The sequence below is a fragment of the Actinophytocola gossypii genome (assembly GCF_025165815.1).
Taxonomy (GTDB): Bacteria; Actinomycetota; Actinomycetes; order Mycobacteriales; family Pseudonocardiaceae; genus Actinophytocola; species Actinophytocola gossypii.
The window spans coordinates 112,742-226,985 of the sequence record NZ_JAFFZE010000009.1 but is presented as its reverse complement, the minus strand read 5'-3'; the positions used below and the strand labels follow the sequence as shown (position 1 = coordinate 226,985).

General features: G+C 71.6%; 115 protein-coding genes (2 of these 115 cut by a window edge). 32 read left to right on the top strand and 83 right to left on the bottom strand.

Annotation, left to right across the window (positions count from 1 at the left end; translation table 11 throughout):
* Positions 1-1,452 carry the 5' portion of a deoxyguanosinetriphosphate triphosphohydrolase family protein gene (locus tag JT362_RS09360; protein ID WP_260190680.1) on the bottom strand. It extends 102 nt beyond the left edge of the window, so only the first 1,452 of its 1,554 coding nucleotides appear in the window; its start codon is at positions 1,450-1,452; its stop codon lies off the left edge, out of view.
* Between the two features lie 115 nt (positions 1,453-1,567).
* Here JT362_RS09360 and JT362_RS09355 point away from each other — a divergent pair, with 115 nt between their 5' ends.
* The 3 genes from JT362_RS09355 to JT362_RS09345 are packed head-to-tail and all read left to right on the top strand — an operon-like array spanning position 1,568 to position 4,578.
* Positions 1,568-3,256, top strand: a complete 1,689-nt coding sequence (locus JT362_RS09355; RefSeq protein ID WP_260190679.1) for a GGDEF domain-containing protein — start codon at positions 1,568-1,570, stop codon at positions 3,254-3,256.
* A gap of 9 nt (positions 3,257-3,265) precedes the next feature.
* Entirely contained in the window at positions 3,266-3,652 is a 387-nt protein-coding gene (locus tag JT362_RS09350; RefSeq protein ID WP_260190678.1) for a MerR family transcriptional regulator, read from the top strand.
* The gene (locus JT362_RS09345; protein WP_260190677.1) at positions 3,649-4,578 is read left to right on the top strand and encodes a hypothetical protein; all 930 of its coding nucleotides are present in this window, start codon (positions 3,649-3,651) and stop codon (positions 4,576-4,578) included. Before JT362_RS09350 ends, JT362_RS09345 begins: the two co-directional genes overlap by 4 nt.
* Here the strand turns inward: JT362_RS09345 and JT362_RS09340 are convergent.
* Genes JT362_RS09340 through JT362_RS09305 form a run of 8 tightly spaced genes read right to left on the bottom strand, consistent with a single transcriptional unit; the run spans position 4,568 to position 11,091 of the window.
* Complete coding sequence (locus tag JT362_RS09340; protein WP_260190676.1) at positions 4,568-4,954, bottom strand: metal-sulfur cluster assembly factor; 387 nt, start codon at positions 4,952-4,954, stop codon at positions 4,568-4,570. The genes JT362_RS09345 and JT362_RS09340 overlap by 11 nt on opposite strands.
* Positions 4,951-5,406 (bottom strand): Fe-S cluster assembly sulfur transfer protein SufU, encoded by a 456-nt coding sequence (gene sufU / locus JT362_RS09335; RefSeq protein WP_260190675.1) that lies wholly within the window; start codon positions 5,404-5,406, stop codon positions 4,951-4,953. The genes JT362_RS09340 and sufU overlap by 4 nt, the downstream gene beginning before the upstream one ends.
* The gene (locus tag JT362_RS09330; RefSeq protein WP_260190674.1) at positions 5,403-6,662 is read right to left on the bottom strand and encodes a cysteine desulfurase; all 1,260 of its coding nucleotides are present in this window, start codon (positions 6,660-6,662) and stop codon (positions 5,403-5,405) included. The genes sufU and JT362_RS09330 overlap by 4 nt, the downstream gene beginning before the upstream one ends.
* A 17-nt stretch (positions 6,663-6,679) precedes the next feature.
* A complete protein-coding gene (sufC, locus tag JT362_RS09325) occupies positions 6,680-7,453 on the bottom strand; it encodes a Fe-S cluster assembly ATPase SufC (RefSeq protein WP_260190673.1) in 774 nt (257 codons plus the stop codon).
* A 22-nt stretch (positions 7,454-7,475) separates the two neighbouring features.
* The gene (locus JT362_RS09320; RefSeq protein ID WP_260190672.1) at positions 7,476-7,790 is read right to left on the bottom strand and encodes a non-heme iron oxygenase ferredoxin subunit; all 315 of its coding nucleotides are present in this window, start codon (positions 7,788-7,790) and stop codon (positions 7,476-7,478) included.
* A complete protein-coding gene (gene sufD, locus JT362_RS09315; RefSeq protein ID WP_260190671.1) occupies positions 7,787-8,947 on the bottom strand; it encodes a Fe-S cluster assembly protein SufD in 1,161 nt (386 codons plus the stop codon). Before sufD ends, JT362_RS09320 begins: the two co-directional genes overlap by 4 nt.
* The gene (gene sufB / locus JT362_RS09310; RefSeq protein ID WP_260190670.1) at positions 8,948-10,390 is read right to left on the bottom strand and encodes a Fe-S cluster assembly protein SufB; all 1,443 of its coding nucleotides are present in this window, start codon (positions 10,388-10,390) and stop codon (positions 8,948-8,950) included.
* A complete protein-coding gene (locus JT362_RS09305) occupies positions 10,387-11,091 on the bottom strand; it encodes a helix-turn-helix transcriptional regulator (protein WP_260190669.1) in 705 nt (234 codons plus the stop codon). Before JT362_RS09305 ends, sufB begins: the two co-directional genes overlap by 4 nt.
* 109 nt (positions 11,092-11,200) lie before the next feature.
* Here JT362_RS09305 and mptB point away from each other — a divergent pair, with 109 nt between their 5' ends.
* Positions 11,201-12,790, top strand: a complete 1,590-nt coding sequence (gene mptB / locus JT362_RS09300; RefSeq protein WP_260190667.1) for a polyprenol phosphomannose-dependent alpha 1,6 mannosyltransferase MptB — start codon at positions 11,201-11,203, stop codon at positions 12,788-12,790.
* Positions 12,791-12,856: 66 nt separating this feature from the next.
* Here the strand turns inward: mptB and JT362_RS09295 are convergent, their stop codons facing one another.
* Positions 12,857-14,038 carry an arylsulfotransferase family protein gene (locus JT362_RS09295; RefSeq protein ID WP_260190665.1) on the bottom strand — a complete coding sequence of 394 codons (1,182 nt, stop codon included), beginning with the start codon at positions 14,036-14,038 and terminating at the stop codon, positions 12,857-12,859.
* Between the two features lie 220 nt (positions 14,039-14,258).
* Between JT362_RS09295 and JT362_RS09290 the strand changes: the two genes are divergently transcribed.
* The 5 genes from JT362_RS09290 (at position 14,259) to JT362_RS09270 (ending at position 19,057) form a co-directional block, all read left to right on the top strand.
* Positions 14,259-15,191: an ABC transporter ATP-binding protein gene (locus JT362_RS09290; RefSeq protein ID WP_260190664.1), complete on the top strand. Its 933-nt coding sequence runs from the start codon at positions 14,259-14,261 to the stop codon at positions 15,189-15,191.
* A gap of 56 nt (positions 15,192-15,247) precedes the next feature.
* Positions 15,248-15,964 carry an ABC transporter permease gene (locus JT362_RS09285; RefSeq protein WP_260191034.1) on the top strand — a complete coding sequence of 239 codons (717 nt, stop codon included), beginning with the start codon at positions 15,248-15,250 and terminating at the stop codon, positions 15,962-15,964.
* A 112-nt stretch (positions 15,965-16,076) separates the two neighbouring features.
* Positions 16,077-17,006, top strand: coding sequence for a COX15/CtaA family protein (locus JT362_RS09280; protein WP_260190663.1), 930 nt, complete (start codon positions 16,077-16,079; stop codon positions 17,004-17,006).
* 84 nt (positions 17,007-17,090) lie between these two features.
* Entirely contained in the window at positions 17,091-18,041 is a 951-nt protein-coding gene (locus JT362_RS09275; protein WP_260191033.1) for an acyl-CoA desaturase, read from the top strand.
* A gap of 41 nt (positions 18,042-18,082) precedes the next feature.
* Positions 18,083-19,057: a quinone oxidoreductase family protein gene (locus tag JT362_RS09270; protein WP_260190661.1), complete on the top strand. Its 975-nt coding sequence runs from the start codon at positions 18,083-18,085 to the stop codon at positions 19,055-19,057.
* Between the two features lie 18 nt (positions 19,058-19,075).
* On the opposite strand, the gene JT362_RS09265 is transcribed toward JT362_RS09270, so the two are convergent.
* Positions 19,076-19,639, bottom strand: a complete 564-nt coding sequence (locus tag JT362_RS09265; RefSeq protein WP_260190660.1) for an FKBP-type peptidyl-prolyl cis-trans isomerase — start codon at positions 19,637-19,639, stop codon at positions 19,076-19,078.
* Between the two features lie 147 nt (positions 19,640-19,786).
* Between JT362_RS09265 and JT362_RS09260 the strand changes: the two genes are divergently transcribed.
* The 3 genes from JT362_RS09260 (at position 19,787) to JT362_RS09250 (ending at position 22,229) form a co-directional block, all read left to right on the top strand.
* Entirely contained in the window at positions 19,787-20,788 is a 1,002-nt protein-coding gene (locus JT362_RS09260; RefSeq protein WP_260190658.1) for a hypothetical protein, read from the top strand.
* A gap of 5 nt (positions 20,789-20,793) precedes the next feature.
* Positions 20,794-21,432 carry a hypothetical protein gene (locus tag JT362_RS09255; RefSeq protein WP_260190657.1) on the top strand — a complete coding sequence of 213 codons (639 nt, stop codon included), beginning with the start codon at positions 20,794-20,796 and terminating at the stop codon, positions 21,430-21,432.
* Positions 21,433-21,545: 113 nt separating this feature from the next.
* Positions 21,546-22,229, top strand: coding sequence for an HD domain-containing protein (locus JT362_RS09250; protein ID WP_260190656.1), 684 nt, complete (start codon positions 21,546-21,548; stop codon positions 22,227-22,229).
* 146 nt (positions 22,230-22,375) lie between these two features.
* On the opposite strand, the gene JT362_RS09245 is transcribed toward JT362_RS09250, so the two are convergent.
* Positions 22,376-23,326, bottom strand: a complete 951-nt coding sequence (locus tag JT362_RS09245) for a heme o synthase (RefSeq protein ID WP_260190655.1) — start codon at positions 23,324-23,326, stop codon at positions 22,376-22,378.
* A 188-nt stretch (positions 23,327-23,514) separates the two neighbouring features.
* Between JT362_RS09245 and tkt the strand changes: the two genes are divergently transcribed.
* The 7 genes from tkt to JT362_RS09210 all read left to right on the top strand — a co-directional run bounded on the left by tkt (position 23,515) and on the right by JT362_RS09210 (position 33,106).
* Positions 23,515-25,626, top strand: coding sequence for a transketolase (gene tkt / locus JT362_RS09240; RefSeq protein ID WP_260190654.1), 2,112 nt, complete (start codon positions 23,515-23,517; stop codon positions 25,624-25,626).
* Positions 25,620-26,741, top strand: a complete 1,122-nt coding sequence (gene tal / locus JT362_RS09235; RefSeq protein WP_260191032.1) for a transaldolase — start codon at positions 25,620-25,622, stop codon at positions 26,739-26,741. The genes tkt and tal overlap by 7 nt, the downstream gene beginning before the upstream one ends.
* A 9-nt stretch (positions 26,742-26,750) precedes the next feature.
* The gene (locus JT362_RS09230) at positions 26,751-28,379 is read left to right on the top strand and encodes a phosphoglucose isomerase-related protein (RefSeq protein WP_260190653.1); all 1,629 of its coding nucleotides are present in this window, start codon (positions 26,751-26,753) and stop codon (positions 28,377-28,379) included.
* The gene (gene zwf, locus JT362_RS09225) at positions 28,376-29,905 is read left to right on the top strand and encodes a glucose-6-phosphate dehydrogenase (RefSeq protein WP_260190652.1); all 1,530 of its coding nucleotides are present in this window, start codon (positions 28,376-28,378) and stop codon (positions 29,903-29,905) included. Before JT362_RS09230 ends, zwf begins: the two co-directional genes overlap by 4 nt.
* Positions 29,902-30,906, top strand: a complete 1,005-nt coding sequence (gene opcA / locus JT362_RS09220) for a glucose-6-phosphate dehydrogenase assembly protein OpcA (RefSeq protein ID WP_260190651.1) — start codon at positions 29,902-29,904, stop codon at positions 30,904-30,906. The genes zwf and opcA overlap by 4 nt, the downstream gene beginning before the upstream one ends.
* Positions 30,903-31,619 (top strand): 6-phosphogluconolactonase, encoded by a 717-nt coding sequence (gene pgl / locus JT362_RS09215; RefSeq protein WP_260190650.1) that lies wholly within the window; start codon positions 30,903-30,905, stop codon positions 31,617-31,619. The genes opcA and pgl overlap by 4 nt, the downstream gene beginning before the upstream one ends.
* A gap of 371 nt (positions 31,620-31,990) precedes the next feature.
* Positions 31,991-33,106, top strand: a complete 1,116-nt coding sequence (locus tag JT362_RS09210; RefSeq protein ID WP_260191031.1) for a sensor histidine kinase — start codon at positions 31,991-31,993, stop codon at positions 33,104-33,106.
* 185 nt (positions 33,107-33,291) lie between these two features.
* Here the strand turns inward: JT362_RS09210 and JT362_RS09205 are convergent, their stop codons facing one another.
* Entirely contained in the window at positions 33,292-33,633 is a 342-nt protein-coding gene (locus JT362_RS09205; protein WP_075123543.1) for an RNA polymerase-binding protein RbpA, read from the bottom strand.
* 64 nt (positions 33,634-33,697) lie between these two features.
* Entirely contained in the window at positions 33,698-33,931 is a 234-nt protein-coding gene (secG, locus tag JT362_RS09200) for a preprotein translocase subunit SecG (protein WP_260190649.1), read from the bottom strand.
* 235 nt (positions 33,932-34,166) lie between these two features.
* On the opposite strand from secG, the gene JT362_RS09195 reads away from it, so the two are divergent.
* Positions 34,167-35,303: a beta-1,3-glucanase family protein gene (locus JT362_RS09195; RefSeq protein ID WP_260190648.1), complete on the top strand. Its 1,137-nt coding sequence runs from the start codon at positions 34,167-34,169 to the stop codon at positions 35,301-35,303.
* Between the two features lie 40 nt (positions 35,304-35,343).
* On the opposite strand, the gene tpiA is transcribed toward JT362_RS09195, so the two are convergent.
* The 3 genes from tpiA to gap are packed head-to-tail and all read right to left on the bottom strand — an operon-like array spanning position 35,344 to position 38,337.
* Complete coding sequence (tpiA, locus tag JT362_RS09190) at positions 35,344-36,129, bottom strand: triose-phosphate isomerase (RefSeq protein ID WP_260190647.1); 786 nt, start codon at positions 36,127-36,129, stop codon at positions 35,344-35,346.
* A complete protein-coding gene (locus JT362_RS09185; RefSeq protein WP_260190646.1) occupies positions 36,126-37,325 on the bottom strand; it encodes a phosphoglycerate kinase in 1,200 nt (399 codons plus the stop codon). The genes tpiA and JT362_RS09185 overlap by 4 nt, the downstream gene beginning before the upstream one ends.
* Before the next feature lie 7 nt (positions 37,326-37,332).
* On the bottom strand, positions 37,333-38,337 hold the full coding sequence (gene gap, locus JT362_RS09180) for a type I glyceraldehyde-3-phosphate dehydrogenase (RefSeq protein WP_260190645.1): 1,005 nt from the start codon (positions 38,335-38,337) through the stop codon (positions 37,333-37,335).
* Positions 38,338-38,693: 356 nt separating this feature from the next.
* Between gap and JT362_RS09175 the strand changes: the two genes are divergently transcribed.
* Positions 38,694-38,960 carry a hypothetical protein gene (locus tag JT362_RS09175; protein WP_260190644.1) on the top strand — a complete coding sequence of 89 codons (267 nt, stop codon included), beginning with the start codon at positions 38,694-38,696 and terminating at the stop codon, positions 38,958-38,960.
* Here JT362_RS09175 and whiA read toward each other — a convergent pair.
* The 17 genes from whiA to def all read right to left on the bottom strand — a co-directional run bounded on the left by whiA (position 38,957) and on the right by def (position 53,637).
* A complete protein-coding gene (whiA, locus tag JT362_RS09170; protein WP_260190643.1) occupies positions 38,957-39,943 on the bottom strand; it encodes a DNA-binding protein WhiA in 987 nt (328 codons plus the stop codon). The two genes, JT362_RS09175 and whiA, sit on opposite strands and share 4 nt — an antisense overlap.
* 79 nt (positions 39,944-40,022) lie before the next feature.
* On the bottom strand, positions 40,023-40,970 hold the full coding sequence (locus JT362_RS09165) for a gluconeogenesis factor YvcK family protein (protein ID WP_260190642.1): 948 nt from the start codon (positions 40,968-40,970) through the stop codon (positions 40,023-40,025).
* The gene (gene rapZ, locus JT362_RS09160) at positions 40,967-41,848 is read right to left on the bottom strand and encodes an RNase adapter RapZ (protein WP_260190641.1); all 882 of its coding nucleotides are present in this window, start codon (positions 41,846-41,848) and stop codon (positions 40,967-40,969) included. The genes JT362_RS09165 and rapZ overlap by 4 nt, the downstream gene beginning before the upstream one ends.
* Positions 41,845-43,785 (bottom strand): excinuclease ABC subunit UvrC, encoded by a 1,941-nt coding sequence (gene uvrC / locus JT362_RS09155; RefSeq protein WP_260190640.1) that lies wholly within the window; start codon positions 43,783-43,785, stop codon positions 41,845-41,847. The genes rapZ and uvrC overlap by 4 nt, the downstream gene beginning before the upstream one ends.
* Positions 43,786-43,848: 63 nt before the next feature.
* Positions 43,849-44,880, bottom strand: coding sequence for a GDSL-type esterase/lipase family protein (locus JT362_RS09150; RefSeq protein ID WP_260190639.1), 1,032 nt, complete (start codon positions 44,878-44,880; stop codon positions 43,849-43,851).
* Between the two features lie 112 nt (positions 44,881-44,992).
* Positions 44,993-45,445 (bottom strand): Rieske (2Fe-2S) protein, encoded by a 453-nt coding sequence (locus JT362_RS09145; protein ID WP_260190638.1) that lies wholly within the window; start codon positions 45,443-45,445, stop codon positions 44,993-44,995.
* A gap of 96 nt (positions 45,446-45,541) precedes the next feature.
* On the bottom strand, positions 45,542-45,889 hold the full coding sequence (locus JT362_RS09140) for a type II toxin-antitoxin system PemK/MazF family toxin (RefSeq protein WP_260190637.1): 348 nt from the start codon (positions 45,887-45,889) through the stop codon (positions 45,542-45,544).
* Positions 45,886-46,098, bottom strand: a complete 213-nt coding sequence (locus JT362_RS09135) for a ribbon-helix-helix domain-containing protein (RefSeq protein WP_260190636.1) — start codon at positions 46,096-46,098, stop codon at positions 45,886-45,888. Before JT362_RS09135 ends, JT362_RS09140 begins: the two co-directional genes overlap by 4 nt.
* A 30-nt stretch (positions 46,099-46,128) precedes the next feature.
* Positions 46,129-46,572: a PH domain-containing protein gene (locus JT362_RS09130; RefSeq protein WP_260190635.1), complete on the bottom strand. Its 444-nt coding sequence runs from the start codon at positions 46,570-46,572 to the stop codon at positions 46,129-46,131.
* Positions 46,569-47,066: a 6,7-dimethyl-8-ribityllumazine synthase gene (gene ribH, locus JT362_RS09125; RefSeq protein ID WP_260190634.1), complete on the bottom strand. Its 498-nt coding sequence runs from the start codon at positions 47,064-47,066 to the stop codon at positions 46,569-46,571. Before ribH ends, JT362_RS09130 begins: the two co-directional genes overlap by 4 nt.
* Before the next feature lie 73 nt (positions 47,067-47,139).
* Complete coding sequence (locus JT362_RS09120) at positions 47,140-48,375, bottom strand: bifunctional 3,4-dihydroxy-2-butanone-4-phosphate synthase/GTP cyclohydrolase II (RefSeq protein WP_260190633.1); 1,236 nt, start codon at positions 48,373-48,375, stop codon at positions 47,140-47,142.
* Positions 48,376-48,390: 15 nt separating this feature from the next.
* The gene (locus JT362_RS09115) at positions 48,391-49,023 is read right to left on the bottom strand and encodes a riboflavin synthase (RefSeq protein WP_260190632.1); all 633 of its coding nucleotides are present in this window, start codon (positions 49,021-49,023) and stop codon (positions 48,391-48,393) included.
* Complete coding sequence (rpe, locus tag JT362_RS09110) at positions 49,024-49,671, bottom strand: ribulose-phosphate 3-epimerase (RefSeq protein ID WP_260191030.1); 648 nt, start codon at positions 49,669-49,671, stop codon at positions 49,024-49,026.
* Positions 49,672-49,746: 75 nt separating this feature from the next.
* Complete coding sequence (locus tag JT362_RS09105; protein ID WP_260190631.1) at positions 49,747-50,727, bottom strand: asparaginase; 981 nt, start codon at positions 50,725-50,727, stop codon at positions 49,747-49,749.
* Complete coding sequence (locus tag JT362_RS09100; RefSeq protein WP_260190630.1) at positions 50,724-52,163, bottom strand: RsmB/NOP family class I SAM-dependent RNA methyltransferase; 1,440 nt, start codon at positions 52,161-52,163, stop codon at positions 50,724-50,726. Before JT362_RS09100 ends, JT362_RS09105 begins: the two co-directional genes overlap by 4 nt.
* Positions 52,160-53,086, bottom strand: a complete 927-nt coding sequence (gene fmt, locus JT362_RS09095) for a methionyl-tRNA formyltransferase (protein WP_260190629.1) — start codon at positions 53,084-53,086, stop codon at positions 52,160-52,162. Before fmt ends, JT362_RS09100 begins: the two co-directional genes overlap by 4 nt.
* Positions 53,087-53,088: 2 nt before the next feature.
* Positions 53,089-53,637: a peptide deformylase gene (gene def, locus JT362_RS09090; RefSeq protein ID WP_260190628.1), complete on the bottom strand. Its 549-nt coding sequence runs from the start codon at positions 53,635-53,637 to the stop codon at positions 53,089-53,091.
* 257 nt (positions 53,638-53,894) lie between these two features.
* Here def and JT362_RS09085 point away from each other — a divergent pair, with 257 nt between their 5' ends.
* Positions 53,895-54,032: a hypothetical protein gene (locus JT362_RS09085; protein WP_260190627.1), complete on the top strand. Its 138-nt coding sequence runs from the start codon at positions 53,895-53,897 to the stop codon at positions 54,030-54,032.
* Here JT362_RS09085 and JT362_RS09080 read toward each other — a convergent pair.
* The 13 genes from JT362_RS09080 to pyrR all read right to left on the bottom strand — a co-directional run bounded on the left by JT362_RS09080 (position 54,029) and on the right by pyrR (position 68,674).
* Positions 54,029-56,008 (bottom strand): primosomal protein N', encoded by a 1,980-nt coding sequence (locus tag JT362_RS09080; RefSeq protein WP_260190626.1) that lies wholly within the window; start codon positions 56,006-56,008, stop codon positions 54,029-54,031. The genes JT362_RS09085 and JT362_RS09080 overlap by 4 nt on opposite strands.
* 24 nt (positions 56,009-56,032) lie before the next feature.
* Complete coding sequence (locus JT362_RS09075; RefSeq protein ID WP_260190625.1) at positions 56,033-56,407, bottom strand: DUF5313 family protein; 375 nt, start codon at positions 56,405-56,407, stop codon at positions 56,033-56,035.
* A 9-nt stretch (positions 56,408-56,416) separates the two neighbouring features.
* Complete coding sequence (gene metK / locus JT362_RS09070; RefSeq protein WP_260190624.1) at positions 56,417-57,619, bottom strand: methionine adenosyltransferase; 1,203 nt, start codon at positions 57,617-57,619, stop codon at positions 56,417-56,419.
* 64 nt (positions 57,620-57,683) lie between these two features.
* Entirely contained in the window at positions 57,684-58,925 is a 1,242-nt protein-coding gene (gene coaBC, locus JT362_RS09065) for a bifunctional phosphopantothenoylcysteine decarboxylase/phosphopantothenate--cysteine ligase CoaBC (RefSeq protein ID WP_260190623.1), read from the bottom strand.
* The gene (gene rpoZ / locus JT362_RS09060; protein ID WP_075123567.1) at positions 58,922-59,212 is read right to left on the bottom strand and encodes a DNA-directed RNA polymerase subunit omega; all 291 of its coding nucleotides are present in this window, start codon (positions 59,210-59,212) and stop codon (positions 58,922-58,924) included. The genes coaBC and rpoZ overlap by 4 nt, the downstream gene beginning before the upstream one ends.
* Entirely contained in the window at positions 59,209-59,805 is a 597-nt protein-coding gene (gene gmk, locus JT362_RS09055) for a guanylate kinase (RefSeq protein WP_260190622.1), read from the bottom strand. Before gmk ends, rpoZ begins: the two co-directional genes overlap by 4 nt.
* Before the next feature lie 8 nt (positions 59,806-59,813).
* A complete protein-coding gene (gene mihF / locus JT362_RS09050; protein WP_260190621.1) occupies positions 59,814-60,131 on the bottom strand; it encodes an integration host factor, actinobacterial type in 318 nt (105 codons plus the stop codon).
* Positions 60,132-60,516: 385 nt separating this feature from the next.
* The gene (gene pyrF, locus JT362_RS09045) at positions 60,517-61,350 is read right to left on the bottom strand and encodes an orotidine-5'-phosphate decarboxylase (RefSeq protein WP_260190620.1); all 834 of its coding nucleotides are present in this window, start codon (positions 61,348-61,350) and stop codon (positions 60,517-60,519) included.
* Positions 61,347-64,661, bottom strand: coding sequence for a carbamoyl-phosphate synthase large subunit (carB, locus tag JT362_RS09040; protein WP_260190619.1), 3,315 nt, complete (start codon positions 64,659-64,661; stop codon positions 61,347-61,349). Before carB ends, pyrF begins: the two co-directional genes overlap by 4 nt.
* Positions 64,645-65,766 (bottom strand): glutamine-hydrolyzing carbamoyl-phosphate synthase small subunit, encoded by a 1,122-nt coding sequence (gene carA / locus JT362_RS09035; protein WP_260190618.1) that lies wholly within the window; start codon positions 65,764-65,766, stop codon positions 64,645-64,647. Before carA ends, carB begins: the two co-directional genes overlap by 17 nt.
* A gap of 99 nt (positions 65,767-65,865) precedes the next feature.
* Positions 65,866-67,158 carry a dihydroorotase gene (locus JT362_RS09030; RefSeq protein ID WP_260190617.1) on the bottom strand — a complete coding sequence of 431 codons (1,293 nt, stop codon included), beginning with the start codon at positions 67,156-67,158 and terminating at the stop codon, positions 65,866-65,868.
* Entirely contained in the window at positions 67,155-68,087 is a 933-nt protein-coding gene (locus tag JT362_RS09025; RefSeq protein WP_260190616.1) for an aspartate carbamoyltransferase catalytic subunit, read from the bottom strand. The genes JT362_RS09030 and JT362_RS09025 overlap by 4 nt, the downstream gene beginning before the upstream one ends.
* Complete coding sequence (gene pyrR / locus JT362_RS09020) at positions 68,084-68,674, bottom strand: bifunctional pyr operon transcriptional regulator/uracil phosphoribosyltransferase PyrR (RefSeq protein WP_260190615.1); 591 nt, start codon at positions 68,672-68,674, stop codon at positions 68,084-68,086. The genes JT362_RS09025 and pyrR overlap by 4 nt, the downstream gene beginning before the upstream one ends.
* A gap of 258 nt (positions 68,675-68,932) precedes the next feature.
* On the opposite strand from pyrR, the gene bldD reads away from it, so the two are divergent.
* Together bldD and JT362_RS09010 are read left to right on the top strand one after the other, a co-directional pair.
* The gene (gene bldD, locus JT362_RS09015; RefSeq protein WP_075123575.1) at positions 68,933-69,421 is read left to right on the top strand and encodes a transcriptional regulator BldD; all 489 of its coding nucleotides are present in this window, start codon (positions 68,933-68,935) and stop codon (positions 69,419-69,421) included.
* Between the two features lie 391 nt (positions 69,422-69,812).
* Positions 69,813-69,935 carry a hypothetical protein gene (locus JT362_RS09010; protein WP_260190614.1) on the top strand — a complete coding sequence of 41 codons (123 nt, stop codon included), beginning with the start codon at positions 69,813-69,815 and terminating at the stop codon, positions 69,933-69,935.
* Positions 69,936-69,944: 9 nt separating this feature from the next.
* Here the strand turns inward: JT362_RS09010 and JT362_RS09005 are convergent, their stop codons facing one another.
* The 4 genes from JT362_RS09005 to JT362_RS08990 all read right to left on the bottom strand — a co-directional run bounded on the left by JT362_RS09005 (position 69,945) and on the right by JT362_RS08990 (position 73,041).
* Positions 69,945-70,868 (bottom strand): DMT family transporter, encoded by a 924-nt coding sequence (locus tag JT362_RS09005; RefSeq protein WP_260190613.1) that lies wholly within the window; start codon positions 70,866-70,868, stop codon positions 69,945-69,947.
* A 69-nt stretch (positions 70,869-70,937) separates the two neighbouring features.
* On the bottom strand, positions 70,938-71,357 hold the full coding sequence (nusB, locus tag JT362_RS09000; RefSeq protein ID WP_260190612.1) for a transcription antitermination factor NusB: 420 nt from the start codon (positions 71,355-71,357) through the stop codon (positions 70,938-70,940).
* Complete coding sequence (efp, locus tag JT362_RS08995) at positions 71,357-71,920, bottom strand: elongation factor P (RefSeq protein ID WP_260190611.1); 564 nt, start codon at positions 71,918-71,920, stop codon at positions 71,357-71,359. The genes nusB and efp overlap by 1 nt, the downstream gene beginning before the upstream one ends.
* A gap of 32 nt (positions 71,921-71,952) precedes the next feature.
* Positions 71,953-73,041, bottom strand: a complete 1,089-nt coding sequence (locus JT362_RS08990; protein ID WP_260190610.1) for a M24 family metallopeptidase — start codon at positions 73,039-73,041, stop codon at positions 71,953-71,955.
* 37 nt (positions 73,042-73,078) lie between these two features.
* Between JT362_RS08990 and JT362_RS08985 the strand changes: the two genes are divergently transcribed.
* Complete coding sequence (locus JT362_RS08985) at positions 73,079-73,498, top strand: B-4DMT family transporter (RefSeq protein WP_260190609.1); 420 nt, start codon at positions 73,079-73,081, stop codon at positions 73,496-73,498.
* Positions 73,495-76,257: a P-loop NTPase fold protein gene (locus JT362_RS08980; protein WP_260190608.1), complete on the top strand. Its 2,763-nt coding sequence runs from the start codon at positions 73,495-73,497 to the stop codon at positions 76,255-76,257. Before JT362_RS08985 ends, JT362_RS08980 begins: the two co-directional genes overlap by 4 nt.
* Position 76,258: 1 nt before the next feature.
* On the opposite strand, the gene JT362_RS08975 is transcribed toward JT362_RS08980, so the two are convergent.
* The 6 genes from JT362_RS08975 to aroC all read right to left on the bottom strand — a co-directional run bounded on the left by JT362_RS08975 (position 76,259) and on the right by aroC (position 82,621).
* Positions 76,259-77,809, bottom strand: a complete 1,551-nt coding sequence (locus JT362_RS08975) for a glycoside hydrolase family protein (RefSeq protein ID WP_260190607.1) — start codon at positions 77,807-77,809, stop codon at positions 76,259-76,261.
* Positions 77,810-77,862: 53 nt separating this feature from the next.
* Positions 77,863-78,789 carry a GNAT family N-acetyltransferase gene (locus tag JT362_RS08970; protein ID WP_260190606.1) on the bottom strand — a complete coding sequence of 309 codons (927 nt, stop codon included), beginning with the start codon at positions 78,787-78,789 and terminating at the stop codon, positions 77,863-77,865.
* Between the two features lie 4 nt (positions 78,790-78,793).
* Positions 78,794-79,222, bottom strand: coding sequence for a type II 3-dehydroquinate dehydratase (aroQ, locus tag JT362_RS08965; RefSeq protein ID WP_260190605.1), 429 nt, complete (start codon positions 79,220-79,222; stop codon positions 78,794-78,796).
* A gap of 56 nt (positions 79,223-79,278) precedes the next feature.
* Entirely contained in the window at positions 79,279-80,343 is a 1,065-nt protein-coding gene (aroB, locus tag JT362_RS08960; RefSeq protein ID WP_375546464.1) for a 3-dehydroquinate synthase, read from the bottom strand.
* 564 nt (positions 80,344-80,907) lie between these two features.
* Positions 80,908-81,429 carry a shikimate kinase gene (locus JT362_RS08955; RefSeq protein WP_260190603.1) on the bottom strand — a complete coding sequence of 174 codons (522 nt, stop codon included), beginning with the start codon at positions 81,427-81,429 and terminating at the stop codon, positions 80,908-80,910.
* A gap of 4 nt (positions 81,430-81,433) precedes the next feature.
* Entirely contained in the window at positions 81,434-82,621 is a 1,188-nt protein-coding gene (gene aroC, locus JT362_RS08950) for a chorismate synthase (protein WP_260190602.1), read from the bottom strand.
* Positions 82,622-82,747: 126 nt separating this feature from the next.
* Between aroC and JT362_RS08945 the strand changes: the two genes are divergently transcribed.
* On the top strand, positions 82,748-83,395 hold the full coding sequence (locus JT362_RS08945; protein ID WP_260190601.1) for a prepilin peptidase: 648 nt from the start codon (positions 82,748-82,750) through the stop codon (positions 83,393-83,395).
* A gap of 6 nt (positions 83,396-83,401) precedes the next feature.
* Here the strand turns inward: JT362_RS08945 and JT362_RS08940 are convergent, their stop codons facing one another.
* From JT362_RS08940 to JT362_RS08905, 8 genes are all read right to left on the bottom strand, one after another.
* Positions 83,402-83,971 carry a GrpB family protein gene (locus tag JT362_RS08940; protein ID WP_260190600.1) on the bottom strand — a complete coding sequence of 190 codons (570 nt, stop codon included), beginning with the start codon at positions 83,969-83,971 and terminating at the stop codon, positions 83,402-83,404.
* A gap of 43 nt (positions 83,972-84,014) precedes the next feature.
* Entirely contained in the window at positions 84,015-84,905 is an 891-nt protein-coding gene (locus JT362_RS08935) for a shikimate dehydrogenase (RefSeq protein WP_260190599.1), read from the bottom strand.
* Complete coding sequence (gene mltG, locus JT362_RS08930; protein WP_260190598.1) at positions 84,895-86,088, bottom strand: endolytic transglycosylase MltG; 1,194 nt, start codon at positions 86,086-86,088, stop codon at positions 84,895-84,897. Before mltG ends, JT362_RS08935 begins: the two co-directional genes overlap by 11 nt.
* The gene (ruvX, locus tag JT362_RS08925; protein ID WP_260190597.1) at positions 86,085-86,573 is read right to left on the bottom strand and encodes a Holliday junction resolvase RuvX; all 489 of its coding nucleotides are present in this window, start codon (positions 86,571-86,573) and stop codon (positions 86,085-86,087) included. The genes mltG and ruvX overlap by 4 nt, the downstream gene beginning before the upstream one ends.
* A 43-nt stretch (positions 86,574-86,616) precedes the next feature.
* Positions 86,617-89,286 carry an alanine--tRNA ligase gene (gene alaS / locus JT362_RS08920; RefSeq protein ID WP_260190596.1) on the bottom strand — a complete coding sequence of 890 codons (2,670 nt, stop codon included), beginning with the start codon at positions 89,284-89,286 and terminating at the stop codon, positions 86,617-86,619.
* A gap of 75 nt (positions 89,287-89,361) precedes the next feature.
* Positions 89,362-89,727, bottom strand: a complete 366-nt coding sequence (locus tag JT362_RS08915) for a hypothetical protein (protein WP_260190595.1) — start codon at positions 89,725-89,727, stop codon at positions 89,362-89,364.
* Positions 89,724-90,134 carry a DUF948 domain-containing protein gene (locus JT362_RS08910; RefSeq protein WP_260190594.1) on the bottom strand — a complete coding sequence of 137 codons (411 nt, stop codon included), beginning with the start codon at positions 90,132-90,134 and terminating at the stop codon, positions 89,724-89,726. The genes JT362_RS08915 and JT362_RS08910 overlap by 4 nt, the downstream gene beginning before the upstream one ends.
* A 127-nt stretch (positions 90,135-90,261) precedes the next feature.
* The gene (locus JT362_RS08905; protein WP_375546472.1) at positions 90,262-91,605 is read right to left on the bottom strand and encodes a replication-associated recombination protein A; all 1,344 of its coding nucleotides are present in this window, start codon (positions 91,603-91,605) and stop codon (positions 90,262-90,264) included.
* Positions 91,606-91,805: 200 nt separating this feature from the next.
* On the opposite strand from JT362_RS08905, the gene JT362_RS08900 reads away from it, so the two are divergent.
* Together JT362_RS08900 and JT362_RS08895 are read left to right on the top strand one after the other, a co-directional pair.
* The gene (locus JT362_RS08900; protein ID WP_260190593.1) at positions 91,806-93,170 is read left to right on the top strand and encodes an ankyrin repeat domain-containing protein; all 1,365 of its coding nucleotides are present in this window, start codon (positions 91,806-91,808) and stop codon (positions 93,168-93,170) included.
* A gap of 340 nt (positions 93,171-93,510) precedes the next feature.
* Positions 93,511-94,095, top strand: a complete 585-nt coding sequence (locus tag JT362_RS08895) for a hypothetical protein (protein ID WP_260190592.1) — start codon at positions 93,511-93,513, stop codon at positions 94,093-94,095.
* 3 nt (positions 94,096-94,098) lie between these two features.
* On the opposite strand, the gene JT362_RS08890 is transcribed toward JT362_RS08895, so the two are convergent.
* The 4 genes from JT362_RS08890 to aspS form a co-directional block, all read right to left on the bottom strand.
* Positions 94,099-94,590 (bottom strand): methyltransferase, encoded by a 492-nt coding sequence (locus JT362_RS08890; RefSeq protein WP_260190591.1) that lies wholly within the window; start codon positions 94,588-94,590, stop codon positions 94,099-94,101.
* Between the two features lie 51 nt (positions 94,591-94,641).
* Positions 94,642-95,841, bottom strand: coding sequence for a hypothetical protein (locus tag JT362_RS08885; protein WP_260190590.1), 1,200 nt, complete (start codon positions 95,839-95,841; stop codon positions 94,642-94,644).
* 127 nt (positions 95,842-95,968) lie between these two features.
* Positions 95,969-96,910 carry a DUF389 domain-containing protein gene (locus tag JT362_RS08880; RefSeq protein ID WP_260190589.1) on the bottom strand — a complete coding sequence of 314 codons (942 nt, stop codon included), beginning with the start codon at positions 96,908-96,910 and terminating at the stop codon, positions 95,969-95,971.
* A gap of 3 nt (positions 96,911-96,913) precedes the next feature.
* Positions 96,914-98,695, bottom strand: a complete 1,782-nt coding sequence (gene aspS, locus JT362_RS08875) for an aspartate--tRNA ligase (RefSeq protein ID WP_260190588.1) — start codon at positions 98,693-98,695, stop codon at positions 96,914-96,916.
* A gap of 286 nt (positions 98,696-98,981) precedes the next feature.
* Between aspS and JT362_RS08870 the strand changes: the two genes are divergently transcribed.
* On the top strand, positions 98,982-99,929 hold the full coding sequence (locus tag JT362_RS08870) for a hypothetical protein (RefSeq protein ID WP_260190587.1): 948 nt from the start codon (positions 98,982-98,984) through the stop codon (positions 99,927-99,929).
* Here the strand turns inward: JT362_RS08870 and JT362_RS08865 are convergent.
* The 9 genes from JT362_RS08865 to pqqA all read right to left on the bottom strand — a co-directional run bounded on the left by JT362_RS08865 (position 99,926) and on the right by pqqA (position 107,497).
* Positions 99,926-100,954 carry a pyridoxal-phosphate dependent enzyme gene (locus JT362_RS08865; RefSeq protein ID WP_260190586.1) on the bottom strand — a complete coding sequence of 343 codons (1,029 nt, stop codon included), beginning with the start codon at positions 100,952-100,954 and terminating at the stop codon, positions 99,926-99,928. The two genes, JT362_RS08870 and JT362_RS08865, sit on opposite strands and share 4 nt — an antisense overlap.
* 70 nt (positions 100,955-101,024) lie before the next feature.
* A complete protein-coding gene (locus JT362_RS08860; RefSeq protein WP_260190585.1) occupies positions 101,025-102,950 on the bottom strand; it encodes an intein-containing Rv2578c family radical SAM protein in 1,926 nt (641 codons plus the stop codon).
* A 57-nt stretch (positions 102,951-103,007) separates the two neighbouring features.
* Positions 103,008-103,658 (bottom strand): SRPBCC family protein, encoded by a 651-nt coding sequence (locus tag JT362_RS08855; protein ID WP_260190584.1) that lies wholly within the window; start codon positions 103,656-103,658, stop codon positions 103,008-103,010.
* 82 nt (positions 103,659-103,740) lie between these two features.
* Entirely contained in the window at positions 103,741-104,316 is a 576-nt protein-coding gene (gene idi / locus JT362_RS08850) for an isopentenyl-diphosphate Delta-isomerase (protein ID WP_260190583.1), read from the bottom strand.
* A 58-nt stretch (positions 104,317-104,374) separates the two neighbouring features.
* Positions 104,375-105,265: a pyrroloquinoline quinone biosynthesis protein PqqB gene (gene pqqB, locus JT362_RS08845; RefSeq protein ID WP_260190582.1), complete on the bottom strand. Its 891-nt coding sequence runs from the start codon at positions 105,263-105,265 to the stop codon at positions 104,375-104,377.
* Positions 105,262-106,362 carry a pyrroloquinoline quinone biosynthesis protein PqqE gene (pqqE, locus tag JT362_RS08840; RefSeq protein WP_375546463.1) on the bottom strand — a complete coding sequence of 367 codons (1,101 nt, stop codon included), beginning with the start codon at positions 106,360-106,362 and terminating at the stop codon, positions 105,262-105,264. The genes pqqB and pqqE overlap by 4 nt, the downstream gene beginning before the upstream one ends.
* Positions 106,359-106,613, bottom strand: a complete 255-nt coding sequence (gene pqqD, locus JT362_RS08835; protein WP_260190580.1) for a pyrroloquinoline quinone biosynthesis peptide chaperone PqqD — start codon at positions 106,611-106,613, stop codon at positions 106,359-106,361. Before pqqD ends, pqqE begins: the two co-directional genes overlap by 4 nt.
* A gap of 3 nt (positions 106,614-106,616) precedes the next feature.
* Positions 106,617-107,324, bottom strand: a complete 708-nt coding sequence (pqqC, locus tag JT362_RS08830) for a pyrroloquinoline-quinone synthase PqqC (RefSeq protein ID WP_260190579.1) — start codon at positions 107,322-107,324, stop codon at positions 106,617-106,619.
* Between the two features lie 74 nt (positions 107,325-107,398).
* The gene (pqqA, locus tag JT362_RS08825; RefSeq protein WP_260190578.1) at positions 107,399-107,497 is read right to left on the bottom strand and encodes a pyrroloquinoline quinone precursor peptide PqqA; all 99 of its coding nucleotides are present in this window, start codon (positions 107,495-107,497) and stop codon (positions 107,399-107,401) included.
* Between the two features lie 127 nt (positions 107,498-107,624).
* Here pqqA and JT362_RS35380 point away from each other — a divergent pair, with 127 nt between their 5' ends.
* A complete protein-coding gene (locus JT362_RS35380) occupies positions 107,625-109,421 on the top strand; it encodes a YibE/F family protein (RefSeq protein ID WP_311202678.1) in 1,797 nt (598 codons plus the stop codon).
* 2 nt (positions 109,422-109,423) lie between these two features.
* Here the strand turns inward: JT362_RS35380 and JT362_RS08815 are convergent, their stop codons facing one another.
* The 4 genes from JT362_RS08815 to JT362_RS08800 all read right to left on the bottom strand — a co-directional run bounded on the left by JT362_RS08815 (position 109,424) and on the right by JT362_RS08800 (position 112,395).
* The gene (locus JT362_RS08815) at positions 109,424-110,053 is read right to left on the bottom strand and encodes a hypothetical protein (protein WP_260190577.1); all 630 of its coding nucleotides are present in this window, start codon (positions 110,051-110,053) and stop codon (positions 109,424-109,426) included.
* Between the two features lies 1 nt (position 110,054).
* Entirely contained in the window at positions 110,055-110,753 is a 699-nt protein-coding gene (locus JT362_RS08810; RefSeq protein WP_260190576.1) for an MBL fold metallo-hydrolase, read from the bottom strand.
* A gap of 84 nt (positions 110,754-110,837) precedes the next feature.
* Positions 110,838-111,641: a GGDEF domain-containing protein gene (locus tag JT362_RS08805; protein ID WP_260190575.1), complete on the bottom strand. Its 804-nt coding sequence runs from the start codon at positions 111,639-111,641 to the stop codon at positions 110,838-110,840.
* 178 nt (positions 111,642-111,819) lie between these two features.
* A complete protein-coding gene (locus tag JT362_RS08800; protein ID WP_260190574.1) occupies positions 111,820-112,395 on the bottom strand; it encodes an LOG family protein in 576 nt (191 codons plus the stop codon).
* Between the two features lie 66 nt (positions 112,396-112,461).
* On the opposite strand from JT362_RS08800, the gene JT362_RS08795 reads away from it, so the two are divergent.
* Positions 112,462-113,415, top strand: a complete 954-nt coding sequence (locus JT362_RS08795; RefSeq protein WP_260190573.1) for a nucleoside hydrolase — start codon at positions 112,462-112,464, stop codon at positions 113,413-113,415.
* 4 nt (positions 113,416-113,419) lie between these two features.
* On the opposite strand, the gene JT362_RS08790 is transcribed toward JT362_RS08795, so the two are convergent.
* Positions 113,420-114,244: the 3' portion of a helix-turn-helix domain-containing protein gene (locus tag JT362_RS08790; protein WP_260190572.1), read on the bottom strand. It continues 1,413 nt past the right edge of the window; 825 of the gene's 2,238 nt are visible here — the last part of the coding sequence; its start codon lies beyond the right edge, outside the window — the gene reads right to left on this strand; its stop codon occupies positions 113,420-113,422.

The window sequence follows — 114,244 nt, the reverse complement described above, 5'->3', positions numbered from 1 at the left end:
CACCGCGCGTCCCCTTGCCAGCTCCCGGATTCCGGCCGCGCCCTGCGGCATCTCGCCGACCGCGCCGACCAAAGTGGACATATCGGTCTCGGCCAGGGTGGCGTACTCGTGTTCGGCGAGGTCGACCAGATCCTGCAGCCGGCGCGGCAGCCGGTCGGACTCGTACCGGTCGGTGAGCCACTGTTCGAGCGCCTGCACCAGGGAGGTGAGCAGCCGGGCCTGACCGCGCTGGTGCAGCGCGAGATCCGGACGGAGCAGGACGAACCGCCGGTGCACGAACTTGAGCACCTGGACCTCGTGCCACTGCGCGGATCCGAGCAGCACGTGCCCGGAGCGGGTCGGCGGGTCGAGCACGACGCTCATTCCGCTGACGAGCCGCACGGTCCAGCCCGCAGAGAACCGGCCGATGGTCTGCTCGGCTTCGGCCGAGCCGTCGAACGGGGTGGCGAGCAGGGTGTCGACCAGCTCGGTGCGCACCCGCCGCACGGCCGCGACGAACGCGTCGTCGTCGACGATCCAGGAGTCGCGCAGGTGCAGCCGGCGGCGCAGGATCTCCAGCGAGTAGCCGGGCCGGCGCGAGTGCGTGGCCAGCAGCCCGTCGTCGAGCTGGGCCAGCTCGAGCGCGCCGGTCAGCCAGCGCCCGAGCTCGGCGGCGACCGGCGCGTGCTGGAGGACGCCGATGCGGTGGAAGTCCTCCAGGTCGTGGATGGCGTAGGCGATGTCGTCGGCGGTGTCCATCACCGACGCCTCGACGGTCTGCTGCCAGGGCGCCAGCCGGTCGGCGAACGGCTCGCGAGCCTGGGCGAAGTCGTCGAGTTCGGTGACGTAGACGCTGAACTTGCTGGAGCCGGTGCCCTTCTCCCCCGCCGGCTCGGACGCGCCGCGCGGCGGGTCGGCGAGGTGGCGCGGGTGCGGGTCGGGATGGGTGAGCCTGGTCCAGGGGTACTTCAGCATCGCGGCCCGCACCGCGGCGGTGAGGTCGAGGCCGACCGCGCTCGGGCCGCCGGTGTCGGTGGTGGTGACGATGCGCACGCTCTGCGCGTTGCCCTCGAACCCGTCCGGCAGGCCGAACCGGTGTCTGGCCAGCCGGTCGAGCACCTGCTCGCCGAGGTGCCCGAACGGCGGGTGCCCGAGGTCGTGCGCGAGCCCGGCGGCCTCGACGACGTCCGGGTCGCACCCGCCGAGCTGGTCGATGAGCTCGGCGAGGTCGGGCGCGCCGGTGATCCGCTCGGCGATGGCGCGGGCGACCTGGGCGACCTTGAGGCTGTGGGTGAGGCGGTTGTGCAGCAGCCCGGAGCCGCTGGCGCTGACGACCTGGGTGACACCGCCGAGCCTGGCGAAGAAGGGCGAGGCGACCACACGGTCCCGGTCGGCCCGGAACGGACTGGCTGCCAGGTCCCCGGAGGGACTGCCGGAACGTCTGGCGGCGCGCTGCTCCTCGTGATCACCCATGACGACACCTTATGGGTCATCGCGACGTCATAGGAGAGTCACGCAACGTGATCGCCGGATGAACTTCCGATTACAAATGGTGACCACGGCGGCCAGCGCTGGGCAGGATGATGACATGGCCGTTGTGCCTGGTGTGTCCTACGCGTTCCAGCCCATGCTCAGCACGCGCACGGGCCGCCTCGTCGCGCTCGAGGTGCTCGCCCGTCCCGACGCCGGCTCCGTGCACGACCTGCTCCGCCGCGCCGCGAACGCCGGCCAGCTCGTCGAGACCGACATCGCGCTCGCCGAGGGTGCGGTGCACGCCGCCGCCGACCAGGAGCACCCGCTGCACGTCAACGTGCTCGCCCTCACCGCGACCCGCCCGGACGAGCTGCTCGACGCGCTCACCGGCGCCTTGCGGGCCACCGGTCGCGATCCGAAGGACGTGACGATCGAGATCACTCCCCCGTTCGGCGGGATCTCCCGGGGCGCCCTGTTCGACGGACTGCACACGCTCCGTCGCAACGGGTTCCGGCTGGCCTTCGACGGCGCAGGGGACGGCGACCTGCCGCTGTCGCTCCTCGCCGACTTCGTGCCGGACATGGTCAAGCTCGACGGGTACCTGCTGCGCGGCGTTCCGCAGGAAGCGGGCGTGGTCGCGGTCGTGGAGGCGCTGGTCCACCTCTCCGGGCGCACCGGCATCAAGCTCGCCGCGGTCGGCGTCGAGACCGAGGAGCAGCTGGTCGCGATCGGCCGGCTCGGTGTCCCGGTCGCCCAGGGCAACCTGCTCGCCGCCGCCCGGCGCGGCGGGCAGGCCGTCGTTCCGTCGCAGGTCACCACCCTCACCCGGCTCGACTCGGCGCCGGCCACCGGGCAGGGCGTGCCGCTGGTCGCCGACCTGCTGCGGCCGGCGGTCACCATGTCCGACACCGCCACCTCCGACCAGGTGCGCGACGCGTTCGTCGAGGCTCCCGAGGTCACCGGCGTCGTGCTGGTCGACGGCGCGGGCCGGCCGAGCCACACGGTCGACCGCAGCCGGTTCCTGCTCGCGGTCACGGGGCCCTACGGCCACGCGCTGCACGCCAGCCGACCCGCCGCCCGGCACGCGGACCCGCCGCGCACGATCCGCTCGGACGCCACCAGCCAGGACCTGCTCGAGTCGGTCGGCGAGACCGAGGGCAGCCGGGCCGCCGACGACGTCGTGGTCATCGACGCCGCCGGCCGGTGCGTCGGCGTGGTGCGGCTGACCGAGGTGGTGCGGGTGGTCGCCGACGCCAAGGTCGAGCAGGCCGCCGCGCTCAACCCGCTGACCAGGCTGCCCGGCACCGGCGCGGTGGCCCGCGAGATCGACCGGCGCGTCGAGCGCGGCGAGATGTTCGTGGTCAGCTGGCTGGACGTGGACGCGTTCAAGGCGGTCAACGACACCAAGGGCTTCGCCGCCGGCGACGACCTGATCCGTGCGCTCGGGCTCGCGCTCACCGACGCGGAGGCGTCGCTGGGCGACACGGTGGTCGCGCACGTCGGCGGCGACGACTTCCTGGTGGTGACCGGGTTGGACGAGATCGCGACGGTGGCCACCGAGCTGGTCGACCGGGCCTGGACGGTGGAGGACCTGACCGTCAGCGTCTCGCTGGCGTCGCTGGTGTGCGCGGTGGCCTCGGTCGGCTCGTACCGGGAGGCCTCCCGCCTGCTCGCGCCGCTCAAGCAGCGGGCCAAGGCGGTGCCCGGGTCGAGCTGGGTGCTCGGCCGGCCCGGCAACGACCGGGTGGACGTGCTGCGCGGCCGCCTCCAAGATTCGGGTCGCCCGGTGGACAGACCGGCTTAGGATCGGTTGATGCGGCGCTACTCACCTGGCCAGGTGGCCGAGCGGACCGGCTTCAGCCTCGACACCCTGCGCTACTACGAGCGGATCGGCCTGCTGGACGGGATCGAGCGGAACTCCGGCGGGCAGCGGGTGTTCACCGAGGACGACCTCGGGTGGCTGCGGATCCTGCGCTGCCTGCGCGAGACCGGCATGCCGATCGCGCGGATGGTGCGCTACGCCGAGCTCGCCCGCGGCGGCGACGAGACGGTCGCCGAACGGCTGGCGGTGCTCGAGGAGCACGACGAGGACATCACCAGGCGCATCGAGCTGCTGCGCGCCGAGCAGGAGCACATCCGCGGCAAGATCGCCCACTACCGGGAGAAGGCCGAACCGGCGGCCGCGGTCGAGCCGGCATGACCGCCGACCCGCCGGAGGAGCCGACCGGCCTCGACGACCTGCTCCACGAGCCGCCGGCCCGGCGGGCACCGGAGCGGGCCGGACCGAGGGCCTACCGGCACCCGGCGTACTACGTGTCGCTGACCGTCGTGGTGATGCTGGTGCTCGGGATGATCGCGGGTCTCGCGGTGCTGGCCGCCGACCCGCCGGTGCGCCGGGTGGCGGGCACGGCCGCGGGTCTGGACATTCCAGCGCTGCCGGTGCCGACCAGCTCCACGCCGGTCGAGGCCACCCCGCCGCCTGTCCCACCGCCGGACGGCTACGCCGCCCTGGCCGCGCATCCGCTGTCGACCTCACCCGCGGAGCTGTGGGAGGTGACGTGCCTGTTGCCGACGTTCGATGCTGACGCGCAGGAAGCGTTCTACGCGGCGGCGGCGGTGTGCGCCGACGACGCCTTCGGTGGGCTGTTCGCCGCCGCCGAGCTGCCGGTACCGGCGGTCGACGTGGTGACCGTCCAGGACGGTGAGGTGAAGTCGCGGTGCGGTGCGGTGGCGGCGACGGCGTCCGTCACCAGCTGCGCGGGCACCGTCTACATGACACCGGCGTACCTGCGGGACGTCGAGGGCAACGGGCGTTATCCCGGTCGGTACCTCGGGGTGTTTCTGCGTGAGTACGCGGAGGTGGCCCTGCTCGCCGGTTACGGGAGCACGTACGAGGAGGCCGCCGACGAGTCCGGAGTGGACGACCGGCTGAGCCTACAGGCGACCTGCCTGGTCGGCATCGCGTCGGCCGCGATGGCCGGCCACGGGTCGGTGGACGCCAACATCACCGGCGAGATCCGCGACCGGCTGTCCGCCGTGGACGCACTGCCGGACGCGAACAGCTGGCTGGACAAGGGGTTCTCGTCCGGCCGGCTGTCCGCGTGCGACGTGTGGACTACAGGGTGAAGCCGAGGGCGCGCAGCTGCTCGCGGCCGTCCTCGGTGATCTTCTCCGGGCCCCACGGCGGCATCCAGACCCAGTTGATCCGGAAGTCGCTCACCAGGCCGCCGCCCGGGCCAGCGGTCAGCGCGGCGCGGGTCTGGTCCTCGATCACGTCGGTCAGCGGGCACGCCGCCGACGTCAGGGTCATGTCGATCGTCGCGGTGTTGTCCTCCTCGACGCGGAGGTCGTACACCAGGCCGAGGTCGACGACGTTGATCCCCAACTCGGGGTCGACCACGTCGCGCATGGCCTCCTCGATGTCGTCGATCGCCGCCACGTCCGCCTTCGGCGCCGGGGGCTCCGGGAGGGACTCGACGCCTCGTTCGATGTTCTCGGTCATCGGGTTGCTCCTTCGGCTCGGGAGGCTGCCTGTGACACGGCGTCCTTGAACGCCATCCAACCCAGCAGCGCGCACTTCACCCGCGCGGGATACTTCGCCACCCCGGCGAAGGCCACGCCGTCCTCCAGCACGTCCTCGTCCGGCTCCACCTGGCCCCGGCCCTGCACCATCTCCACGAAGGCGTCCATCGTGGCCAGCGCCTCCTCGACGGTCCGGCCCTGGACCAGGTCGGTCAGCACCGACGTGGACGCCTGGCTGATCGAGCAGCCCTGGCCGTCGTAGGACACGTCGCCGACCTTCGCGTCGGCCAGTGCCACCCGCAGCGTCACCTCGTCGCCACAGGTGGGGTTCACCTGGAACGACTCGGCGTCGTACGGCTCGCGCAGACCGCGCCCGTGCGGGTTCTTGTAGTGGTCCAGGATGATCTCCTGGTACATCGACTCCAGGTTCATGTGAAGACCCTCTTCACCCGGTCCAGGCCCGCGATCAGCGCGTCGACCTCGGCGTGCGTGTTGTACAGGTAGAACGACGCCCGAGTGGTCGCCGGAATTCCGTACCGCACGACGGCCGGCCGCGCGCAGTGGTGCCCGACCCGTACCGCGATGCCCTGCTCGTCGAGGATCTGGCCCACGTCGTGCGGGTGGATGCCCTCCAGCGCGAACGACACCTCGGCGACCCGGTTCTCGGCCGTGTTCGGGCCGATCACCCGCAGGCCCTCCACCTCGGCGAAGCGCTCGATGACGTACCGGGTCAGCTCGTGCTCGTGCGCGGCGATGGCGTCCATGCCGACGGCCGTGAGGTAGTCCACGGCCGCACCGAGGCCGACCGCCTCGGCGATCGGCGGGGTGCCCGCCTCGAACTTGTGCGGCGGCGGGGCGAACGTGGACTTCTCCATCGTCACCAGCTCGATCATCTCGCCGCCGCCGAGGAACGGGGGCAGTTCCTGCAGCAGCGGCAGCCGGGCCCACAGCACGCCGATACCGGTCGGGCCGAGCATCTTGTGGCAGGTGACCGCCACGAAGTCCGCGCCGAGCGCCGACACGTCGAACGGCAGGTGCGGCGCCGACTGCGACGCGTCGACCAGCACCAGCGCACCGACCTCGCGGGCCCGCTTGACCACCACGTCGACCGGGTTGATCGTGCCGAGCAGGTTGGACACGTGCGTCATCGAGACGATCTTCGTCCGCTCGGTGACCACGGAGTCCAGTGTGGACAGGTCGAGCCTGCCCTCGTCGGTGAGCCGCAGCCACTTCACCGTCGCGCCCGTGCGCTCCGCGAGCTGGTGCCACGGAACGATGTTGGAGTGATGCTCCATCTCGGTGATGACGATCTCGTCACCGGGGCCGACCCGGTAGCCCGGCCCGGCGTCGCCGAGCACGCGGGCCACCAGGTTGATCGCCTCCGAGGTGTTCTTGGTGAAGATCACCTCGTCGCGGCTCGGGGCGCCGATGAACTTCGCCATCTTGTCCCGGGCGCCCTCGTACAGCGCGGTGGCCTCCTCGGCCAGTGTGTGGATGCCGCGGTGCACGTTGGCGTTGTGCTTCTCGTAGTACTCGACGAGCGCGTCGATGACCTGGCGCGGCTTCTGCGAGGTGGCCGCGTTGTCCAGGTACACCAACGGTTTGTCGCCGTGCACGAGCCGGGACAGGATCGGGAAGTCCTTGCGGACCGTCTCGACGTCGAAGGGCGCGGCGGTGGTGGTGGTCATCCGGGAACCCTCTATTCTCAGCCGATCGCGGCCGGCTCCTGCTTGCCGGTGAAGCGGACGTAGCCGTGCTCCTCGAGCTGGTCGGCCAGCTCGGATCCGCCGGACTCGACGATCCGGCCGCCGGCGAACACGTGCACGAAGTCCGGCGTGATGTGCCGCAGGATCCGGGTGTAGTGGGTGATCAGCATGATGCCGACCTCGCCGCCCTCCCGGACCCGGTTGATGCCCTCGGAGACCACGCGCAGCGCGTCGACGTCCAGGCCGGAGTCGGTCTCGTCCAGGATCGCGATCTTCGGCCGGAGCAGCGCGAGCTGCAGGATCTCGTGGCGCTTCTTCTCACCGCCGGAGAAGCCCTCGTTCACCGAGCGCTCGGCGAACGCCGGGTCGATGTCGAGGTCGGCCATGGCCTCCTTGACCTCCTTGACCCAGTGCCGCAGCTTCGGCGCCTCACCCCGGACCGAGGTCGCGGCGGTGCGCAGGAAGTTCGACATCGACACGCCGGGCACCTCGACCGGGTACTGCATGGCGAGGAACAGACCGGCGCGGGCGCGCTCGTCGACCGACATCTCCAGGACGTCCTCGCCGTCCAGGGTCACCGAGCCGGAGGTCACCTCGTACTTGGGGTGGCCGGCGACGGCGTAGGACAGCGTGGACTTGCCGGACCCGTTCGGGCCCATGATCGCGTGCGTCTCGCCCGAGTTGATCGTCAGGTCGACCCCGGACAGGATCTCCTTGGCGGTCTCGTCGGTGGTGACCGAGACGTGCAGATCCCTGATCTCCAGCGTGGCCATCTCTTGCTTTCTCCTCAGAAGTTCAGTTCGTGGTGGTGGTGACGTCCACGTGGACCTCACCGTCGCGGATCTCGACCGGGAACACGTCGACCGGCTCGGTGGCCGGCGGGGAGGACGGCTCCCCGGTACGCAGGTCGAAGCACGACCCGTGCAGCCAGCACTCGATGCCCTTGCGGGTCAGCTCGCCCTCGGACAGCTGCAACGTGGCGTGCGAGCACTCGTCGCGCAGCGCGTGCACGGTCTCGCCCTGGCGCACGAGCACGACCGGCTCGCCGTCGACCTCGACGCCGATCGGCTTGCCCTCGTCCAGGTCGGACAGCGCACACGCGCGACTCATGCCCCGACCGCCTCGAGCTCCGCCTCGATGGCCGCTTCCAGCCGCTCCCGGATCTCCGGAACGCCGATCTTCATCAGCAGCTCGTGGAAGAAGCCACGCACGACCAGCCGGCGCGCCACCCCCTCCGGGATGCCGCGGGCCCGCAGGTAGAACAGCTGCTCGTCGTCGAACCGGCCGGTGGCGCTGGCGTGACCGGCGCCGGCGATCTCGCCGGTCTCGATCTCCAGGTTCGGCACCGAGTCGGCGCGGGCGCCCTCGGTGAGCACCAGGTTCCGGTTCAGCTCGAAGGTCTCGGTGCCCTCGGCGGCCGCGCGGATCAGCACGTCGCCGATCCAGACCGTCCTGGCGTCGTCGCCCTGCAGCGCGCCCTTGTAGACCACGTTCGACTTGCAGTTCGGCTGGGCGTGGTCGGCGAAGGTGCGCAGCTCCATGTGCTGGCCGGCGTCGGCGAAGTACAGGCCGTTCAGCTCGGCGTCGCCGCCCGGGCCGGCGTAGGTCACGGTCGGGCTGACCCGGACCAGGTCGCCGCCGAGCGCCACGAGGTGGTGGCGCAGGGTCGCGTCCCGGCCGAGCTTCGTGTGGTGCGCGGAGACCTGCACCGCGTCGTCGGCCCAGTCGTGCACGCTGACCACGGTGAGCTTGGCGCCGTCGGCGACCAGGATCTCCACGTTGTCGGCGACGGTGCCGCTGCCCCGGTGGTCGAGCACCACGACGGCCTCGGCGAACTGCTCGGCCCGCACCTGCAGGTGCCCGTAGGCGACCTGGCCCTCGCCCGGCCCGGTGACGGTCACCGTGGTGACGCCAGCCTGGACCTCCTTGGGCACGGTGATGACCGTGGCCTCGGTGAACGACGTGTACGCCTGGGCCGCGATCCGGTCGGCCGGCGTGCCCGCCTGGCCGAGCCGGTCGTCGTCGCGGCCGACGGTCTCGACGCGCACGTCGGCACCGTCGACCTCGACCGACAGCGAGCCGGTGGCGACCGCGGTGCCGTCGTGCAGCCCGCGGAGGCGCTTCATCGGCGTGAAGCGCCAGATCTCCTCACGCCCACCCGGGACCTCGAACGCCTCGACGTCGAACGAGGCGAACTGCTCGGCCCGGGAGGACGCGGGGACGACCGCCCCGTGCGAGTGGGGTGTCTGTGCAACAGCCTGGCTCATTTAGCCGACGGCCCCTTCCATCTGCAGCTCGATGAGCCGGTTCAGTTCCAGCGCGTACTCCATGGGCAGCTCGCGGGCGATCGGCTCGACGAAGCCGCGCACGACCATCGCCATCGCCTCGTCCTCGGTCAGGCCGCGGGACATCAGGTAGAACAGCTGGTCCTCGCTGACCTTCGAGACGGTCGCCTCGTGGCCCATGGACACGTCGTCGGTGCGGATGTCCACGTACGGGTAGGTGTCGCTGCGGCTGATCTGGTCGACCAGCAGCGCGTCGCACTTCACCGTGGACGCCGCGTGGTGCGCCCGCTTGGCCACCTTGACCAGGCCTCGGTAGGAGGTCCGGCCGCCACCGCGGGCCACCGACTTCGACACGATCGTCGAGGAGGTGTGCGGCGCGAGGTGCTCCATCTTGGCGCCCGCGTCCTGGTGCTGGCCCTCGCCGGCGAACGCGATCGACAGGACCTCGCCCTTGGCGTGCTCGCCCATCAGGAACACCGACGGGTACTTCATGGTGACCTTGGAGCCGATGTTGCCGTCGATCCACTCCATGGTCGCGCCCTCTTCGGCCTTGGCGCGCTTGGTGACCAGGTTGTAGACGTTGTTCGACCAGTTCTGGATGGTCGTGTACCGGCAGCGGCCGCCCTTCTTGACGACGATCTCGACGACCGCGGAGTGCAGCGAGTCCGACGAGTAGATCGGCGCGGTGCAGCCCTCGACGTAGTGCACGTAGGCGCCCTCGTCGACGATGATCAGGGTCCGCTCGAACTGGCCCATGTTCTCGGTGTTGATCCGGAAGTAGGCCTGCAGCGGGATCTCCACGTGCACGCCCTTCGGCACGTAGATGAACGAGCCGCCGGACCACACGGCACCGTTGAGCGCGGAGAACTTGTTGTCACCGTGCGGGATGACCGAGCCGTAGTACTCCTCGAACAGCTCCGGGTGCTCCTTGAGCGCGGTGTCGGTGTCGAGGAAGATCACGCCCTGCTTCTCGAGCTCCTCGTTGATCTTGTGGTAGACCACCTCGGACTCGTACTGGGCGGCGACGCCGGCCACCAGGCGGGCCTTCTCGGCCTCCGGGATGCCCAGCTTGTCGTAGGTGTTCTTGATGTCCTCGGGCAGGTCCTCCCAGCTCTGGGCCTGCTTCTCGGTGGAGCGCACGAAGTACTTGATGGCGTCGAAGTCGATGCCGGACAGGTCGGCGCCCCAGTTCGGCATCGGCTTGCGGTCGAACAGCCGCAGCGCCTTGAGGCGGGACTCGAGCATCCACTCGGGCTCGCCCTTCTTGGCGGAGATGTCCCTGACGACGGCCTCGGACAGGCCGCGCTGCGCACTGGAACCGGCGACGTCGGAGTCGGCCCAGCCGAACTGGTACTTGCCCAGCGTGGCGAGGGTCTCCTCCTGGGTCAGCGGCGGCGAACCCGCGCGCTCCGGGGCGGAAGTCATGAAGGCGTCCCTTCGGTCGTGGTGGTGCGTGCCTGATCGGCGTGTTCGGAGCCGCCGAGCGGTACGTGTGTGGTGCACGCGGCGTCCCCGCGCGCGATGGTCGAGAGCCGCTGTACGTGTGTGCCGAGCAGGTCGGCGAAGACCTCCGTCTCGACCTCGCACAGCTGGGGGAACTCCGCGGCGACGTGGGCCACCGGGCAGTGGTGCTGACACAGCTGCTCCCCTGTCCCGACCCGCCGCGTCGACGCAGCGTATCCCTCTCTCGTGAGCGCGGCCGCGAGGGCCTTCGCCCGCTCGGCCAGCTCCGTCTTGTCGGTGACCGACGGACGGTGCGGGTCGACCAGGGAGGCCACCCGACGCTCGGCGAACTCCCGGACGGCGGACTCGCCCCCACCCTCGGCGACGAACCGGATCGCCGCGATGGCGAGGTCGTCGTAGGCGTGGCCGAACCTGGCCCGTCCGGTCTCGGTGAGCAGCCACAGCTTGGCCGGCCGCCCGCGGCCCCGCTGACCGCGCCGGGGCGCGTCGCGGAACTCCGCCTCACCGTTGGCGACGAGGGTGTCGAGATGCCGGCGTACGGCCGCCGGGCTGAGCCCGAGCGTCTCGGCGACCGCGGCCGCCGTGATCGGGCCCTCCTGCAGCAGCAACCGCGCCACACCATGCCTGGTGCGGCCCTCGGTGAGCTGCTGCTCGTTTTTCACAACACCAGTGTGTCCTATTTCCGGATGGACGGCAAAGACGGGGCCGGTCGAGGTGAGCGGGCTCACCACTCATCGGGGTGGATACGCTTCCCTGGTGGCGGGAGACACGGTGCGTGATGAGGTGGACGAGCGGGTGGTTGACCCCGCCGGCCCGCTGGACACGCGCGAGCGACGCCAGCTGGACGTGATCCGGCGGTTCGGCACGATCGGCGCGCTGTTGCTGGCCGTCGGCTCGCTGGGAGCTGGCGCGGCGCCGGTGTTCAACCCGGTGTGGCGGCTCCCGGTGCTCGGCATGTTCAGCCGGATGACCACGGTGTCGCTGACCATCGCGTTCACCGGCGTGTTCATGATCGTGCTCGCCTGGCTGGCCCTGGGGCGGCTGTCGCTGCCGGGCCGGGCGCGGATGGTGTCGCTGCCGCAGATGGGCAGGACCCTGGCGATGTGGACCACGCCGCTGGTGTTCACGGTCCCGATGTTCTCCAAGGACGTCTACAGCTACCTGGCGCAGAGCGAGATCGCCGCCAGGGGCCTCGACCCGTACACGGTCGGCCCGGCCGAGGGCCTCGGCATCGACGACGACCTGACCAGGGGCGTGCCGACGATGTGGCGGGAGACGCCGTCGCCTTACGGACCGCTGTTCCTGACCGTGGGCAAGGCCATCAACTGGATCACCGGCAACCACGTGGTGATGGGGGTCGCGTTCCACCGGCTGCTCGCCCTGGTCGGGTTCGCGATGATCGTGTGGGCGCTGCCCCGGCTGGCCAGGCGCTTCGGCATCAACCCGGTGAGCGCGCTGTGGCTGGGCGCGGCGAACCCGCTGGTGCTGTTCCACCTGGTCGTCGGCATCCACAACGAGTCGCTGGCCATCGGCCTGATGCTGGTCGGCGTCGAGCTGGCGCTGCGCGGGATGCCCCGCACCCGGCCGGGCGGGCCGTTCCCGCCGTGGCAGTCCGGCGAGCTGCTCTGGTACGGCATCGGCGCCGCGGTGATCACGCTGGGCGCGGCGGTGAAGATCCCCGCCGCGCTGGCCCTCGGGTTCCTCGGCGTGATGATCGCCAGACGGCTCGGCGGCCGGTGGAAACACGTGTTGGGCGTGGCCGGCGGGCTGGCGGTGGTCTTCCTCTCCGTGCTGACGATCACGTCGCTCGGCAGCGGCCTCGGCTACGGCTGGGTGTCGACGCTGAACACGGCGAGCGCGGTGAAGTCGTGGATGGCCCCGATGACCGCGCTCGGCTTCGGCGCGGGCGGGCTCGGCATCCTGCTCGGGCTCGGCAACCACATCGACGCGGCGATCACGGTCAGCCGGATGGTCGGCACGCTGCTCGGGCCGCTGCTGGCCGCGAAGCTGCTGCTGGACAGCCTGAGGTGGCGGCTGCGGCCGATGATCGGGCTCGGCGCGGCGCTGGGTGCGGTGCTGGTGTTCGGGGCGACCGTGCAGCCGTGGTACCTGCTGTGGGCGGCGCTGCCGCTGGCGGTGGCGGCAGGCGACATCCGGTTCCGCACGATGGCCACCGCGATCAGCGCCGGGTTCGCCGTCGCGCTGCCACCGACGGGCAGCACGTTCGACGGCCGGGCCTACCAGCTCCCGTACGCCTACGCGGGGGCGGTGATCGTCGTCGCCCTTGCGTTGTTCGTGGTCAGGCGGCACATCCCGACCAACCTGCGGCGACGACCGGAAACCGTCGGTGTCGCCGGTTAGGGTCGACGTCCCGCGGTGTTCGTGAGCTGGGCGAGCCACCCGGACTCGCCCAGCTCACGCCTACCGTCAACCGGCGATTCGATATGAGCGGTAGCTGAACGCGGGCAGCTTCGCGTCGAACACCAGGTTGCCCGCGGGGTCGAACTCGGACATCCGTGGCTCGATTCCCCAGCCGACGAACGTGTTCCCGTTCGGCAGTCCATGGCAATTGCCCGCCGCGAAGCTGGAGATGCCCTCGGGGTGAACCACCTCGCGCTTGAGGCTCACCCTGCCTTTTCGCTCGTCGACATGAAGCCAGATCACCCGGCTGCTCGGCCGGTCGACGGTTTCCCCGTTGCTCGCGTTGTCGAACAGCCGCATCGTGTGCGGGCTCACCATCTGCGCATCGTGCTGCCAGGTGAACGAGACGTCCCGATCGATGCCGAAGTCGCTGCGCTTGCCGCCCATCTGCCACACGACCCGGCCGGTCCGGAGGTTGATCTTGTACACCGCACAGGTGTGCCGTGCGGAGATCAGCATGTGGTCCCTGTCGACCGGGAAGATCGAGTTGATGTGGAAGTAGTCGAAGCCGAAGTCGTTGAGCTCGTTCGGCTCCGGTGACCAGTAGCTGTCCGTGATCGGGATGTGGTCGCTGGCCCGCCACGACCGCAGCACCTGCTGGCTGGCGAGGTCCACCTCCACCACCAGCGAGTCGTACAGGACGCCGTCCTGCTCACCGCCAACCGGACGCAGGTCGTACGGGATCGGCTGGTAGACGCAGTGCAACCCGGTGTTCCACGGGCTGATGAGGAACTCGTGCAGGTCCGGGCGCCACCCCGGGCTGACCTCATCGACCGAGTGTTTGATGTCGAACGACATGTCGGACACGTTGGCCCGACCGCCGATCCGCTGGTCGGGTACCACCTCCCACCAGGTCAGCACCTTGTTGCCCTGGTAGTTCTGCATCCGGAAATCGGCGTTCATGTAGGTTGCCGGCCGGTGCTGTGTCGTCGTTCCGTGCCGGTCGGCCACGATCAGCCCCTGGGAAGTGTAGTAAATATTTCCCGGAGCAGCGCTCGGAAGATCGGTGAGCACCGTCATCTGCGGCGTTCCGACAATGGTCGCGGACCGCTCGTGCCGTTGCCGCAACCCTTCCGCACTACCGCGGCCGACCGTGGTTCCGGCCGTGGTTCCGGCCGCACCAACTCCGGCTACCACGGCAAATCGGCCCATATTCCGCAGCAAAGCGCGGCGATCCATTGTTGGCATGAACTACTCCGTTGCAACAGCGGACGTGGTTTGACCACGAATCCTAGAGCGATATCGATCACCGGGTAGTCGGCTATATTCCCGGGCTCGATGGGAATACGTCCCGGACGATTTCCTCGTTTTCCCGTCGGCGTGTGACCGGGCGTTCGGCAGCACCGTCGGGCGAGACCGGCCGCGACCCGGGTCCGCCGCCGAACGGCCACGTCATAGCCTTAGTGCCGTGAGTGCCACCCCTGTCCCAGCCGTGGACGTCTCGGGACTGGTCAAGCGCTTCGGCCCGACGACCGCGGTGGATGGCCTGAGCCTGCGACTGGACCAGGGCACGGTGCTCGCGCTGCTCGGCCCGAACGGCGCGGGCAAGACGACCACGGTGGAGATCTGCGAGGGCTTCCTGCGCCGCGACGCCGGCTCGGTGCGTGTGCTCGGCCTCGACCCGGCGACCAGCGGTGACCGGCTGCGCCCGCGCGTCGGCGTGATGCCGCAGGGCGGCGGCGCCTACCCGGGGGTGCGCGCGGAGGAGATGCTGACGCTGGTCGCGGCGTGCGCGGCGAACCCGCTGTCCCCGGCCTGGCTGCTGGACGTGCTCGGCCTGGAGTCGGCCCGCCGCACCCCGTACAAGCGGCTCTCCGGGGGCCAGCAGCAGCGGCTGTCGCTGGCGTGCGCGCTGGTGGGCCGCCCGGAGCTGGTGTTCCTGGACGAGCCGACGGCCGGGCTGGACCCGCAGGCCAGGCGGCTGGTGTGGGAGCTGGTGGCCGCGCTGCGGGCCGACGGCGTCAGCGTGCTGCTCACCACGCACGTGATGGAGGAGGCCGAGGAGCTGGCCGACCACGTGGTGATCATCGACAAGGGCCGGGTGGTGGCCGAGGGCAGCCCGCGGCAGCTCACCGCCGAGCAGCCGGACGCGGCACGGCTGCGTTTCCGGGCCACACCGGGGCTGGACACCAGCGAGCTGTGCGCCGCGCTGCCGAACGGCTGCCGGATCGACGAGCCGTCGCCTGGCGCGTACCAGCTGTCCGGGCGGGTGGACCCGCAGGTGGTGTCGGCGGTGACCGCGTGGTGCGCGCGGCAGGGCGTGCTGGCCGAGGAACTGCACGTCGGCAGGCGGAGCCTGGAGGACGTGTTCCTCGAGCTGACGGGACGGGAGCTGCGGTGACCACCTTCCCCGCCGGGACGTTCGCGCCCGCGCCAGGACGTGGCCGGGTCGGCCGGATGTTGGCCACGCACGCGCGCACCGAGGCGGTGCTGACGCTGCGCAACAGCGAGCAGATCCTGCTGACGCTGCTGATCCCGCTGGCGTTGCTGGTTGGCCTGACCCTGCTGACGATCTTCTCGCTGCCCGAGCCGAGGGTCGACTCGGTGGCACCGCGGATCTTCGCGCTGGCGGTGATGTCGTCCGCGTTCACCGGCCAGGCGATCGCCCTCGGCTTCGACCGCCGCTACGGCGTGGTGAAACGGCTCGCCGCGACCGCACTGCCCCGCTGGCTGCTGCTCGCGGGCCGCACGAGCGCCGCGTTCGTCGTGGTCGCCGTCCAACTGGTCGTACTCGGCGTGGTGGCCGCCGCCCTCGGCTGGTCCCCCTCCGCGACCGGCATCGTCTGGGCCGTCCTGCTGGTGGTGCTCGGCACCCTGTCCTTCGGCGCCCTCGGCGTCCTGCTCGGCGGCGCCCTCAAGGCCGAGATCGTCCTGGCCCTGGCGAACCTGGTGTGGTTCGTGCTCCTGCTGGCCGGCGGCATCGCCGTCCCGGCGAGTTCCATGCCCGGCCCGCTCGCCGACATCGTGACGTTCCTCCCGTCCGGTGCCCTGGCCGAGGGCCTGCACACCGCCCTCACCGACGGCACCGCCCCCCACTGGACCGTCTTCGCCACCCTCCTGGCCTGGGGCGGCGCGGCAGGCGCCCTGGCCACCCGCACCACCAAACTCGCCTGACCCCGCGAGTCGTACGCTCCCGTCGCGCGAGTCGTACGCTCCCGTCGCGGGTGGCGGGTACGTGGCGGTACCCGCGACCGGTGGCACCGGGTCGCTTCCATACCATCGTCTGGTGTCGTTCGCATCGCTGAAGGCCCGGATCGACCGGCTGCCCACCCCCAGCTACCGGCTCCAGGTCGGCGTCGCGATCGCGGTGGTCGCGACGCAGGCGCTGATCGCCATGACCGGGGCCATCGTCCGGGTCACCGGCTCCGGGCTCGGCTGCCCGACCTGGCCGCAGTGCCACGACGGCAGCATGGTGCCCGTCGAGCACCCCGAGTTCGCGATGCTGAACCAGTGGATCGAGTTCGGCAACCGCCTGTTCACCGGGCTCGTCGGGATCATCGCCGGAGCCGCGTTCGTGCTCGCCTACCTGCACCGGCCCCGCGACAAGCGGTACCTGCGCCTGGCGCTCGCCATGCCCGTCGGCGTCGTCGTCCAGGCCGCCATCGGCGGGATCACCGTCCGGCTGGACCTGCTCTGGTGGACCGTGGCCATCCACCTGCTGGCCTCCACGGTCATGGTCTGGCTGGCCACGCTCCTGGTGCACGCCGTGCCGCGCGGGCAGGAGCCGGCCGGTCGCGGCCCCCGGCTGCTGTACGTGCCGACCGCGCTGCTCGTCGGCGTCCTCGTCACCGGCACGATGGTCACCGGCGCCGGCCCACACGGCGGCGATCCGGAGACCCCGCGGTTCGACCTGCCGGTGGAGACGCTGGCGCACGTGCACGCGGCCATGCTCTACACGTTCCTCGGCTCGCTGGTGCTGGTCGGCTTCTGGCTGCGCGGCACCGCGAACCCGCCGTGGCGGCGCTACCAGGTCCTGCTCGCCGTCGTGGTCGCCCAGGGCGCGATCGGGCTCGTCCAGTTCTGGACCGGGGTGCCGGAACTGCTGGTGTCGCTGCACGTGCTCGGCGCGATGTGCGTGATCGTCGCCACCGCGTCGCTGTGGTGTGGGGTCCGGGTCGCCCGGCCGCTGGTGGCGAAAGCGACGCCGACGACCTAACGTGGACGGCGAACCTACGGCTACGTAACCGTAGGAACGCGTTGACAGGCCGCGTCCCGGCCGAGATACGAGGTCATCGAACCCATCACCTCCACCCTGTCGCCCACGCGCGAAAAACATTCCCCGAAACCGCTGATCGGTCGCCGGCGCTCGCTGCCGGAGACGTTCCTCGTCAAGCTGTTCATCCTCGTCCCCTTCACCGCGCTGGTCGCCGCCGTTCCGCTGGCCTGGGGTTGGGGCCTCGGCTGGACCGACCTCGGCGTCGCCGCCGGGTTCTACCTGGTCTCCGCGCTCGGCGTGACCGTCGGCTACCACCGCTACTTCACCCACGGCTCGTTCAAGGCCAACCGGCCGCTGCGCATCGCGCTCGCCGTCGCCGGCGGGCTCGCCGCCCAGGGCTCGGTCATCGCCTGGGTCGCCGATCACCGGCGCCACCACGCGTTCTCCGACCGCGAGGGCGACCCGCACTCCCCCTGGCTGTTCGGCACCAGCGCCCGTGCCCTGGCCAAGGGCTTCTGGCACGCGCACATGGGCTGGCTGTTCGAGCGGGACGTCACCAACTCCGAGCGGTTCGCCCCTGACCTGCTCGCCGACCGCGACATTCGCACCGTGGACCGGCTGTTCATCCCGCTGACGGTGGTCAGCGTCGCGCTGCCGGGCGTGCTCGGCGGGCTGATCACGATGTCCTGGTGGGGCGCGGTCACCGCGTTCTTCTGGGGCGGCCTGGTGCGCATCGCGTTCCTGCACCACGTGACCTGGTCGGTGAACTCGATCTGCCACATGGTGGGCTCCCGGCCGTTCACCAGCCGCGACAAGGCCGCCAACTTCTGGCCGCTGGCGCTGCTGTCCATGGGCGAGTCGTGGCACAACTCCCACCACGCGGACCCGACCGGCGCCCGGCACGGCGTGCTGCGCGGCCAGCTCGACATCTCCGCGCGGGTCATCTGGATCTTCGAGAAGTTCGGCTGGGCGACCAACGTCCGCTGGCCCAAACCAGAACGGCTCGCCGCGAAACGCACGGCCGCCGCGCGCTAGGGTCCGGGGAGGTTTCCCTGGACCAGGCGGAGGAACGAGACGTGGTCGAAGCGGTAGTGGTGCGCGCCAACGGCGGACCGGAGGTACTGGAGCTCGCGCGGGTGGAGCCGCGCACGCCCGGTGCCGGCGAGTTGCTGGTGGACGTGCGCGCCGCCGGCGTGAACTACATCGACACCTATCAGCGGCGTGGGATCTACCCCGTCGACCTGCCGTTCACCCTCGGCAAGGAGGGCGCCGGCGTGGTCGCCGCGGTCGGCGAGGACGTCACCGGTTTCGCCGTCGGTGACCACGTCGCGTGGGCCGAGGCACCCGGGTCCTACGCCGGGCAGGTGGTCGTGTCGGCCGCCATGGCGTTCCCGGTGCCGGCCGACGTCACGGACGAGACCGCGGCGGCGGCCATGCTGCAGGGCCTCACCGCGCACTACCTGGTCACCTCCACCTACTCGGTCAAGCCGGGCGACACCGTGCTGGTGCACGCCGCGGCAGGCGGGGTGGGGCTGCTGCTCACCCAGCTCGCGAAGGCCCGCGGCGGCAGGGTGATCGGCACCGTGTCGACCGCCGAGAAGGAGGCACTGGCCCGGGAGGCGGGCGCCGACGAGGTGATCCGCTACACCGAGACCGACTTCGCCGACGAGGTGGACCGGATCACCGGCGGCGCGGGGGTGGCGGCGGTCTACGACGGCGTCGGCAAGGACACCTTCGACCGGAGCATGGCCTGCCTGGCGCCACGCGGCATGCTGGCCCTGTTCGGCGCGTCCAGCGGCCCGGTGCCGCCGGTCGACCCGCAGCGGCTCAACGCGGGCGGCTCGCTGTTCCTCACCCGCCCCACGCTGGCGCACCACCTCGCGACGCCGGAGGAGTTCCGCCGACGCTGCGACGAGCTGTTCTCGGCCATCTCGGCCGGCCGGCTGAACGTGCGGATCGGCGGGCGCTACCCGCTGGCCGAGGCCCGCCGCGCCCACGAGGACCTCGAGGGCCGGCGGACCACCGGGAAGCTGCTGCTCATCCCCGGCTGATCCGCCGGCCGCGTCAGGTCAGGGTGCGGTGATCTCGACGGCGTCGACCACGAACACCAGGGTCTCGTCCTGCAGCTCGTTGCCGGAGCCGGCGTAGGCCATGTCCGGCGGGGCGACGATCAGGCGCCGGCCGCCCTGGCGCATGCCGACGAGGCCCTGGTTCCACGCCTCGATCATCCCGACCCCGATGGAGTCGATCGGCAGCGGGGACTGGCCGTACGAGGCCTCGACCTCCTCGCCGGTGGACCACGCGGTGAGCGCGTAGTGCGCCTGCATCGCGCCGCCCTCGGCGGCCTCGGGGCCGTCGCCGGGCGCGAGGTCCTCGACGATCAGCTCGGTCGGCGCGGAGCAGTCCTCTGGCAGGGTCACCGTCGGCTTCTCCCCCGGCGCGCCCTCGACCTGGATGTCGGCGGCCGTGCACTCGGGGGCGTCCGGATCGGCGGACCGCTCGGGCGCGGCCGGCTCGGAGAACGTCTGGGTGTCGCCCGGGGGTTCGTCGGACGCCTGGTCCTGGCTGACACAGCCGGTGACGGTCAGCGCTGCCGCCGCCACGACGACGAGGATCTTGCTCACGTTGCGCATGGTTCGCGAGCCTACGGTAACCGCTCCGGGTCACCCTTTTCGCCTATATCTCCTGGGACAACGGCGAGGTAGAGTTACTGCCCGCACTCGATCATATACGTAGCGCGTTCGACCGATGGGGTGCGTCGCTCAAGGAGGTGGTGCCCGTTGAACGCGGAAGGCAAAGGCCTCCGCAAGAACCCGATCCAAGAGATCTTCTGGACTAGAACCGGCCTCCTACTCCTGATCTTGTTGGTGACATCGGGCCTGACCATGGTCGCCTCGAGCGCCATGGCTCCCGGGACGGGGAAGAATCTGGTCACGGCCGTGGCCACCGGGACCCTCGTCTCCGCGATCGTCGGCTTCGGCCAGACCCTGATCACCGCGACCGCGACCCAGCGGGCCATGCTCACGCCGATCGTCGAGGAAAGCCGCCAGGCGCTGCGTGACCTGTCCGCCGAGTACCGATCGATGAACCGGGAGTTCTTCCCCACGCACGTGTTCGAGCCGACGGCCGAACCCAACCCCGTGTTCAACCGGTTGATGATGCAGGACCTGCAGAACACGCGGCAGTACCTGTTCCGCGGTTTCTCCGGGCGGCACGCGGCCGCTCGACTCCTGTTGTCGCGAGCGGAGTGGGAGTTCCGGGCGGTGGTCTCCGATCCCGGGAATCTGTCCGGAATAAGCGGTAGGGCGCGTTATCTGATCCGTCAGTCGGCGGCCGACGTCGATCACGACACGATCAACGCCCAACTGCTCGAGGAGATCCGAATCGGTCTGGTCGGCCTGTACCTGGCGCGGAGCAGGTGCACCAGGATGGAGGTGACGGTGATCTCCGACCCACCGATCGACCGGTTGGAGATCTTCGACGAGAGCGTCTGGGTGACGCTCTACAGCGATGCCAGGACGACCAGTCAGTACCCGCGCACGCTGCGGTTCACCGAGGGGTCGTTCATCTACGCCATGGAACGGGCGGAGTTCGTGCGCATTTCCGCGTCGCGGCACGCCCAGCACCTGGTGATCACGCCGAACACGACCCGCGAGGAGTTCATCGCGGAGTTCGAGAAGGTCACCGGGACCACACTGACCGAAGAGGAGTTCCTGGAGTTGAACGCCGAGTTCTACAACTTCCTCCGGGAGTTCTCCGTGACCGCGGAATTGGGGAGCTGATAACCGTGCCCCTACGGGTTTCCGCCCTGGGCGAGCTGGCCGAGCAGCTGAGCACGGCCGAGTTCGACCTGGCCCAGCAGTGGGACCGTGTCGACAAGTGGTTCGGGACCTGGGCCGAGCAGCCGGGTCTGCGCATGAACCTGCGACACCACCTGCTCGAACTACCCAACGACCAGGCCGAGGCCGTCATCAAGCGGTCCAGGGAGACGACCACGCACTTCGCGTGGTGCCTGCGGGACCGGCCCGACGAGCCGTTCACGTTCTGGCTGCACGAGTACAAGGAGCAGCGGGACTGGCGGCAGGGCTACGCGGACTCGGTGCACAACCACCGCTACCACTTCTGCACGACGATCCTGCGTGGCGGCTACCTGCACGAACGCTACGCGGCGACGATCCATCCGGGGACCGAGCTGATCAACGCGGCCGAGCTCGTGCGGAGCACGCCGTGTCCGGTCGGCGCCTCCGGCTCGCTGCTGGCGTCGGACTTCCACCGGATCCCCCGGGCGGCGGAGAGCACGATGACGTTCCTGGTGAAGTCGCGCCAGGTGACGCCGTGGAGCCTGTCCTACGACCCGGAGACCCAGGAGAGCCACCGCCACGTGCCGGTCGAGACGAGGCTGGAGCACCTGGCGAAACGACTGTGACCCATCCGGACTGAGCTGAAGGGAGCCTTCGGAGGCAGACACACCCCACACGCGGCGTTTACCATCTCTTCACAACCGCGCCCCTCGAGGCCCGGTTGTTGGGGAGGCACGCCATGCACACCGAGAACGCCGCGACGGTGCGCTCCGCCGTGCCCGCGGCCGCGATCGCGATCGTCGACGCCCAGGTACGCACCCTGTGCGCGCACTACGCCAAGCGGTTGCCGTTCCACGGCTGGCACCACGTGAGCTTCGTCCGTGCCAAGGCGGTGCGCTTCGCCACGGCGAACGGCGCGGAGGTGAGCGTGGTCGAGACGGCGGCGCTGGTGCACGACGTGAACTACCTGGTCCGGCGCAACTCCTCGGCCGCGGCCGGTGGCAGGCTCCGCCAGGACGTCCTGGCCGACGCCGGCGTCGCCGAGGACGTGGCGGCGTGGATCGAACGCATCGTCGTCGAGGCCGAGATGGCCAACCGCGGCCCGGACATCTCCCTGGAAGCCCAGGCGTTGTCGGACGCCGACACCCTGTTCAAGGCGCTCCCGGTGACCCCCGTCATGCTGTCCCACCGCTACCTGGCCGAGAACGGCATCACCCTACGCGAACTGGCCGACAAGATCGTCGGCGAACAACAGGACAAGCACGACGAGGGCTACTACTTCTACAACGCCGAGGCCGCCGCCACGTACTCCCGCTGGGCGGCGACGAACCTGATGCTCTGGCAACACATCCGCGAGTCCCTCGACGACCACGACGTGACCGAGCTGCTGGCCGCCGTCAACGCCCACGCCTCAGCGTCCTAGATGACCCGCCGCCGAGGTAGCCCGCACCCGCTGCCGTGGCGACAACCACCGTCCCGGTCACCGACCTACTCCCCGAAACCCACGTCTGGGCCGACCACCTCGCGTGACCTCTCCGTGACCTTCCAGAAGCCGGTCCGCTGGTCACGTCAGAACGGCAGGCCGAGGACCGGGAGAGACAGGGCCGAGTCGACGGCCAGGGCGACGAACACCAGCGTCAGGTACGTGTTCGACATGTGGAACAGCTTCATCGGCTGGCCGGGCTCGCCGCGCCGGACCGCCGCGTACAGGCGGTGGGCGACCACGAGGAACCACGCACCAACGCCGACCGCGAACGCCGTGTACATCCAGCCGGTCGCGGGCACGAGGAGCAGCGTCCACACGACCATCACCCACGAGTAGGTGAGGATCTGCCGCGCCACCCGCTGCGCCGTGGTGACCACCGGCAGCATCGGCACGCCGGCCCGTGCGTAGTCCTCCTTGAACCGCATCGCCAGCGCCCAGAAGTGCGGCGGCGTCCAGAAGAAGATCACGCCGAACATCACCAGTGCCGGCCACTCGATACCGCCGGTCACCGCCGACCACCCGATCACCACCGGCATGCAACCGGCCGCCCCGCCCCACACGATGTTCTGCGCGGTGCGCCGCTTCAGAACCATTGTGTAGATCAGTACGTAGAACAGGATGGCGGCCACCGACAGGCACGCGGCCAACAGGTTCGTCGTCGGCCACAGCCAGGCGAACGACAGCACACCCAGCACCACACCGAACACGAGCGCGCGACGAGGAGGCACCTGATGCCTGGGCAGCGGCCGCGCCGACGTCCGCTTCATCACCGCGTCGATGTCGGCGTCGGCCACGCAGTTCAGGGCGTTCGCGGACGCCGCGGCCATCGTGCCGCCGAACAGCGTGGCGAACACCAGCCACGGCGACGGGACGCCACGCTCCGCGAGCATCATCGCCGGCACGGTGGTCACCAGCAGGAGTTCGATGATCCGCGGCTTCGTCAGCGCGACGTACGCCAGCAGTACGTCCCTGCGACGGCGCGGCCCACGAGCGGCACCTTGATCGGCACCACGGACGGCGCTCACCGGCGGCATGTGGCTCCCCATGGTCAGTTCGGCAACGCCTCGCATGGTAGCCGCGTGACCATGGACGGCCGCCCGCGGGTGGTTTTGACTAGGCTGTCCCTGACGAGGGACGACGAGGGGACGACGCCCGGTGGATCTTCCGCGACACGCGGGCGGCTCGCACGTTTGGAACGCCGAGAAAATGGGAGCCTGACTCCGTGTCCATCAGTACTGACGAACTCACCCGACTGACCACACAGCGCGTCCCGGACGACTGGACCGACCTCGACAAGCGTGCCGTCGACACGATTCGCGTCCTCGCCGCGGACGCCGTGCAGAACCGCGGCAGCGGTCACCCCGGCACCGCGATGAGCCTCGCCCCGCTCGCCTACGCGCTCTACCAGCGGGTCATGCGCCACGACCCGACCGACCCGGACTGGATCGGCCGGGACCGGTTCGTGCTCTCCGCAGGCCACTCCAGCCTCACCCTCTACCTGCAGCTCTTCCTGTCCGGCTACGGCCTGGAGATCGAGGACATCGAGGCGCTCCGGAAGTGGGGCTCGCTGACCCCGGGCCACCCGGAGCACGGCCACACCGCAGGCGTCGAGATCACCACCGGGCCGCTCGGCCAGGGCATCGCATCCGCGGTCGGCATGGCGATGGCCGCCCGCCGCGAGCGCGGACTGTTCGATCCGGACGCCGCGCCGGGCGAGAGTGTCTTCGACCACCACATCTACGTCGTCTGCTCGGACGGCGACATCGAGGAGGGTGTCTCGTCCGAGGCCTCCTCGATCGCCGGCCGCCAGGAGCTGGGCAACCTCATCGTCTTCTACGACGACAACAAGATCTCCATCGAGGACGACACCAACATCGCCCTCTCCGAGGACACCGCCGCCCGCTACGAGGCCTACGGCTGGCACGTCCAGGTCGTCGAGGGCGGCGAGGACGTCAGCGCGATCCTGGCCGCCGTCGAGGCCGCCAGGCGGGAGACCACGCGCCCGTCGTTCATCCTGCTCAAGACGGTGATCGGCTACCCGGCGCCGAACAAGATGAACACCGGCAAGGCGCACGGCGCCGCGCTGGGCGACGAGGAGGTCGCCGAGGTCAAGAAGATCCTCGGCTTCGACCCGGAGCAGAAGTTCGTCGTCGAGGAGAAGGTGCTCACGCACACCCGGATGGTCGTCGAGCGCGGCAAGCAGGCGCACGCCGAGTGGCAGGTGGAGTTCGACGCCTGGTCCCGCGCCAACCCGGAGCGCAAGGCCCTCCTCGACCGGGCCACCGCCTACCGGCTGCCGGACGGCTGGGCCGACGCCCTGCCCACCTGGGAGCCCACCGAGAAGGGCCCGGCCACCCGCAAGGCGTCCGGCGAGGTGCTCAGCGCACTGGCCGACGTGCTGCCCGAGCTGTGGGGTGGCTCCGCGGACCTCGCCGAGTCCAACAACACCACGATGAAGGGCGCCGACTCGTTCGGCCCGGTCGGTGCCACCACGAAGGAGTTCACCGCGCAGCCCTACGGCCGCACGCTGCACTTCGGCGTCCGTGAGCACGCGATGGGCTCGATCCTCAACGGCATCGTGCTGCACGGCCCGACCCGCCCGTACGGCGCGACGTTCCTGGTGTTCAGCGACTACATGCGACCGCCGGTGCGCCTGGCCGCGCTGCAGAAACTGCCGGTCACCTACGTGTGGACGCACGACTCGATCGGCCTCGGCGAGGACGGCCCGACCCACCAGCCGATCGAGCACCTGGCCGCGCTGCGTGCCATCCCCGACCTGGTGATCGTCCGACCGGGTGACGCCAACGAGACGGCGGCCGCCTGGCGGGCCACGCTGGAACAGTCCAGCCACCCGGTCGGCATGGCGCTGACCAGGCAGAACCTGCCCGTACTGGAGGGCACCCGGGAGCTGGCCGCCGAGGGGGTCAAGCGCGGCGGGTACGTGCTTGCGGACGCCTCCGGCGGGGTACCCGAGGTGGTGCTCGTCGCCACCGGCTCCGAGCTGCAGATGGCGGTCGAGGCACGGAAGATCCTCGAGGCGGACGGCGTTGCCACGAGGGTGGTTTCGATGCCGTCGGTGGAGTGGTTCGACGCACAGGACCAGGCCTACCGCGACAGCGTGATCCCGCCCACCGTGCGCGCGCGGGTCGCGGTCGAGGCCGGGATCGCGCAGCCGTGGCACCGGTTCGTCGGCGACGCGGGCGAGGTCGTCTCCATCGAGCACTTCGGCGCGTCGGCCGACTACCAGACCCTGTTCGAGAAGTTCGGGTTCACCTCGGAGGCGGTCGTGTCGGCGGCGCGCCGCACCCTCAAGCGACTGGAAGGGCAATCATGACCGACAAGCTCGCCCAGCTTTCCGACGCCGGCGTGTCCATCTGGCTGGACGACGTCTCCCGGCGCCGGCTCAACTCCGGCAACCTCGCGGGGCTGATCCGCGACAAGCACGTGGTCGGCGTCACCAGCAACCCGACGATCTTCGCCAAGGCGGTGTCCGAGGCGGCCGACTACGACGAGCAGGTCCGCGACCTGGCCGCCCGCGGCGCGTCGCTGGACGCCGCCGTGCGCGAGATCACCACCACCGACATCCGCAACGCCTGCGACCTGTTCCGGGACGTGTGGCAGGCCACCGGCGGCGTCGACGGCCGGGTGTCGATCGAGGTCGACCCCCGGCTGGCGCACGAGACCGACAAGACGGTCGCCGAGGCGCTCGACCTGTGGAAGACCGTCGACCGGCCGAACCTGCTGGTGAAGATCCCGGCCACCTCGGCCGGCCTGCCGGCGATCACCCGCACGCTCGCCGAGGGCGTCAGCGTCAACGTCACGCTGATCTTCTCGGTCGAGCGGTACCGGGAGGTCATGGCCGCGTTCGTGGACGGGCTGGAGCAGGCCAAGGCCAACGGGCACGACGTGTCCACACTGGTCTCGGTCGCCTCGTTCTTCGTGTCCCGTGTGGACACCGAGGTCGACAAGCGACTGGACGCGCTCGCCACCGACGAGGCGAAGGCGTTGCGCGGCAAGGCGGCCGTGGCCAACGCGCGCCTGGCCTACGCCGCGTTCCAGGAGTTCTTCACCGGCGACCGGTGGAACGCCCTGGTGAACGACGGCGCCAAGCCGCAGCGTCCACTGTGGGCGTCGACCGGGGTGAAGAACCCGGACTACTCCCCCACCCTCTACGTCGACGAGCTGGTCGTCGCCGACACGGTGAACACGATGCCGGAGGCCACGCTGCACGCGGCCGCCGAGCACAGCGTGCTGCGCGGCGACACGGTCACCGGCACCGCGGCCGAGGCGCAGCAGGTGTTCGACGACCTGGCGAACGTGGGCATCGACATCACCGACGTTTTCCTGACACTCGAGAACGAGGGCGTAGACAAGTTCGAGAAGTCATGGGAAGAGCTGCTCGACACCGTCGGCGGGCAGCTGAAGGCCGCGAGCTCGACAGGGAGCTGAGACAAGCAGATGACCGTGGAGAAGCCGGAGGGGCGACCGGGATCCGCTCAGGAGGGCCTCCTCGCCGAGACCACGCCGCTGATCGAGCAGCTGGTCGCGGACAAGGTCGCCTCCCGGCTGATGGCGCAGGACGCAACGCTGTGGGGGCCGGAGGCCGAGTCCGAGGCGTCCGTCCGGCTGGCCTGGACCAGGCTGCACGAGACGTCCGAGCCGTTGCTCGGGGAGATCGCGGAGCTGCGCGGCCAGCTGCACGCCGAGGGGGTCAACCGGGTCGTGCTGGCCGGCATGGGCGGGTCGTCGCTCGCCCCGGAGGTGATCACGAACACCGCCGGCCGGCCGCTGATCGTGCTGGACACCACCGATCCCGGCCAGGTCGCCGACGCGCTCGAGGGTGACCTGACCAGCACCGTGCTGGTGGTGTCGTCCAAGTCGGGGTCCACCGTGGAGACCGACAGCCACCGGCGGATCTTCACCGAGGCGTTCGCGGCGGAGGGCATCGACGCCGCGTCCCGGATCGTCGTGGTCACCGACCCCGGCTCGCCGCTGGCGAAGGAGGCCGAGGAGGCCGGCTACCGCAAGGTGTTCCTCGCCGACCCGAACGTCGGCGGCCGGTACTCGGCGCTGACCGCGTTCGGGCTGGTGCCGGCCGGGCTGGCCGGCGTCGACCTGCGAACACTGCTCGGCGACGCCGCGAACACCGCGGCCGACCTCGCACGGGACAGCGCCGAGAACCCGGCGGTGCTGCTGGCCGCCGTGCTCGGCGCCGCGCACACGCGGGGCGCCGAGAAGGTCGTGCTGGCCGACACCGGCTCGGGCATCAAGGGCTTCGGCGACTGGGCCGAGCAGCTCATCGCCGAGTCCACCGGCAAGGACGGCACCGGCCTGCTGCCGGTGGTCGTCGAGGCGCCGGACAGTCCGGGCTTCGCCGACGCCGGCACGGACGCCACCCGGGTCGCGATCGGCCAGAGCGACGACACGACGATGCTGGCCACGTCCGGTTCCCTGGGCGGGCTGTTCCTGGTGTGGGAGTTCGCCACCGCGATGGTGGGCAGGCTGCTCGGGATCAACCCGTTCGACCAGCCCGACGTGGAGGCGGCGAAGAAGGCGGCCCGCTCGCTGCTCGACTCGCCGACCGACGACGACGGCGGCGCGCCGGTGTTCACCGACGGCCCGGTCGAGGTGTACGCCTCGGCCGGTCTGCTGTCGGAGGTCACCTCGACGCTCGGCGTGGCGCTGGGCGCGCTGCTGGACGCCACCCCGGAGCACGGCTACCTCGCGGTCCAGGCCTACCTGGACCGGATCGCGGACGCGTCGGCGGTGCTGCTGCGCGCGGAGCTGGCCCGGCGCACCGGCATGCAGACCACGTTCGGCTGGGGGCCGAGGTTCCTGCACTCCACCGGCCAGTACCACAAGGGCGGCCACCAGAACGGGGCGTTCCTGCAGATCACCGGCGCGGTGACCGACGACCTGCAGGTGCCCGGCCGCCCGTACACGCTCGGCACGCTGCAGCGCGCGCAGGCCCTCGGCGACGGGCAGGTGCTCGCCGACCACGGGCGCCCGGTGCTGCGGTTGCACTTCACCGATCGGGCCGCTGGTCTGGCCCACTTGGTCAAAGCCGTTCAGGAGGTTGGGGCTTGACTCGCACCTTCCAGAACCCGCTGCGCGACGAGCGGGACAAGAGGCTGCCCACGATCGCCGGCCCGTGCGGCCTGGTGATCTTCGGCGTCACCGGTGACCTGTCGCGCAAGAAGCTGATGCCGGCGATCTACGACCTGGCGAACCGGGGCCTGCTGCCGCCGGGCTTCTCGCTGGTCGGGTTCGCCCGCCGGGACTGGGCCGACGAGGACTTCGGCCAGGTCGTGCACGACGCGGTCAAGAAGTACGCGCGGACGCCGTTCCGCGAGTCGATCTGGAACCAGCTGGCCGAGGGCTGCCGGTTCGTGCAGGGCTCGTTCGACGACGACAACGCCTTCGACAACCTGGCCAAGTGCATCGAGGACCTGGACCAGGTCCGCGGCACGGCCGGCAACCACGCGTTCTACCTGTCGATCCCGCCGGCCGCGTTCCCGGTGGTGATCAAGCAGCTGGCGCGTACCGGGCTCGCCGACCAGCACCCGGACCAGTGGCGCCGGGTGGTCATCGAGAAGCCGTTCGGGCACGACCTGGCCAGCGCCAAGGAGCTCAACGAGATCGTCAACGACGTCTTCCCCGAGGAGTCGGTGTTCCGCATCGACCACTACCTCGGCAAGGAGACGGTGCAGAACATCCTGGCGTTGCGGTTCGCCAACCAGCTGTTCGAGCCGGTCTGGAACGGCAACTACGTCGACCACGTGCAGATCACCATGGCCGAGGACATCGGCCTCGGCGGGCGCGCGGGCTACTACGACGGCATCGGCGCGGCCCGGGACGTCATCCAGAACCACCTGCTGCAGCTGCTCGCGCTGGTCGCGATGGAGGAGCCGGTCTCGTTCGACCCGAGGGCGGTGCGCGCGGAGAAGGCGAAGATCCTGGCCGCCACCACGCCGGTGCAGCCGTTCGCCGAGACCACCGCGCGCGGCCAGTACACCGGCGGCTGGCAGGGCGGGCAGAAGGTGCCCGGCCTGCTGCAGGAGGAGGGCTTCGCGAAGGACTCGATCACCGAGACCTTCGCCGCGATCACCCTCGCGGTGGAGACCCGCCGCTGGGCCGGGGTGCCGTTCTACCTGCGCACCGGCAAGCGGCTGGGCCGCAAGGTCACCGAGATCGCGGTGGTGTTCAAGCGCGCGCCGCACCTGCCCTTCGACGACACCGCCACCGAGGAGCTCGGCCAGAACGCGCTGGTGTTCCGGGTGCAGCCGGACGAGGGCGTGACCATGCGGTTCGGCTCGAAGGTCCCCGGCTCCACCATGGAGGTGCGGGACGTGTCGATGGACTTCAGCTACGGGCACTCGTTCACCGAGTCCTCGCCGGAGGCCTACGAGCGGCTGATCCTGGACATGCTGCTCGGCGAGCCGTCGCTGTTCCCGATGAACGACGAGGTCGAGCGGTCCTGGGAGATCCTGGACCCGATCATCGACGCCTGGCGCTCGTCGGGCCGTCCGGAGCCCTACCGGGCCGGCACGTGGGGGCCGGACTCGGCGACCACGATGCTGTCCCGCACCGGCCGACACTGGAGGCGCCCGTGATCATCGACCTCCCGGCGACCACGACGTCGCAGGTGAACAGCAAGCTCGTGCAGCTGCGGGAACAGGGCGGCGCGAACACCATCGGCCGGGTGCTCACGCTGGTGATCGTCACCGACGACAGCGAGCGCACCGAGGACGTCATCGACGCGGCGAACCACGCGAGCCGGGAGCACCCGTGCCGGGTGATCGTGGTGGCGCGCGGCGCGAAGAAGGCGTCGGCCAGGCTGGACGCGCAGATCCGGGTCGGCGGCGACGCGGGCGCGAGCGAGGTCGTGGTGCTGCGGCTCTACGGCCCGCTGGCCAACGAGGGCGCGTCGGTCGTGGTGCCGCTGCTGCTGCCGGACGCGCCCGTGGTGGCCTGGTGGCCGTTCGAGGCGCCGCCGGTGCCGGCCCAGGACCCGATCGGCCAGTTGGCGACGCGCCGGATCACCGACGCGGCCACGGCCAGGAACCCGAACCGGGCGCTGGAGGCGCGGGCGAAGTCGTACACGCACGGCGACACCGACCTGGCGTGGACCAGGCTGACGCTGTGGCGGGCCGTGCTGGCCTCCGCGCTGGACCTGCCGCCGTACGAGCGGGTGACCGGCGCGACGGTGAGTGGCGAGGCCGACTCGCCGTCGGCCGACCTGCTCGCGGCGTGGCTGGCGGCGCGGCTGCGGCTGCCGGTGCGGCGGGTGAAGGCGCGGTCCGGACCGGGGATCGTCAAGGTGGAGCTGGAGCGCCGGTCGGGTGCGGTGGAGCTGAGCCGCCCGGACGGCGCGATCGGTGAGCTGAACCAGCCTGGCCAACCGGCGCGGCGGGTGGCGCTGCAACGGCGGCAGGTGCGGGACTGCCTCGCCGAGGAGCTGCGCCGGCTCGACCCGGACGAGATCTACGAGTCCGCGCTCAAGGCGCTGGGCAAGGTCGACCGAGGTGGCCGCACGACGGCCAAGAAGCCGCCGGCGCGCAAGAAGGTGCCCGCCACCCCGAGGGCCAAGGCGAAGGCCGAGGCCGGTTCGTGACCGTCCTGGTCCACCGCACCCCGGAGCTGCTCGCCGCGGCCACCGCGGCCCGTCTGGTGACCGCGCTGGTCGACGCGCAGGCCGCGCACGGCACGGCGTCGGTCGTACTGACCGGCGGCCGCACCGGCGGCGCCGTGCTCGAGCAGGTGCGGGCGTCCCCCGCGCGGGACGCCGTGGACTGGTCCCGGGTGGACGTCTACTGGGGCGACGAGCGCTTCCTGCCGGCGGGCGACCCGGAGCGCAACGAGACACAGGCTCGCGCGGCGCTGCTCGACCACGTGCCGGTCGACCCCGCGCGGGTGCACGCGATGGCCCCGTCCGACGGCGAGTTCGGCGACGACCCGGACGCCGCGGCCGTCGCGTACGCCGACATCCTCGGCCCGACGCCGACGTTCGACGTGTGCCTGCTCGGCGTCGGCGAGGAGGGGCACACGGCGTCGATCTTCCCGGACTCCCCCGCCGTGCACGAGACCGAGCGCACGGTGGTGGCGGTGCGCGACTGCCCGAAGCCGCCGCCGACGCGGGTGAGCCTGACCCTGCCGACGATCCGCCGGTCGGCGCAGGTGTGGCTGATGACGACCGGCGCGGGCAAGGCCGAGGCCGTGGCGTCGGCGCTGGGCGGTGCCGGCGAGGTGGAGCTGCCCGCCGCCGGCGCCCGCGGCCGGGACAGGACCCTCTGGCTGCTCGACGAAGCCGCCGCTCACCTGGCGTGACGACCGGCCGGTGTCCGGCAACTGGTGATTTGCTCCAGCACAGGAATGTGTAATGAAACGTCCCGTCCGGACGATACCTCTGTCTTTACTTGACACGGGGCAACTCCGGAGGGAGGCCGATCATGTCGCCAAGGCAACCGGCCGAGCATCGCCAGACCGTGTCTGTCGGGGCTGAGCTACCGCGCCAGCGCGCGAGCTCACCCGAGCCTGCCATACGGGCGGCGGGCTCGCCAGTCGATCATTCACGCACCGAGCAGGGAGGGTTCGTGCTGGTCGCGCAGCCATTGATCACGCCACTGGGGTCGGACGAGTTCCGGCTTCTTCCCCGCACCCGCCTGGTCTCGCGCGCGTTGCCGCGCTGGGTCACGGCGTTGTGGGCGAACCAGCGGGCCAAGAACGTCGCGTTCGACGTGTTCGCCGTCGTGCTGGCGGTACTGGACGTCTGGCTGGTGATTCCTGAGGAGGCCCCCGGCTACTCGCTGTGGCTGTCCGGCGTGGCGGTGGCCGCGATGGTGCTACGCCGCTACGTCCCGTTCGTGGCGGTGCTGGTGACCGTGCCCGGCTTCCTGACCGGCTGGTCCCAACTGGCGGCCATGATCGCCCTGGGCACGCTGGCCCGCCGGCGGGGGTGGAACTGGCAACTGGTGGTCGGATCGCTGCTGGTCTTCATGTGCTACTTCATCCGCTGGCCGCTGACCGAGTTCTTCGCGCTGACCTGGCGCGAGCACGTGCTGCACGTGATCTGGGGCGTGATCGTGGCGGGGATGCCGGTGGCGATCGGCCTGCTGATCTCCGCGAGGCAGGAACTGTCCCGCCGCATCCGCGAACTGGCGAGTTCCCGGGAACGCGAGAAGGCCCTCTACGCCGAGACCGTCCGCGCCGCCGAGCGAACGAAACTGGCCCGCGAGATGCACGACGTGGTCTCCCACCAGGTGACTCTGATCGCCATGCAGGCCGGTGCGCTCCAGGTCGCCGCCCCCGACGAGCAGTCGAAAGCGTCCGCCACGACGATCCGTGAGCTGTCCACCCGGACGCTGGAGGAACTCCGCACCCTGGTAGGCGTCCTCCGCTCGGGCGACGCCGCCGACAGCACGCAGCCAGGAGTCTCCGAGTTGACCGAGCTGATCCGCAACTTCCGCGACGAGGCCGTCCCAGTGGCGCTGGACGTGAAAGCCGAGCCGTCCCGGCTCCCCCGCCAGGTCTCCCAAGCGGTGTACCGGACAGTCCAGGAGGCGTTGACGAACGTCCGCAAACACGCGACCGGTGCCCGAGCGTCGGTCCGGGTGACGGAGGCTCGTGACACGCTGGTGGTCGAGGTCCGCAACGGCCGGGCGGGCAAGGGCAAGCGCCAACCCAGCCTCCCGTCCGGCGGTCACGGCCTGGTCGGCCTCCGCGAACGCGCCGGCCTGTTGGGCGGCACCTTCTCCGCCGGCCCGACCTCGGAAGGCGGGTTCCGCGTCTCCGCCACCTACCCCCTGGCCGGATGACTGACCCCCACACCCCAACGGGAACGTACAACTCGCCGAACGGGAACGTACGACTCGCGACCCCCGCGAGTCGTACGTTCCCGTCGCGCGAGTCGTACGTTCCCGTCGCGCGAGTCGTACGTTCCGGGGCCGGGTAGCGCGAAGGCCGCCCGTGGCTGACCACGGGCGGCCTGGTGAGTGCGAGATCAGCCCTCGCGCTGTTTGCGGAGCTTGGCCAGGGCCTCGGCGAGAATGGCCTCGCCGTCGGCGTCGGAGCGGCGTTCCTTCACGTACGCCAGGTGCGTCTTGTACGGCTCGTTCCGCGGCGCCTTCGGGGGCTCCTGCTCGTCACGCCCACCCGGCAGCCCACACCGCGGGCAGTCCCACGACTCCGGCTCCTCGGCGTCGAGCGCGAACGACGGACGGGACTCGTGCCCGTTGGCGCACCAGTAGGAAACCCTGCGGCGCGGCGCCGACTCCCCGCGCTCCGACTCGCCCATCGGCCCGGCACCGACCCGCGTCCCCCGGATCGCACTACCACCAGCCATTGACCCTCACACCCCAATGCCGAGAACCACGTGCGGCGACCCGCACCGAAAGAGTTACGCGCGCTCAGGCGACCTTGATGAGCAGCCCGAGGCCGATCACACAGATAAGCCAGATCGCGCCGACGAACAGCGTCGCCCGGTCGAGGTTCTTCTCCGCGACGCTCGACCCCGACAGACTCGACTGCATACCCCCGCCGAACAGCGACGACAGACCGCCGCCCCGGCCGCGGTGCAGCAGCACCAGAAGGATCAGCAGCAGGCTGGTGACGATCAGACCAATCTGCAGAGCTAGAACCATGTCATCCTCGCTGTCGACCCGGCTTCCGCGCGGCACGCGGTGAATACACAGGTTACCTGGTGGCACGAGATCGCCTCACGCGCCCCCGAACCATCGGGACAGAATTGTTGCGCACGAGAACAAACTGGTCAATACTCAACGGCTAGCTGGTCGAATCCCTTCGGGACAAGGGAACCGCGTGGCCTCCGTGTGTCCGCACAGGACACTCCAGAGATGGAAGGAGAGAACACGTTCCATGATCACGCGACGCTCGTTTCTCGGGGGGCTGGCGGCCGCGTCCGTCGGCGTCCCGCTCGCCGCGAACGCCATCGGGCACGCCGACCAGCGCGCGGCGGCCTCGATGTCCCTCACCCTGGCCAACGAGTCCGGCCGGGGCCCGGTCTGGACCTACATCGTCGGCACCAATCTGGCCACCGGCCAGCAGTGCCGGCTGTCGGCGGACGGCCAGCTCGTTGCGGTGTCGGAGGCCGACAACGGGCCGGACGGCTACACCGACTACGCCATCCCGGTCGAGGGCGGCGGCACCACGCTGACGCTCCCACAGGGCATGTCGGGCCGGATCTACCTGGCGATCGGCGAGAAGCTGAAGTTCCGGGTCAACCCGGGCAACGCCCTCGCCTACCCGGCCGGCTGGGTCGACACCGACCCGAACTACCCGATCCTGCACGACTGCGCCGAGTTCACCTTCGACGCGGCCGGCATGCACTGCAACACGACCATGGTCGACATGCTCTGCGTCCCCCTCGCGATCTCGCTGTCGGGGTCTCAGGAGCAGACCGCGGGCCGGTTGAAGGACGGCGGCCGGGCGGCGGTGTTCTCGGCACTCGCCGGGCAGGACGGGTTCAACGGGCTGGTCATGGAGGACCTGCGGGTCATCTCGCCTGGTCACGGGCTCGATACCGGGCGCTTCTCGGCGGACTACTTCGCCGGGGCCATCGACCAGGTCTGGTCGCACTACCAGTCGAACACGATGACCGTCACCGCCGGCTCGAAGACGTTCACCGGGCAGGTCACCGGGTCGCAGTTCGTGTTCGACGGCGGGGTGCAGCCGTTCGACAAGCCGTCGACCCGCGACGTGGTGTTCTGCGACGGCGCCCTGCACGCACCCAACGACGGGGTCACCGGTCCGGTGGCCGCGGCGCTGGGCGCCGGCTTCAACCGGAGCGTGCTGACCGCGACCGGCGCGCAGCCGCTCGCCGACGCCGGGCAGTACTACCGCGAAGCGGTGACCAACCACTACTCGCGGATCATGCACGAGAACACGGTCGACGGTAAGGCGTACGGGTTCGCGTTCGACGACGTGTGCGAGCACGCGCCCTACATCGAGGACGGCGCCCCGACCTCGATGACGGTCACGATCACGCCGTTCTGACGTGACGCGGGGCCCGGCGCGAACCGGGCCCCGCACACCGTCAGGGCAGCGGGCCGCCCGCGGCGAGGGCGCAGAGCTTCGTGAACTCCTCCGCGTCCAGGCTGGCGCCGCCGACCAGGGCGCCGTCGATGTCGTCCTGCTTGACCAGGTCGGCGATGTTGCCGGACTTCACCGACCCGCCGTACAGCACCCGCACCTCGGACGCGATCTGGTCGCCGTACTTCTCCGCCAGCTTGGCGCGCAGCGCGGCGCAGACCTCCTGCGCGTCGGCCGGGGTGGCCACGCGGCCGGTGCCGATCGCCCAGACCGGCTCGTAGGCCACCACGACCTTCGAGACCTGCTCGGTCTTGAGGCCCTTGAGCCCCGCGATCAGCTGGGTGGTGGTGTGCTCGACGTGGTCGCCGGCCTCGCGCACCTCCAGCGGCTCGCCGACGCACAGGATCGGCGACACCTCGTTCTTGAGCGCCGCCTTGACCTTGGCGTTGACCAGTTCGTCGGTCTCGCCGTGGTGCTCGCGCCGCTCGCTGTGCCCGACCGTCACGTACGCGCAGCCGAGCTTGGCGAGCATCGGCCCGGACACGTCGCCGGTGTAGGCGCCCGAGTCGTACCGCGAAACGTCCTGCGCGCCGTAGCGCAGCTTGAGCTTGTCCCCGTCCACCAGCGTCTGGATGCTGCGGATGTCGGTGAACGGCGGCAGGACCGCGACCTCGACCTTCGCGAAGTACTTCTCCGGCAACGAGAACGCGATCTTCTGCACCAGAGCGATGGCCTCGAGGTGGTTGAGGTTCATCTTCCAGTTGCCGGCGATCAGCACCTGTCGACTCATGACCGCTCCAATACCTCGATGCCCGGCAACGGCTTGCCCTCCAGGAACTCCAGCGACGCGCCACCACCGGTGGAGATGTGCGAGAAGCCGTCCTCGGGCAGGTTCAGCACGCGGACGGCGGCCGCCGAGTCGCCGCCGCCGACCACGCTGTAGGCGTCGCTGTCCACGATGGACCGGGCGAGCGCGCGGGTGCCCTCGGCGAACGGCGCCAGCTCGAACACGCCCATCGGGCCGTTCCAGAACACGGTGCCCGCCTCGGCCAGCACAGCGCCGTAGCGATCGGCGGTGATCGGGCCGATGTCCAGGCCCTTCCACTGCTCGCGGATCTCGGCGACGAGCACGCTCTGCGTGTTGGCATCTGCCGAGAAGTCGTCGGCGATCACCACGTCCGCCGGCAGCATGATCTTGTCGCCGGACTCGGCGAGCAGCCGCTTGCAGGTGTCGATCATGTCGGCTTCGAGCAGCGAGTCACCGATGCCGAGGCCCTCGGCGGCCAGGAACGTGAAGCACATGCCGCCGCCGACGAGCAGCCGGTCGACCTTCGGCAGCAGCGACTCGATCACCGCGAGCTTGTCGGAGACCTTCGAGCCGCCCAGCGCAACCACGTACGGGCGGTCGGGCGTCCCGGCGAGCCGGCGCAGCACCTCCAGCTCGGCGAGGACCAGGCCGCCGGCGTGCGCGGGGAGCAGCGTGGCGACGTCGTAGACCGACGCCTGCTTGCGGTGCACCACGCCGAACCCGTCGGACACGAACGCGCCGCCGTCGCCGACCAGGGCGGCCAGCTCGCGGGCGAACGCACCGCGCTCACCGTCGTCCTTGGACGTCTCACGTGGATCGAACCGGATGTTCTCCAGCAGTGCGACGTCTCCGTCACCCAAGCCGTCCACAGTGGACTTGGCCGAGTCGCCGACCACGTCGGACGCCAGGGTGACGTTCGAGCCGAGCAGCTCGCCGAGCCGGGTGGCGACCGGGCGGAGCGAGAACTTCGGGTCCGGGGCGCCCTTGGGCCGGCCGAGGTGCGCGGTCACCACGACCCGCGCACCGGCCTCGGTGAGCCGGCGCAGGGTCGGCAGCGACGCGCGGATGCGGCCGTCGTCGGTGATGGTCCCGCTGTCGAGGGGCACGTTGAGGTCGGCGCGCACCAACACGCGCCGACCGGCAACGCCCTCGGCGAGAAGGTCGTCGAGAGTCCTCACTGGCGCCTCAGAGCTTGGCCGCGACGAGCGCGGTCAGGTCGGCGAGGCGGTTGGAGTAGCCCCACTCGTTGTCGTACCAGCCGTAGACCTTGACCTGGTTGCCGATGACCTTGGTGATCGGCGCGTCGTAGATGCAGGAGGCCGGGTCGGTGACGATGTCCGAGGACACGATCGGCTCCTCGCTGTAGCGCAGGATGCCCTTGAGCGGGCCGTCGGCGGCGGCGCGGTAGGCGGCGTTGACCTCGTCCACGGTGACCTCCTTGGCGAGGTCGACGGTGAGGTCGGTGATCGAGCCGGTGGGGACCGGGACGCGCAGCGAGTAGCCATCGAGCTTGCCGTTGAGCTCCGGCAGCACCAGGCCGATGGCCTTGGCAGCACCCGTGGAGGTCGGCACGACGTTCAGCGCGGCGGCGCGGGCGCGGCGGAGGTCCTTGTGCGGGCCGTCCTGCAGGTTCTGGTCCTGCGTGTAGGCGTGGATCGTGGTCATCAGGCCCTTCTCGATGGTGAACGCATCGTGGAGGACCTTGGCCAGTGGCGCCAGGCAGTTCGTGGTGCAGGAGGCGTTGGAGATGATGGTCTGCGAACCGTCGTAGAGCTTCTCGTTCGCGCCGATGACGACGGTCAGGTCCTCACCTTTGGCCGGCGCGGAGATGATGACCTTCTTGGCGCCGCCCTCGTCGACGTGGCGGCGAGCGTCGTCGGCCTTGGTGAAGAAGCCCGTGGACTCGAGGACCACGTCGACGCCGAGGTCCTTCCAGGGCAGCTTGCCCGGGTCGCGCTCGGCGAGGGCCTTGATCGTCTTGCCGTCGACCTGGATGCCGTCGTCGGTCGCCTTGACCTCGCCCTCGAGGCGGCCGAGGACAGTGTCGTACTTGAGCAGATGGGCCATGGTGGCCACGTCACCGAGGTCGTTGAAGGCCACGATCTCGATGTCATGGTCACTGGCCTGCACCGCGCGCCAGAAGTTACGGCCGATGCGACCGAAGCCGTTGACGCCAACTCGAACCGTCACCGTGCGTCTCCTCGTGCTCGTTGTCGGGACCGGTGAAATCACCCTATCGCTCGCGACATGGCTGGTCGCGGGCTGTGGGCCGGGTCAACTGTATCGAATCAGTTCGGTGCCGTGGGCTGGGGTCCCCGACGAGCGCGCGGGATTTTCCGACGAACCGGTATCTGGGGAGGACGCCGGGACTCTTGTCTGGATGTAAGGGGGCACGGGAGACAGCGGTGAGCCGGGGGAGGCTCACCGGTGCGGGTGCGGCACCCGATGGGTGAGCCCGCCTGACTGCGTGGGGGTCAGTCAGGCGGGCTTCGCCATATGTGAACCGCGGCGACACCCCGGCTCGCCCGTTACCAGCGTCCCGCCACGTGCGGTTCACGCCCGTCCAGCGGCGGGACGCCCACGAGATCGCCGACTTTCCGACCGCGCAGACGTGGCCGTTCCACACCGAGCCGGAACCCGACGGCGAGACCGTGCGGGCCCGGGTCGCGGCCGAGGCGTTCGACAACGCGTTCTGGATCACCGACCGGGAGGCCTGGCCCGGTCCGGACGGTCCGTACGACTCCGTCGGCTACGCGATCCTGCGCCGGGACTGGCGGACCGGAACCACGACGCCCGTGGACTGGACCGGCTAGACCTCCGCTTCGAGCATCTCCGGGGTGACCGCGGACTCGGTGTCCGGGAGGCCCAGTTCCTTGGCGCGCTTGTCGGCCATGGCCAGGAGTCGGCGGATGCGGCCGGCGACGGCGTCCTTGGTCATCGGCGGGTCGGAGAGCTGGCCCAGCTCCTCGAGGGAGGCCTGGCGGTTGGACAGGCGGAGCTTGCCGGCCGCGCTGAGGTGGTCGGGAGCGGTGTCGCCGAGGATCTCCATGGCGCGCTGGACGCGGGCGGCGGCGGCCACCGCCGCCCGGGCGGAGCGGCGGAGGTTGGCGTCGTCGAAGTTGGCCAGGCGGTTGGCGGTGGCGCGGACCTCGCGGCGCATCCGCCGCTCCTCCCAGGCCAGGACGCTCGTGTGCGCGCCGAGGCGGGTGAGCATGGCGCCGATGGCGTCGCCGTCGCGGACCACCACCCGGTCGGCGCCGCGGACCTCGCGGGACTTGGCCTGGATGCCGAGCCGGCGGGCGGCGCCGACCAGGGCCAGCGCGGCTTCTGGGCCGGGGCAGGTGATCTCCAGTGCCGACGAGCGACCGGGCTCGGTGAGGGAGCCGTGGGCCAGGAACGCGCCGCGCCACGCGGCCTCCGCGTCGCACACGCCGCCGGAGACGACCGGCGCGGGGAGACCGCGGACCGGGCGGCCCCTTGGGTCGAGCAGGCCGGTCTGGCGGGCCAGGCCGTCACCGTCGCGGACCACGCGGACGACGTAGCGGGTGCCCTTGCGCAGACCGCTGGACGCCAGCACGTGCACGTCGGCGTTGTGGCCGTACAGGTCGTGGATCTCCTTGCGCAGCCGCCGGGCCGCCGCGCCGGTGTCCAGCTCGGCCTCGATGACCACGCGCCCGCCCACGATGTGCAGGCCGCCGGCGAAGCGCAGCAGCGACGACACCTCCGCCCGCCGGCAACAGGTCTTCGACACCGCCAGTCTGCTCAGCTCGTCCTTGACCGCCGCGGTCATCGCCACAAGGCCCCTCCTCCAACCAACGCGAACACCGACAACGGGTGCCGCCCCGCCCCCTCCCACAGGAGCCGTCGACAACCCTTCACCCACGCACCGCCGCCAGAACGTCCCGGAGGCTCTCCGCGAGCGCCTTCGGGTCGTGCCGGTCACGGGCATCGGCGGACGCCACCCCGTCCAACCGCATGCTCGCGCCCAGCGTCTCCGCCGCCCGCCGCAGCCGGTCGGGCGTCGGCACCGAGTCGGCGTCGGCGATCACCGCGTCGACCCGCAGCCGGGGTGCGTGTTCGCAGAGTACGTCCAGGTGCCGTTCGGGGGAGAAACCGGCGGTCTCCCCCGGTTGGGGGACCAGGTTTAGTACCACTATCCGGGACGCGGTAGTCGTGATGAGGGCCTCGTGCAGCTCCGGGACCAGCAGGTGCGGCAACACGCTGGTGAACCAGGACCCCGGTCCGAGCAGCACCACGTCGGCGTCCCGCACGGCCTCCACGGCGGCCGGGCAGGCGGTCGGCACCGACGCCGGATCGCCGGCCGGATGCAGGCGAATCCGCCGCACCCGGCCGGGTGTGGTGGCGACCGCGACCTGGCCGCGGATACGCCGCACCGCGGTGGTGTCCTCGTCCAGGCCGACGACGTCCGCCTCGATGTCCAGCGGCTCGGTGCACATCGGCAGCACCCGGCCGCGCACGTCCATCAATCGGGCGGCCTCTTCCAGAGCCATCACCGGATCGGGTATTACTTCGAGTAGTCCCGCCAGCACGAGGTTGCCGACGGCGTGTCCGGCGAGTGCCCCGGTTCCCCCGAACCGGTGTTGGAACACCGTCGACCAGAGCGTGCTCTCCTCCCCCGCGAGCGCCGCCAGCGCCTTGCGCAGGTCGCCCGGGGGCAGCAGCCCCAGCTCGCGGCGCAGCCGGCCGGAGGAGCCGCCGTCGTCGGCGACGGTCACCACCGCGGTCACGTCCGGGGTGATCTGGCGCAACGCGCTCAGCGTCACGTGCAGCCCGTGCCCTCCCCCGAGCGCGACCGCCCTCACTCGCGCCCCAGGTCCCGGTGCACGACCTTGACGGCCATCCGGTCCTCGTCGGAGAGCCGCCGCGCCAGCTCCTCGGAGATGCAGACGCTGCGGTGCTTGCCGCCGGTGCAGCCGATCGCGAGCGTGAGGTACCGCTTGCCCTCGCGCCGGTAGCCGGCGCCGATGAGCCGCAGCAGCTCGTGGTACCGGTCGAGGAACTCCTCCGCGCCCTCCTGGGTGAGCACGTAGTTGCGCACGTCGGTGTCCCTGCCGGTGAGGTCCTTGAGCTCGGGGATCCAGAACGGGTTCGGCAGGAAGCGGCAGTCCATCACCAGGTCGGCGTCCACCGGGAGCCCGTACTTGTAGCCGAAGGACAGCACGGTGACCCTGGTCTGCGTGGCGGCCTCGGTGCCGAACGCGTCCTCGATGTTGGCCCGCAGCTGGTGCACGGACAGCGTGCTGGTGTCGATGACCAGGTCGGCGGTCTCGCGCAGCGGCCCGAGCAGGTCACGCTCGGCCTTGATGCCGTCGATCAGCCTCCCGTCGCCCTGCAGCGGGTGGCCCCGGCGGACCTGCTCGAAGCGGCGGACCAGCACCTCGTCGGTGGCCTCCAGGAACAGCACGCGGGGTTTGTACTCGCCGGCGTCGAGGTCCTTGATGATCGCCGCGAGGTCGTCGGTGAACGCGCGGCTACGGACGTCCATCACCACGGCCACCTTGGTGACCGCGCCCTGCGCCTTCGCCCCCAGCTCGACCATGGTCTGGATCAGCTCGGGCGGCAGGTTGTCCACCACGAACCAGCCCAGGTCCTCCAGGCACTTGGCGGCCGTGCTGCGGCCGGCGCCGGACAGGCCGGTCACCACCGCGACCTCGACTCCTGCGGTGTCCTTGTCGGTCATCGTTCGCTCCTCCCCTCCTTCGGCGCTTCCTGCGCCAGTGCGCTGTGTACCAGCGCCGCGGTGTGCGCGCCGATTCCGGGTACACCGCTGATGTCGTCCACGCTCGCCTGGCGTAACCGTTTGAGCGAGCCGAAATGTTTGAGCAACGCCGACTTGCGGTTCTGGCCGAGGCCGGGAATGTCGTCCAGGGCCGAGGTCGTCATCCGCTTGGAGCGCTTGCCGCGGTGGTAGGCGATGGCGAACCGGTGCGCCTCGTCACGGACGCGTTGCAGCAGGTACAGGCCCTCGCTGGTGCGGGAGAGGATCGTCGGCTCCGGGTCGGCCGGCAGCCACACCTCCTCCAACCGCTTGGCGAGTCCGATCACGGCGACGTCGGAGACGCCCAGCTCGGCGAGCACGTCCGCGGCGGCGTTGGCCTGGGGACCGGCGCCGTCGACGACCAGCAGGTTCGGCGCGTAGGCGAACTTCTTCGGCCGCCCGGTCTCCGGGTCGATCCCGGGGTTGGCCTCGTTCTCCCGGGTCTCGCTGAGGTACCGGTAGAAGCGCCGGCGGACGACCTCGGCGATCGAGGCGACGTCGCCCTCGGTGGCGGCCTCCTTGACCGCGAAGCGGCGGTACTCGGACTTGCGCGGCAGCCCGTCCTCGAACACGACGAGCGAGGCGACGACGTCGGAGCCCTGGATGTGGCTGATGTCGATGCACTCGATGCGCAGCGGTGCGGTGTCGAGCCCGAGGGCGTCCTGGAGTTCCTGGAGCGCGGCCGAGCGGGCGGTGAGGTCACCGGCGCGGCGGAGCTTGTGCTGGGTGAACGCCTCCTTGGCGTTGCGCTCGACGGTGTCCATGAGGGCGCGCTTGTCGCCGCGCTGCGGGACGCGGAGCTGGACGCGGGAGCCGCGCATCCTGGTCAGCCAGGCGGTGACGGCGGCGGAGTCGTCGGGCAGGGCCGGGACGAGCAGCTCGCGCGGTACCGGGCTGGCGTCGCCTTCCTCGGCGAGGTCGACCTGGCTGCCGTAGAACTGGCTGACGAACTGGTCGACCAGGCCGGCCTCGTCCATCTCCTCGGTCTTGTCGACGACCCAGCCACGCTGGCCGCGGACCCGCCCGCCGCGCACGTGGAACACCTGGACGGCGGCCTCGAGGTCGTCGTGGGCGAACGCGACGACGTCGGCGTCGGTGCCGTCACCGAGGACGACGGCCTGCTTCTCCATGGCGCGGCGCAGGGCGGCGAGGTCGTCGCGAAGGCGGGCGGCGCGCTCGAACTCCAGGTCGGCGGAGGCCGCGTGCATCTCCTTGTCGAGGCGGCGCATCATCTTGTCGGTGTGACCGGCGAGGAAGTCGCAGAAGTCGTCGACGATGTCGCGGTGCTCGTCGGCGCTGACCCGGCCGACGCAGGGGGCCGAGCACTTGCCGATGTAGCCGAGCAGGCAGGGGCGGCCGATCTGGCCGTGGCGTTTGAAGACGCCCTTGGAGCAGGTGCGGGCCGGGAAGACGCGGAGCAGGAGGTCGAGGGTCTCGCGGATGGCCCAGGCGTGGGCGTAGGGACCGAAGTAACGCACGCCCTTGCGGCGGGGACCGCGGTAGACGTGCAGCCGCGGGTACTCCTCGTGCAGGGTGACGGCGAGGACCGGGTAGGACTTGTCGTCGCGGTAGCGGACGTTGAAGCGCGGGTCGAACTCCTTGATCCAGTTGTACTCGAGCTGGAGCGCCTCGACCTCGGTGGCGACCACGGTCCACTCCACGGAGCCCGCCGTGGTGACCATCTGGCGGGTCCGCGGGTGGAGGAGCGTGAGGTCGGCGAAGTAGGAGTTCAGCCGGCTGCGCAGGCTCTTGGCCTTGCCGACATAGATCACCCGCCCCGACGGGTCACGGAACTTGTAGACCCCGGGAGCGTCCGGGATCGTGCCCGGCGACGGCCGATATGTCGACGGATCTGCCACCCACCCAGCCTACGACCGACCACCGACAGTCGCGGACGGACCCGATGCGGCCAGGTACGGAAGTCAGACCGCGTGCAGGTTCCCGTCGGCGCCGATCACGCACGCCGCGCTGCCCCGGCCCGAGTTCACGAACTCCGTCACGCAGCGGCCCATCTGCCCGTGGCCCTTGGCGTTCGGGTGGAAGGACTGCTGGGCCATGTGGATGCCGATGGCGTCCAGGCCGCCGGTCACCCACGCCCACGGGTCGACGGTCACCCTGGTCTGCCACTCGGTCGACGAGTCGCCGTAGCCGCTGCAGGCCTCGTGGCCCTCGGTGGCGCGGGCGAAGTCGAGGAACTTCACGCCGGTGCGGCTCGCCACGCCGCGCAGGGCCTCGGCGAGTTGCGGCACGGCCTCGGTGCGGCCGTAGCGCGCGTCGCCGAGCTTGAACGGGCAGCCCTGGGGGCCGTGCAGGATCTCGTCCATGTGCTCGGTCAGCGGGGAGGCGTAGGAGGTGAGGACCAGGTCGTAGCTGCCGGCCGCGTAGCCGGCCTGGGACATGGCGGTCTTCACGTCGTTGACGGCGACCTCGACCTTCGGCGCCATCGCGGCGAGCCGTTGCGGCCACTCGGTGCGCAGGTCCTCGCGGCAGCCGTCGCCGAACGGGTTGAACCACTTGGCGATGCAGTCGAGGATCGTGTCCGCGAACGCGGGGTCGTCGTTCGCGCCGACCTGGACCAGGACCGTGGTGACCCGGTACTCGCGGGCGATGTCGATCAGGCGGCGGGCCTGGGAGCCCTCGGTGTAGTGGGTGGTGTCCGCCAGCGAGACGTTGGCGGCCTCGGCCCCGGAGCAGGCGAGGTTGATCGTGTGGTCGGCGAGGGACGTGCGGTGCACCATCGCGTTCGCCGAGCGGTGGCACCAGTTGCCGTTCTCGCCGCGGGTGCCGCGTTCGTAGTCGCCCGCGCCCTCGCCGGACATGGCGCTGTCGCCGAGCGACACGATCGCCGTCGGACGGTCGTCCTGTTCCTGTGCGGCGGCGGCCGGACTGGCCGCGATCACTCCGCCGGCGACCAGGGCGGCCAGCCCGACGCCGAAGATCCTTCGCCCTCGCATCCACATCTCCCCGAGCCACGGCGGTTACCGCCTGATCACATATGGTGAGAATCACCATAACCAGGCGGTAACCGGCCGGGCTATAACCCGAATGGCCCTCGTGTTTGGCCGTTCAGGCGAAGGTGACCTGGTCTCCCTCGACGGTCACCGGGATCTCGGGCAGCGGCTCGGTGGCGGGACCCTTCGTCGCTTCGCCGGTGGTCGTGTCGAACTCGCTGCCGTGGTTGCGGCAGACCGCCACGCCGTCCTGCGGCGCCTCGACGATCGTCCCCTGGTGCGTGCACGCGGCGTTGAACGCCTTGACCTCGTTGCCGTTGCGGACGAGCAACGCCTTGCCGTCGGGGCCGTCGACGATGAGGCCGCCGCCGTCGGGGATGTCGGAGAGCGCCGTCGCTCCGCCGCTGCTTCCCCCGTTACCTCCGCTGCCCCCGTTGCCTCCGCTGTTCCCGCCGGCGTCGTCGCTCCCACAGGCGACCAGTGCGCCTGGGGCGACCAGTGCGACCATCAGGCCGCAGAGCACGTCGCGGCGGCTACGGGGTTTCGTGGTGGGGTCGACTGCAGTCAAACCGGGCCTCCTCGTTCATTCCGGACGAACGGATACAAGGGGCCTAACGCGCGCGCTCCGCGAACGGTTCAATACTGAACGAATTTCTCAGCCGGCTCACAGGGCCAGATGGATGCGCAGCGCTCCGTCCAACCGGCCCAGCACCTCCGGTGGAACGGCACCGATGCGTTTCCTGACCCGGTCGGTGGCGATCGTGCGGACCTGCTCGGCCTGCGCCTTGGAGTCCGCGGCCAGCCCGCAGTCCGCGGCCGGCAGCACCACCTGGAACGGGTACACGCGGCCGACGTTCGAGGTCACCGGCACGACGGTCACCACCCCGCGACCGGCACGCTTCGCCGCCCGGTTGGCCGCGTCGTTGGACACGATCACCGCGGGCCGGGTCTTGTTGGCCTCCGAGCCGCGAACCGGGTCGAGGTCGACCCAGTAGAGGTCACCGCGCCTCACAGGCCGTCGCCGCTCGCCCGTTCCCAGGCCGCGGTCTCGGCCTCGTCCACCTCGTCGAACGCGCGCGCGTACTCGTCCTCCAACTCGGCCACCCGAAGCAGCGCGATCGCCCGCTGGATGGCCGACGACCGCGACGGCTCCCCGGTCCGCTCGACGTACTCGTCGACGAAGGCCACGTCCTCCGCCGGCAGGCTCACACTCAGCTTCACACCGTCGATGCTACCCGGGGTGGCACCGGACTAGCCATGCTCGGCGGGGGTGCCCGCCTCGCGGCGGATGCGGCGGAGCTCGCGCATCGCGGTGACCGCGTGTTCGCCGTCGATGGCCTGGATGGCGACGACGGGGACGTACTCGTCGTGCGGGAGTTCGAGGCGGGCCCAGGGGGACCCGTCGGGGAAGCTGACCTGCTCCACCTCGGTCCACGGGAAGTGCCGGGCGCCGAGCAGGTTGCGGACCTCGACGCCGTCGGCGTCCGCGCGCACGCGGGGGCGGGTGAACCAGAGCGCGCCGGCGGCCAGGAACAGGCCGATCCCGATCATCGCGAGCTGGTCGGACAGGGTGAAGTACGCGCCGGTGTGGGTGCGCAGCATGAGCAGCCCGGCCACGGTGAACGCCGCGAGCAGGATCACCGCGACGATCCCGGCGATCACCCGCACCTTCCTCGGTCGCGCTACGACGTTCACTCGAATCCCCGATCGGTCCACGGCTGGCGCAGGCTCCGGACGACCATCGCCGTGTCCAATGCTGCCACGCACGCCTCGAAGCCCTTGTCCTCGGTCGAGTCCGGCAGCCCGCAGCGGTCCAGGGCCTGCTCCTCGGTGTTCACGGTCAGCACACCGTTGCCAACCGGCGTCCCCTCGTCGAGGGACACCCGGGTGAGACCCGCGGTCACCGCATCGCAGACGTACTCGAAGTGCGGGGTGCCACCGCGGATCACCACGCCCAGCGCCACCACGGCCTCGTGGTGCTTGGCCAGGGCCTGGCACACCACCGGCAGCTCCACCGCGCCGGGCACCCGAACCACCGTCGGCTCCGCGATCCCGGCCTGCTTCGCGGCGGCCAGCGCGCGCTCCAGCAGCGTGTCGGTGATCGTGGCGTGCCACCGCGTCGCGGCGATGGCGAGCCGGATGCCCTCGCACCGGGGCACCTCGACCTCGGGCCGACCTTCTCCACTCACAGTGTCGCTCCGGTTCGCTCCGCTCCGCCGCTAGCACGCCGTCTTCCCGCGTCGCACGCGGCTGCGCTCCCGCTCACAGGTGCCCCTCCAGCACGTCGAGGTCGCCCAGCTCGTGGCCCATGCGGTCGCGCTTGGTGCGCAGGTACCGCAGGTTCTCCGCGTTCGGGCGGATCGGCAACGGTACCCGGTCGACGATCGTCAGGCCGTAGCCGTCCAGGCCGATCCGCTTGGCCGGGTTGTTCGTCAGCAGGCGCATCGACCGCACGCCGAGGTCGTACAGGATCTGCGCGCCCTGGCCGTAGTCGCGGGAGTCCGCCGGCACGCCGAGCGCCAGGTTCGCGTCCACGGTGTCCGCGCCGGCGTCCTGGAGCTGGTAGGCCTGCAACTTGTGCATCAGGCCGATCCCCCGGCCCTCGTGCCCGCGCATGTAGAGCACCACGCCTCGGCCCTCGGTCGCCACCGCCGCCAGCGCGGCGTCCAGCTGCGGGCCGCAGTCGCAGCGCAGCGAGCCGAACACGTCCCCGGTCAGGCACTCGGAGTGCACCCGTACCAGCACGTTCTCCCCGTCGGCGATGTCGCCGTAGACCAGGGCGATGTGCTCGATGCCGTCGAGCTTGGAGTCGTAGCCGACCGCGCGGAACGCGCCGTGCGCGGTCGGGATCCTGGCCTCCGCGACCCGCACGACCTGCACCTCGTGCCGCCTGCGGTAGTCGATGAGGTCGGCGATGGAGATGATGGCCAGGTCGTGCTCGGCGGCGAACACCTCGAGCTCGTCGCGCCGCGCCATGTCGCCGTCGTCCTTCTGCGACACGATCTCGCACAGCACCCCGGCCGGGCGCAGACCAGCCATCGTCGCCAGGTCGATCGCTGCCTCGGTGTGGCCGGGCCGGCGCAGCACGCCGCCCTCCTTCGCCCGCAGCGGCACCACGTGCCCCGGACGGGTGAACTCGTCGGCGGTGGACTTCTCGTCGGCGAGCAGGCGGATGGTGTGCGCGCGGTCGGCGGCCGAGATGCCGGTGCTCACGCCGTGCTTGGCGTCCACGGTCACCGTGTACGCGGTGCCGCGCACGTCCTGGTTGGTGTGGAACATCGGCGGCAGACCCAGCCGGTCGCAGTCGGCCTCGGGTAGCGGCACGCAGATGTACCCGGACGTGTAGCGGACCATGAACGCGACCAGCTCGGGGGTGGCCTTCTCGGCGGCGAAGATCAGGTCGCCCTCGTTCTCGCGGTCCTCGTCGTCGACCACGATCACCGGGCGACCCGCCTTGATGTCGGCGACCGCCCGCTCGATCCCCTTGACGTCACTCATGGTGTCTCCCGCTCGCTAGGTGCGCCCATTGTGCTCCGCCTCGTTGCGGACGCCGGGCAAGTGTGGCGCGGTCAACCTCTCGACGTACTTGGCGACCACGTCCACCTCGAGGTTCACCAGGTCGCCCGGCTGCCGGACGCCGAGCGTGGTGGCGCGCAGCGTCTCCGGGATGAGGCTGACCGAGAAGTCCTCCTCGCTCACGTCGACCACGGTGAGGGATACCCCGTCCACGGTGATCGAGCCCTTCTCGACCAGGTAGCGGGCCAGGTGGGCGGGCAGACCGATGCGCACGACGTCCCAGTGCTCGGACGGCTGCCGGGAGCGGATGACGCCGGTGCCGTCGACGTGGCCCTGCACGATGTGCCCGCCGAACCGCTTGCCGACCTCGGCCGCCCGTTCCAGGTTCACCTGCTCACCGGCGGCGATCTTGTCGAGGCTGGACCGGTTCAGGGTCTCGCGCATCACATCGGCGGTGAACGCGCCGTCGGCGACCTCCACGACGGTCAGGCAGACGCCGTTGACCGCGATCGAGTCACCGCGGGCGACGTCGCTGGTGACCAGCGGGCCGGCGACGGTGAGCCGCGCCGCGTCCGGCAGGTCCTCGACCGCGACGACGGTGCCGCGCTCCTCCACGATCCCGGTGAACACCTAGCTCGCCTCCGCCTTGTTCCGCAGCCGGGCGATCGCCTCGGCCGGGTCGTCGGCACCGTAGACCGCCGAGCCGGCGACGAAGCAGTCGACGCCCGCCTCGGCTGCCTGCTCGATCGTGTCGGCGTTGATGCCGCCGTCGATCTCGATCAGCACCCGCAGCTCACCGCTGTCGACCAGCCGCCGAGCGGCCCGGACCTTGTCCAGCACGCCGGGCATGAACTCCTGGCCGCCGAACCCGGGTTCGACCGACATCACCAGCAACGTGTCGTAGTGGGTCAGCAATTCCAGGTAGGGCTCGAGCGGGGTGTCCGGCTTGATCGACAGGCCCGCCTTGGCGCCGGCCGCGCGCAGGTTCGCGGCGAGCTTGACCGGGTCGTCGGCGGCCTCCACGTGCACCGTGACGTTGTGCGCGCCCGCCTCGGCGTAGTCGATCGCCCAGCGGTCCGGGTCGTCGATCATCAGGTGGCAGTCGACCGGGATGTCCGTGCTGGCCAGCAGCGCCTTGACCACGGGGAGGCCGATGGTGAGGTTGGGCACGAAGTGGGCGTCCATCACGTCCACGTGCAGCCAGTCCGCACCGCGCACGGCATCGACCTCGTCCGCCAACCGGGCGAAGTCGGCGGAGAGGATGCTGGGCGCGATCATGGGTTGTGCTGGCACGACCCGAGCATATTGGCTCACGCTCGAGCACGTGTTTCGCGCCGTGCTGACTTCGACCGGTTACCGATACCGATCGAACGCGGCGGCGATGTCCTCGCGACCGGCATGGTTGGCGAGCAGGAGCTGGAGCAGGATCCTGGCCTTGGCCGGGTCGAGGAACCCGGACTGGACGAGGCCGCGTTCCAGCAGGTCACGCTCGGATCCGGGGTAGCCGTAGGTCTGCCGCAGCACCGAGCCGGCACCGGTGCGGGAGGACAGCACGACCGGGATCCTGGCCGCCAGGTCGGCGACCACCGGCACCATCCTGGCCGGCACGTGCCCGGCGCCGAGTCCGGCGACGACCAGGCCGTCCAGGGCGTCGCCTGCCCGGCGGAGCAGCTCGCCGTCGTCGCCGAGGGCGACCGTGACCAGGCCCACCCGCAGGTCGGCGGTGCGCGGGTCGGCGGCGAGGGTGAGACCGGTGCGGGCGACGCCGCGGATCCGGGGATCGCCCTCGACGACCAGGCCGATCGGGCCGAACGCGGGCGAGACGAACGCGGCGGTGCTGACCGTGTGGGTCTTGCGGACGAACCGGGCGGCGTGGATCTCGTCGGACATGACGACCAGCGAGCCGATACCGCGGGCGGTGGGCGCGGCGGCGACCCGGGCGGCGGCGTAGAGGTTGGCGGGACCGTCCGCGCCGGCGGCGTTCGGGTGACGCATGGCGCCGGTGACCACGACCGGGGCGTCCGACTCGACGGTGAGGTCGAGGAAGAACGCGGTCTCCTCGATGGTGTCGGTGCCGTGGGTGACGACGACGCCGACCGCGCCGTCGGCGAGCTCGGCGCGGACCCGGTCGGACAGGGCCACCAGGTCGTCGAACCCGAGCGACGGGCTGGGCAGTGACCGCAGCGTGTCCGCGGTGACCGGGACGCCCAGGTCGGCGAGCCCCGGCACGGCGGCGACCAGGTCGTCGGCGCCCAGGGAGGGCACGATGCCGCCGGACGCGCTCGGGGCCATGGCGATCGTGCCGCCCATGGCGATGACCGCGAGGTGGGTCACCGGCGGAGCAGGGCGCAGAACATCGCGTCGGTGCCGTGCCGGTGCGGCCACAGCTGCACGTACGGGCCGGCACCGAGGTCGGGCATCTCGGGGAACGACTCGCGGGCGTCGAGCGGGGTGACGCCGGTGCGGCGGACCACGTCGGCGACCACGCCGATGGTCTCGGACAGGTGCGGCGAGCAGACCACGTAACCGACCACGCCGCCGGGCCGCACCAGGTCGAGCGCGGTGAGCAGGAGCTCGCGCTGGAGCTTCGTCAGCTCCCCGACGTCGGAGGGCTGGCGGCGCCAGCGCGCCTCCGGGCGGCGGCGCAGCGAGCCGAGACCCGTGCAGGGCGCGTCGACCAGGATCCGGTCGAACGTTCCGGTCCCCATGCCGAGCGCAGCGGGCTGGCGGCCGTCGCCGACGTGCACGGTCACCGGCAGGCCCTCGGTCGAGCGCTCCACCAGCCGCGCCCGGTGCGGGGCCTTCTCCACCGCGTCCAGCCGGCCGCCGGAGATGCCGAGCACGGCCGCGAGCAGCGCCGACTTGCCGCCAGGACCGGCGCACAGGTCGAGCCAGCGCTCGTCGCCGCCCTCCACACCGGGGCGGGTGAGCGCGATCGCGCACAGCTGGCTGCCCTCGTCCTGCACGGAGGCCAGCCGCTCGCGCACCGGATCCAGGCCGGCCGGATCGCCCGCGCCCGCCTCCAGCCGCACGCCGTAGGGCGAATAGGGGGCGACCTCGCCGCCGGTCATCGCCGCCAGCTCCTCGGCGGTGATCTCGCCCGGCCGGGCGACCAGGTGCACGGCGGGGCGTTCGTTGTCCGCGTCGAGGGCGGTTTTCAGCTCGTCGCCGGTGGTGCCGAGGGTGTCGGCGAACGCGCGGGCCACCCAGCGCGGGTGCGCGGACCGCAGGGCGACGTTGCCGATCGGGTCCTTGTCCGGGTCGGGGGCGAGCCGGTCCAGCCAGGCGTCCTCGTCCAGCTCGGACACCTTGCGCAGCACGGCGTTGACGAACCCGGACTGTCGGGAGCCCTGCTCGCCGCGGACCAGGTCGACGGTGGAGGCGACCGCGGCGTGCGCGGGGATGCGGGTGCGGAGCAACTGGTAGGTGCCGAGCCGGAGCACGTCGAGCAGCGTCGGCTCGACCTTGGCCAGCGGCCGGTCCAGGCAGGCGTCGAGGATCTGGTCGAGCAGGCCGATGCTGCGGCAGGCGCCGTAGGTCAGCTCGGTGGCGAGCGCGGCGTCCCGGCCGGTGATCCGCCGCTCCCGTAACAACTGCGGCAGCAGCAGGTTGGCGTAGGCGTCGCGCGCGCGGACCTCGCGCAGCGTGTCCAGCGCCGCCTGCCGGGCCGGGTCCTCCACCGGCGGCCGGCTCGGGCCGTTCCGCCGCCTCGGCGGGTGCGGGCTTCTCGGGCGGGAGAACCGCTCCTGGCGCCGTCCTTGCTGTGTCACGTCAGCCGCTCCCCTGGCTCGACCCGGGCGCCGCGCGCCCAGTCGGTCGCCGCCATCCGCTTCTTGCCCGGGGCCTGCACCTCGCCCAGCGCGACCGGGTCGGTGGCCGTGCCGGCGAGCACCCGTTTGCGCTCCACCAGCAGCTCGCCCGGCTTCAGCCGCTCGGCGTCGGTGCGGCGCACCGGGCCCAGCTTGATCCGCTCGCCGCGGAACTCCGCCCACGCGCCGGGTTCCGGGGTGACCGCGCGGGCCAGCCGGTCGACCGCGAGCGCCGGCGCGGTGAAGTCGAGCCGGGCGTCCTCGGCGGTCACCTTGGCCGCGTAGCTGACCCCGTCGGCCGGCTGCTCGACCGCGGTCAGCGAGCCGTCCTCGATCCCGTCGACGGTCGAGGCCAGCAGTCCGGCACCGGCGTCGGCCAGCCGGGTCAGCAGGTCGCCCGCGGTGTCGGTATCCCGGACCGGCTCGGTGAGCACGCCGTACACCGGGCCGGCGTCCATCGCCTTGACGATCCGGAACGTGGTGGCGCCGGTGATCTCGTCGCCGTGCCGGACGGCGGCCTGCACCGGGGCGGCGCCGCGCCACGCGGGCAGGATCGAGAAGTGCAAGTTCACCCAGCCGTGCTCGGGGATGTCGAGTGCGGCCTGGGGCAGCAGCGCGCCGTAGGCGACCACCGGGCAGCAGTCCGGCGCGAGCTCCCGCAGCCGGCCGAGGAACGCGGGGTCGGACGCCTTGGCCGGGGTGAGCACCTCGATGCCGCGCTCGTCGGCGAGCGCACCGACCGGGGAGCGCACCAGGCGCCGGCCGCGGCCGGCCGGGGCGTCCGGACGGGTGACCACGGCGACCACGTCGTGGCGGCCGCTGTCGAGCAGGGCCCGCAGCGACGGCAGCGCGACCTCGGGGGTACCGGCGAAGACCAACCGCATCGTCAGACGGCACCGCCGAACAACGGATGCGGGCTCTGCTTGATCGTCGGCACCGCGCCCTCGAACCAGTCGGCCTGGCGGATCTCCTTCATCGCGGCCTTGCGCGTGGCGGCGTCGAGCTTGTCCAGGAACAGCACGCCGTCGAGGTGGTCGGTCTCGTGCTGCAGGCAGCGGGCGAGCAGGTCGGTGCCCTCGACCTGGACCGGCTCGCCGTGCATGTTCCAGCCGCGGGCGACGACGTTCCTGGCGCGTACGCAGTCCCAGTACAGGCCGGGGATGGACAGGCAGCCCTCCTCGCCGAGCTGCGTCTCGTCGTCGGTGGCGACCCAGGTGGGGTTGACCAGGTGACCCTCGGCGCCGTCGCAGTGGTAGGTGAACACGCGCAGCCCCACCCCGAGCTGCGGCGCGGCCAGCCCGGCGCCGCCCTGGGACTCCATCGTGTCCCAGAGGTCCCGGACCAGGTTGTGCAGCTCCTTGTCGAAGTCGACGACCTCGACCGCGGGGGTGCGCAGCACGGGGTCCCCGAAGAGCCGGATGGGCTGGACGGTCACTGTTCTCCCAACGAACGAAACGAGCCTTGCCTGTCCAGTCTAGGCAGTGCCGCTGGAGCGACCGAGGCCAGCGGGTTGTCGGGCGTTCACCGGACATTTCGGCGCCGGGAACGGAACTACGTTGACCGGCGCCGTCCCAGGAAAGTGAACGTGAGATGTCTGGTTACCCCCGTCAGCAAGGTCCCGGATACCAGCCGCCCGGGTACCCGCCCGCCCAGCCGCCGTACGGACCGCCCGGTGCGCCAGGTCCCCGGCGGGTGCTCGAGAACACCTCCCTCGGCGGCAGCCTCGACTGGCACGACGGCCACTTCGCGATCGTCTCCCCGACCGTCGTGGTCACCAAGCCCGGCGGCGGTGGCGGCGGGGGTTCCACCGCCACGCTGGTCTACTCCTAGATCAGCTCCAGCGGGTCGAGCCGGACGCGGATCGGATCCGGCTCCTTGCGGGCGGTGCGCACGTGCTGGGCGGTCGCCAGGGCCGCGGCCAGCGCGCGGCCCTCGGCGCGGGTGGTGCGGACCAGGGCGCGTTCCCGCTCGTCCGGGCCGAGCGGCACCGGGCCGAGGATCTCGCCGGTCGGCGGAAGCTCCAACTCGTCCAGGAACGTGGCCAGGGCCTTCGCCTCACCGTCCACCGACGCCATCCGCACCGAGGGCGGGAAACCCAGCTCGGTGCGCGCGGCCAGTTCCTGCCGCGCGTGCCACACCGGATTCCAGCGGACCAGGGCCTGCACGGGCGCCAGCACCGACTCCGCGAGCACCACCACCCGGCCGCCGTCCCGGTGCGAGCGAACCAGGGCGGCGGCCAGCATCCACCGCCGCAACGCCTCCTCGGACGCGCGCAGGTCGGCGCGGCCGAGCAGGGCCCAGCCGTCGAGCAGGAGCGCTGCCCCGTAGCCGCCCTCGGCCACCGGCTCCGCACCGGGAGTGGCGACCACGAGCGCGGGGCGGGCCGCCACCTCGGCGAGCACCTCGCGCGCGCCGGAGCCCAGCACCGGCACGTCGGCGAACGCGCGGCCCAGTTCCTCGGCGGTCCGCTTCGCGCCGACCACGATCGCGCGCAGCCGCCGGGACCCGCAGGTACCGCAGCGGAACGCGGTGTCCGGCACGCCGCACCACCGGCAGGTCGGCGCCCCGGCCTGGCCCCCGGCCGGCAGCCCGAGCGGGCCGGCGCAGCGGCGGCAGCGGGCCGGGCCGCGGCACTGCTGGCAGGCCAGCGCGGGCACGTACCCGCCGCGCGGGACCTGCACCAGCACCGGGCGGCCGTCCCTGATCGCGGCGCGGGCCGCGTCGAACGCCACCGACGGGATCCTGGCCGCGCGGGCCGCCGGGTCGCGGGCCAGCTGGACGTCGGTCTCCCCCAGCGCCACCACCCTCGGCGCGGCCGCCCGCAGCTCGTCCCGGGCAGCCACGATCTCCGGCGCCCAGCCCGAGTCCACCAGCAGCTGGGCCTCCGCGGTGCGGGCGAACCCGGCGACCACGACCGACGCGCCGGCCGCGTGCGCGCGTTGGATCAGCACGTCCCGCACGTGGGGGTACGGCGCGTGCGGGTCGGCGTGCAGGTCGTCGCCGTCGTCCCAGACCACGAACACGCCGGGCCGGTGCACCGGCGCGAACACGCTCGCCCTGGTGCCGACGACGATCCGCGCCCGGCCGCGCAGCACCGACAGCCACCGCCGATACCGCTTGGCCGGGCCGGCGTCGGCGGACAGCGCGACGACGGCGTCCTCACCGGCGACGGCCACACAGGCGGCGTGCAGGCGGGCGACGTCGCGGTAGTCGGGCACGACCAGCACCGCGCCCCGGTCACCCGCGGCGGCCGTGGCGGCCAGCTCGGCGAGCCGGGCGGGCCAGTTCTCTCCGGGCAACGCCTGCCAGACGGCGTGCGCCTGCCGGCCGGCGCGCACGGCGTCGAGGAACGCGGGGCCGCGCGGGTAGCGGCGCCAGCCGTCGGCGGCCGGCGCCGGCGGTGGCGGGGCCGGTTCGGGCGGGGCCTCGGCCTCGACCCTGGCGTGCCGGGGCGGGATCGCCAGGCGCAGCACGTCGATCATCGAGCCGGCGTAGCGGTCGGCGACCGTGCGCGCGAGGGTCGCGATCTCGGGTGCCAGCACGGGTTCCGGCGACACGACCTTGGTGAGGTAGCCGAGCCGGCCGCCGAAGTCCGTTGAGTCGGTCCGGGACAGCAGGAACCCGTCGACCTGCTTGCCGGCGAACCGCACCCGGACCCGGCAGCCGGGCACGGCGTCGTCGTCCAGAGTGGACGGCACGAGGTAGTCGAACGGCCGGTCCAGGTGCGCGAGCGGCACGTCGACGACCACCCGCGCGACCGGCGCCGAGGCCGCCGGAGTGGGTTCCCCCTTGCGCGCGCCGCTCATGCGGCCAGATCGTTCCACAAAGGACTAGCGGCTGTAGTACGCGGTGTACGCGGCCGCCAGCTCGGCCCGCTGGTCCACCGTGGACTCCTCACGGATGGTCCGGTTGAGCCCCGCGGGGAAGCCGTGCTTCACCAGCCGCCGTTCGCAGGCGTCCTCCATGAAGGAGACGGAGAAGTACAGCGAGATGAAGTACCCCAGCATGACCATCGAGACGCGCAGCTCCAGCGGCCCCGGCACGAGCAGGGCCAGCAACCACACGCTCAACATCACCTGGACCCGCGCGAGGTGCCGCCACACCCACGTACGGCAGGTCAGGTCGTAGAGGACCCACTGCTGGTACGCGGCCGGCAGCGTTCCGCCGACCGCGTACCACAACCACTTGACCGGGCTCGGACGCACCTGTGCAGTCTAGGCGCCGGCCAGGGACTTCAGCTGCTCGGCCCGGTCGGTGCGCTCCCACGGCAGGTCCAGCTCCGGACGGCCGAAGTGGCCGTACGCGGCGGTCTGCGCGTAGATCGGGCGCAGCAGGTCCAGGTCGCGGATGATCGCGGCCGGGCGCAGGTCGAACACCTGGCTGATCGCCTGCTGGATCTTGGTCGGGTCGACGGTCTCGGTGCCGAAGGTCTCGACGAACAGGCCGACCGGGGCGGCCTTGCCGATCGCGTAGGCGACCTGGACCTCGATGCGGGTGGCGAGGCCGGCGGCGATCGCGTTCTTCGCCACCCAGCGCATCGCGTACGCGGCCGAGCGGTCGACCTTCGACGGGTCCTTGCCGGAGAACGCGCCACCACCGTGCCGGGACATGCCGCCGTAGGTGTCGACGATGATCTTGCGGCCGGTCAGGCCCGCGTCACCCATCGGGCCACCGACGACGAACCGACCGGTCGGGTTGACCAGCAGGCGCACGTTCTCGGTGTCGAGCTCCAGGCCCTCCAGTTCCGGCCGCACGACCTGCTCCAGCACGTCGACGGTGAGCAGCTTCTCCAGGTCGATGCCATCGGCGTGCTGCGAGGACACGACCACGGTGTCCAGCCGCACGGCCTGGTCGCCGGCGTACTCGATGGTGACCTGGGTCTTGCCGTCCGGACGCAGGTACGGCAGGGCGCCGTTCTTGCGCACGTCGGTGAGCCGCTTGGACAGCCGGTGCGCCAGCGCGATCGGCAGCGGCATCAGCTCGGGGGTGTCGGTGCAGGCGTAGCCGAACATCAGACCCTGGTCGCCGGCGCCCTGCCTGGCGATCTCGTCCTCCTCGTTCTCCACGCGCTGCTCGTAGGCGGTGTCGACGCCCTGCGCGATGTCCGGCGACTGCGAGCCGATCGCGATGTTGACGCCGCAGGAGTTGCCGTCGAAGCCCTTGGCGGACGAGTCGTAGCCGATGTTGAGGATGGTGTCGCGGACCAGCGAGGGGATGTCGGCGTAGGCCTCGGTGGTCACCTCACCCGCGACGTGCACCTGGCCGGTGGTGACCATGGTCTCCACCGCGACGCGCGACCGCGGATCCTTGGCCAGGAGCGCGTCCAGGATCGAGTCGCTGATCGCGTCACAGATCTTGTCCGGGTGTCCTTCGGTCACCGATTCGCTGGTGAACAGCCTGCTCGCGGACTTAGTCACGTCATACCTACCCAGTTGCTCGCGTGGTTTAGGTCAAAGCGTACTGATGGATCTGGAGAACGACTCACGCCTGGATGAGTGGCACTACCGCGTCCCAGATATCGGACGCCATGTGCGACTTGCTACTCAACGCGACAGCCCGTTCCGACCCGTCGGCCGATAGTAGCCAGCCGGAGTTGTCCTCCACCTCGAAGGCCTTGCCCTCGCCGACGGCGTTCACCACCAGCAGGTCGCAGCCCTTGCGCTTGAGCTTCGCTCGCGCGTGCTCGAGCACGTCCCCCGCGCTGTCCCCCGTCTCGGCCGCGAAACCCACGATGACCTGGGCGCCGATCTGGCCGTCGGCGCGGGCCTGGACCAGTTCGGCGAGGATGTCGGGGTTGCGGGTGAGTCCGATCGGATCGGGTTCGCGGTCGGTCTTCTTGATCTTGTACTCGGCCCGGTCGGTCGGCCGGAAGTCGGCCACCGCGGCGGCCATCACGACGACGTCGGCGCCCACCGCGGCCTGCCGCACCGCGGCCCGCATGTCCTGGGCCGTGCCGACCGTCACCAGCTCGGCGCCGGCGACCTCCGGCAGCGCGATCGTGGCGGCGGCGACCAGGGTGACCTGGGCGCCGCGCTGCACGGCGGTGCGGGCCAGCGCGTAGCCCTGCTTGCCGGAGGACCGGTTGCCGAGATAGCGGACCGGGTCGAGCGGCTCTCGAGTGCCGCCCGCGGAGACGACGACCCGCCGGCCATCGAGGTCGCGCGGGAGCGCGTCGGGGCGGCCGAGCAGCAGCCGGGCGAGGTCGACGATCTCGGCCGGGTCGGGCAGCCGTCCCTTGCCGGTGTCCGCGCCGGTGAGCCGTCCGCTCGCCGGTTCGGCGACGACGACGCCGCGCCGGCGGAGGGTGGTGACGTTGTCCCTGGTCGCGGCGTGCTCCCACATCTCGGTGTGCATGGCCGGGACCATCAGCACCGGGCAGCGCGCGGTCAGCAGGGTGTTGGTGAGCAGGTCGTCGGCCAGCCCGTTGGCGGCCTTGGCCAGCAGGTTCGCGGTGGCCGGGACGACCAGGACGAGGTCGGCCTCCTGCCCGAGCCGCACGTGCGGCACGTCGGGCACGTCGGCGAAGACCTCGGTGTGCACGGGGTTGCCGGACAGCGCCTCGAAGGTGGCGGCGCCGACGAACCGCAGCGCGGACTCGGTGGGGACCACCCGGACGTCGTGCCCGGACTCGGTCAGCCGCCGGAGGACCTCGCAGGCCTTGTAGGCCGCGATACCGCCGCCCACGCCGAGCACGACGCGGGGACGGTGATCGCGGTCGGTCACTCGCCCTCGGTGTGCTCGAGCAGGCCGGCGTGGATCTCGCGGAGCGCGATGGACAGCGGCTTCTCCCGGGGACCGGGCTCCACCAGCGGGCCGACGTACTCCAGCAGGCCCTCGCCGAGCTGTGCGTAGTAGTCGTTGATCTGGCGGGCACGCTTGGCCGCGTAGATCACGAGCGCGTACTTCGAGCTGACCTTGTCGAGCAGGTCGTCGATCGGGGGGTTGGTGATGCCTTCGAGCTGCGGGCTCGTCGGGTCACCCAGTGCGCCCAACTCGGTGGGGGTGATCACTCGTGCTTCTCCAGCTGGTCAGACGATTTGTCAAGTACCAAGGTTAGCAAGTCCTCGGCGGTGGCCCGCACGTCGGTGTTCACCACGACCGCGTCGAACTCGTCGCGGGCGGCGAGTTCCTCCTTGGCGGTGCGCAGCCGGCGCTCGACGACCTCCGGCGGCTCGGTGCCGCGGCCGGTCAGCCGCTCGACCAGCGCCTCCCAGCTCGGCGGGCAGAGGAACACGAGGAACGCCTCCGGCATGGTGCGCCGCAGCTCGCGGGCACCCTGCAGGTCGACCTCGACCAGCGCGGGCAGCCCGGCGGCCAGGCGCTGCTCGATCGGCGCGCGCGGGGTGCCGGAGCGGTGGATGCCGCGGTGGATGCTCGCCCACTCCAGCAGCTCGCCTTCGGCGATCATCCGGTCGAACTCGGCCGCGGTGACGAAACGGTAGTCCACCCCGTCGACCTCGCCGGGTCGCTGCTCGCGGGTGGTCGCGGAGACGCTGAACCACAGGTCGGGATAAAGGGTGCGCAGCTCGCGCACCACACTGCTCTTGCCGACGCCGGAGGGGCCGGCCAGAACAACCAGCCGACCCCTCCGGGTGTCGTTCACGCAGCCACTCACTCGCCGCTGAACTCGGCGAGCAGCGCCTTGCGCTGGCGCTCGCCCAGTCCGCGCAGGCGGCGGCTCGGGGCGATCTCCAGTCGCTCGATGATCTGCTGGGCACGCACCTTCCCGACGCCCGGCAGGGCCTCGAGCAGGGCGGTGACCTTCATCTTGCCCAGGACCTCGTCTTTGTCAGCTTGGGCGAGCACGTCCTTGAGGGTGGTACCGCCGCGCTTCAGGCGCTCCTTGAGCTCAGCTCGGGCGCGACGGGCGGCAGCCGCCTTCTGCAACGCTGCGGCCCGCTGCTCCTCGGTCAGCTGGGGAAGGGCCACGATTTCCTCCGGTGGGGGTGGGGTGTTGTCTGTGGATCGGTGCCGCGACGTTACCGAGGTCGGAGCGGTCGCGACAACGCGGGTCCACCTTAGTGCGCACCGTAGTGCTTTTTGCAGCGAATCTCTACTCTCTGTAACAGTCAGTGCCCGGACCTGGGGTAACCCTGAGGTGGAGCTTGATCATTTGGGTGGTTTCCGCTACAGGGGGTGTCCGAATCGGTTCGACGAACCCATACAGAAAATTGCGCAATTCAGATCGGACAATGCGTTAAGAGCGCTTTCTCACCGGACACGCGGCATCTCGCTTCAGCCCGGGCTAACACAACCGCCGACCGGCGCACACAACCGACCGCCCGCCGATTGACCGACCTGCGAATACGCGCGGTCAGTGCAGGTGGGCGACGGCGAGCGAGTCTCGCATCCGCAGCGCGGCGGCGCGCAGCGCGGTGACGTCCGGGCCGTGCCGCAGGATCTCCCGCGACGAGGACGGCAGGACGTGCCGCGGGCTGGGCCCGAAGACGCGGCTGAGGTCGGCCACCGTGGCGCCCTGAGCGCCGAAGCCGGGGGCCAGGATCGCGCCGTGCAGGCCGGACAGGTCCAGGTCGGTGCTGCCGACCGTGGCGCCGACGACCAGGCCGACGTGCCCGAGCGGGCTCGCCCCGGCGTTCCGGGCGGCGGCCTCGTCGACCATCGCCTGGGCCACGGACCGGCCGCCCGCCTCGGCGCGCTGCACCGCCGCGCCCTCGGGGTTGGAGGTCAGCGCGAGCACGAACACGCCGCGCCCGGTCCGCTCGGCGAGGTCGACGGCGGGTGCGAGCGAGCCGAAGCCCAGGAACGGCGACAGGGTGACCGCGTCGGCCGCGAGCGGGGAGCCGTCGGCGAGGTAGGCCTCGGCGTAGGCGGCCATCGTGGAGCCGATGTCCCCGCGCTTGACGTCCAGCAGCACGAGCGCCCCGGCCGCCCGCGCCTCCGCGATCAGGCGCTCGAGCACGGCGACGCCGGCCGAGCCGTACGCCTCGAAGAACGCCGACTGCGGCTTGAGCACCGCCACCTCGCCGGCGAGCGCCTCCACACAGGTGAGCGCGAACCGCTCCAGCCCGGCGGCGGTGGCCGGCAGGCCCCAGGCGTCGAGCAGCGCGGGGTGCGGGTCGACGCCGACGCACAGCGGCCCGCGCAGCGAGACCGCCGTCGTCAGCCGGGCGCCGAACGACGCGCTCACCGGGTGCTCCGCAACGCCGCCTGCAGCGACTGGAGCGACTCCACCCCGATGTCCCCCCGGATCAGGGCCTCGATGCCGTGCACCGCGGCGGCCGCGCCCTGGATCGTGGTCACGCACGGGATGTCGCGGGACACCGCCGCGGTCCGGATCTCGTAGCCGTCCACCCGGGGCGCCGGGTTGCCGTACGGCGTGTTGATCACCATGTCGACGCCGCCGTCGCGGATGATCTCCACGATGTTCGGCTCGGCGTCGCGCGGGGTCTCGAAGTGCTTGCGCACCTCGGTGCACGGGATGCCGTTGCGCCGCAGCACCTCGGCCGTGCCGGCGGTCGCCAGGATCTCGAAGCCCAGGTCGGCCAGGCGCTTCACCGGGAACACCATCGCCCGCTTGTCCCGGTTCGCCACCGACACGAACACCCGCCCGGACGTCGGCAGCGAGCCGTACGAGGCGGTCTGCGACTTCGCGAAGGCCTTGCCGAACGAGGCGTCGATGCCCATCACCTCGCCGGTCGACTTCATCTCCGGCCCGAGCAGCGAGTCGACCCCGTGCCCCTCCGGCGTGCGGAACCGGTGGAACGGCAGCACGGCCTCCTTGACCGCGACCGGCGACGTTGGCGGCAGCTCGCCACCGTCGCCCGCCGCCGGGAGCAGGCCCTCGGCCCGCAGGTCGGCGATCGACGCGCCGAGCATGATCCGCGCGGCCGCCTTAGCCAGCGGCACGGCCGTCGTCTTCGACACGAACGGCACGGTCCGCGACGCCCTCGGGTTCGCCTCCAGCACGTAGAGCACGTCGTCCTTGAGCGCGTACTGCACGTTCAGCAGCCCGCGCACCCCGATACCGGCGGCGATCGCGGCCGTCGAGCGGCGGATCGCTCCCAGGTCGGTGCGGCCGAGCGTGATCGGCGGCAGCGCGCACGACGAGTCGCCGGAATGGATGCCGGCCTCCTCGATGTGCTCCATCACGCCGCCGAGGAACACCTCCTCGCCGTCGCACAGGGCGTCCACGTCGATCTCGATCGCGTCGTCGAGGAACCGGTCGACCAGCACCGGGTGCTCCGGGGTCACCTCGGTGGCGCGGGCGATGTACCCGGCGAGCGACGCCTCGTCGTAGACGATCTCCATGCCGCGCCCGCCGAGCACGTACGACGGCCGGACCAGGACCGGGTAGCCGATCTCGTCGGCGATCCGCTTGGCCGCGGCGAACGACGTCGCCACCCCGAACTTCGGCGCCGGCAGGCCCGCGGTGGTCAGCACCTCGCCGAACGAGCCGCGGTCCTCGGCCAGGTGGATGGCCTCCGCCGGGGTGCCGACGACCGGGACGCCTGCCTCGGTGAGCCGGCGCGCGAGCCCCAGCGGCGTCTGGCCGCCGAGTTGCACGATCACGCCGGCGACCGTGCCGGACTGGCGCTCGGCGTGCACGACCTCCAGCACGTCCTCGAACGTCAGCGGCTCGAAGTACAGCCGGTCGGAGGTGTCGTAGTCGGTCGACACGGTCTCCGGGTTGCAGTTGACCATCACGGTCTCGTAGCCGGCGTCGCGCAGCGCCATCGCCGCGTGCACGCAGGAGTAGTCGAACTCGATGCCCTGCCCGATCCGGTTCGGGCCCGAGCCCAGGATCAGCACCTTGGGTCGCTCGCGCTGCTCGCCCACCTCGGACTCCGCGTCGGGGTCCAGCTCGTAGGCCGAGTAGTGGTACGGGGTGCGCGCGGCGAACTCGGCGGCACAGGTGTCGACGGTCTTGAACACCGGCCGGACGCCGAGCCGGTGCCGCAGCGCGCGCACGCCGTCCTCGCCGGCCAGCTCCGGGCGCAGCGCCGCGATCTGCCGGTCCGAGCAGCCGGCCCGCTTGGCCCGGCGCAGCAGGGTCCCGTCGAGCACCGGCGCGGCGATGATCTCCGCCCGCAGCTCGACCAGCGAGGCGATCTGGTCGACGAACCACGGGTCGATGCCGGAGGCTGCGCTGACCTCGGCCACGCTCACCCCGAGCCGCAGCGCCCGTTCGACCGAGTAGAGCCGGCCGTCGTGCGGCACGCGCAGGGCCTCCAGCACGCCCTCGACGGTCACCGGGTCCGGGTCGGGGGTGGTCCAGAAGCCGCCCGCCTTGGTCTCCATCGAGCGCAGGGCCTTGCCGAGCGCCTCGACGAAGTTGCGGCCGAGCGACATGGCCTCGCCGACCGACTTCATCGTGGTGGTCAGCGTCGGGTCGGCACCGGGGAACTTCTCGAAGGCGAACCGGGGCACCTTCACCACGACGTAGTCCAGCGTCGGCTCGAACGACGCGGGGGTCTCGCCGGTGATGTCGTTGCGGATCTCGTCGAGGGTGTAGCCGATGGCGAGCTTCGCCGCGATCTTGGCGATGGGGAACCCGGTGGCCTTCGAGGCGAGCGCGGAGGACCGCGACACGCGCGGGTTCATCTCGATCACGACCAGCCGCCCGGTCTCCGGATGCACCGCGAACTGGATGTTGCAGCCGCCGGTGTCCACGCCGACCTCGCGCAGCACGTCGATGCCGACGTCGCGCATGTGCTGGTACTCGCGGTCGGTGAGCGTCATGGCTGGGGCGACGGTCACCGAGTCGCCGGTGTGCACGCCCATCGGGTCGATGTTCTCGATCGAGCAGATGACCACGACGTTGTCGTGCCGGTCGCGCATCAGCTCGAGCTCGTACTCCTTCCAGCCGAGCACGCTCTCCTCGATGAGCACCTCGTGCACCGGGCTCTCGGTGAGGCCCGAGGAGGCCATCCGCTCCAGGTCCTCCTGGGTGTGCGCCATGCCCGAGCCGAGCCCGCCCATGGTGAACGAGGGCCGGATGACCACCGGCAACCCCAGCTCGTCGACGGTCCGGCGGACCTCGTCCATCGAGTGGCACACGGCGCTGCGCGGGGTCTCCGCGCCGACGCTCGCACAGATGTCCTTGAACCGCTGCCGGTCCTCGCCGCGCTGGATGGCGTCGATGTCGGCGCCGATCAGCTCGACGCCGTACTTCTCGAGGACGCCGCGCTCGTGCAGGGCGACCGCGGTGTTCAGCGCGGTCTGCCCGCCGAGGGTGGCGAGCAGCGCGTCGGGGCGCTCCTTGGCGATCACCTTCTCCACGAAGTCCGCGGTGATCGGCTCGATGTAGGTGGCGTCGGCGAACTCCGGGTCGGTCATGATCGTCGCCGGGTTCGAGTTGACCAGGCTGACCCGCAGGCCCTCCGCGCGCAGCACCCGGCAGGCCTGGGTGCCGGAGTAGTCGAACTCGCAGGCCTGCCCGATGACGATCGGGCCGGACCCGATCACCAGGACGTGCTCGAGGTCATCCCTTCTGGGCATCGGTGTCCTCCATCAGGGAGACGAACTCGTCGAACAGGGGGGCGGCGTCGTGCGGGCCGGCGGCGGCCTCGGGGTGGTACTGCACGGAGAAGGCGGGCACGTCCAGCGCCCGCACGCCCTCGACGCAGCCGTCGTTGGGGCAGTAGTGGCTGATCTTCGCGGCGCCGAACGGGGTGTCGAACCGCTCCCCCGGCTCGCCGTCGAGCGCGAACCCGTGGTTCTGCGAGGTGATCGCGACCCGGCCGGTGTCCACGTCGATGACCGGGATGTTGATGCCGCGGTGGCCGTAGCGCAGCTTGTAGGTGCCCTTGCCGAGCGCGCGACCGAGGATCTGGTGCCCGAAGCAGATGCCGAACAGCGGGATCCGGCGCTCCAGTACGCCGCGGGCCAGGGCGACCGGCCCGTCGGCGGTGGCCGGGTCGCCGGGGCCGTTGGCGAGGAACACCCCGTCCGGCTCGACCGCGAGGATGTCGTCCACGGTGGCGGTGACCGGCAGGACGTGGGTCTCGATGCCGCGGGCGGCCATCATGCGCGGGGTGTTGGTCTTGATGCCGAGGTCGAGGGCGGCGACCCGGTAGCGGCGCTCGCCGTCGGCCGGGATCACGTAGTCGGCGTCGGTGGTGACCTGCCCGGCGAGGTCGGCGCCGGCCATCCGGGGGCTGGCGAGCACCCGGTCGACCATGGTGCGGGTGTCGGCGAGGTCGTCGCCGGAGAAGACGCCGCCGCGCATGGCGCCGCGCTCGCGGAGGTGCCGGGTCAGCGACCGGGTGTCGACCCCGGCGATGCCGACGATCCCCTGCTCGGCGAGCGCGTCGTCGAGTGGCCGGCGGGAGCGCCAGTTGGACGGGACGCGGGCGGGGTCGCGGACGACGTACCCGGCGACCCAGATCCGGCGGGACTCGTCGTCCTCGTCGTTCCAGCCGGTGTTGCCGATCTGCGGGGCGGTCGCGACGACGATCTGCCGGTGGTACGACGGGTCGGTCAGCGTCTCCTGGTACCCGGTCATGCCGGTGCAGAAGACGACCTCGCCGAGCGTGCTCCCGGTGGCGCCGAACGCCTCCCCGCGGAACACCCGCCCGTCCTCGAGTACCAGGGCAGCATTCATGGTTCGCTCCGTTCCTCCGCTACTCGCCGGCTTCCCTCGTCGCGTGCTCCGCGCTGACGCGCCTGCGCGCGCTCCTCAGTCCAGCCGGCGAACGCTCCGTCACTCCCGCTCACGGACCATCCCTTCATGTGCGGTGATCCGGCCGCGCAGCAGCGTGGTGACCACCCGGCCGGGCAGCTCCATGCCCTCGTACGGGGTGTTGGCGGCGATGCTGGCCAGCTCAGCGCCGCGCACCGTCCAGCGCGCGGCCGGGTCGACCAGGGTCAGTGTCGCCGGCTCGCCGACCGCGATCGGGCGGCCGTGGCCGGGCAGGCCGGCGATCTCGGCCGGGCGCTCGCTCAGCACCCTGGCCACGCCGCGCCAGTCCAGCAGGCCCGGCTCGACCATCGTCGCCACCACCACCGGGAGCGCCGTCTGCAGGCCGAGCATTCCCGGACGTGCCGCGGACCACTCGCAGTCCTTGTCCTGCGCGGCGTGTGGGGCGTGGTCGGTGGCCACGCAGTCGACCACGCCCTCGGCCAGCGCGTCCCGCAGCACCTTCGTGTCGGCGGCGGTGCGCAGTGGCGGGTTGACCTTGTTCACCGGGTCGTACCCGGCCAGCCGGTCGTCGTCGAGCAGCAGGTGGTGCGGGGTGACCTCGGCGGAGACCTCGATGCCCTGGCCCTTGGCCCAGCGCAGGATCTCGGCGGTGCCCGCGGTCGACACGTGGCAGACGTGCAGGCGGGCGCCGGTCTGCCGGGCCAGCAGGCAGTCCCGCGCGACGATCGACTCCTCCGCGACGGCCGGCCAGCCGGCGAGCCCGAGCCGCGCGGCCCGCTCGCCCTCGTGGGCCTGCGCGCCGACGGTCAGCCTCGGCTCCTCGGCGTGCTGGGCGACCACCGCGTCCAGGGCGGTCGAGTACTCCAGCGCGCGGCGCATCAGCAGCGGGTCGTGCACACAGTGGCCGTCGTCGGAGAACACCCGCACGCCGGCCGCGGCCATGGTGCCGAGTTCGGCGAGCTTCTCGCCGCGCAGTCCGACGGTGACCGCGCCGACCGGGTGCACGTCGACCAGGCCGACCTCGCGGCCGCGGCGCCACACGTGCTCCACGACCACCGCGTTGTCGGCGACCGGGTCGGTGTTGGCCATGGCGAACACCGCCGTGTACCCGCCGAGCGCGGCGGCCGCCGAGCCGGTGGCGATGGTCTCGGTGTCCTCGCGGCCGGGCTCGCGCAGGTGGGTGTGCAGGTCGACGAAGCCGGGCAGCAGGACCTGCCCGTGCGCCTCGACGACCTCGGCGTCGCCCGCGTCCAGGCCGGGCTCGATCGCGGCGACCAGTCCGTCCTCGATCCGGACGTCGACCGGGTCGCCCTCGCCGTAGGGGCGGACGCCGCGCAGTACCAGGGCCGTCACGCGACCTCCTCCTCGTGGGCCAGCAGGTGGTAGAGCACCGCCATCCGGACGTGCACGCCGTTGGCGACCTGCTGGGTGATCGCGGCGCGCTGTGAGTCGGCGACCGCGGAGGCGATCTCCATGCCGCGCAGCATCGGGCCGGGATGGAGCACGACCGCGTGCTCGGGCAGGGCGCGCAACCGGGCCTCGCTCAGGCCGTAGGCGATGGAGTACTCGCGGGCGGACGGGAAGAAGCCGCCGTGCATGCGCTCGGCCTGCACCCGCAGCATCATCACCGCGTCGAGGCCCGGCAGCTCGGCGTCGAGCGTGTGCGAGACCGTCACCGGCCAGCGGTCCACGTGCGCCGGCAGCAGGGTGGGCGGGGCGACCAGGACGACCTCGGCGCCGAGCGTGGTCAGCAGGTGCACGTTGGACCGGGCGACCCGGCTGTGCAGGACGTCGCCGACGATCGCGATCCGCCGCCCGGCGATGTCGCCGAGCCGTTCCCGCAGGGTCGCGGCGTCGAGCAGGGCCTGGGTCGGGTGCTCGTGCGTCCCGTCGCCCGCGTTGACCACCGAGGTGCCGGCCTCGGTGAGCCAGCCGGCGAGCCGGTGCGCGGCGCCGGAGGCCGGGTGGCGGACGATCACGCAATCCGCGCCTGCGGCGGCGAGGGTCAGGGCGGTGTCGCGCAGGGACTCGCCCTTGCCGACCGAGGAGCCGCTGGCGGAGACGTTGATCACGTCGGCGCTCATCCACTTGCCGGCGATCTCGAAGGAGACGCGGGTGCGGGTGGACGCCTCGTAGAACATGGTGACGACGGTGCGCCCGCGCAGCGTGGGGAGCTTCTTGACCTCGCGGCCGAGCAGGACGTGTTTGAGCTCCTCGGCGGTGTCGAGCACGGCGGTCGCGGTGTCCGCGTCGAGCCCGTCGGTGGCGAGCAGGTGCTTCACGCCGGGTCCCCCTTCCGCTGGAGGAGGACCGCGTCGCGCCCGTCGGTCTCCTGGAGCTGGACGTGGACCTCTTCGGTGCGCGAGGTGGGGACGTTCTTGCCGACGTAGTCCGCGCGGATCGGCAGCTCCCGGTGGCCGCGGTCGACCAGCACGGCGAGCTGGACGGCGCGGGGCCGGCCGGCGTCGCGCAGGGCGTCGAGGGCGGCGCGGATGGTGCGCCCCGAGTAGAGGACGTCGTCGACCAGGATGACGAGCCGGTCGTCCACACCGTCGGGCGGGAGCTCGGTGGTGCCGAGCGGCCGGGTCGGCTTGCGCCGCAGGTCGTCCCGGTAGAGCGTGACGTCCAACACGCCGGTCGGGACGTGCACTCCGGAGAACTCGGCGACCCTGGCCGCCAGTCGACTGGCGAGCGGGGCGCCTCGGGTGGGGATCCCGAGCAGCACGACCGGGGTCGCGTCGGACACGTCGAGTGCGGTCCGCTCGATGACCTGGTGCGCCATTCGGGCGACAGTGCGTGCGACGTCGCCGGCCGAGAGCAGCTCACGCCGCCCGGCCGGTTCCGCCGCACCGCGGTCGCGCGGTGCCACGGCTGACCTCCTTCCCCGCCTCGCTGGACGGGTCCTTAAAGGACGTCTGATCATGCGCCCAGGGGTGGGCGCGCTAGCACCGTACCAGGCTCAATGGATCCACCAACCGGGTGGTAATCCTGCAGATCAACCGCACTTGTTCACAGATCAGCTTGACCTGGTGACAACTGTGGGTAACCATTACTCTGCGTGTTGATTTGCGGCTACCCGCGGCGTAGTTGATCGGCCAGCGGGGCGAACGAATGGGAGAATCGCCATATGGGCGACTACGCCAAGGCGCTGGGGAGCAAGCTCCGCGGCATCCGCCAGCAGCAGGGCCTGTCCCTGCACGGCGTTGAGCAGAAGTCCGGCGGCCGGTGGAAGGCCGTCGTGGTGGGCTCGTACGAGCGGGGCGACCGCGCGGTGACCGTGCAGAAGCTGGCCGAACTGGCCGACTTCTACGGGGTGCCCGTGGTCGAGCTGCTGCCCGAGGGCAGGGTGCCCTCCGGCGCCGAGCCGGCCACGAAGATCGTGATCAATCTGGAGCGCCTCCAGCAGCTCCCGGCCGAGAAGGTCGGGCCACTGGCGCGCTACGCGGCCACGATCCAGAGCCAACGCGGCGACTACAACGGCAAGGTGCTCTCCATCCGCACCGAGGACCTGCGCTCGCTGGCGATCATCTACGACATGACCCCAGGTGAGCTGACCGAACAGCTCATCGACTGGGGCGTCCTCCCCCCGGAGGCCCGCCCCTCCAAGGAGGACTGACCGAGACCGAGCCGGTGGCTGGCGCACCGGCTCGGTCCGCTGTGCCGTTCCACACACTTCGACCGGCTCGAACCTCTGACACATGGGGGATCAGGGGTTCCGATGACCACCCGGTCAGTCCGACACATCGCGGCAGCGGTTCTCCTCTAGGCGACCCTGCTCACGTCCCGCGGCGGCGCCGAACCGCCACCCTCGTCCACGCCCGTCCCCGGCTCCAACCGCCCAGCCGAGGCGCCTCTGGTGGAACGTCCACTGGACCCCGCCGCCTTCGTCGCGAGTCCGTGCACGAGCCGGACCGCCGCCAAGCGGCAGGATCTCCTGCTGGGTACCGACCGCGAAGGGAACGACCCCAGAGCGGGACGGGCCGCCCCGAACCGCACGCCTCACGGCGATGTACGCGTCGTACGCCGACGGGTACATGGCCGTCGTCTACCACACCACCGACCAGGACACCTGCGCGGCAGCGAAGGACGTGGCCGTGGCGACCGCGTCGACCATCGAGGCGGCGGGCTGAGCGCACCGGTCACGTGCGAACGGGTGTGGCCTCCTTCGGTGGAGTCGGCGCGGGTCGGCGGCGGATCCGGGACACCGCGACGCCGGCGAGGCACAGGGCGCCGCCGAGCAGCGTGACGAGACCGGGCACCTCGTCGAGCAGGGCCCAGGACATCACGACGACGATCGCGGGGACCACGTACGTCGTGGCGCCCATCTTGGCGGCGGTCGTGCGGGCCAGTGCGTACGCCCACGTGATGAACGCGAGCGCGGTCGGGAACACGCCCAGGTACAGCATGTTCAACGTCGCCGACGCGGGCGCGTCACCCAGCTCGGAGACCAGCTGGCCCGTGAACGGCAGGCACGCCACCATCCCCACCAGGCACCCGAACGTGGTGACCTGCACCGCCGACGCGTGCCGCAGCGCCGGCTTCTGGCACGTCACCCCGATGGCATACGTCGCCGCTGCGATCACGCACAGCACGACACCGAGCACGGACGCGTGTCCGGAATCCGAGATCGAGAAGCCGACCACCACCGCCCCGGCGAACGACACGGCGATCCCCGTCAGCACCTGGCGCGGGAAACCCTCCCGCAGCAACCACCCGGCGAGCAACGCGATCAGTACCGGCCCGATGTTCACCACCATCGCGGCCGTGCCGGCGTCGACCTCGCGCTCGCCCCAGTTGAGCGCCACCATGTAGACGCCGAACCACAGCACGCCCGCGCCGATGATTCCCGGCCATGCCGCCCTCGGCGGCATCCCTTCGCGCCGCAGCAGCAGGATCGCCACCAGCACCACCGACCCGGCGAACAGCCGGCCGAGCGCCAGCGCCCCTGGCGAGTAGTGCTCCCCCGCCACCCGAATCGAAACGAACGCCGACGCCCACAACACCACCGTCGTCCCGGCCGCGGCCAGGCTGCGACGGTCCACCCCGGACTGAGAGACCTCCATGCCGCGACGCTATGCCCGGGCACCGACAGTTCTCGCGCGGATTTCCGCCGTCGTGTCGGGCCGGACGCGTCAGAGGGTGGCGCGCAGGTGGTCGGCCATCACCGCGAGGCGGCCGAGCACACCGTTGACGAACCGCGGGGAGTCGTCGGTCGAGAGGGACTTCGCCAACTGCACGGCCTCGTCGACCGCGACCGGGTCCGGCACGTCCTGCGCCCACAACAGCTCGAACAGACCGAGCCGCAGGATCGCCAGGTCCACCGGCGGCATCCGGTCCAGGGTCCAGCCCTCGGCGTGCTCGGTGAGCAGCTCGTCGATCCGTTCGCGGTGCGCCACCACGCCCTCGAGCAGCGTGGTGGCGTAGTCGTCCGGCGCGGGGTGCTCGGCGACCGCCGTGCGCTCGGTGTGCAGCGTCAGCGGGTCGCTGTCGCGTAGCGCGGCCGCGTAGAGGATGTCGACCGCGCGTTTGCGTGCCTTGCTGCGCGCGCCCACTAGGAGCTGACGCGGCCGAGGTAGCGGCCGTCGCGGGTGTCGACCTTGACCTTCTCACCGGTGGACAGGAACAGCGGCACCTGGATCTCCGCGCCGGTCTCCAGCGTCGCCGGCTTGGTGCCGCCGGTGGACCGGTCGCCCTGCAGGCCGGGGTCGGTCTGCTTGATGATCAGCTCGACCGAGGTCGGCAGCTCGACGAACAGCGGCACGCCCTCGTGCGTGGCCACGACCGCGGTCTGGTTCTCCAGCATGAAGCGGGCGCTGTCACCGACGACGTCGCCGTCGATGTGGATCTGCTCGTAGGTGTCGCCGTCCATGAAGACGAACTGGGTGCCGTCCTGGTACAGGTAGGTCATCTCGCGCCGGTCGACGGTGGCGGTGTCGACCTTGATGCCGGCGTTGAACGTCTTGTCGACAGTCTTGCCGGACAGCACGTGCTTGAGCTTGGTGCGCACGAACGCCGGACCCTTGCCGGGCTTCACGTGCTGGAACTCGACGACGGACCACAGCTGGCCCTCGAGGTTGAGCACCAGGCCGTTCTTCAGGTCGTTGGTGGAAGCCACGGGGTAGGTCTCTCCTGTAGTCGCAAACGGGGTCACACGACGACGAGCTGCTTGCTCGTCAGCGTGAGAAGCTCCGGATCGCCGTCCCGCACGACGAGCGTGTCCTCGATGCGGACCCCGCCCCTGCCGGACAGGTACACGCCCGGCTCCACGGTGACTGCCATGCCGGCGGACAGTCTACCTTCACCCATCTTGCCCAGGGTGGGGGCCTCGTGGATCTCCAGTCCGACGCCGTGCCCGAGACCGTGCAGGAACTCCTCGCCGCGGCCCGCCTGTTCGACGACCTCACGGGCGGCGGCGTCCACGTCGCGTACCTCGGCGTCGGGTCGCAGCGCCGCGCGCCCGGCGGCCTGCGCGGCGGCGACCAGGTCGTACAGCTCGCGCTGCCAGTCGGCGGGCTGGCCGAGCACGAACGTGCGGGTCATGTCGGAGTGGTAGCCGTCGACGAGCGCGCCGAAGTCGAGCTTGACCAGGTCACCGGTGTGCAGCACGGCGTCGGTCGGGCGATGGTGCGGCACCGCGGAGTTGGCCCCGGTGGCGACGATCGACTCGAACGACGGTCCGGCGGCGCCGTGGTCGAGCATGCGGCTCTCCAGCTCGCGGGCGACCTCGCGCTCGGTCCGCCCGGCACGCAGGCCACCGTGCTCGATGAGGTCGGCGAGGGCGCGGTCGGCGGCCGCGCAGGCCATCCGCAGCGCCTCGACCTCGACGTCGTCCTTGACCATGCGGAGTCGCTCGATGAGGTTCGATGCCCGGACCAGTTCGACCTCGCCCGCCTCGCGGAGGACGTCCAGTCCGTCGACGGTGACGCGGTGGCTCTCGAACCCGACGCGCCCGTAGGTCTGCTCGGCCGCCCGGGCGACGAGTGCCGGCGGGCACGGTCGCTCGATGATCCGCTCGAGATCGGGCACCTGCTGGGCGGACTGGGTGAGGTAGCGGCCGTCGGTGCAGAAGACCGTGCGCTCCTCGTCGTCGGCATGGACCAGCAGGCCGGCGTTGGAGCCGGTGAAGCCGGTCAGGTAGCGGATGTTGCGCAGGTCGACGACGAGCAGCGCGTCCAGGTCACGCTCGCGCAGCGAGGTACGCAGCGCCGCGCGGCGCCGGGCGTGGGTGTCGGGCATGGGGACGAGCCTAGTAGGGGCGTCCTACGCTGTGGTGATGCGAACGTGGCTGCTGCGCGGTGCCGTGCTGGCCGTGGTGCACGCCGCCGCCGAGACCGCGCGGGCCGACTTCGGGGTGCACCACCCGACCTCGCGCACGGTCTTCGAGGCGGTCATGCTCGGCGTGCTGGTCGGTGTGGCCGCGGTGTGGAGTGCGCTGGACACGTGGCGGGACGTGCCCGATCGGGGACGGGCCTGGCTGATCGCGGCGCTGGTCGCGGGCTGGGTCGCGGGGGTGTTGAGCACGGTCGGCAAGTCGGTGTTCGTGGACCAGACCGGTGTGGCCGATCTCGGCGCGGCGCTGACCGGCGGGGCCGCGTTCACCGCGCTGCTGGTCGTGGTGCCGGCGGGCGTCGGCCTGCTCGCCGGTCGCTGGATCGGCCGCCCACGCGCAACCGACGACGCGGAAGTCTCGTGACGCGAACCCGCCTGGGCCGGCGGGGGCCGACCGAGTGCTGGATCGTGCGTGCGAACCGACCATGGCTGTACCCGATGGACGCCATCGTCGTGTCGACGGGATCGGTCCTCGGCAACCTGGGCGAGGCCGTCCGGGAGGTCTACCCGGAGGCGGGGTGGCACTCGGTAGACCTCGATCGAGTCGCTCCGGACCGTCCGGTGCTCCTCCCGCTCCCGGCGTCGCGAGTCGAACCGGGCGCCGGACTGTCGCTCGCGGTCCTCGTCACGCCGCACGAGCAATCCGAGGGCGCGCCCACCCTGAAGGCCATTGCCTCCGCCACCCGAGCTGCGGTCATCGCGGCTCGACGCGACGGCGCCAGGACCCTCGGCATGCCGCTGCTGGCGACGGGCGTACTCGGTCTGCCCCCCGGCGCGGTCGCCGAGGTCGCCGTCCCGGCCGCCCTGCACACCGCAGTCGAGGTGTCGCTCCCGAACTTGGTGTTCGTGTGCCTCGACCTGGACGTCGAGGGTGCGATCCGACGGGCGTGGCGGCGAGAGTCGCCGGCGGTCGTGGAGCCGCTCGGCGCGGTCGCCCCGGAAGTATCGGTCGCGTACTCCGCCGTTGATCTCGCCGGGGGCGTCTCCACTGATCGGGTGGACCCCAACCGGGGGATCCCACTCGACCGGGACCGGCTCGGGGTGGCGGCGTACGTGGCCATGCTGGCCACGGTGATCGCCGACCGGCGCACGCCGCTGCCGTTGTCGATCGGCGTCTTCGGCGAGTGGGGTGCTGGCAAGAGCTACTTCATGGGCATGCTCCGGCAGCGGGTCGACGAGCTGGCCGCGTCGGGCAGCACCACGTACTGCGGAACGATCGAGCAGATCGGGTTCAACGCCTGGCACTACGCCGACAGCAACCTGTGGGCCAGCCTGGGCGACGAGATCTTCCGCCAGCTCGCCGACGACGGGTCGACGCCTGAACGGAACCGAGGCCGGCTCCGGGAGGAGCTGGCCGGTCAGCTGAGCCAGCGCAAGGCCCTGGAGGCGGCGACCGAGCAGGCACGGATCGAGACGGCCGCGCTCCAGGCCCGGATCGACGAGGCCGCGGCGAACCGGGCGATGTGTGCGCGCGACCTGCTCCGCGCGCTGCGCGGGTCCGCGACGGCACACCACGAGGTGGACAGCCTGTGGGCGCGTCTGGGCCTGGACAGCGAGGCCGAGCAGGGCGCGCTGCTCGCCGAGCAACTGCGCGGCACGCTGGACGAGGTCGACGCGTTGCGGCAGTCCCCGTGGGACCGGCGCGGCCGGCTGGCGCTGGCCGCCGCGGCGGTGATCCTCGTCGTGGCGGTGTTCGGGATCGCCGTCGTGCCCGCGGTGCGGGAGTGGGTGGCCGCCGTCGGCGCCGGCCTGTTCGCCGCGGTCGCCGGCGCCGGGATCGCGGCGATGGGCGCCGCCCGGTCGGCGCTGAGCAAGCTGCGGGAGCTCGCCGGCAGGTTGCACACGAACGAGGCGAATCCCGAGCTGGTGGCGCGGCTGCGGCGGGCGGAGGCCGACCAGCGGGTCGCCGAAGCACAGCTCGACGACGTGGTCGCGCAGGTCGGCGAGTTGGGTCGTCAGCTGACCGAGCTGAACCCAGGGCACCGGCTGTACTCGTTCCTCGCCGACCGGGCACACGGCGACTCGTACACCAGCAATCTCGGACTGATCTCGACGATCCGCAAGGACTTCGAGCAGCTGGTCGAGCTGATAACGGACTGGCGGGCCAACCCGACGCTCGAGGACGGCACGGCGCGGCAGCCGATCGACCGGATCGTGCTCTACATCGACGACCTCGACCGGTGCGGCACTCGGCAGGTCGTGGACGTCCTGCAGGCGGTGCACCTGCTGCTCGCGCTCGATCTGTTCGTCGTCGTGGTCGGGGTGGATCCGCGCTGGCTGCTGCGCTCGCTGCACCGCCACTACGTCGACATCCTGCAGGACGGCGACGACGACGGTGACCACGCCGACCACCGCGCGACGCCCGAGGACTACCTGGAGAAGATCCTGAACATCCCCATGGTGCTGCCCGGGATGCCGCCGGGAGCGCTGACCGAGCTGCTGCGCTCGATGACCGACGAGGAGACTCCGGCGGTCCTCGTCCCGGCGGTCGCTCCCGAGGAGCCGCCCGTGGTGGCCCACGTACCCGCGATCGAAGCGCTGGAGTTCCCCGTCGAGCCGGGTTCCGAGCTGGAGACCCAGGACCGGCCGTCCGCTCCGCCCCAGCCACTGAGCGACACCGAGATCGCGTTGCTCGCGGCGCTGGACCCGCTGATCGGCACGCCCCGCGAGGCGAAGCGCCTGATGAACCTGTACCGGATGCTCCGCTCGACCCGTGACCTGTCCGAGGCGTCGGCCTTCCTCGGCGGCCAGGCCGATGGCAAGCCCGGTGAGTGCCAGGTGGTCGTTCTGCTGCTCGGGCTGCTCACCGCGCACGCCAGCCTGCTCGGTCAGATCCTCGACACGCCTCCCGACCCGGGGACCGGCCGGGCCGGCGGCCTGATGCACCGCCCGCCGAAGCAGCTCTGGTCGGATTTCGTCGACGACCTGCGACCCCGCACCGACGGCGAGGCGTGGACGAACCCGATCCGCGGCGAGTTGCCGGCGAACCAGGTTCGGCAGTGGACCCGGCTGCACCACGGCATGGCACACGTTTCGGCCCTCGTCTCGGTCACCGACCTGGCGCCGTTCCAGCTGTGGGCACCGCGAGTCCGCCGGTTCTCCTACGCGCTCGCGACCGCCTGAGCTAGCGCGGTGGGCCGAGCAGGTCCGGGCCGCGCTCGTAGGCGTTCCACTCCTCCTCGCTGACGTCGTACACGGCCGAGGAGTTCAGTACGGCGACGTCGTCGGAATGGACCTGCCACAGCCGGTCGTCGATGAGGAAGCCCACGCCGTGGCCTGGGAGGCGCCGGGCCTCCGCGCCTGGTTCGAGGTGCGCGGCCGGTTCGGTGTCGGCCAGTGCGGGGACCGGCTCGTCCAGGATCCGCAGGGCGAGCTTCTCGGCCACCGAGCGGCGTTCGATCCGCACCAGCGCGCCGTCCACCACCAGGTCGATCGTGCGGCGGGGCGAGGGCATCGCGAAGCCGTCGAGTGCGAGCAGCGCGCGACCCTCGTCCGCACAGGCGTCGAAACCGACCACGTCCAGACCGAAGTGGCGCAGGTTCGTGGGTCCGAACCGGCCGTGCCGGGTAGCGCGCACGAGGTCGATGGGCTGGGTGCCGCACGGGTCCTCGAGCGACCCCGGTGCGTGTCCGTCCGGACGACGGACCAGGCCGGGACCTTCCGCCCACGCGCCCGGCACGAGCAACGGCTCATAGGGCTGGTACTGGAAGTTCAGGTCCCAGAAGGTGATCGTGGTGCCCTTGCTGGTCTCGTGGGCGATGGCGAACGCGGCCAGCGAGTCGACCCACATCCAGTCGGCGCTGAACGCGTCGACGACCGAGCGCAGACGTGCCCCGGTATCGGCCACGTCCTCGAACCCGTTCGAACCGAGGGCCTGGACGTCGGTCCGGAAGTTCGGATCGGGCGAGCGGAGCACGAACTGGCCGGCGCCGTTGTGCCCGGTGTACTCGCCGGTGGTGTCGGTGAACAGCAGGTAGAAGTGTCCGGCCAGGTAGAGCGCCGCGGGCTGGCCCGCGCCGTAGGTGTTGCCGTTGTCGACGTGACGAGCCGACCGAACGATCGGTTGGCCGCCGTTCGCCCTGGTCCACACCCGGCCGTCCGGGCTCGTGGCCAGACCGATGGCGTTGCCGTGCGCGTGGTCGCCGGCGGCGCCGGTGTAGTACATGAAGTACGTGCCGCCGACGCGGATCACCGACGGGTCGCAGGTGTGCATGCCGTCGAAGGCGCCGGGCCGGCCGGAGAACACCGGAGTGGCCGCCTTGCCGTCGGGGCCACGGAAACCACCGCCGATCCTGCTGGACTCGGCCAGCAGGATGTCGTCACCCGGCGGATTGGCGATGCCGAGCTGGCTACACCACCACATGCGGTACCGGCCGCCGTCGAGCAACAGCGTCGGCGCGTAGTTGTAGGGGGCGTCCCCGCCACCCGCCGCGACGGTGCCGCCACTGTGACGGCCACGGGCGGTGCCGAGCGCGACCGGCTCGGGCTCACTCGCCTCAGCTGTGTCCTGTTTCGGGTCGGCCGACGGCGAGGCCTCCGCACCGGGCACCACGTCGATAGTCGGGCCGCCCCCACCCTGCGGCGAGGCCACGCTGGGGGTGCACGCCGCGATCAGCGCCAGTCCGAGGAGTATCCCGGGAACGGCGGCCGATCTTCGACGGTGCGTGACGCGCATCGAGACGTACCCCTCCGAACGTTGCCCCACCGAGATCCCCATCAGTGTAGTGACTACACGACGTGGTCACCGGCAACCAACTCGACTTCGAATCCCGCGTCGTTCTCCAGATAGGTGGCGTAGTGCTCCGGCCCGCCCGCGTACGGGTGCTTGTCGGCGAACATGATCCGCCAGCCATGCTCCGGCGCGACCGCGGTGAGGCGATCCAGCTCTGCTCTGGTACGGATGTGCAGGGCCAGGTGGTTCAACCCTGGTGTCATCCGATCGTGTACATCACCCCGTCGCTCCGGCGAGTCCTCGACGACGACGTAGGACGCGCCGTGTCGCCAGCTCACCCCGCGTGGCCAGCGTTGGTACTCGCGCCAACCCAGTTCGGTCAGCAGCCAGCCGAGTGAGGCCTCAGCATCGACGAGGTCGGCGACCCAGAGCTCGACGTGGTGGACCCCGCCCGGCGACGCGAGGCACACCATCACCCGGTGCGTGGCGCCGTAGTGCTCACCCGCCCCGACGTCGATGAATCCCAGCTGTTCCGCGAACGCCCGTCCGCGTGCGTCACCGTCGTGGACGAGAGCGAACACGGCCGCCGCCCCGAGCGTGTGGTGGCCGTACCCGACGATGGCGCGGGCCGCTTCCTCGGCCAGCCCGCTCTCCCAGTGTTCACGCGCCACGCACCAGCCGACCTCCACGACGCCGCCCCCGAACTCGGTCGAGATCCGGGCGTGGCCGATGCCGACCACGTGCCCGTCGAGCACGAAGACCCAGTCCCCGGTGTTCACCGGCCCGCGGTAGTCGAGCCGACGGCGAACGAGGGCCGCCACCTGGTCGGGGCGGATGCGGTCGGCTCTGTGGAGGTCGTCGCTGGGGAAGCCGGCGGGGTGGAATCGGCTGACCTCCGGGTCGGCGAACAGTTCGGTGAGCGCCGCGGTGTCCTCGGCCCGGATCGGACGCAGCGTGAGCCGGGCCGTGTGCAGGGTGCGCACGGACCTACGCGTTCGCCGCGAGCCAGCGCAGCGCCAGCGGGTACCCGTCGACGCCGAGCCCGACGATGACCCCGCTAGCCACGGCGGAGATGTAGCTGTGGTGCCGGAACTCCTCACGCTTGTGCACGTTCGTGATGTGCACCTCGACGAGCGGAGCCGTCAGCTGCGCGCAGGCGTCCCGAACGGCGATCGAGTAGTGCGTCCAGGCGCCCGCGTTGAGCACCACGGGGATCGCGTGCTCGGCGGCCTCGTGCAGCCAGCCCAGCATCTCGCCCTCGTGGTCGGTCTGCCGCACCTCGACGTCGAGGTCCAGCTCATGACCGGTCCGGACGCACAGCTCGGCGAGGTCGCCGTGGCTGGTGCTGCCATAGATGTGGGGCTCGCGCGTGCCCAACCGGCCGAGGTTGGGTCCGTTGAGCACCAACACCCTCATGTGGCAGCCTCCGTCGTTCGTTCGTCCGGGTGCGGACACCGTATCGCCGGGACGTTCTAGCGGGACACCTTGCGGTAGGCAGCCGCCAGCAACTCCGGGTCGGGGTCCTCGAGCCGGCCCGGTCGGGCGAGCCCGTCGAGCACCACGAACCGCAGCATGCCCGCGCGCGTCTTCTTGTCCCCGAGCATCGCCCGCACCAGGTCCGGCAGGGCGCCCGCGTCGTAGCTCGTCGGCAGACCGATCGACGCCAACACGGTGCGATGCCGCTCCGCGATGTCCGCGTCGAGCCGCCCGGCCACCCGGGCCAGCTCGGCCGCGAACACCAGCCCGACGCTGACCGCGTCGCCGTGCCGCCAGCGATAGCCCTCCCGGCGCTCGATCGCGTGGCCGAGTGTGTGGCCGTAGTTGAGGATCTCCCGCAGGCTCGACTCCCGGAGGTCCGCGGCCACCACGTCGGCCTTGACCTGGATCTTGCGCCGCACGAGCTCGGCCAGCGCCTCGCTGTCCGGGTCGAGCGCGGCCTTCCGGTCGGCCTCGACGAGGTCCAGGATCACCGGGTCCGCGATGAAGCCGCCCTTGATCACCTCGGCCATGCCCGCGGCGAGGTCGTCGACCGGCAGTGTGCGTAGCGACTCCAGGTCGGCCAGTACCGCGCTCGGTTCGTGGAACGCGCCGACGAGGTTCTTCCCGGCATCGATGTTGATGCCGGTCTTCCCCCCGACGGCGGCGTCCACCATGCCGAGCAGGGTCGTCGGCACGTTCACCAGCCGCACTCCCCGCATCCAGCCGGCGGCGACGAACCCTCCGAGGTCGGTCACCGCACCACCGCCGAACGCGACGACGACACCGGCGCGGTCCATGCCCATCGCGGCGAGCGCGTCCCAGCACGCACCGGCCACCGCGAGTGTCTTGCCGGCCTCGGCGTCCGGAACCGGGACGGGACGCGCGTCGACTCCGGCCGCCCGCAGGCGATCCAGCAGCGCCTCCGCCGCGGCCACCAAGGTCGGCGGGTGCACCAACGCCACCTTCGGCGCACCCGCTACGGCCTTCACCAGTTCGTCGCCGAGCCCGCGCCCGACCACGACCTCATAGGGCCGCTCGGTGGCCACCCGGATCCGCACCGGCCAAGAACCCACGGCAGTCTCAGTCACCGGATGAGCATGTCACCGCCCACTCCGTTCGTCCCACACCACCTCCGTCTTCCGCTCACGACCGCGCACCACCGCGACGGTCTCACCTTGTTGATCCACGACGACTCGCTCCTTGTCGTCGGCGTCCGGTGCGTGGCCACCATCAGCCGGAGCGTCCCGCGGGTCTGCCGGACTCGCCCACGCCCGCGCGACCTCGCCCGCCAGCACGAGGACTCGGGGCCGCTATCGGGCCGCCAGACCGCTGTGGCCGCCGCGCGGTCCGGTACCGGGAACGGGCGGCTGCCGAAGCACATGGGCAGTACGCGGTGGCAGCATCGACACGAGGGCGGATCCGGCGTTCCAGCCAACGCCGCAGCGCACTCGGCATCCGCTCACAGCGACGCCTGTGCTCTTTCGACATATACCGCGTCCGGCCAGCTCAGAGGTGCGTCACCGGTGGTTTTCAGCAGATCGGGACGGCGCGACCACCCGATCGCGTGATCAACACTCCACGAGATCACGAAACGTCGCGGGAATCAGTCCGGAACGGCAGGTTCAGTCGCTGGTGTCCGGCAGGGTGGCCAGCACGTCCGCCAGGACCTCCTCGGGCCTTCGACCGCTCGTCGGCACGGTCGCGGCGGCCACCTGGGTGTAGACCGGGCGGCGGGTGTTGAGCAGTTCCTTCAGGTGTGCGCGGGGGTTCGGCAGCAGCCACGGGTGCAGGGGCACCAAGCCCTCGCGGCGCAGCAGGTGCTCGAGGTCGACGTCCAGGAACACGACGTGGAACGGTTCGAGCAGCTCCGGCACTCCCGGCGCGGTCGGGGTGCCGCCGCCGAGCGCGAGCACACCGGTGAACCGGGGCAGCATCGCGCTCAGCAGCTCCCGTTCGGACTCCTGGAACTTCTCACGGCCGAGCTGTACCACCAGCTCACCGGCCGGCAGCCCGTGCGCCTCCTCGACGTCGTGGTCGAAGTCGCGGAAGGCGACGCCGAGCTGGTCGGCGGCCAGCCGGCCGACGGTGCTCTTCCCCGAACCCGGCGGGCCGACGAGGATCAGAACAGGTCCCTGCGCGCTCACCCGACTACCACCGTTCCCGCAGCGCCGTACGGTACGACTCCACGTTGCGCCTGGTCTCGGCCAGCGAGTCGCCCCCGAACTTCTCGAGCGCGGTCTCGGCGAGCACCAACCCCACCACGGATTCGAGGACGACACCGGCACGCGGCACCGCGCACACGTCGGAGCGCTGGTGGATCGCGACAGCGGGCTCACCGGACCGGACGTCCACGGTGGACAGCGCGCGCGGCACCGTCGAGATCGGCTTCATCGCCACCCGCACGCGCAGCGGCTCGCCGTTGGTGATACCGCCCTCGAGACCGCCCGCCCGGTTGGTGCGCCGGCTGACCCCGCTGAGCCCGTCCGCCCGGTCGATCTCGTCATGCGCCTCGCTCCCCCAGCGACGCGCGGTGGTGAACCCGTCGCCGATCTCGACCCCCTTCATGGCCTGCACGCCCATCAGCGCACCGGCCAGCCGGGCGTCGAGCCGCCGGTCCCAGTGCACGTGCGAGCCGAGACCCGGTGGCAGACCGTAGGCGATCACCTCGATCACTCCGCCGACCGTGTCGCCGGCCTCCTTGACCGCCTCGACCTCGGCGACCATCGCCTCGGTGGCCGCCGGAGTGAACGCGCGTACCGGGCTCTCGTCGATCGTGGCGAGGTCGTCGGGCCCCGGGGGTGGGCCGTCGGGCGCCTCGGCCTTCCCGATGGACACCACGTGGCTGATCACCTCGACCCCCAGGAGCTGGCGCAGAAAGGCGCGGGCGACGGTGCCGAGCGCGGTGCGGGCCGCGGTCTCCCTGGCGCTGGCGCGTTCCAGCACCGGCCGGGCCTCGTCGAAACCGTACTTCTGCATGCCGGGCAGATCGGCGTGACCGGGCCGAGGGCGGGTCAGCGGCTCGTTGCGGGCGAGGCCGGCGAGTTCCTCCTCGTCGACCGGATCGGCCGACATCACCTTCTCCCACTTGGGCCACTCGGCGTTGTCGATCCGCACGGCGACGGGGCCGCCCTGGGTGCGGCCGTGGCGCACGCCGCCGAGGAACTCGACGGCGTCGGTCTCGAAGCCCATGCGCGGGCTGCGGCCGAAGCCGAGACGGCGGCGGGCGAGTTGCTCGCCCAGGTCGGCGGTGGTGACCTCGACCCCGGCCACCATGCCTTCCAGCACGGCGACGAGGGCCGGTCCGTGCGACTCCCCAGCGGTGATCCAACGCAGCACCCGTTGATCCTGTCATGTCGTCCGCACCGGCTCCCATCAGGGACTTGCTCGGCAAAATCGTGCGAATGGTCCATTCGCACGGTCGCCGTCTTGCGGTCCCCACGACTCCCGGCGGAACGTGGAGGCATGATCTTGCAATTCCTCACCACAGCCCTCCTGGCGCTCGCCGGGGTCCTCGCCGGAGTCGCCGGCCGCCACCTGCTGGCTCGCCTGCGCCGCGGCGCGGTCGTCCACAGTGGATGGCTGGCCGCTGGTGTCGGCGTGTTGTGGGCGGTACTCGGATGGCGCGTGTCCACGGGCGCGATCCCGAGCTGGTGGCTGCCGGTTCCGTTGGTACTGACGTGGTTCGCGGTCCTGCTCACCGCCACCGACCTGCGACATCGGCGGTTGCCGGACGCGTTGACACTGCCCGCCTACGCGATGGTCGGTGTCGCCGCCGTGGTCGCTTCCCTGGCAGGCGGCGGCTCACGGGTTGTCACGAGCGCGTTCGCCGGCGCGGTGGCCTACTGCGTTCTGCACGCGCTGGTCCACCTCGCCAACCCGAGCGCGCTCGGGGCCGGGGACGTCAAGTTGTCCGGCAGCGTGGGTGCGGTGTTGGGCGCGGTCGGGTGGCCGGCGATGATGCTCGGCTCGGTGCTGGCGGCGGTGCTGACGCTCGTGGTGCGAGTGATGGCGCGGCACCGGTGGCGTGACGGGGTTCCGTACGGTCCGGGAACGCTGGCGGCCACCAGCCTGATCGCCCTGTTCCCCGGCACCGCCCTGGAGGCGCGATGAACACGGTCAGCGCAGGGCCTTGGCGAGGATCTCCTCGACGATCTCCGACTTGGCGTCCGCATAGTCCTGGACGTACTTCCAGTCCCGTCGGGCCAGGTCGCGCTTGGTGGCGGCGTAGCGGTCCCGGTCGTCGTCGTGGGTGCGCAGCCAGTCGCGGAATGCCAGGACCCGCGCGATCTCCGCCGCGGCGTGGCGCGGCGAGAACACGTGCAGGTTGGCGTCGTGCGGTGCGCCCAGCTCCGTACGCCGGCAGAGCATGCGGTGCTCGAACCAGTCGGGTTCGCGGATGCGCTGCACGTATCCGGCGCGTTCGAGGTCCGGGACGTAGGTCGGCTCGTCGGCGCTGTCGGCGACCTGGAGGAGGATGTCGATGACCGGTTTGGCCGGCAGGCCGGGCACCGATGTCGAACCGGTGTGGTCGATGGCCAGTGCGCGGCCGCCGAGCGCCGAGGCGATCGACGCCCGCTCCTCCTCGAACAGGTCCGGCCATCGCGGGTCGTAGTCCTCGACGACGACCTTCGTGCCGAACGGGTTCAACTCGCCGACCGTCACGGCCCGCAGCCGGTCCTCGTCCACCCGGACAGACTAGTGCCCCGGCAGGCACTGGTGCCGACGCGTGCTACGGCCAGGAGATGGGCAGCGGGAGGATCCCGCCGGTGGCCTCGCGCAACGCGTCCCGCATCGCGGGGCGCGGTGCCGCCGCTCCCGTGAACTGCTCCACCTGGCCGAACGCCTGGTGCAGCAACATGTCCAGGCCGGTCGCCAACCGCCCGCCGCGTGCCATGACCGCTTCCGCCAGAGCGGTCGGCCACGGGTGGTAGATGACGTCCAGGACATACGCCGCGGCAGCCAGGTCGGGTACGTACGGCTCGATCGCGGCCGCCGGGGCGGTGTTGACGAGCACTGCGGCCTCGGCCGCGAGGACACGGTGGTCGGCCTCGGCCCAGCGCGTCACCTCGAGGTCGACGCCCAGCTTCGCGGCACACCGGACGACGGGCTCAGCCCTGGACGGTTCGCGGGCCACCACGCGGACCGTCCGGATGCCGAGGTCAGCGAGCCCGGCGACGGCGGCACACGCGGTGCCGCCGGCACCAAGTACCACACCGAAGGAGGTATTGGATGAACACGTGAAACCCGCGGCCGCGCGGAGGGCGCCGGTGACGCCGTCCACGTCGGTGCAGTCGGCACGCCAGCCCGTGCCGACCCGCACCAGGGTGTTCGCCGCGCCAACGGCCACCGCGCGCGAGGTGGCCTCCGCGGCGTGAGCGAGTGCGGCCTGCTTACCGGGCATGGTGACCGACAGACCGACCCAGGTCTCGTCGAGTGCGTCGGCGAGCGCGGGCAGGGCCTCGGCGTCGGCCTCGAGGCGCTCGTAGGTCCAGCCCGTCAGACCGAGTGCCCGGTAGGCAGCGCCGTGCAGCACGGGCGACAGCGAGTGCGCCACCGGCGATCCGACCACGGCCGCCCGACGCGTGCCGGACGTTGGCCCGGCGGGGACATCAGTAGGCACCGCGCTCCAGCGCGACGTCGACGTTCTGCTGGTGTTCCTCGTCGGTCACCGCGAAGCACGACGTCCCGTCGGTCTGGCAACGCACGAAGTACAGCCACGGGCCCTTCTCCGGCGACACCGCCGCCTCGATCGCGCTCTTGCTCGGGGCGGAGATGGGGGTCGGGGTGAGACCGGTGTTCTCGTAGGTGTTGTACGGGTTGTCGTTGTTCCGGTCCTCGGCGTTCGTGCGGATCGTGGGGCGGTCGAGCACGTAGTTGACCGTCGAGTCGTACTGCAGCCGCATGTGCTCGGCCAGACGGTTGTACGTCACCCGCGAGACCTTGCGGAAGTCGCCTTCGATCGCCTCGCGTTCGATCAGCGACGCCATCGTCAGAACCTGGTAGGGGGTGAAGCCCGTCTCGTTCGCGACATCGGGCAGGCCGGCTGCCTGCATCCGCGTCGCGGAGTCGGCGATCAACATCGTCCACAGCTCGTCGGCCGTCGCGCCGGGGCGGACGTTGTAGACGCCCGGCATGATCAGGCCTTCGAGGCGGCGGTCCGGTGCGGCCCGGCTGGCGGGTTCGACCGCCCAATCGGGCACGCCCAGCGCGGCCAGATCGGCCTTCCGCATGCTATCCCAGAGCTGTTCGGGAGGTACGCAGGTGCTCTCGCCGTTCAGCTCGGCGCAGGAGGCCTCCGCCAGTTGGGAGACGATGCCGGGGTTCACCTTTCCCTGCTCCGGGATGATGTCGTGGAGCTGGGTACCGGGGATGATCTCCAGGTGGCCGACCTTGGCCTCGGCGGCGACGATCTGGCCGACGGCCGCCTCGCCGGACGACTTCGTCTTCATCACGTAGAAGCCGGGTTGGACCGCGCGCACGCGGTCGTCCGACTCGGCGGCGACGATGAACGCGCTGGAGCTGGCCACGACGTCGGACTCGACGAGGCTGGCGGCGATGTCGCCGGTGGAGTCGCCGCTCTCCACCTCGATGACGACCTGGTTCTCTCCCTGGCCGGAGTAGTCGTCGTACTCGCCGATGTCCATGATCTGGCGGAGCCCGTAGTAGCCGCCGCCAGCGATGAGCACGAGTACGACCGCCAAGCCGATCCAGACGAACTTGCGGTTCTTCTTGCGCTTCGACGGCTTGCGGACCGGGCGTCTGCGGTCGGTGTGGGGATCGAAGATGTCGAGGTCATCGGTCATGGTTCGCGCGCCTCCGGAGGCAGGTGCCGAGCCCGCCCGTCCAGCCAGGCCTGCAAGATTTCGACGGCCGCCGCCTGGTCGACTACCGCCCGCTGCCGCTTCCCGCGCACCCCGCGATCGCTGAGCATCCTGGTGGCGCTGACCGTGGTGAGCCGCTCGTCGGCCAGCCGGACGGGTATGGGGCGCACCCGTTTGGCGAGCCGTCGTGCGTAGGTCACCGCCCCGGCGGCCGCGTTGCCGTGCCGGGCCGCCAGTGTCCTCGGTAAACCGACCACCACTTCGACCACCTCGTGCTCGACGACGAGCGCCGCCAACTGGTCGAGATCGCTGCCGGCACGTTCGTCGCGAGACAGGGTAACGAGTGGAGTCGCGAGGACGGGAGTGGGATCGCTCAGCGCGACTCCGACCCGCACGGAACCGACGTCGACGCCGAGCCTGCGGCCGGGCCCCGGGTCGTCGGAGCCCGGCCTGTCGGGCTCACTCATACGGCACCGATCGGATCGGTGCCGGCGGCCGTCGCGGCCGTGGTCATGCGGCGCCTTCGGCCAACGCTCGACGCAGGGCGGAGACCGCGTCGGGGACGCCGGCCGGGTTGCTGCCGCCGCCCTGGGCCAGGTCGGGCTTGCCGCCACCGCGGCCGCCGATGGCCTGCGCGAACGACGGCACCAGCTTGCCCGCCGCGAGGCCCCGGTCGCGCGCGGCGGTTGTCGTCGCCACGACGAAGCTGAGCTTCGGGCCGTCCGCGGAGAACAGGGCGACCACGCCGGGGCGCGCGCCGAGGCGGTTGCGGACCTCGGATGCCAGCGCGCGCAGGTCGTTGCCGCCGATGCCGTCCGGGGTCGCGACCGCGACCAGGGCGACGCCGGCCACGTCCTCCGCCTCGTCGGCGAGCGTGCCCGCCGACGACAGCAGCTGCGCGCCGCGGAGCTTCTCGAGTTCCTTCTCCGCCGCGCGAAGGCGCTCCACCGTCTGGCCGATGCGCTCGGGCAGCTCCTCCGGACGCACCTTGAACTGCTCGGCCAACTGTCCGACCAGCACGTGCTCGCGGGCCAGGAACCGGAACGCGTCCAGCCCGACCAGCGCCTCCACACGCCGCACGCCGGCACCGATCGACGCCTCCGACAGCAGCTTCACCACGCCGATCTCGCCGGAACGGTGCACGTGCGTGCCGCCGCACAGCTCCTTCGAGTAGTCGCCGATCGTGATCACGCGGACCTTCTCGCCGTACTTCTCGCCGAAGAAGGCGATCGCGCCCTGCTTGCGCGCCTCGTCGAGCGTGGTGATCTCCGCCTGCACGTCGTAGTCGTTGAGCAGCACGTCGTTGACCTCGTCCTCGACGTCGGCAAGCACGCTCACCGGCACCGCGCCGCCGGGCGAGGTGAAGTCGAACCGCAGCCTGCCCGGCGCGTTCAGCGAACCGGCCTGCGCGGCCTGCGTGCCCAGCGCCTTCCGCACTCCAGCGTGCACCAGGTGCGTCGCGGAGTGCGACCGGGACACCGCGCGCCGGCGACTCGGGTCGACCTCGGCGTTGACCGTGGCATCGAGCAGAACCTCGCCGGTGACCACCTTGCCTCGGTGCACGTTCAGGCCGGCGACCGGCGACTGCACGTCCCGCACCTCGACCTCGAAGCCGTCGCCGACGATGCGGCCGGTGTCGGCGAGCTGGCCGCCGCCCTCCGCGTAGAACGGCGTGCGGTTCAGCACGACCTCGACCTCGGACCCGGTGCCGGCGGACACCGCGGGCGCGCCGCCGGACAGCAGGCCGACGACCGTCGCCTCCGCGGTCAGCTCGCGGTAGCCGAGGAAGTCGCTGATCCCGTGCTTGTCCAGGATCGACCGGTACGCGCCGCCGTCACCGTGGCCGACCTTGCGCGACGCCGCGTCCTCCTTGGAGCGCTGGCGCTGCTCGGTCATCAGCCGGCGGAAGCCCTCCTCGTCGACCGTCAGGCCCTGCTCGGCGGCCATCTCCAGGGTCAGGTCGATCGGGAACCCGTACGTGTCGTGCAGCTGGAACGCCTTGTCGCCGGCCAGCACGGCGCCGCCCGCCTGCTTGGTCTCCGTCGCCGCGAGGTCGAAGATCCGCGAACCGCTGGTGAGCGTCGCGAGGAACGTCTCCTCCTCGGCCCGCACCACCGACTCGATCCGGCCGAAGTCGCTGACCAGGTCGGGGTACGACGGGCCCATCGTGTCCCGCACGACCGCCGCGAACTCCGGCAGCACCGGCTCGGTCACACCGAGCAGGCGCACCGAACGCACGATCCTGCGCAGCAGCCGGCGCAGGACGTACCCGCGCGCCTCGTTGCCCGGCGTCACGCCGTCGCCGATCAGCATCACACCGCTGCGGGCGTGATCCGCGATCACCCGGAACCGCACGTCGTCGACCGGGTCGGCGCCGTAGCGGCGGCCGGAGAACTCCTCGGCGCGGGAGATCACCGGGCGCACCAGGTCGGTCTCGTAGACGTTCGCCACGTCCTGCAGCAGGAACGCGACCCGCTCCACACCCATGCCGGTGTCGATGTTCTTCGCCGGCAGCGTGCCGATCGGCGGGTGGTCCTCCTTCGGGGACAGCTCGCCGCGCTCGTCCTGCATGAAGACGAGGTTCCAGATCTCCAGGTACCGGTCCTCGTCGGCGACCGGGCCGCCTTCCTTGCCGAACGACGGGCCTCGGTCGTAGTAGATCTCCGAGCACGGGCCGCCGGGGCCGGGCACGCCCATGTCCCAGTAGTTGTCCTTGCCGCCGCGGCGCTGGATCCGCTCGTCGGGGAGGCCGGCGATCTTGCGCCACAGCTCGATCGCCTCGTCGTCGGTCTTGTAGACCGTCACCCAGATCCGTTCCGGGTCGAAGCCGTAGCCGCCGTCGGACTGGCTGCCGGTGACGAGCTGCCACGCGTGTTCGATCGCGCCGGCCTTGAAGTAGTCGCCGAAGGAGAAGTTCCCGGCCATCTGGAAGAACGTGTTGTGCCGGGTGGTCTTGCCGACCTCGTCGATGTCGCCGGTACGCACGCACTTCTGCACGCTGGTCGCGCGGGGGTACGGCGGCGGCTCCTCGCCGAGGAAGTACGGCTTGAACTGCACCATCCCCGCGTTGACGAACAGCAGGTTCGGGTCGTCGAGGATGAGCGACGCGCTGGGCACCGGCGTGTGCCCGGCCGTCTTGAAGTGTTCGAGGAAGCGCTTGCTGATCTCGTGTGTCTGCACGGTGAGTCCTAGGAGGGTCTGGAAGCGACGGGAGTCCGGTCACGGCGGACAGCCCTCGCGCCGCGCGGGCGCGGGTCAGCTGCCCGCCCGGCGAGCTCGCGCGTCGTGGGCCGGGCGGTGGCGCACCGGCCGGTCGTCCCCGCGGTCACGACGGATACCGGAGGAGTACGCGTCGGAACGCGGCTCGGTGAGCGCGTGCCGAGCCCGGGGGCTGATGCCCGAGCGTTCCTCCACCACGTCCGACAGCTCCTCTTCGCGCTCGACCATGCCCGCCCGGATGTCGGCCCCGAACGAGCCGATGGCCCCGGCCAGCTCGCGCATCGCCTCGCCGAGGTTGCCGGCGAGGCCGGCGGGCGTGGCCTGGCGGGCCGTCTCCTTCGCCTTCCTCGACAACGCTACGCCGGTCGCCACGCCGACCCCAAGCCAGAAAAGGCGCTTCACTTGCGGCCTCCCCGCTTCCGGCCGCGCCGCGCGTGCTTGCCCTCGCCGGCGTCCTTGGCCTTCCTGCGGGCCTTGAGCGCCTTGTTGACGCCGTAGGAGAACGCGGCGACCTTCACCAGCGGGCCGCCGAGGGTGGCGGTGAACACCGAGGTCAGGGCCGAGACGTTGCCGGTGACGGCCTGCGTGTTCGCGGTGATGCCGTCGACGCGCTCGAGCTGGGTGTTGACGTGGGTCAGCGCGGTGTTGGCCTCGTCGAACAGCGGATCGGTGTTCGTGTGCGCCTTGCGGATCGCGATCGTGGCCTCGTCGAGCGTGCGCCCGAGCTTGATCAACGGGATCGCCAGCAGCAGTACGAGCAGTACGAACGCGCCGGCCGCGATCAGCGCGGCGACCTGCCCTGCTGACACGAGCCCTCCTCGGGTGACGAATGGATTGACAGCTGTCCTGGATCGCGCGTCAGGTTACCGCGCTGCCACGACGGCGGCCTGCCCGGATCACCCGGTGTCGCCCGCGCCGAGGATCTTCAGACGATCTTCACCGGTCACCGCGGATCGCGCGGCGCAGCTTCGGCAGCCGTTCGGCGAGTGCGCGCTCGGCTCCGCGCTGTGTCGGTTCGTAGTAGTCGCGGCCGACCAGCTCGTCGGGCGGGTACTGCTGTTCCAGCACGCCCTCCGGCACGTTGTGCGGATAGCGGTAGCCGGTGGCGTTGCCGAGCTTCTTCGCACCCGCGTAGTGGCCGTCGCGCAGGTGCGGCGGCACGGTTCCGGCGGCGCCCTGCCGCACGTCGGCCATCGCCTGGCCGATCGCGGTGGTGACGGCGTTGGACTTGGGCGCGGTGGCCAGGTGCACGGTGGCGTGCGCGAGGTTGAGCGCGCACTCGGGCAGCCCGATCAGCTGCACGGCCTGCGCGGCGGCGGTGGCGGTCTGCAGCGCGGTCGGGTCGGCCATGCCGACGTCCTCGCTGGCGTGGATCACCAGGCGGCGGGCGATGAACCGGGGGTCCTCCCCCGCCTCGATCATCCTGGCCAGGTAGTGCAGGGCGGCGTCGACGTCGGAGCCGCGGATGGACTTGATGAACGCGCTGATCACGTCGTAGTGCTGGTCGCCCTGGCGGTCGTAGCGCACCGCCGCCTTGTCGACCGTCGACTCGACGGTGGCCAGGTCGATCGTGCCGCCGCGGGTGGCGAGCGCGGAGTCGGCGGCGGCCTCGAGCGCGGTGAGCGCGCGCCGCGCGTCGCCACCGGCGAGGCGGACGATGTGGTCCTCGGCGTCCTGGTCGAGGGTGACCGCAGCGCCGAGCCCGCGCTCGTCGGCGACCGCGCGACGGACGAGCGTGCGCACGTCGTCGTCGGTGAGCGAGCGCAGCTGTAGCACCAGCGAGCGGGACAGCAGCGGGGAGACCACGGAGAAGAACGGGTTCTCCGTGGTGGCCGCGACCAGCAACACGATCCGGTCCTCGACGGCGCCGAGCAGCGCGTCCTGCTGGGTGCGGGAGAACCGGTGCACCTCGTCGATGAACAGCACCGTCGACTCGCCGGAGTGGGTCAGCCGGCGGCGGGCCTCCTCGATGACCCCCCGGACCTCCTTGACGCCGGCCGACAGCGCGGACAGCGCGACGAACCGCCGGCCGATCGCGCTCGACACGAGCATGGCGAGCGTGGTCTTGCCGGTACCCGGCGGGCCGTAGAGCAGCAGCGACGCCGGCGCGGCGCCCTCGACGAGCCTGCGCAGCGGGGCGCCGGGGCCGAGCAGGTGGTCCTGGCCGAGCACCTCGTCCAGGCCGGCGGGGCGCATCCGCACGGCCAGCGGTGCGTTGGCGGCGATCCGCGCACTGCCGCCGGGATGCCGCTGCTCCTCCCGCGGCGGGTTGTCGAACAGCTGGAGGTCGAGCCCTTCGTCCACGGTGTCGACGCTACCGGCCGGCACCGACAGCCCTTATCCTCGGTTCGCGCGGTCCGGGGCCGCGCCCCGTCCGCGGGCAGGGCCGAGCCCACCCCGGTTCACCCACACGTGTACGCGCACCTTCACACCTCGCCCGGCGCGAGCGGACCTCGGGCGGATCGGGTATGGAGGTCGCCATGTCACTGCCCCCTTCCGCGAGCCTCGAACAGCTGCGCAAGCGGGCGAAGGACCTGCTGCGCGCGCACCAGGCCGGCTCGGCCGAGGCCGTCGCGCGGGTGGCCGCGGTGCTGCCCGGAGCGGAGATCCGGCTCGCGCAGGCGCAGCTGGTCGTCGCCCGCGAGCACGGGTTCCCGAGTTGGCCGCGGTTGCGGGCCCACCTGGAGCGGGTGGCGGTCGCGGGACCGTCGCCGGAGCAGGCGTTCGAGGAGGATCCCGCGTACTACGCCGAACGGGCCGTGGGGTTGCTTGAGTCGGCGCGGGACGGCACGCCGGACGCGGTGGCGGCGTTCACCCGCCGGGCGGCGCCGCTGACGCCGGCGGGTGCGCGGAGGGTCGTGGCCGGCAACCACGGGTTCACGTCGTGGGCCGGGCTGCGCCGACATCTCCGGTCGCTCGGCGACGAGCCGTTCGCGCGGGCGTTCCGCGCGCTGCGGAACCGGGACGTCGACGGGCTCGGCGCGCTGCTGGACCGGTTCCCCGAGTTGGTCGCGGCGCGGGGAACCAACGGCAACGACCTGCTCGCGCTCGCGTCCGCGACCCGGGACGAGCGGTTGGTGTCGCTGCTGGTCGGGCGTGGTGCGGACGTGGCTCGTGGGAACCGGCACGGGTGGACGGCGCTGCACCAGGCCGGCTACGCGAACCTGCCGCGGATGGCGCGGGTGCTGCTGGACGCGGGCGCGCCGCTGGACGTGTCGGCGCGCGGGGACGGCGGGACGCCGCTGGTGGCGGCGCTGTTCTGGGGGCACCGGGAGGTGGCGGAGCTGCTCGGCACGGCACCGCGCAACCTGCGGGTGGCGGCCGGGTTGGACGACGTGGCGCTGGTCGACGAGCTGTGGGCTACACCCGCGGCCGGCGCGCACCGCGGGTTCTACCGGCCACACGGCGGTTTCCCCGCGTGGCAGCCGTCGGACTCGGCGGCGGAGGTGCGGGACGAGGCGGTGAGCTGGGCGGCGCGTTCCGGCTCGGTCGCGGCGATGACCGCGCTGGTCGAGCGGGGTGCGGCGGTGGACGCGAACGTCTACCGGGGCACGGCACTGACGTGGGCGGCGGCGAACGGGCGGGTGGCGGCGGTACGGCGACTGCTGGAGCTGGGGGCCGAGGTGAACCTGCGGGGCACGTTCGGCGGGCCGGCGCACGGGGTGGGGACGACCGCGCTGCACCACGCGGCGGAGAGCGGGCACCTGGAGGTGATCGAGGTGCTGCTGGCCGCCGGCGCGGACCGCACGGTCACCGACGCGCTGTACGGCGTCACCCCGGAGAGCTGGGCCGAGCACAACGACCAGCGGGAGGCCGTGGGACTGTTGCGGTCCGGGCGGCGCTGAGGGGCACCCGGTGGACGCGCTTGATGGTTCGGTTGTCACGGTTCGGGCCGCGCTGCGAGTGACAGGCGGACCTGGCCCTCGGACGGCAGGCCATTCGTCCCGGCCCACGTCGGGGAGCGAAGGGATCGTGCGGCCGTCCGGGCCGGCCCGGTTCACGCCGTGAAGCGGCCAGGACCGCGGGCGGCAGACGATTCGACCTGGTGCGTTCCGAAGCGACGGGGATGGGGTGACGGCCCGGTCCATCGGGGAACAACCGATCGGCTCGCGTCACGGGGCGATCGATCGTCTGGCGGACGGCTGGTCCGGTCGGGGCCGCGTGGGCTGGCGCTACGCTGCCGGCGTGCAGCGAACGAGGAAGATCCCCGACGACGCGGAGCTGGTCGTCAATCCGGTGCGGCGGTCGGCGGTTCTCGGGCAGCTGCCGACGATCGTGATGTTCGCGGTGACGGTCGTGATCGCCGGGTTCGGGGTGGTGGCGACCGGTACTCCGCTCGGTGTGTGGGGTGTGGTCGGCGCCCTCTGTCTGCTCGGGCTCGTGCTCGAGGTGCTCGGGGTGCGCTCCGAGGTCGCGCTCGGGCCCGCGCTCGCGGCCGACGACAAGCACGTGTGGGTGCGGATCGGCGGGTTCCTCACGCCATCGTCGGTGCGGCTGGACTGGGCGGAGGTCAACGGCATCGCGCTGCGGACGTGGCAGGGGCGGCGCCGGGCCACGGCGCGCTATCTCACCTTCGACCTGACCAGGACGGTCGCCGACGACCTCGCGGGGTCGTTGGACGGCACTCAGGATCGGCGGATGCGGCGGCTCGCCACCACGTTCGGCTCGCCGATCGCGATCTCCGAGCGGCACAAGGACACCACGCTCGACCAGGCCGTTCGCCGGCTGCGGGACCTCGCTCCGGACGGGGTGCGGTTCAGCACGGCCTGACGGTCAGGGGCGGGTCAGCTCCAGGACGGCCACCTCGCCCGCGTCGTGCACGTCCGCGACCATCAGGCCGGCGCCTTCGGCCAGGGCGGTCAGTGCGGTGAGGTCGCGGCCGCGGGTGACGGTCTCGATCACGAACACGGCACCGTCCTCGCCGACCGCTTCGGCGCAGCGGGTCAGGAGGTCGCGCGTGTCGTCGTCGTCGCGGTCGTGCAGGACCTCGGCGAGCAGGTAGCCCTCGGCGCCGGGCGGCAGGTCGGCGGACAGGTCGCCGGCCACCGCGCCGGCTCGGTCCGCCAGGCCGGCCGCCTCGATTCGTTTGCGCGCCGCCTCGGCCAGGTCCGGCTGGTCGAACACCCGGCCTCGCAGCGACGGGTACTCGTTGAGCAACGCGATCAGCAACGTGCCGTCGCCGCCGCCCACATCCAGTACGTCTCCGAGCGAGCCCCAGTCGTACGCGGTCACCACGCGCGGAGCGATGTCGTCCCGTGCGGTCATGGACCACACGCTACGACCGCCCGCGCCAGCACGCAGATCGCGTCGACCGCGTCAGCGGAATGCGGGGTACAGCGGCAGCGGCCGGGCCTCGTCGAAGCGGACCCGCAACGCGGCGCGGACCGTGCTCGCGTGCTCGGCGATGGGGTCGACTCCGGCCGCGTCCGCCGACTCGGCCAGCCGGCGCCAGCGGTCGACCAGCACCTGGCTCTCCTTCGGCGTGTGCGCGAGGCTCGACGAGTGGGTCTGCGCCGCCCCGGGGCGGGTGAAGTACTGCCACGTCGTCAGCCAGACCCAGAACAGCTGCGCGTCCAGCAGCCGGGGCACCAGCACGGCGTCGTCGTCGAGTTCGGGCCACACCGCGCGCACCTCGGCGCGCCAGCCGGCGACCATCGCGTCGGTCATCCCGACCGGCAGCGCGAACGGGCACCAGCACGACGGGAACGGCACCTGCAGGTACGCGGCGTCGAACAGCGCGTTGCGCACGCAGCCGCCCTCGAAGTCGAGGAACCGCACGCCCCGGTCGGTGATCAGGTTGTTGTCCGGGCACGAGTCCGACGGGCTGAACGCGCGGTGCCGGCCGGTCTCCAGCAGCGTGCGGCTGCGCTCGGCGCACTCGAGCGTCGCGGCCGACGTCGGCACGTCCAGCTCGTCGGCGAGCACCAGCGGCAGGCCGTCCAGCGCGGCTGCGCCGTCCACGGTCAGCGGATCCTTGAGCTCCGGCGGGGTCAGCCTGCGCTGCAGGGCGTCGAAGTCCGCCTCGCGGCCGGCGGTGGTGGCGTGCAGGCGGCCGAGCGAACGCGACCAGGACAGCAGTGCGCGCTCCGCGTCCCTGGCGTCGCGGCCGAGGAGCTTGTCGGCCAGGGTCGGCGCGCCGCCGAGGTCCTCGAGGACCACCAGCCGGCTGTCCGGCCCGTGCGCGAACAGCTCGGGGCACATCCGGTCCTCCGAGGCGAGCGCGGTGAACAGCTGGTAGCTGGCCGCCTCGCGGACGAAGCTGTCGCAGTGCTGGTCGACCGGCTCGAGGTACCGCTTCAGCACCATCGTGCGTGGCAGTGAGAACGGGTTGGTCGTCACCCTGACCCGCACCACCACCGACCGCTCGCTGCCGCCCAGGTCCTCCGGCTCGGACAGCCGGATCTTCGCGCCGAAGCGGCGGCTGAGCACCGACTCCGCCGCGACCACGGTCGCCAACAGCTCTGGATCCGCTTCGCCACCGAGTGCCGGTGGGTCCGCGGCGGTTTCCACACTCATCTCCTCAGACCCTACTCCCCGTCCTTGACACCGACCGTAGTCGTGTCCATCGATCAAGTAGCCAGGGTTGCCCGGACAACAAACGAACACAGGTGTGTGTCGGGCACGTTTCGACTGGCAAGAAATCTCAACCCTTGGACAGCGGACGCCCCGGACCGTTCCGCGCGTGGTGGCGCCGGTGCAGGAGCAACACCACCGTGGCGGCCGCGACGATGCCAAGCAGGTTCACCGCGAGCTGCCCGAGCGACGGGCCGAACCGGCCCCAGTGACCGAGGATCAGCGCCACGCTCGCGTAGCCGGCAGCCGGCACCGTGGTCACCGAGATGAACACGCCGACCAGCGCCGCCGACTTCGCCGAGGTCATCGACAGCATCCCGGCCGCACCGGCGAGCACCGCCACGATCAGCGACCACGGCCCGACGTCGTACACGAAGTCCAGCTCGTGGTTCTCGGTCAACGCGCTGGTGTCGAACAGGCCGACCGCGTTGCCGGCGACCGTGCCGACCGCGGTGAGCACCATCGCCAGCGGGAAGCCGACCGCGAGCGCCAGGGCCGCCCGCCGCACCAGGTCCCAACGGCGCCGCACCAGGCCGACCGCGATGGCCGCCAGTGGCCCGAACTCCGGTCCGACGACCATGGCGCCGACGATCGTCACCGTCGAGCCGGTGATCACGCCGACCGCGGCGAGCAGACAGGCGATCGACAGGAAGGCGAGGAACGTGCCGTTGAGCCGGGACTCCTCCCCCGTCCTGGCCAGCAGCTCCTCCCACACCACGGCGTCCGCCGCGTCGCCGGGAGCCTGCTCCTCGGCCCGGTCGGCGGAGTCGGACAGCGCGGTGTCGATCTGCTCCAGCGTGATGCCGCCGTCGCGGTCGACGCCGAGCCCGCACAGCGCGGCGATCGTCTCGTCGGCGGCCTCGCGGGCCACGTCGGCCTCGACCATGTCACCGGCCGGGCGCAGCGCCGCGCCGGGCAGCCGGACCAGGTGCGCGACCCCCGGCTGCTCGTCGAGCAGCCGAAGGACGTCGTCTGAGCGCTCCGGCGGGCAGATCACCCGCAGGTGGAGCACCGGCTAGCCCTTCGCGGGCGCCGGCTTCGCGTCGACCCCGGCCTCCTTGCGCTGCTCCGGCGTGATCGGCGCCGGCGCGTTGGTCAGCGGGTCGAAGCCGCCGCCGGTCTTCGGGAACGCGATCACGTCCCGCAGGGACTGCTCGCCGGTGAGCAGCATGACGATCCGGTCCCAGCCGAACGCGATGCCGCCGTGCGGGGGCGGGCCGTACTTGAACGCCTCGAGCAGGAAGCCGAACTTCTCCTCGGCCTCCTCCGCGGTGATGCCCATGACCTCGAACACGCGCTTCTGCACGTCGGCCTGGTGGATACGGATGGAGCCGCCGCCGATCTCGTTGCCGTTGCAGACGATGTCGTAGGCGTAGGCGAGCGCGTTGCCCGGGTCCTGCTCGAACCGGTCGATCCAGTCGGGGTTCGGGGAGGTGAACGCGTGGTGCACGGCGGTCCACCGGCCGCCGCCCACGGCGACGTCGCCGGCGCTGCGGGCCGCCTCGGCCTCCTCGAACAGCGGCGCGTCGACGACCCAGACGAACGACCAGGCGGACTCGTCGATCAGGCCGAGGCGCCTGCCGATCTCCAGGCGGGCCGCGCCGAGCAGCGCGCGGGCGTCGGCGGGCGATCCGGCGGCGAAGAAGACGCAGTCGCCCGGCTGGGCGCCGGTGGCCTTGGCCAGGCCATCGCGCTCGGTGTCGGAGAGGTTCTTCGCGACCGGGCCGCCGAGGGTGCCGTCCGCGCCGATCAGCACGTAGGCCAGGCCCTTGGCGCCGCGCTGCTTGGCCCAGTCCTGCCAGGCGTCGAGCTGGCGGCGGGGCTGGTCGGCGCCGCCGGGCATGACGACCGAGCCGACGTAGGGGGCCTGGAAGACCCGGAACGGGGTGTCGGCGAAGTACTCGGTCAGTTCGGTGAGCTCGAGGTCGAAGCGCAGGTCGGGCTTGTCGGTGCCGTAGCGGGACATGGCCTCGGCGTAGGTCATGCGCTGGATCGGCAGGGTGAGCTCGTGGTCGGCGAGCTCGCGCCACAGGGCGGCGATCACCTTCTCGCCGAGCGCGATCACGTCGTCCTGCTCGACGAAGCTCATCTCGATGTCGAGCTGGGTGAACTCGGGCTGGCGGTCGGCGCGGAAGTCCTCGTCCCGGTAGCAGCGGGCGATCTGGTAGTACCGCTCGACGCCGCCGACCATGAGCAGCTGCTTGAACAGCTGCGGCGACTGCGGGAGCGCGTACCAGGAGCCGGGCTGCAGGCGCGCGGGGACGAGGAAGTCGCGGGCGCCCTCGGGGGTGGACCGGGTCAGGGTCGGGGTCTCGACCTCGACGAAGCCGTCGTCGTGCAGGACGGTCCTGGCGATGCGGTTGGCGTCGCTGCGCATGCGCATGGCGCGGGCGGGCCCGGAGCGGCGCAGGTCGAGGTAGCGGTGGCGCAGCCGGACGTCCTCGCCGACGGTGAGATGCTCGTCGAGCTGGAAGGGCAGCGGCGCGGCCTCGCTGAGCACGCGCAGCTCGGTGACCAGGACCTCGATGTCGCCGGTGGCGATCTCGGGGTTCTCGTTGCCCTCCGGCCGCTTGGCGACCTCGCCGACGACCTGGAGGCAGAACTCGGAGCGCAGTGCGTGCGCCCGCTCGGCCATCTCGCCCTCGCGGAACACGATCTGGACGACGCCGGACGCGTCGCGGAGGTCGACGAAGATGACCCCACCGTGATCACGACGACGCGCGACCCAACCGCTCAGTGTGACGCTCTGGCCTACGTGGTCGGCGCGAAGCGTCCCGGCCTCGTGCGTGCGGATCACGGTGTGCTCTCCTGTCGAGATCTCGGTGCGAACGAAAATAAGAACGAGAGCAGGCTAGCCAACGCCACGAGCGCTCCGCCCAGCAGGTTTGCCGGTCGGCGGTCACTTTGTGCAGCTAACCGCTCACGTCCGGATTTGGCGTCACGGGTACCACCCTTCGGCGTCAACCCGTAGGGTGTTGGTTACCAAGTGGTAGGAAACGCTGGGGGGCGAACGCAGGGAGACCACGATGGCTGGCGGCGCGACCCCACCGGTTCGGGAACTGCACCGAGCTGCGGCAGGTGACGTGAGGCGACCGCTCCCCGCTCATCCAGCAGCGGACAGTCTCGCGGCCGACGCCTTCCCGACCGCGCTGCGCACGGCGATCCAGGCCAGCGGGCTCAGCCTGGACCGGATCCAGTACCGGTTACGCGCACGGGGGGTTTCGGTCAGCGTGACCGCGCTGAGTTACTGGCAGTCCGGGCGGCGGCGGCCCGAGCGGGCCGAGTCGCTGGCAGCTTTGGGACATCTCGAGTCGGTGTTGGGAGTCGCGCCGGGGTCACTGATCGCGTTGCTCGGCCCGCCGCGGCCGAGGGGCCGGGTGCAGCGCGAGTCGTCGCGGCTGCCGATCGAGGCGCTGTGGTCGGAGCGCGAGCCGGTGTCGAAGCTGCTGAAGCGGATCGACTTCACCACCGAGACCGCGCTGACCAAGCTCAGCCAGCACGACCGGATGGACGTCGCGGTCGACCGGGGCGAGAAGCGGATCTCCGTCCGCCAGGTCCTGCGGGCCGAGCGGGACGGTGTCGACCGGACGGTGATGGTCTACGACCTGGAGCGCATCGGCCGGCCGTTCCCGGAGATCACCGCGCACCAGTCGTGCCGGATCGGCCGGGTCGCGCGGGACGAGGCCGCCGGCCTGATCGCGGCGGAGATCCTGCTGGACGCTCCGCTGGCCAGGGGCGACACGACGATCGTGGAGTACGCGCTGGCCCACCCCGGGCCGCCGTACTCGCGGGGGGACGACAGCTACTGCCGCAAGTTCACCACGCCGGTCCGCGAGTTCGTGCTGGAGCTGCGGTTCGACCCGCGCGCGCTGCCCGCGTACTGCGAGCTGTACTCGGTGGACCCGGAGGACCAGAAGACGACGCGCCGCAAGGTGGAGGTCAACGCCGCCGGTGAGGCGCACGCGGTCGCGCTCGACTTCGGCCCCGGCACGTTCTGCGTGCGCTGGGACTGGCCCCGCGACCGCGGCTAACCCCAGTCGCCTGCCTCGGCCTCGAACGGCGTGGGGTCGAGTCCGCGGGCACGCAGCCACTCGGCGTCGAGGTGGGTGTTCCGGTAGGCCTCGCCGCTGTCCCCGTTGATCGTCACGATGCTGCCGTTCGTGCCGTTCTCCCGCATCCGTCTCGCCAGGTGGCGGGCGCCCCACAGGTTGGCCCCGGTGGCCGGGCAGGCGTCGAGGCCCGCGGTGTCGCGCGCCCAGCGCATGGCCGCGACCGACGCGCCGTCGGGTACCGGGATGACCAGGTCGATCAGGTCGGGCTGGAAGCCGGGCTCGACCCGTGGCCGGCCGATCCCGGGGATCCGGGACGGCATGCCGGTGGCGTAGTCCGGCGCGCCGGTGACCCAGGCCGGAAAGTACGCCGAGCTCTCGGAGTCGACGACGGCGAGCCGGGTGGGCAGCCGGTGCCGCCGCAGGTACCGCCCGACCGCGGCCGAGGTGGCGCCGGTTCCCACGCCGACGACGATCCACTCGGGCGTGGTCTCCGCGAACACCTCGTCGGCCAGGGTCGGGCCGCCGGCGGCCATGGCGCGGTCGGCGTCGGCGAAGTGGTCGAGGAAGTGGCCGCCGAGCCGGTCGGCCAGTGCCGCGCCCTCCTGCTGTCCGGCGGCCGGCGGGAGTTCCGCCCGCCGCCAGCGCCCGCCGTGCCGCTCGATCCGGTCGAGGACGTCCGGGCCCGTGCGCGCGGGCACGACGGCGGTGAACGGCAGCCCGAGCAGGCCCGCGAGGTACGCGCCGGCGACCGCCACCGCGCCGCCCGTCGCCACGACGACGTGGGTACCAGCGCCGACGTGCCCGGTGGTGATCGCGTGGGCGAACAGCGCGCGCAGGTGCCGGTACTTGAGGCTCCCGGTGGGCAGGGCGGTCTCGTCCTTGACGAGGACGTCGACGCCACCGGCCGACGCCGCCGCCAGCGCGCGTAGTGGGGTCGCCGGCAGCTCAGCCTGGATGCGGGCGAGGGCGTCACCGGCCCACGAGCCGGTCCGGTCGGCGGACATGATCCACACGCTAGACCGGCCGCGCGCCGCACAGCCCGCCGCGGCGTTCCGCCCAGCGCGAACCGGTCGGTCAGAGGAGTTCCAGCTGCTCCTGTCGGACCGGGGCGGCCTGCTCGGGAATCGAGGCGAGGCTGCCCTCCGGCCAGGTCGGGTCCTCCGCTCGCGCCGGTCGGGCTTCCTTGGGGGCCAGGTCGTACCGCCGTAACAGGGGGCCGACGCGCCGCCCCAGCCAGCGGCGGTACCGGACGTCCGCGTTGGCGCCTCTGGCGTAGATCTGGCGGTAGCTCGGCACCAGTTCCGGGTGCTCGCGAACCAGCCACGCCGCGAACCACTCCCTCGCCCCGGGACGCAGGTGCAGGGGCAGCACGGTCACTCCCGTCGCCCCGGTGTCGGCGATCGCCGCCAGCAGTGCGTCGAGTTGGTCGATCGAGTCGGTGAGACCGGGAAGCACTGGCGCGACGAACACACCGCACGGCAGGCCGGCGTCGACGATCTTGCGGACCAGCTCCAGGCGGGCCTGCGGGCTCGCCGTGCCCGGTTCGAGGCTGCGCTGGAGTTCCCGGTCGATCAGCGCGATCGAGACGCCGAGCCCGACCGGGACGTCGGCGCTCACCTCCCGCAGCAGCGGAAGGTCACGGGAGAGCACGGTGCCCTTGGTGAGGATGTTGAACGGGGTGCCGCTGTCGGCCAACGCGCGGATGATGCCCGGCATCAGGCGGTACCGGCCCTCCGCCCGTTGGTACGGGTCGGTGTTGGTGCCCATCGCCACGTGCTCGCGGGTCCAGCGCGGGGAACGGAGCTGCGCCGTCAGCACCTCGACCGCGTTCACCTTGACCACGACCTGGTTGTCGAAGTCCTCGCCGGAGTCCAGGTCGAGGTAGGTGTGCGAGTTCCTGGCGAAGCAGTTGTGGCTCACCACCCCGTTCGCGATGAAGTCGCCGGTGCCGGTGGTGATGTCGAACAGCGGCAGCTCCAACCCGAGGGGCTCCACGGTCTCGACGCCCAGTCGCTCGGCGCCCCGGACGGCGACGCCCGACAGTTCACCCTGGCCGGTGCGCGCCGGGTCGACCGTGTGCAGGAACCGCAGGTGCTCGGCGAGCCCGCCGGACAGCCGGATCCGCTGCACGCCGCTGCGGTGCCCCAGGTCCTCCAGCGCGAACCGGAAGTCCAACCGCAGCAACGCGTCGCAGATCCCGCTGACGTTCGCGCGGTTCGTCCTGGCCACCTGGAGGTGACCTCGGGCGAACTCACCGTCCACGTCGAACACGCCGGCCAGGTATCCCTTGTGCCACTCCTCGCTCGGCACGAGCGGCCGTTCGACCGGCAGGCTGATGGACTCCGGTCCGGTCAGGTACTCCCGAGCCCGGCCGAGCACCCGCTGGTCGGTCGGCTCCGCGAACGCGGCCGCGATGCCGGCCAGGTACCCGCACCGGTACTCCACCCTGCCCTTCGGCGCCGAGGCGAACCCGCCGGTGCCAACGAGTTTGTCCCCGGTGGCGAGCACCGCGCGCCGTCGTCGTTCGGCACTCGCCGCGACGTGTCGCCAGCCGCGGTCGGTGAGGAACCGGTGGTCGCCGCTGGCGATCAGCCGGGTGCCGTCGCGGAGGGTGAGCCGGTAGGCGGGCTTGACGGTGGACCAGTGCGCGAGCACTCGAGTGGTGACGTACCGGCGGCGGCTGCCCTGCCGCTCGGTGCCGTAGATCTCGTCGCCTACCGAGAGGTCGGCGAGCGGCCGCGTGCGTCCGTCGGCCAGCAGGATCGGCGTGTCGCCGGCGAGGCAGTACCGGCAGGCGTGACCGCAGCCCCGGTAGGGGTTGATCGTCCACCGGAAGGGCATCGGCGACTGCCCGGGAACCTTGTTCAGCACCGATCTCGCGTGCACCTCGTGGAAGACCATGCCGGCGAACTCCGGGGTCTCCACACTGCGCACGAGACCCGGCAGCCCGGGCAGGGTCTGCTGTCGTTGCTGGTCTACCCGCTGGCTTTCCCATCGCACGAACACAGTCGAACACACGTTCGATGCGGTGTCAATCAAGGTCGCCCGGACCGAGGATCAGGACCCGGGCGGGGGCTCCGGGGGTGCGGTGAAGGCCGCGATGGTGCGGTCGGCCGCCTCGCGAGCGGCCACCGGGTCCGCGCCGGCCGCCACGTTGGCCTCGTACCAGCACTCGTTGCTCGACCTCATGAACTCGTGGTTCGCTTCGGAGGTCTGCCACGCCATGACCTCGTCCGGGTCGATGGCGGGGCCGCCGCTGACGTGCAGGGCGAGGCCGAGCAGGGCGCCGTCCCAGCCGACGCCGACCGCTCCCGGCCCGAACTCGGCCCACCGGTCGTCGTCGACGTGGGAGATGTGGTCCAACTCCAGCCGGGCCCGGCCGTCCGCCTCGGGCAGGACGCGGACGTCGATCCAGCTGACCTCGCCGCCGTACTCCCAGGTGGCGAAGAAGCTCTTGGGCGGATCGCAACGCTCCACGGTGCCGCCGGCGTTGCCTTCCAGCTGGTAACGGCCGCCCACCCGGAGTTCGCCGGACACCGGGAGGAACCAGCGCGGGAGCCGCTCCGCGCTGGTCACCGCGTCCCACAGGTCGTTCTGGTCCGTGTCGTAGGTCTGGCTGATGGTGACGACGCGCGCCTCGCCCGCGTCGAGCACCCGCGAGCCGACCTCTCGGCGCACGGAGTTGATCTGGTGTGTCGCGTCGATCATGGAGCTCTCCTCTGGTCGTCCCTGCGGGATGAGAGCGCCAAATTATCAACCAACAGTTATATAAGTCAAAGCTACAGAAGACTCAGTGTGTCGCGGCCGGAGGCAGCTCGGCCGCGTCGGCGACCGGCCAGGCGAGCGGGTCGTCGCCCAGCACGGCCAGCTGGTCGACCTGCTCTCGACACCACGGCGACACGGCGAGCTCGCCGCCGGTCACCAGGCTCACGAACAGCGGCCAGGACACCCAGCCGTACTCGTCCACCTCGTCCGGGGCGAGCCGCGGCCGGGCGTCGCTCACCGTGCGGAACACCGGGCAGAGCTCGTTCTCGACCACGCCGTTGGCCATCTCGGCGCGGTAGCGGAACCGGGGCAGCACCAGGTCGACCTCGGGCGCGGGCAGCCCCAGCTCGTCGCGCAGCCTGCGGACCACCGCGCCGGTGAACGGCTCCCCCGGCGCCGGGTGCCCGCAGCAGGAGTTGGTCACCACCCCGGGCCAGGTCTTCTTCGACCGCGCGCGGCGGGTCACCAGCAGCTCGCCGGACCCGTTGAACACGTAGCACGAGAACGCCAGGTGCAGCGGGGTGTCCCGGTGATGCACCGTGGCCTTGTCCGCGGTGCCGATGCCGAGCCCTCGCTCGTCGAGCAGGACCACCTGTTCCATTCCATCTCCTCGTCCGGCGACCAGGCCCCCAGCATGCCCGGCCGGCGGCCGGAACGCGTCACAGCTCCAGGCAAGTTCCGTCGATCGGCACCTCCACGCCCGCCTCGGTCACCGCGCGGTACTCGGGCGAACGGCGGTCCAGTACCGGGTTGGTGTTGTTCAGGTGCGTGTACATCCACCGGGTGCCCGAGCCCGCGGCGGAGCGGATCCGGGCGAGGCTGCCGTCCTGGCCGTCGATCGGCACGTGTCCCATGGCGTGCTGGGCGGCGGTGCTCGTGCCGGTGCCGGTCATCTCGCGCGCGGAGTGGAAGGTGCCGTCCAGCAGCACGCAGCTCGCCCCGGCGACGAACTCGTCGAAGCCGGGTGGCCAGGTCGCCAGGCAGGGGGCGTACACCAGGCTCCCGCCGGTCGCCGGGTCCGAGATCCGGTACGCCACGACCCACGGGCCGTCGGCCGTGGACTCCCTGGCGTACTTGGGGCGCTTGTCGCTCACCGCGAGGGTGGTGACGTCGAGCCCGGCCACCGGTTCGCCCGCCGGGCGCCAGTGCCACTCGCCGTAGCGGGCGACGGCGGCGCGGATCGGGAACCCGTCGGCCAGGGCGTGCAGGACCGCCGGCGGCGCCCACACGGACAGGCCGCCACCTTCCCGCAGGAGCATCAGGCCGAGGGCGTGGTCCAGCTCGGCGTCGGTGAGCAGCACGCCGCGTACCGGGGTGTCCCGTGGGCCCGGCCCCGGGGCGAGCGCCGGTTCGGCGATCACCTGGGCGCGGATGTCGGGTGAGGCGTTCAACAGGTACCAGTCCCGGCCGTCGGAGCTGATCGCGAGGCAGTCCTGGGTGCGGGCCGGGACGTCGGGCGAGCCGGCGCGACACGCCGAGCACAGCGGGCAGGCGCAGTTCCACTGCGGGAAGCCGCCACCGGCCCCGGTGCCGAGCAGGCGGACCTTCACCGCGTCACCGTCGGCGCGCGCATCACGAAGTCCGGCACGCCCGCCGACGCCACGGTCTCGGCCTCGCCGGCCAGGATGCCGTCCACCACCGAGCGGTCCGGCGAGCGCGAGCACACCGGGTCGGTCGCCGAGGCGTCGCCGGTCAGCATGAACGCCTGGCAGCGGCAGCCGCCGAAGTCGAGCGCGCGGCGGTCGCAGGTACGGCACGGGTCCCGCATCCAGTCCTCGCCGCGGAAGGCGTTGAAGGACGCGGACTCGTACCAGATCTCCCCGAGCGGCCTGCGTTTCACGTTCTCGACGTCGAGCGTGGTGATCACCGACGCCGCGGGGCACGGGAGCACGTCGCCGTTGGGTGCCACGGTCAGCTGGCGCGCGCCCCAGCCGTACATGCACGGCTTCGGGTACCGCTCGTAGTAGTCCGCGACCACGTAGACGATCTCCATCCGTCCGCGCAGCCGCTCGATCGCCGCCCGCACGACCGGTTCGGCGGCGGCGAGTTGCTCGGGTGTGGGCATCAGCGCGGTGCGGTTGCGCAGCGCCCAGCCGTAGTACTGGGTGTTCGCGAGCTCGAGGCGGTCGGCGCCCATCCGCTCGGCCAGGTCGATGAGCTCCTCGACCTGGTCGTGGTTGGCCCGGTGCAGGACGACGTTGACGCTCAGCGGCAGCCCGACGGCACGCACCACGGCGGCGGTGTCGACCTTGCGGGCGTGGGCCTTCGCGCCGGCGATCCGGTCGGCGCGGGCCGCGTCGGCGCCCTGGACCGACAGCTGCACGTGGGCGAGGCCGCGCTCGGCCAGGTCGGCCAGGCGGGACTCGGTGAGCCCGAGGCCGCTGGTCACCAGGTTGACGTAGCAGCCGAGCTCCGAAGCGCGGGCGACCAGCTCCGGCAGGTCGGGGCGCAGCAGCGGCTCGCCGCCGGACAGGTGCACCTGCAGCACGCCGAGGTCACGGGCGGCCTCGATCACCTCGAGCCACTGGGCGGTGGTCAGCTCGTCCCGTTTGGCGGCGAGCTCGACCGGGTTGGAGCAGTAGGGGCAGTGCAGCGGGCACCGGTGCGTCAGCTCGGCCAGCATGCCGAGCGGCGGTTCGACGGTCACGTCCACTCCACGACCCTCCTGTCCTCGAACCGGGCGAGCACGCCGGCGACGTCCTCGACCCGCACCCCGCGGAACCGCGCACCGAGGCGGTCGGCGATCTCACCGACCTCGTTCGAGCCGTCACAGAGCTCCAGTACGGCGGCGGCGGTGGCGTTGGGCACCAGCACGCCCTCGGGGAACAGCAGCACATGCGTGTCCCTGACCCGGTCGAAGGTCAGCCGGACTCCGGTGCGCAGACGGGGCTTGACCATCGCTCACTCCTTCGCGGCCGCGCGCTCGATGGCGTCCAGCATCGACCACAGCACGTCGCACTTGAACGACAGCGCGTCGATCGCCCTGTCCTGCTGCTCGCGGGTGACGCAGTAGCGCACCACGATGTCCAGTGTGGACTTTCCCTCGCCGGCGACCGCCTCGATCCGGTTGGTGAAGTACGCGAGGTCCTCGCGGCGGATCCACTCGTAGTTGGCGAGCATGTCCCCGACCCGGCGGCGCATCAGGTGCCCGGAGAACATCTCGGTGAGACCGGAGGCGACCGCCTCGATCCACGGCCTGGTCCTGGCGAACGTCACGTAGGCGTCGACGGCGAACCGGACGCCCGGCACCACGTGGCGCTCGTCGAGCACCTCGGTCCGGTCTAGGCCGACCGCCTCGCACAGCCGCAGCCACCGTTCGCGGCCGCTGGCGTGGTCACGGTCGGCGGCGCCGTCGTGGTAGACGATCCGGTCGAGCCAGCCGCGACGCACCTCCGGCACCGGGCAGTTGCTGATGATCGCGGCGTCCTTCTGCGGCAGGACGCACTGGTAGTACCACCGGTTCGCGGCCCACACCCGCAGCTCGTGCTCCGACAGCTCGCCGGCGTGCATCCGGTGGTGGAACGGGTGGGTTCCCCAGTAGCGGTGCGACAGGCCGCGCAACGCGGCGACGAACTCCTCGCCGTCGCGTGGGGGACTCGACGTGGACACGGTGACACCTCCGATGTGGGCGACGGTCCGGGGGCCGGTGCGTCCGGCCCCCGGCCGCCGGACTGGGCTTCCGGTCAGTCCATCCGTGCCGCGTAGGCCGTGACCTCCATCGGGGTCTCGTACTCCACGAAGTCCGGCGTGGTCCAGACCTCCAGCTCGGGGGTGTCCTGCATGTTCCCTCCAAGGATCGATGACCGTGACCTTGCGGATCGAGCGTAACGGGCAGCGCCACCCGAAAACGGACAAAAGGGATCGTGAACGGCTGACAGCGGGGTCGAGGGCACCTGAGAGACTGCGCCGGTGTACGACGGAGAAACGGAACCGATCCCGCGGTTGACCGACCGCGACGAGCCCGTCGTACGCGAGGACGACGCCGAGGCCAGACCCGAGCGGGCGACGGGTCACGGCCACGGACACACTCCCCCGCTTCCCGCGTCGCGCCGGGTGCGGACGCTGGTCGCGGCACTGCTGGTGCCGTTCGCGCTCGCGGCGGTCGTGGGGACGGCGCTGCTGTTCCCGTTCGGCGACGGCCCGGACATCCAGCACGCGGTCCAGCGCCCGGTGGACGGCGTGATCACGGGCGCCGTCAGCGGGTCCTGCAGCGGCGAGGTCCAGGTCGGGCGGCAGCCGGAGGCGCCGCAGTGCCTGGTGGTCACCATCCGGATGACCGACGGCGAGGCGCCCGGCCAGGAGATCCGCACGGTCGTGCCGCTCGAGCCGAGTACGCCGCGGTTCGCGGTGGACGACGAGGTGGTGCTGAGCTACGGGGGCGGCGACCCGCTCACCGGATCGTCCTACCAGCTCGTCGACTTCCAGCGGGACGTGCCGCTCACGCTGCTGGCGGGCCTGTTCGCGGTGGCGGTGTTGGTGCTCGGCCGGTGGCAGGGGCTCAAGGCGCTGCTCGCGCTCGGCATGAGCTTCCTGGTGCTGGTGTTCTTCGTGCTGCCGGCGATCATCGCGGGCGAGAACCCGTTGCTGGTGGCGATCTGCGGTGCCGGCGTGATCATGTTCGCGGTGCTGTACCTGACGCACGGGCTGTCCGCTCGGACGTCGACGGCGGTGCTGGGCACCATGGTGAGCCTGGCGCTGATCGGGGTGCTCGGGGCGCTGTGGGCGGCGTTCGCGAAGCTGACCGGTCTGGACGAGGACACCGCGACGCTGGTCGGTCTGCTGAACGCGCCGATCGACACGCGGGGGCTGCTGCTCGCGGGCGTGGTGATCGGGGCGCTCGGCGTGCTCGACGACGTGACCGTCACGCAGACCAGCGCGGTGTGGGAGCTGCGGGCGGCGAACCCGCTGCTGACCCGGCGGCAGCTCTACACGTCGGCCCTGCGGATCGGCCGGGACCACGTGGCGTCCGCGGTGAACACGCTGGTGATGGCGTACGCGGGCGCGGCGCTGCCGCTGTTGCTGTACTCGTCGATCTCGGGGGTGGAACTGGGCAGCATCCTGACCTCGCAGTCGATCGCGCAGGAGGTCGTGCGGACGCTGGTGGGCAGCATCGGGTTGGTGGCGGCGGTGCCGATCACGACGGCACTGGCCGCCGCGGTCGCCGCGCAGGAGAAGGTGCCGGAGCCCGCCGGCCCCCGGGAGACGCCACGCAAGCGAACCGGGTCCGCCGAGCGTGGGGAGAAGGGTGCGCGGCAGGCGGGGACCCCAGGGCGCGAACTTCGCACGCGAACAACACCGCGAGCGGGAGACTCTGGCCGCGAAGCCGACGCGCGAGGAGCACGCCGGACAGGCGATCGCGCCGGCGAGTCAGGCACGCGAAGAACACACCGGACAGGCGATCGCGCCGGCGAGTCAGGCACGCGAGGAGCACGACGGCCAGACGATCGCGCCGGCGAGTCAGGCACGCGAGGAGCACGGCGGCCAGACGATCGCAGCGGCGCCGCGGGAGCGCGGCGGGCGGGTGATCAGGCCCCCCGGAGGAGTGGGGACGGTCGGGAGGCGCCGCCGGCCAGGCGGGCGGAACACACCGGGCACCAGGAGCGCGCGCCGGAACCACCCGACAACCGGCGGGGTCGCCAGGAGACGAGGCGGACACCTCGGCCGGAAACACCGCCGCGCGGGCACTCGTCGTGGTTCGACGAGTAGTGCTAGTCGAGGGTGGCCACGAAGCGGGTGATCGCCTCCGGCTTGAGACGTTGGGCAAGGCGGCCGGCGGGGGCCAGGGCCGCGAGGCGGTACAGCGGCCGTTCCGCGGCCGGGTCGCCCTTCGCCTCGGCGCGTAGTTGGGCGACCAGGAGCTGGGAGAACACCAGGCCGCTCGTGTTGTCGCTGCCGGCGAGGATGTCGGCCAGGCGGCGCAGGACCAGGATGCCCAGCTCACGCCCGCCGGTTCCGGCGTACACCGCGAGGGACAGGTTGATCGTCTTGTTCTTCGCGGCGAGGAGCAGGCCGACCGTCCTGGTGCCGCGGATGTCGGTGACCAACAGCTCGATGCGCTCGGCGTGACGCAGGTCCACCGACTTGCGGGCGACGGCCTTCGCCACCACCTGGTCGCCCTCCAGCCAGAGGCGGCGGCGGCCGGAGATCCAGGAGAGCGTGGTCAGCACGACGATCACCACCGCCGCGGTGATCAACGCCGCCGTGCGGTTGGCCAGGAGGCCGACCAGGCCGCCGACGGCGGCGCCGAAGACCACGGCGACACCGACGGTCACGCAGCCACGGCGGCGGACGTTCGTGTGGTCGATCAGGGTGAGGGGGATACGCTCCGGCTCGGTCAAGTCAGAGTCCTCGGTTCGGGCCGGTGGTTCGGGGGTCGTCCAGGTCGAGCAGGAACGGGTTGCTCGCCCGCTCGCGGCCGATCGTGGTGCTCGGGCCGTGGCCGGGCAGCACGACCGTGTCGTCGGGCAGCGGGAGCATCTTCGTGCGCAGCGTCCGGGTCATCGTGCGCGGGTCGCCGCCGGGCAGGTCGGTGCGGCCGATGGAACCGGCGAACAACGTGTCACCGGCGAACATGACCCGACCGCCCTCGGCCAGCTCCGAGCGGAACACCACCGAGCCCCGGGTGTGGCCGGGGGTGTGGTCGACGGTGAGGCTCAGGCCGGCGAGGTCGAGGTCGGCGCCGTCGGACAGCTCACGGACCTCGTTCGGCTCACGCATCTCGAAGCGGCCGCCGAACAGGGCGGCGCCGTCCTGGCTGATCCCCTTCATCGGGTCGTTCAGCATCTCCCGGTCCTCCGGGTGGATCCACGCCGGCATGTCGTTGCCGTCGCAGATCGGGGCGACCGAGAAGGTGTGGTCGATGTGGCCGTGGGTCAGCAGCGCCGCCACCGGCGAGAGACGGTGCTTCCGCACGGCCTCGGCCACCGGTTCGGCCGCGTCCTGGCCGGGATCGATGATCACGCACGGCTCACCCTCGCCGGCGGCGACGAGGTAGCAGTTCGCCTGGAACGCACCTGTGGGGAATCCGACAACGAGCACGACCGCAACCTACACGCGACGAGAAAGCACGAAACCCGCGAGCCCGGCACGCGGGACTCGCGGGTTTCGCCAACGACGGTAGGGCTACACCGAGCGCAGCCGGCGGAAGCGCGACCACGACGCCAGGCGGCGGTCGGCCTGAGCGCGGGAGACCCCCTCGCTCGTCACGTCCACGTTGGCCACACAGATCCGGTCGCGGCCGTGGCGCTTGGCCGCGCGCAGCGACACGTCGGCGTCGAGCATCAGGTCCTCGAGGTCCAGCTCGGCCAGATCGCCGAGGCAGTAGGTGGCGACTCCCATGGACGCCGTCTGACCCTCGATCGTCGCCGACAGCTCGCGGGTGACCTTCGCGGTGACCGACATGGCGGTGATCCCGGACCTGATCCGCTCGGCCACCGCCAGCGCCTCCTCCAGGCCGGCCTCCGGCAGCAGCACCATGAACTCGTCGCCGGCCGAGCCGCCGTAGCGGCATGCCAGGTCGCCGTCCCGGGTCGTCTCGCGGATCACGTCGGCCACGCCGCGCAGTACGGCGTCGCCGGCGAGGTGACCGTAGTTGTCGTTGATCTCCTTGAACCGGTCGAGATCGAGCATGATCAGCGCGACGGAGTGGCCCTGCCCCCGGGACCTGGCCACCTCCTCCGCGGCGAGCTCGTCCCAGTGCCAGCGCTCGACCAGTCCGGTCGGCGGGTCGGTCAACAGCTGTCCGCACGAGCCGCAGCGCCGGTTGCCGATCCGGGCGGCGGTGTGCGACGTGACGTGCCTGGTGGACGTGGTGGTGGAAATGGACTGCAGCGGCCGGTCCCCCGACCTCGGCGCCACAATCTCGGGCTCGGGCTGTGCGGTGATCGCCGGCGCTCCGTCGCCGGTTCCCGCCCTCGCGGTGTTCATCGACATCTCCCCTGGTCAAGACACCCGTGGGTTAGGTGGCTCCCTCGCCGGTGCCCCCGTCGCGCGCTTCACCGGCCGTGTACAACCCACTATCGGGAGTCACAGAGATGTTGAACAGTGTTGAGGTGTTGACGGTTTGAGGAAACACCGAATGGGCGAGTCCGCCGCCCGGATCTGACTACTCTTCGTCACTCCGCGCCCACTTCGGGCGCGACGGGGAGTAATCCTTATAACGATCGAGCACACGTTCCACGGCCGTCTCGACGATGAGCATGTCGCGGTACTCGGGCCGCAGGAAGCCCTCGGCCGCCATGTGGTCCAGCATCTCGAGCACGGGCCGGTAGAAGCCCCCGACGTCGAGCAGCGCGATCGGCTTGGCGTGCAGGCCGAGCTGCGCCCAGGTGAACACCTCGAACAGCTCCTCGAGGGTGCCTGCCCCGCCGGGCAGCGCCAGGAACGCGTCCGACAGCGAGGCCATCTTCGCCTTGCGTTCGTGCAGGTCGGCGACCACGTGCAGCTCCGAGAGGCCAGGGTGGGCGATCTCCCGGTCGACCAGGGACTGGGGGATCACCCCGATGACCTCGCCGCCGGCGGCGACCGCCGCGTCGGCCACCGCGCCCATGGTCCCCACCCCCGCGCCGCCGTACACCAGACCGACCCCGGCCGCGGTCAGCGTGCGGCCCACGTCCTCGGCCGCGGCGAGGTATCCGGAGCCCTTCCCGGCGGATGATCCACAGAAAACGCATACCCGCATACCGACATCAGATCACGTACCCCCGGTCTGGCATCCGGGCCGGGTTGTCTGGTTGAGTGCCACAGCGTGCGCATCATTCTCGACACCGATCCGGGGGTTGACGACGCCCTCGCGATCATGTACTTGGCGGCCCAGTCGGACGCCGAGATCGTCGCCGTGGGTAGCGTTCACGGCAATGTGCCTGCCCCACTCGGAGCACTCAACGCGCTGCGCGTGCTCGAGCTCGTCGGGCTGAACCCGCCGGTGACCGTCGGCGCCGCCCGGCCGCTCGCGCAGCCGCTGCAGACCGCCGAGTTCGTGCACGGCGACGACGGGCTCGGTGGGCACGCCGGCGACCCGCCCACCGGCACGGTCGCCCCCGGCTCGGCCGCCGAGCAGATCGTGCGCCTGGCTCGCGCCAACCCGGGTGAGCTGACCCTGCTCGCGCTCGGCCCGCTGACCAACGTCGCGCTCGCCGTACTACTGGAACCCGACTTACCCAACCTGCTCCGGTCGGTCGTCGTGATGGGCGGTGCCGTCACCGTGCCGGGAAACATCACCCCGTACGCGGACGCCAATTTCTACCACGATCCGGAAGCCGCCGACCTCGTTCTCGGCGCCGGTTTCCCGGACCTGATCCTGGTCGGCCTGGACGCCACCGAACAAGCCCGTGCCGGAAGCGAATGGCTCGCCAGCCTCGCCGCCGCCGAGGGCCCGCGCGCGAGTTTCGCCAACAAACTGCTCGACCACTACGCGCGGTTCTACTCGAACATGTTCGGCGAGCATTCCTGCACGCTGCACGACCCGCTCGCGGCGGCCATCATGCTGGACCAGAAGCTGGCCGGCTACCGGGAGATGCCGCTCAGCATCGAGCTCAACGGAACGCACACCCGGGGCCAGGTCGTGTCCGACCTCCGGCTCATTTCCAGCGACGCCTACATCACCACCAGCGCCGGTGCCGGACGCGTTCCGGTAAAGGTCGTGGAAACGGTGGACGTGCCCACCTTCCTGGACCAGATGTTGAAGGCGTTGCAGCTCTGAGGAACTAACTCCTCCCGCTCAACAACTCGCGCAGGTCGACCGCTCTCGGATCGCCCAACTCGTCGAAGATCTCGACCGCTTTCCGGAGGGATTCCGCCGCCTTTTCCGGCTGCCCGTTGTCGTACAGCAGCAGCCCGAGCTTGTGCAGGGTCTCCCCCTCACCCCAGCGGTCGCCGAGCTCCCGGCGGGTGTCCAGCGCGCGCCGGAAGCAGTCCAGGGCGTCCGCGGCCCGTCTCAGCTCCGAGTACGTGTCGCCGAGCTTGACCAGCGTGTAGCACTGGCCGTAGCGGTCCTCGATGTCCCGGAACAGCTCGAGGGCCTGCTCCAGCGCTTCCACGGCCCGGTCGAACCAGCCGAGGCAGCGGTAGGCGTCCCCGACGTTGGCCAGCGCGATGCCCTCGCCGTGCCGGTCGCCCACCTCGCGGAAGATGTCCAGCGCCTCACCGAAGTGCAGTGCCGCGTCGTCGAACCGCTGCTGGTCGAAGCCGATGTAGCCGATGCCGATGAGGCTCCACGCCTGCCCGACCCGGTCGCCGACTTCGATGCGCAGCGCCCGCGCCTGCTGGAAGCATCTCTTCGCCTCCTCGGTGCGCCGCAGGTCCCGGTAGGCGATGGCCAGGTTGTTGAGCACCCACGCCTCGCCGTAGCGGTCGCCGGCCCGCCGCGCGCCGGTCACGCCGATCTCGTGCGAGGCCACCCAGGGCGTCCAGCGCTTGCGGAGTTGGAGGTAGTTGAACGAACCGGCCGGCAGCTTCCACGCGGCCACGTTCTCGCCGACCTCCACGGCGGTGCGGGTGGCCATCGCGATGTTCGACATCTCGATCTCGCA

Coding starts and splice junctions, on each gene's coding strand:
- JT362_RS09330 (WP_260190674.1), bottom strand. CDS start 6,662: ATGACCACCACCACCGCCGCGCCCTTCGACGTCGAGACGGTCCGCAAG.
- sufD (WP_260190671.1), bottom strand. CDS start 8,947: ATGAGCCAGGCTGTTGCACAGACACCCCACTCGCACGGGGCGGTCGTC.
- JT362_RS09195 (WP_260190648.1), top strand. CDS start 34,167: ATGATCACGCGACGCTCGTTTCTCGGGGGGCTGGCGGCCGCGTCCGTC.
- JT362_RS08805 (WP_260190575.1), bottom strand. CDS start 111,641: ATGAACACCGCGAGGGCGGGAACCGGCGACGGAGCGCCGGCGATCACC.
- sufC (WP_260190673.1), bottom strand. CDS start 7,453: ATGGCCACGCTGGAGATCAGGGATCTGCACGTCTCGGTCACCACCGAC.
- JT362_RS09120 (WP_260190633.1), bottom strand. CDS start 48,375: ATGAGTGACGTCAAGGGGATCGAGCGGGCGGTCGCCGACATCAAGGCG.
- pqqA (WP_260190578.1), bottom strand. CDS start 107,497: ATGCAGGACACCCCCGAGCTGGAGGTCTGGACCACGCCGGACTTCGTG.
- tpiA (WP_260190647.1), bottom strand. CDS start 36,129: ATGAGTCGACAGGTGCTGATCGCCGGCAACTGGAAGATGAACCTCAAC.
- ruvX (WP_260190597.1), bottom strand. CDS start 86,573: ATGAGTGAGCCCGACAGGCCGGGCTCCGACGACCCGGGGCCCGGCCGC.
- JT362_RS09010 (WP_260190614.1), top strand. CDS start 69,813: ATGTACGCGTCGTACGCCGACGGGTACATGGCCGTCGTCTACCACACC.
- rapZ (WP_260190641.1), bottom strand. CDS start 41,848: ATGACCGACAAGGACACCGCAGGAGTCGAGGTCGCGGTGGTGACCGGC.
- JT362_RS08885 (WP_260190590.1), bottom strand. CDS start 95,841: ATGAGTGTGGAAACCGCCGCGGACCCACCGGCACTCGGTGGCGAAGCG.
- fmt (WP_260190629.1), bottom strand. CDS start 53,086: ATGCGGTTGGTCTTCGCCGGTACCCCCGAGGTCGCGCTGCCGTCGCTG.
- JT362_RS09285 (WP_260191034.1), top strand. CDS start 15,248: ATGTTGGCCACGCACGCGCGCACCGAGGCGGTGCTGACGCTGCGCAAC.
- sufB (WP_260190670.1), bottom strand. CDS start 10,390: ATGACTTCCGCCCCGGAGCGCGCGGGTTCGCCGCCGCTGACCCAGGAG.
- pqqD (WP_260190580.1), bottom strand. CDS start 106,613: ATGGTCAAGCCCCGTCTGCGCACCGGAGTCCGGCTGACCTTCGACCGG.
- JT362_RS09230 (WP_260190653.1), top strand. CDS start 26,751: ATGACCGTGGAGAAGCCGGAGGGGCGACCGGGATCCGCTCAGGAGGGC.
- JT362_RS09340 (WP_260190676.1), bottom strand. CDS start 4,954: ATGACCGAGAACATCGAACGAGGCGTCGAGTCCCTCCCGGAGCCCCCG.
- JT362_RS08975 (WP_260190607.1), bottom strand. CDS start 77,809: ATGCGCGTCACGCACCGTCGAAGATCGGCCGCCGTTCCCGGGATACTC.
- JT362_RS08800 (WP_260190574.1), bottom strand. CDS start 112,395: ATGCGGGTATGCGTTTTCTGTGGATCATCCGCCGGGAAGGGCTCCGGA.
- JT362_RS08865 (WP_260190586.1), bottom strand. CDS start 100,954: ATGTCCGCCGACCGGACCGGCTCGTGGGCCGGTGACGCCCTCGCCCGC.
- rpe (WP_260191030.1), bottom strand. CDS start 49,671: ATGATCGCGCCCAGCATCCTCTCCGCCGACTTCGCCCGGTTGGCGGAC.
- JT362_RS09345 (WP_260190677.1), top strand. CDS start 3,649: ATGACCGCCGACCCGCCGGAGGAGCCGACCGGCCTCGACGACCTGCTC.
- JT362_RS08855 (WP_260190584.1), bottom strand. CDS start 103,658: ATGATCGACGCGACACACCAGATCAACTCCGTGCGCCGAGAGGTCGGC.
- secG (WP_260190649.1), bottom strand. CDS start 33,931: ATGGTTCTAGCTCTGCAGATTGGTCTGATCGTCACCAGCCTGCTGCTG.
- JT362_RS09245 (WP_260190655.1), bottom strand. CDS start 23,326: ATGCCGCCGGTGAGCGCCGTCCGTGGTGCCGATCAAGGTGCCGCTCGT.
- JT362_RS09355 (WP_260190679.1), top strand. CDS start 1,568: ATGGCCGTTGTGCCTGGTGTGTCCTACGCGTTCCAGCCCATGCTCAGC.
- carB (WP_260190619.1), bottom strand. CDS start 64,661: ATGCCCAGAAGGGATGACCTCGAGCACGTCCTGGTGATCGGGTCCGGC.
- aroQ (WP_260190605.1), bottom strand. CDS start 79,222: ATGAGGGTGTTGGTGCTCAACGGACCCAACCTCGGCCGGTTGGGCACG.
- JT362_RS09080 (WP_260190626.1), bottom strand. CDS start 56,008: ATGAGCGGCGCGCGCAAGGGGGAACCCACTCCGGCGGCCTCGGCGCCG.
- JT362_RS09320 (WP_260190672.1), bottom strand. CDS start 7,790: ATGAGTCGCGCGTGTGCGCTGTCCGACCTGGACGAGGGCAAGCCGATC.
- JT362_RS08990 (WP_260190610.1), bottom strand. CDS start 73,041: ATGCCCGACACCCACGCCCGGCGCCGCGCGGCGCTGCGTACCTCGCTG.
- JT362_RS09150 (WP_260190639.1), bottom strand. CDS start 44,880: ATGCGAGGGCGAAGGATCTTCGGCGTCGGGCTGGCCGCCCTGGTCGCC.
- JT362_RS09250 (WP_260190656.1), top strand. CDS start 21,546: ATGCACACCGAGAACGCCGCGACGGTGCGCTCCGCCGTGCCCGCGGCC.
- bldD (WP_075123575.1), top strand. CDS start 68,933: ATGGGCGACTACGCCAAGGCGCTGGGGAGCAAGCTCCGCGGCATCCGC.
- JT362_RS09005 (WP_260190613.1), bottom strand. CDS start 70,868: ATGGAGGTCTCTCAGTCCGGGGTGGACCGTCGCAGCCTGGCCGCGGCC.
- sufU (WP_260190675.1), bottom strand. CDS start 5,406: ATGAACCTGGAGTCGATGTACCAGGAGATCATCCTGGACCACTACAAG.
- JT362_RS08985 (WP_260190609.1), top strand. CDS start 73,079: ATGCGAACGTGGCTGCTGCGCGGTGCCGTGCTGGCCGTGGTGCACGCC.
- idi (WP_260190583.1), bottom strand. CDS start 104,316: ATGGAACAGGTGGTCCTGCTCGACGAGCGAGGGCTCGGCATCGGCACC.
- JT362_RS09295 (WP_260190665.1), bottom strand. CDS start 14,038: ATGCCAACAATGGATCGCCGCGCTTTGCTGCGGAATATGGGCCGATTT.
- JT362_RS08900 (WP_260190593.1), top strand. CDS start 91,806: ATGTCACTGCCCCCTTCCGCGAGCCTCGAACAGCTGCGCAAGCGGGCG.
- JT362_RS09265 (WP_260190660.1), bottom strand. CDS start 19,639: ATGCGCAACGTGAGCAAGATCCTCGTCGTCGTGGCGGCGGCAGCGCTG.
- carA (WP_260190618.1), bottom strand. CDS start 65,766: ATGAATGCTGCCCTGGTACTCGAGGACGGGCGGGTGTTCCGCGGGGAG.
- mltG (WP_260190598.1), bottom strand. CDS start 86,088: ATGACCGATGACCTCGACATCTTCGATCCCCACACCGACCGCAGACGC.
- JT362_RS09205 (WP_075123543.1), bottom strand. CDS start 33,633: ATGGCTGGTGGTAGTGCGATCCGGGGGACGCGGGTCGGTGCCGGGCCG.
- JT362_RS09350 (WP_260190678.1), top strand. CDS start 3,266: ATGCGGCGCTACTCACCTGGCCAGGTGGCCGAGCGGACCGGCTTCAGC.
- JT362_RS08945 (WP_260190601.1), top strand. CDS start 82,748: ATGATCTTGCAATTCCTCACCACAGCCCTCCTGGCGCTCGCCGGGGTC.
- JT362_RS08890 (WP_260190591.1), bottom strand. CDS start 94,590: ATGACCGCACGGGACGACATCGCTCCGCGCGTGGTGACCGCGTACGAC.